Source organism: Lysinibacillus sp. NPDC098008 (assembly GCF_044760715.1).
GTDB lineage: Bacteria > Bacillota > Bacilli > Bacillales_A > Planococcaceae > Lysinibacillus.
The window spans coordinates 57672-173014 of sequence record NZ_JBIWBA010000002.1; the positions used below are offsets into that span (position 1 = coordinate 57672).

113 protein-coding genes (2 of these 113 cut by a window edge) are annotated in these 115343 nt (G+C 38.6%); 7 read left to right on the top strand and 106 right to left on the bottom strand.

What is annotated here, in order from left to right; translation table 11 throughout:
- From ACIQVU_RS02680 to ACIQVU_RS02730, 11 genes are all read right to left on the bottom strand, one after another.
- Window positions 1–344, bottom strand: the start of a protein-coding gene (locus ACIQVU_RS02680; RefSeq protein ID WP_340804804.1) for an ABC transporter permease. It extends 703 nt beyond the left edge of the window; 344 of the gene's 1047 nt are visible here — the first part of the coding sequence; its start codon is at window positions 342–344; its stop codon lies beyond the left edge, outside the window.
- A complete protein-coding gene (locus tag ACIQVU_RS02685; protein WP_340808538.1) occupies window positions 344–1891 on the bottom strand; it encodes an ABC transporter ATP-binding protein in 1548 nt (515 codons plus the stop codon). The genes ACIQVU_RS02680 and ACIQVU_RS02685 overlap by 1 nt, the downstream gene beginning before the upstream one ends.
- A 437-nt stretch (window positions 1892–2328) precedes the next feature.
- On the bottom strand, window positions 2329–3414 hold the full coding sequence (locus ACIQVU_RS02690) for a BMP family lipoprotein (RefSeq protein ID WP_340804803.1): 1086 nt from the start codon (window positions 3412–3414) through the stop codon (window positions 2329–2331).
- 53 nt (window positions 3415–3467) lie between these two features.
- The gene (locus ACIQVU_RS02695) at window positions 3468–4196 is read right to left on the bottom strand and encodes a GntR family transcriptional regulator (protein ID WP_340804802.1); all 729 of its coding nucleotides are present in this window, start codon (window positions 4194–4196) and stop codon (window positions 3468–3470) included.
- Between the two features lie 198 nt (window positions 4197–4394).
- Entirely contained in the window at window positions 4395–6686 is a 2292-nt protein-coding gene (locus ACIQVU_RS02700; RefSeq protein WP_402893745.1) for an FtsK/SpoIIIE family DNA translocase, read from the bottom strand.
- Between the two features lie 221 nt (window positions 6687–6907).
- The gene (locus tag ACIQVU_RS02705; protein ID WP_340804801.1) at window positions 6908–8575 is read right to left on the bottom strand and encodes a ribonuclease J; all 1668 of its coding nucleotides are present in this window, start codon (window positions 8573–8575) and stop codon (window positions 6908–6910) included.
- A 383-nt stretch (window positions 8576–8958) separates the two neighbouring features.
- On the bottom strand, window positions 8959–9858 hold the full coding sequence (gene dapA / locus ACIQVU_RS02710; RefSeq protein WP_340804799.1) for a 4-hydroxy-tetrahydrodipicolinate synthase: 900 nt from the start codon (window positions 9856–9858) through the stop codon (window positions 8959–8961).
- 13 nt (window positions 9859–9871) lie between these two features.
- Entirely contained in the window at window positions 9872–10909 is a 1038-nt protein-coding gene (locus ACIQVU_RS02715) for an aspartate-semialdehyde dehydrogenase (RefSeq protein ID WP_340804798.1), read from the bottom strand.
- Window positions 10910–10991: 82 nt separating this feature from the next.
- A complete protein-coding gene (locus ACIQVU_RS02720; protein ID WP_340804797.1) occupies window positions 10992–11582 on the bottom strand; it encodes a dipicolinate synthase subunit B in 591 nt (196 codons plus the stop codon).
- Window positions 11576–12355, bottom strand: a complete 780-nt coding sequence (locus ACIQVU_RS02725) for a dipicolinate synthase (RefSeq protein ID WP_402893750.1) — start codon at window positions 12353–12355, stop codon at window positions 11576–11578. The genes ACIQVU_RS02720 and ACIQVU_RS02725 overlap by 7 nt, the downstream gene beginning before the upstream one ends.
- 9 nt (window positions 12356–12364) lie before the next feature.
- Window positions 12365–12628 carry a YlmC/YmxH family sporulation protein gene (locus tag ACIQVU_RS02730; RefSeq protein WP_004224966.1) on the bottom strand — a complete coding sequence of 88 codons (264 nt, stop codon included), beginning with the start codon at window positions 12626–12628 and terminating at the stop codon, window positions 12365–12367.
- 142 nt (window positions 12629–12770) lie between these two features.
- On the opposite strand from ACIQVU_RS02730, the gene ACIQVU_RS02735 reads away from it, so the two are divergent.
- Genes ACIQVU_RS02735 through ACIQVU_RS02750 form a run of 4 tightly spaced genes read left to right on the top strand, consistent with a single transcriptional unit; the run spans window position 12771 to window position 15241 of the window.
- Window positions 12771–13148 carry a GntR family transcriptional regulator gene (locus tag ACIQVU_RS02735; protein WP_004224968.1) on the top strand — a complete coding sequence of 126 codons (378 nt, stop codon included), beginning with the start codon at window positions 12771–12773 and terminating at the stop codon, window positions 13146–13148.
- A gap of 1 nt (window position 13149) precedes the next feature.
- Window positions 13150–13992 (top strand): ABC transporter ATP-binding protein, encoded by an 843-nt coding sequence (locus ACIQVU_RS02740; protein ID WP_340804793.1) that lies wholly within the window; start codon window positions 13150–13152, stop codon window positions 13990–13992.
- 2 nt (window positions 13993–13994) lie between these two features.
- A complete protein-coding gene (locus tag ACIQVU_RS02745; protein WP_402893754.1) occupies window positions 13995–14600 on the top strand; it encodes an ABC-2 transporter permease in 606 nt (201 codons plus the stop codon).
- Between the two features lie 26 nt (window positions 14601–14626).
- Complete coding sequence (locus ACIQVU_RS02750) at window positions 14627–15241, top strand: ABC-2 transporter permease (RefSeq protein ID WP_340804790.1); 615 nt, start codon at window positions 14627–14629, stop codon at window positions 15239–15241.
- A 340-nt stretch (window positions 15242–15581) separates the two neighbouring features.
- On the opposite strand, the gene ACIQVU_RS02755 is transcribed toward ACIQVU_RS02750, so the two are convergent.
- The 71 genes from ACIQVU_RS02755 to ACIQVU_RS03105 form a co-directional block, all read right to left on the bottom strand.
- Entirely contained in the window at window positions 15582–16805 is a 1224-nt protein-coding gene (locus tag ACIQVU_RS02755; protein WP_340804788.1) for a M16 family metallopeptidase, read from the bottom strand.
- A gap of 99 nt (window positions 16806–16904) precedes the next feature.
- The gene (gene pnp / locus ACIQVU_RS02760; RefSeq protein ID WP_340804786.1) at window positions 16905–19019 is read right to left on the bottom strand and encodes a polyribonucleotide nucleotidyltransferase; all 2115 of its coding nucleotides are present in this window, start codon (window positions 19017–19019) and stop codon (window positions 16905–16907) included.
- Window positions 19020–19474: 455 nt separating this feature from the next.
- Window positions 19475–20005: a DoxX family protein gene (locus ACIQVU_RS02765; RefSeq protein ID WP_340804784.1), complete on the bottom strand. Its 531-nt coding sequence runs from the start codon at window positions 20003–20005 to the stop codon at window positions 19475–19477.
- A gap of 263 nt (window positions 20006–20268) precedes the next feature.
- On the bottom strand, window positions 20269–20538 hold the full coding sequence (rpsO, locus tag ACIQVU_RS02770) for a 30S ribosomal protein S15 (RefSeq protein WP_053993966.1): 270 nt from the start codon (window positions 20536–20538) through the stop codon (window positions 20269–20271).
- Between the two features lie 159 nt (window positions 20539–20697).
- The gene (gene ribF / locus ACIQVU_RS02775) at window positions 20698–21648 is read right to left on the bottom strand and encodes a riboflavin biosynthesis protein RibF (RefSeq protein WP_340804782.1); all 951 of its coding nucleotides are present in this window, start codon (window positions 21646–21648) and stop codon (window positions 20698–20700) included.
- A gap of 12 nt (window positions 21649–21660) precedes the next feature.
- A complete protein-coding gene (gene truB / locus ACIQVU_RS02780) occupies window positions 21661–22572 on the bottom strand; it encodes a tRNA pseudouridine(55) synthase TruB (RefSeq protein WP_340804780.1) in 912 nt (303 codons plus the stop codon).
- 77 nt (window positions 22573–22649) lie between these two features.
- Entirely contained in the window at window positions 22650–22991 is a 342-nt protein-coding gene (gene rbfA, locus ACIQVU_RS02785) for a 30S ribosome-binding factor RbfA (RefSeq protein ID WP_004225003.1), read from the bottom strand.
- A 77-nt stretch (window positions 22992–23068) separates the two neighbouring features.
- Window positions 23069–23347 carry a DUF503 domain-containing protein gene (locus ACIQVU_RS02790; protein ID WP_340804777.1) on the bottom strand — a complete coding sequence of 93 codons (279 nt, stop codon included), beginning with the start codon at window positions 23345–23347 and terminating at the stop codon, window positions 23069–23071.
- Window positions 23347–25608, bottom strand: a complete 2262-nt coding sequence (infB, locus tag ACIQVU_RS02795; protein ID WP_402893762.1) for a translation initiation factor IF-2 — start codon at window positions 25606–25608, stop codon at window positions 23347–23349. The genes ACIQVU_RS02790 and infB overlap by 1 nt, the downstream gene beginning before the upstream one ends.
- Window positions 25609–25622: 14 nt before the next feature.
- Window positions 25623–25931: a YlxQ family RNA-binding protein gene (locus ACIQVU_RS02800; protein ID WP_340804775.1), complete on the bottom strand. Its 309-nt coding sequence runs from the start codon at window positions 25929–25931 to the stop codon at window positions 25623–25625.
- Complete coding sequence (gene rnpM / locus ACIQVU_RS02805; RefSeq protein WP_340804774.1) at window positions 25928–26206, bottom strand: RNase P modulator RnpM; 279 nt, start codon at window positions 26204–26206, stop codon at window positions 25928–25930. Before rnpM ends, ACIQVU_RS02800 begins: the two co-directional genes overlap by 4 nt.
- Before the next feature lie 136 nt (window positions 26207–26342).
- Window positions 26343–27482, bottom strand: a complete 1140-nt coding sequence (gene nusA, locus ACIQVU_RS02810) for a transcription termination factor NusA (RefSeq protein ID WP_340804773.1) — start codon at window positions 27480–27482, stop codon at window positions 26343–26345.
- A gap of 24 nt (window positions 27483–27506) precedes the next feature.
- Complete coding sequence (gene rimP / locus ACIQVU_RS02815; protein ID WP_340804772.1) at window positions 27507–27983, bottom strand: ribosome maturation factor RimP; 477 nt, start codon at window positions 27981–27983, stop codon at window positions 27507–27509.
- Between the two features lie 277 nt (window positions 27984–28260).
- Window positions 28261–32592, bottom strand: coding sequence for a PolC-type DNA polymerase III (locus tag ACIQVU_RS02820; protein WP_340804771.1), 4332 nt, complete (start codon window positions 32590–32592; stop codon window positions 28261–28263).
- A 258-nt stretch (window positions 32593–32850) separates the two neighbouring features.
- Complete coding sequence (locus ACIQVU_RS02825; RefSeq protein WP_340804770.1) at window positions 32851–34557, bottom strand: proline--tRNA ligase; 1707 nt, start codon at window positions 34555–34557, stop codon at window positions 32851–32853.
- A 121-nt stretch (window positions 34558–34678) separates the two neighbouring features.
- Window positions 34679–35941, bottom strand: a complete 1263-nt coding sequence (gene rseP / locus ACIQVU_RS02830) for an RIP metalloprotease RseP (RefSeq protein ID WP_402893769.1) — start codon at window positions 35939–35941, stop codon at window positions 34679–34681.
- A gap of 46 nt (window positions 35942–35987) precedes the next feature.
- Window positions 35988–37133 (bottom strand): 1-deoxy-D-xylulose-5-phosphate reductoisomerase, encoded by a 1146-nt coding sequence (gene dxr, locus ACIQVU_RS02835; RefSeq protein WP_340804768.1) that lies wholly within the window; start codon window positions 37131–37133, stop codon window positions 35988–35990.
- Window positions 37134–37194: 61 nt separating this feature from the next.
- A complete protein-coding gene (locus ACIQVU_RS02840) occupies window positions 37195–37995 on the bottom strand; it encodes a phosphatidate cytidylyltransferase (protein WP_340804767.1) in 801 nt (266 codons plus the stop codon).
- On the bottom strand, window positions 37992–38786 hold the full coding sequence (locus ACIQVU_RS02845) for an undecaprenyl pyrophosphate synthase (protein WP_340804766.1): 795 nt from the start codon (window positions 38784–38786) through the stop codon (window positions 37992–37994). The genes ACIQVU_RS02840 and ACIQVU_RS02845 overlap by 4 nt, the downstream gene beginning before the upstream one ends.
- Before the next feature lie 224 nt (window positions 38787–39010).
- On the bottom strand, window positions 39011–39568 hold the full coding sequence (frr, locus tag ACIQVU_RS02850; protein WP_340804765.1) for a ribosome recycling factor: 558 nt from the start codon (window positions 39566–39568) through the stop codon (window positions 39011–39013).
- Complete coding sequence (gene pyrH / locus ACIQVU_RS02855; RefSeq protein WP_340804764.1) at window positions 39568–40293, bottom strand: UMP kinase; 726 nt, start codon at window positions 40291–40293, stop codon at window positions 39568–39570. Before pyrH ends, frr begins: the two co-directional genes overlap by 1 nt.
- Before the next feature lie 249 nt (window positions 40294–40542).
- Complete coding sequence (tsf, locus tag ACIQVU_RS02860; RefSeq protein WP_340804763.1) at window positions 40543–41430, bottom strand: translation elongation factor Ts; 888 nt, start codon at window positions 41428–41430, stop codon at window positions 40543–40545.
- 103 nt (window positions 41431–41533) lie between these two features.
- Window positions 41534–42256: a 30S ribosomal protein S2 gene (gene rpsB, locus ACIQVU_RS02865; RefSeq protein WP_340804762.1), complete on the bottom strand. Its 723-nt coding sequence runs from the start codon at window positions 42254–42256 to the stop codon at window positions 41534–41536.
- A 159-nt stretch (window positions 42257–42415) separates the two neighbouring features.
- Window positions 42416–42991 carry a hypothetical protein gene (locus ACIQVU_RS02870; RefSeq protein WP_340804761.1) on the bottom strand — a complete coding sequence of 192 codons (576 nt, stop codon included), beginning with the start codon at window positions 42989–42991 and terminating at the stop codon, window positions 42416–42418.
- A gap of 9 nt (window positions 42992–43000) precedes the next feature.
- A complete protein-coding gene (locus tag ACIQVU_RS02875) occupies window positions 43001–43303 on the bottom strand; it encodes an RNA polymerase subunit sigma (protein ID WP_340804760.1) in 303 nt (100 codons plus the stop codon).
- 23 nt (window positions 43304–43326) lie between these two features.
- A complete protein-coding gene (locus ACIQVU_RS02880; protein ID WP_340804759.1) occupies window positions 43327–44103 on the bottom strand; it encodes a FliA/WhiG family RNA polymerase sigma factor in 777 nt (258 codons plus the stop codon).
- 651 nt (window positions 44104–44754) lie between these two features.
- Window positions 44755–45123 (bottom strand): hypothetical protein, encoded by a 369-nt coding sequence (locus ACIQVU_RS02885; protein ID WP_340804758.1) that lies wholly within the window; start codon window positions 45121–45123, stop codon window positions 44755–44757.
- Window positions 45123–45626: a chemotaxis protein CheD gene (locus ACIQVU_RS02890; protein ID WP_340804757.1), complete on the bottom strand. Its 504-nt coding sequence runs from the start codon at window positions 45624–45626 to the stop codon at window positions 45123–45125. Before ACIQVU_RS02890 ends, ACIQVU_RS02885 begins: the two co-directional genes overlap by 1 nt.
- On the bottom strand, window positions 45626–46258 hold the full coding sequence (locus ACIQVU_RS02895; RefSeq protein ID WP_340804756.1) for a chemotaxis protein CheC: 633 nt from the start codon (window positions 46256–46258) through the stop codon (window positions 45626–45628). Before ACIQVU_RS02895 ends, ACIQVU_RS02890 begins: the two co-directional genes overlap by 1 nt.
- 9 nt (window positions 46259–46267) lie before the next feature.
- Window positions 46268–46714: a chemotaxis protein CheW gene (locus tag ACIQVU_RS02900; RefSeq protein ID WP_340804755.1), complete on the bottom strand. Its 447-nt coding sequence runs from the start codon at window positions 46712–46714 to the stop codon at window positions 46268–46270.
- 26 nt (window positions 46715–46740) lie between these two features.
- Window positions 46741–48789: a chemotaxis protein CheW gene (locus ACIQVU_RS02905; RefSeq protein ID WP_340804754.1), complete on the bottom strand. Its 2049-nt coding sequence runs from the start codon at window positions 48787–48789 to the stop codon at window positions 46741–46743.
- A gap of 15 nt (window positions 48790–48804) precedes the next feature.
- The gene (locus ACIQVU_RS02910; RefSeq protein WP_402893779.1) at window positions 48805–49956 is read right to left on the bottom strand and encodes a protein-glutamate methylesterase/protein-glutamine glutaminase; all 1152 of its coding nucleotides are present in this window, start codon (window positions 49954–49956) and stop codon (window positions 48805–48807) included.
- Window positions 49957–50832, bottom strand: coding sequence for a MinD/ParA family protein (locus ACIQVU_RS02915; protein ID WP_340804752.1), 876 nt, complete (start codon window positions 50830–50832; stop codon window positions 49957–49959). It abuts the gene before it with no gap.
- Entirely contained in the window at window positions 50829–52004 is a 1176-nt protein-coding gene (gene flhF / locus ACIQVU_RS02920) for a flagellar biosynthesis GTPase FlhF (RefSeq protein ID WP_402893782.1), read from the bottom strand. The genes ACIQVU_RS02915 and flhF overlap by 4 nt, the downstream gene beginning before the upstream one ends.
- Window positions 52001–54034 carry a flagellar biosynthesis protein FlhA gene (flhA, locus tag ACIQVU_RS02925; RefSeq protein WP_340804750.1) on the bottom strand — a complete coding sequence of 678 codons (2034 nt, stop codon included), beginning with the start codon at window positions 54032–54034 and terminating at the stop codon, window positions 52001–52003. The genes flhF and flhA overlap by 4 nt, the downstream gene beginning before the upstream one ends.
- Window positions 54035–54058: 24 nt before the next feature.
- Window positions 54059–55147 (bottom strand): flagellar biosynthesis protein FlhB, encoded by a 1089-nt coding sequence (flhB, locus tag ACIQVU_RS02930; RefSeq protein ID WP_340804749.1) that lies wholly within the window; start codon window positions 55145–55147, stop codon window positions 54059–54061.
- A gap of 1 nt (window position 55148) precedes the next feature.
- Window positions 55149–55922 (bottom strand): flagellar biosynthetic protein FliR, encoded by a 774-nt coding sequence (gene fliR, locus ACIQVU_RS02935; protein WP_402893786.1) that lies wholly within the window; start codon window positions 55920–55922, stop codon window positions 55149–55151.
- 4 nt (window positions 55923–55926) lie between these two features.
- Window positions 55927–56196: a flagellar biosynthesis protein FliQ gene (fliQ, locus tag ACIQVU_RS02940; RefSeq protein ID WP_340804747.1), complete on the bottom strand. Its 270-nt coding sequence runs from the start codon at window positions 56194–56196 to the stop codon at window positions 55927–55929.
- A gap of 13 nt (window positions 56197–56209) precedes the next feature.
- On the bottom strand, window positions 56210–56875 hold the full coding sequence (gene fliP, locus ACIQVU_RS02945; protein ID WP_340804746.1) for a flagellar type III secretion system pore protein FliP: 666 nt from the start codon (window positions 56873–56875) through the stop codon (window positions 56210–56212).
- Complete coding sequence (locus ACIQVU_RS02950) at window positions 56872–57546, bottom strand: flagellar biosynthetic protein FliO (protein ID WP_340804745.1); 675 nt, start codon at window positions 57544–57546, stop codon at window positions 56872–56874. The genes fliP and ACIQVU_RS02950 overlap by 4 nt, the downstream gene beginning before the upstream one ends.
- Before the next feature lie 10 nt (window positions 57547–57556).
- The gene (locus tag ACIQVU_RS02955) at window positions 57557–57919 is read right to left on the bottom strand and encodes a response regulator (protein ID WP_008180756.1); all 363 of its coding nucleotides are present in this window, start codon (window positions 57917–57919) and stop codon (window positions 57557–57559) included.
- Between the two features lie 21 nt (window positions 57920–57940).
- Window positions 57941–59164 carry a flagellar motor switch phosphatase FliY gene (gene fliY / locus ACIQVU_RS02960; RefSeq protein ID WP_402893790.1) on the bottom strand — a complete coding sequence of 408 codons (1224 nt, stop codon included), beginning with the start codon at window positions 59162–59164 and terminating at the stop codon, window positions 57941–57943.
- Window positions 59157–60152, bottom strand: a complete 996-nt coding sequence (gene fliM / locus ACIQVU_RS02965; protein ID WP_340804743.1) for a flagellar motor switch protein FliM — start codon at window positions 60150–60152, stop codon at window positions 59157–59159. Before fliM ends, fliY begins: the two co-directional genes overlap by 8 nt.
- Before the next feature lie 31 nt (window positions 60153–60183).
- The gene (gene fliL, locus ACIQVU_RS02970) at window positions 60184–60612 is read right to left on the bottom strand and encodes a flagellar basal body-associated protein FliL (RefSeq protein ID WP_340804742.1); all 429 of its coding nucleotides are present in this window, start codon (window positions 60610–60612) and stop codon (window positions 60184–60186) included.
- Entirely contained in the window at window positions 60602–60823 is a 222-nt protein-coding gene (locus tag ACIQVU_RS02975) for a flagellar FlbD family protein (protein WP_340804741.1), read from the bottom strand. Before ACIQVU_RS02975 ends, fliL begins: the two co-directional genes overlap by 11 nt.
- 99 nt (window positions 60824–60922) lie before the next feature.
- On the bottom strand, window positions 60923–61885 hold the full coding sequence (locus ACIQVU_RS02980) for a flagellar hook-basal body complex protein (RefSeq protein WP_340804740.1): 963 nt from the start codon (window positions 61883–61885) through the stop codon (window positions 60923–60925).
- Between the two features lie 86 nt (window positions 61886–61971).
- On the bottom strand, window positions 61972–62346 hold the full coding sequence (locus ACIQVU_RS02985; protein ID WP_340808536.1) for a TIGR02530 family flagellar biosynthesis protein: 375 nt from the start codon (window positions 62344–62346) through the stop codon (window positions 61972–61974).
- Between the two features lie 15 nt (window positions 62347–62361).
- On the bottom strand, window positions 62362–63048 hold the full coding sequence (gene flgD / locus ACIQVU_RS02990) for a flagellar hook assembly protein FlgD (RefSeq protein ID WP_402893795.1): 687 nt from the start codon (window positions 63046–63048) through the stop codon (window positions 62362–62364).
- Window positions 63049–63050: 2 nt separating this feature from the next.
- Window positions 63051–64316: a flagellar hook-length control protein FliK gene (locus ACIQVU_RS02995; protein ID WP_340804738.1), complete on the bottom strand. Its 1266-nt coding sequence runs from the start codon at window positions 64314–64316 to the stop codon at window positions 63051–63053.
- Window positions 64317–64340: 24 nt separating this feature from the next.
- Window positions 64341–64973, bottom strand: a complete 633-nt coding sequence (locus tag ACIQVU_RS03000; protein ID WP_340804737.1) for a MotE family protein — start codon at window positions 64971–64973, stop codon at window positions 64341–64343.
- Between the two features lie 4 nt (window positions 64974–64977).
- A complete protein-coding gene (fliJ, locus tag ACIQVU_RS03005) occupies window positions 64978–65427 on the bottom strand; it encodes a flagellar export protein FliJ (protein ID WP_340804736.1) in 450 nt (149 codons plus the stop codon).
- On the bottom strand, window positions 65428–66753 hold the full coding sequence (gene fliI, locus ACIQVU_RS03010; protein ID WP_340804735.1) for a flagellar protein export ATPase FliI: 1326 nt from the start codon (window positions 66751–66753) through the stop codon (window positions 65428–65430).
- Between the two features lie 5 nt (window positions 66754–66758).
- Entirely contained in the window at window positions 66759–67547 is a 789-nt protein-coding gene (fliH, locus tag ACIQVU_RS03015) for a flagellar assembly protein FliH (protein ID WP_340804734.1), read from the bottom strand.
- Entirely contained in the window at window positions 67540–68553 is a 1014-nt protein-coding gene (fliG, locus tag ACIQVU_RS03020) for a flagellar motor switch protein FliG (RefSeq protein WP_340804733.1), read from the bottom strand. Before fliG ends, fliH begins: the two co-directional genes overlap by 8 nt.
- A 15-nt stretch (window positions 68554–68568) precedes the next feature.
- Entirely contained in the window at window positions 68569–70161 is a 1593-nt protein-coding gene (fliF, locus tag ACIQVU_RS03025) for a flagellar basal-body MS-ring/collar protein FliF (protein WP_340804732.1), read from the bottom strand.
- 121 nt (window positions 70162–70282) lie between these two features.
- Window positions 70283–70588, bottom strand: coding sequence for a flagellar hook-basal body complex protein FliE (gene fliE / locus ACIQVU_RS03030; protein WP_340804731.1), 306 nt, complete (start codon window positions 70586–70588; stop codon window positions 70283–70285).
- A gap of 23 nt (window positions 70589–70611) precedes the next feature.
- Window positions 70612–71073 (bottom strand): flagellar basal body rod protein FlgC, encoded by a 462-nt coding sequence (flgC, locus tag ACIQVU_RS03035; protein ID WP_340804730.1) that lies wholly within the window; start codon window positions 71071–71073, stop codon window positions 70612–70614.
- Between the two features lie 3 nt (window positions 71074–71076).
- The gene (gene flgB / locus ACIQVU_RS03040; protein ID WP_340804729.1) at window positions 71077–71469 is read right to left on the bottom strand and encodes a flagellar basal body rod protein FlgB; all 393 of its coding nucleotides are present in this window, start codon (window positions 71467–71469) and stop codon (window positions 71077–71079) included.
- 549 nt (window positions 71470–72018) lie between these two features.
- Window positions 72019–72798: a GTP-sensing pleiotropic transcriptional regulator CodY gene (gene codY / locus ACIQVU_RS03045; protein ID WP_340804728.1), complete on the bottom strand. Its 780-nt coding sequence runs from the start codon at window positions 72796–72798 to the stop codon at window positions 72019–72021.
- Between the two features lie 251 nt (window positions 72799–73049).
- Window positions 73050–74450: an ATP-dependent protease ATPase subunit HslU gene (hslU, locus tag ACIQVU_RS03050; protein ID WP_340804727.1), complete on the bottom strand. Its 1401-nt coding sequence runs from the start codon at window positions 74448–74450 to the stop codon at window positions 73050–73052.
- A complete protein-coding gene (hslV, locus tag ACIQVU_RS03055; RefSeq protein ID WP_340804726.1) occupies window positions 74447–74995 on the bottom strand; it encodes an ATP-dependent protease subunit HslV in 549 nt (182 codons plus the stop codon). Before hslV ends, hslU begins: the two co-directional genes overlap by 4 nt.
- A gap of 21 nt (window positions 74996–75016) precedes the next feature.
- On the bottom strand, window positions 75017–75916 hold the full coding sequence (gene xerC / locus ACIQVU_RS03060) for a tyrosine recombinase XerC (protein WP_340804725.1): 900 nt from the start codon (window positions 75914–75916) through the stop codon (window positions 75017–75019).
- A 274-nt stretch (window positions 75917–76190) separates the two neighbouring features.
- Window positions 76191–77504: an FADH(2)-oxidizing methylenetetrahydrofolate--tRNA-(uracil(54)-C(5))-methyltransferase TrmFO gene (gene trmFO, locus ACIQVU_RS03065; RefSeq protein WP_402893805.1), complete on the bottom strand. Its 1314-nt coding sequence runs from the start codon at window positions 77502–77504 to the stop codon at window positions 76191–76193.
- Window positions 77505–77523: 19 nt separating this feature from the next.
- A complete protein-coding gene (topA, locus tag ACIQVU_RS03070; RefSeq protein WP_340804723.1) occupies window positions 77524–79602 on the bottom strand; it encodes a type I DNA topoisomerase in 2079 nt (692 codons plus the stop codon).
- Window positions 79603–79693: 91 nt separating this feature from the next.
- Window positions 79694–80590: a DNA-processing protein DprA gene (gene dprA, locus ACIQVU_RS03075; protein ID WP_340804722.1), complete on the bottom strand. Its 897-nt coding sequence runs from the start codon at window positions 80588–80590 to the stop codon at window positions 79694–79696.
- 383 nt (window positions 80591–80973) lie between these two features.
- A complete protein-coding gene (gene sucD, locus ACIQVU_RS03080) occupies window positions 80974–81876 on the bottom strand; it encodes a succinate--CoA ligase subunit alpha (RefSeq protein WP_340804721.1) in 903 nt (300 codons plus the stop codon).
- 17 nt (window positions 81877–81893) lie between these two features.
- Window positions 81894–83054: an ADP-forming succinate--CoA ligase subunit beta gene (gene sucC / locus ACIQVU_RS03085; RefSeq protein WP_340804720.1), complete on the bottom strand. Its 1161-nt coding sequence runs from the start codon at window positions 83052–83054 to the stop codon at window positions 81894–81896.
- A 162-nt stretch (window positions 83055–83216) separates the two neighbouring features.
- Window positions 83217–83519 carry an EscU/YscU/HrcU family type III secretion system export apparatus switch protein gene (locus tag ACIQVU_RS03090; RefSeq protein WP_340804719.1) on the bottom strand — a complete coding sequence of 101 codons (303 nt, stop codon included), beginning with the start codon at window positions 83517–83519 and terminating at the stop codon, window positions 83217–83219.
- Entirely contained in the window at window positions 83516–85405 is a 1890-nt protein-coding gene (locus ACIQVU_RS03095; protein WP_340804718.1) for a hypothetical protein, read from the bottom strand. Before ACIQVU_RS03095 ends, ACIQVU_RS03090 begins: the two co-directional genes overlap by 4 nt.
- A 4-nt stretch (window positions 85406–85409) precedes the next feature.
- Window positions 85410–86165 (bottom strand): ribonuclease HII, encoded by a 756-nt coding sequence (locus ACIQVU_RS03100; RefSeq protein WP_340804717.1) that lies wholly within the window; start codon window positions 86163–86165, stop codon window positions 85410–85412.
- 169 nt (window positions 86166–86334) lie between these two features.
- Complete coding sequence (locus ACIQVU_RS03105) at window positions 86335–87318, bottom strand: LacI family DNA-binding transcriptional regulator (RefSeq protein ID WP_340804716.1); 984 nt, start codon at window positions 87316–87318, stop codon at window positions 86335–86337.
- 268 nt (window positions 87319–87586) lie between these two features.
- On the opposite strand from ACIQVU_RS03105, the gene ACIQVU_RS03110 reads away from it, so the two are divergent.
- From ACIQVU_RS03110 to ACIQVU_RS03120, 3 genes are read left to right on the top strand one after another with little or no spacing between them, the layout of a single operon-like run.
- Window positions 87587–88834: an MFS transporter gene (locus ACIQVU_RS03110; protein ID WP_340804715.1), complete on the top strand. Its 1248-nt coding sequence runs from the start codon at window positions 87587–87589 to the stop codon at window positions 88832–88834.
- 1 nt (window position 88835) lies between these two features.
- Entirely contained in the window at window positions 88836–90287 is a 1452-nt protein-coding gene (locus ACIQVU_RS03115) for a glycoside hydrolase family 32 protein (RefSeq protein WP_340804714.1), read from the top strand.
- Between the two features lie 10 nt (window positions 90288–90297).
- Window positions 90298–91278, top strand: a complete 981-nt coding sequence (locus ACIQVU_RS03120) for a carbohydrate kinase family protein (protein ID WP_340804713.1) — start codon at window positions 90298–90300, stop codon at window positions 91276–91278.
- Window positions 91279–91390: 112 nt separating this feature from the next.
- Here ACIQVU_RS03120 and ylqF read toward each other — a convergent pair whose 3' ends face one another.
- The 24 genes from ylqF to ACIQVU_RS03240 all read right to left on the bottom strand — a co-directional run.
- On the bottom strand, window positions 91391–92269 hold the full coding sequence (gene ylqF / locus ACIQVU_RS03125) for a ribosome biogenesis GTPase YlqF (protein ID WP_402893813.1): 879 nt from the start codon (window positions 92267–92269) through the stop codon (window positions 91391–91393).
- Between the two features lie 55 nt (window positions 92270–92324).
- Window positions 92325–92888 carry a signal peptidase I gene (gene lepB, locus ACIQVU_RS03130; protein WP_340804711.1) on the bottom strand — a complete coding sequence of 188 codons (564 nt, stop codon included), beginning with the start codon at window positions 92886–92888 and terminating at the stop codon, window positions 92325–92327.
- A 105-nt stretch (window positions 92889–92993) separates the two neighbouring features.
- Window positions 92994–93338 (bottom strand): 50S ribosomal protein L19, encoded by a 345-nt coding sequence (gene rplS / locus ACIQVU_RS03135; protein WP_053993902.1) that lies wholly within the window; start codon window positions 93336–93338, stop codon window positions 92994–92996.
- Between the two features lie 118 nt (window positions 93339–93456).
- Window positions 93457–94194, bottom strand: coding sequence for a tRNA (guanosine(37)-N1)-methyltransferase TrmD (trmD, locus tag ACIQVU_RS03140; RefSeq protein WP_340808535.1), 738 nt, complete (start codon window positions 94192–94194; stop codon window positions 93457–93459).
- Window positions 94194–94709: a ribosome maturation factor RimM gene (gene rimM, locus ACIQVU_RS03145; protein WP_340804710.1), complete on the bottom strand. Its 516-nt coding sequence runs from the start codon at window positions 94707–94709 to the stop codon at window positions 94194–94196. The genes trmD and rimM overlap by 1 nt, the downstream gene beginning before the upstream one ends.
- 173 nt (window positions 94710–94882) lie before the next feature.
- The gene (locus ACIQVU_RS03150) at window positions 94883–95116 is read right to left on the bottom strand and encodes a KH domain-containing protein (protein ID WP_053993900.1); all 234 of its coding nucleotides are present in this window, start codon (window positions 95114–95116) and stop codon (window positions 94883–94885) included.
- A gap of 15 nt (window positions 95117–95131) precedes the next feature.
- Window positions 95132–95404: a 30S ribosomal protein S16 gene (rpsP, locus tag ACIQVU_RS03155; protein WP_004269411.1), complete on the bottom strand. Its 273-nt coding sequence runs from the start codon at window positions 95402–95404 to the stop codon at window positions 95132–95134.
- Between the two features lie 94 nt (window positions 95405–95498).
- A complete protein-coding gene (gene ffh / locus ACIQVU_RS03160; RefSeq protein WP_340804709.1) occupies window positions 95499–96857 on the bottom strand; it encodes a signal recognition particle protein in 1359 nt (452 codons plus the stop codon).
- Between the two features lie 12 nt (window positions 96858–96869).
- Window positions 96870–97205 carry a putative DNA-binding protein gene (locus tag ACIQVU_RS03165; RefSeq protein WP_340804708.1) on the bottom strand — a complete coding sequence of 112 codons (336 nt, stop codon included), beginning with the start codon at window positions 97203–97205 and terminating at the stop codon, window positions 96870–96872.
- A gap of 178 nt (window positions 97206–97383) precedes the next feature.
- Entirely contained in the window at window positions 97384–98628 is a 1245-nt protein-coding gene (ftsY, locus tag ACIQVU_RS03170) for a signal recognition particle-docking protein FtsY (protein WP_340804707.1), read from the bottom strand.
- Window positions 98625–102206 carry a chromosome segregation protein SMC gene (smc, locus tag ACIQVU_RS03175; protein ID WP_340804706.1) on the bottom strand — a complete coding sequence of 1194 codons (3582 nt, stop codon included), beginning with the start codon at window positions 102204–102206 and terminating at the stop codon, window positions 98625–98627. Before smc ends, ftsY begins: the two co-directional genes overlap by 4 nt.
- Before the next feature lie 3 nt (window positions 102207–102209).
- On the bottom strand, window positions 102210–102974 hold the full coding sequence (rnc, locus tag ACIQVU_RS03180) for a ribonuclease III (RefSeq protein ID WP_340808534.1): 765 nt from the start codon (window positions 102972–102974) through the stop codon (window positions 102210–102212).
- Window positions 102975–103538: 564 nt separating this feature from the next.
- On the bottom strand, window positions 103539–103775 hold the full coding sequence (gene acpP, locus ACIQVU_RS03185; protein ID WP_036124798.1) for an acyl carrier protein: 237 nt from the start codon (window positions 103773–103775) through the stop codon (window positions 103539–103541).
- Between the two features lie 58 nt (window positions 103776–103833).
- The gene (gene fabG / locus ACIQVU_RS03190; RefSeq protein ID WP_340804705.1) at window positions 103834–104580 is read right to left on the bottom strand and encodes a 3-oxoacyl-[acyl-carrier-protein] reductase; all 747 of its coding nucleotides are present in this window, start codon (window positions 104578–104580) and stop codon (window positions 103834–103836) included.
- Window positions 104573–105526 carry an ACP S-malonyltransferase gene (fabD, locus tag ACIQVU_RS03195; protein WP_340804704.1) on the bottom strand — a complete coding sequence of 318 codons (954 nt, stop codon included), beginning with the start codon at window positions 105524–105526 and terminating at the stop codon, window positions 104573–104575. The genes fabG and fabD overlap by 8 nt, the downstream gene beginning before the upstream one ends.
- Window positions 105527–105543: 17 nt before the next feature.
- Window positions 105544–106536 carry a phosphate acyltransferase PlsX gene (plsX, locus tag ACIQVU_RS03200; RefSeq protein ID WP_340804703.1) on the bottom strand — a complete coding sequence of 331 codons (993 nt, stop codon included), beginning with the start codon at window positions 106534–106536 and terminating at the stop codon, window positions 105544–105546.
- A gap of 2 nt (window positions 106537–106538) precedes the next feature.
- Window positions 106539–107111 carry a transcription factor FapR gene (gene fapR / locus ACIQVU_RS03205; RefSeq protein WP_340808533.1) on the bottom strand — a complete coding sequence of 191 codons (573 nt, stop codon included), beginning with the start codon at window positions 107109–107111 and terminating at the stop codon, window positions 106539–106541.
- A gap of 120 nt (window positions 107112–107231) precedes the next feature.
- Window positions 107232–109277 (bottom strand): ATP-dependent DNA helicase RecG, encoded by a 2046-nt coding sequence (gene recG / locus ACIQVU_RS03210; RefSeq protein WP_340804702.1) that lies wholly within the window; start codon window positions 109275–109277, stop codon window positions 107232–107234.
- 101 nt (window positions 109278–109378) lie between these two features.
- Window positions 109379–110533 carry a M20 metallopeptidase family protein gene (locus ACIQVU_RS03215; RefSeq protein WP_402893825.1) on the bottom strand — a complete coding sequence of 385 codons (1155 nt, stop codon included), beginning with the start codon at window positions 110531–110533 and terminating at the stop codon, window positions 109379–109381.
- Window positions 110534–110605: 72 nt separating this feature from the next.
- The gene (gene sdaAA, locus ACIQVU_RS03220; protein WP_340804699.1) at window positions 110606–111514 is read right to left on the bottom strand and encodes an L-serine ammonia-lyase, iron-sulfur-dependent, subunit alpha; all 909 of its coding nucleotides are present in this window, start codon (window positions 111512–111514) and stop codon (window positions 110606–110608) included.
- A 14-nt stretch (window positions 111515–111528) separates the two neighbouring features.
- Entirely contained in the window at window positions 111529–112191 is a 663-nt protein-coding gene (gene sdaAB, locus ACIQVU_RS03225) for an L-serine ammonia-lyase, iron-sulfur-dependent subunit beta (protein WP_340804697.1), read from the bottom strand.
- Window positions 112192–112516: 325 nt separating this feature from the next.
- Window positions 112517–114166, bottom strand: coding sequence for a DAK2 domain-containing protein (locus ACIQVU_RS03230; protein ID WP_340804696.1), 1650 nt, complete (start codon window positions 114164–114166; stop codon window positions 112517–112519).
- An 18-nt stretch (window positions 114167–114184) separates the two neighbouring features.
- On the bottom strand, window positions 114185–114544 hold the full coding sequence (locus tag ACIQVU_RS03235) for an Asp23/Gls24 family envelope stress response protein (protein ID WP_340804695.1): 360 nt from the start codon (window positions 114542–114544) through the stop codon (window positions 114185–114187).
- Window positions 114545–114785: 241 nt separating this feature from the next.
- Window positions 114786–115343 carry the 3' portion of a M20/M25/M40 family metallo-hydrolase gene (locus ACIQVU_RS03240; RefSeq protein WP_340804693.1) on the bottom strand. 1047 nt of this gene lie beyond the right edge of the window, so the window shows 558 of its 1605 coding nt (coding positions 1048–1605); its start codon lies off the right edge, out of view — the gene reads right to left on this strand; it ends in the stop codon at window positions 114786–114788.

Below are 115343 nucleotides of genomic sequence, written 5' to 3' on the forward strand. Positions count from 1 at the left end.
GCTGCTGCTAATAATGCTAATGGTAAATGAATCACTTTAGGTAGTTCAAATGCATATCCTACCCAAGCTGCTGCTAGCCAGCCTAAAATAAGCTGCCCTTCAACCCCAATATTGAACAGCCCTGTACGGAAAGCAAATGCTACTGCAAGACCTGCCAATATATACGGTGTAATTTGACGAATTGTGTTCCCAATTGAATATGAATCTCCAAATATACCTGTCCAAAGAGCAATATAACCTTGTACTGGGTCATAGCCACTCACTACCATAACGATAGCACCTACGATTAAACCGATAATAATAGAGATGATAGGAACGAGAATATTAATGACACGATTTGACATTAGTCGTTCCCCTCCTTCGCACCATGCTTGTTATTTTTTTTACTTTGCCCAGCCATCAGTAAGCCAAGCTCTTGTTCGGTTGTTTCTTTTGGATTTAACTCATCCACAATTTGACCATCATAAATAACAGCAATACGATCTGATACATTCATAACCTCATCTAATTCAAACGAGATTAATAGAACAGCCTTGCCTTTATCACGTTGCTCAATAAGGCGCGAGTGAATAAACTCGATAGCTCCTACATCAAGACCGCGAGTTGGTAAAGCTGCAATTAATAAGTCTGGATTACGATCGATTTCACGCCCAATAATTGCCTTTTGCTGGTTACCACCAGATAGCGCACGTGCTGGAGTCATTTCACCATTCCCTGTACGCACATCGTATTCTTTAATAATTTGGCGAGCTTTTTCCGATACCTTTTTATAATCCATGACAAAGCCTTTGGCGATAGGAGGCTGATAATATGTTTGCAGTGCAATATTATGGCCAATCGGGAAGTCTAATACTAAGCCATGCTTATGACGGTCTTGTGGAATATGTCCAACGCCCTCCTCTGTAATTTTACGAGGCTTTAAATTTGTAATATCCTGACCATTTAACTTCACAGTACCGCTTTTCACTTTGCGTAAACCTGTAATAGCCTCGATTAATTCAGATTGACCGTTACCATCAATACCCGCAATACCAACGATTTCGCCTCTGCGAACGTTTAAGTTAAGACCTTTTACTTTATCGATATTACGATAATCCGTTACAACTAAATTCTCAACGGACAATACTTCTTTTGTTGGGCTTGCATCTGTTTTTTCTGTTTTAAATTCAACCTGACGACCAACCATCATTTCAGCAAGCTGATTAGGGTTTGTGTTAGCGGTTACAACTGTACCGATTCCTTCACCCTTACGGATAATTGTGACGCGATCGGATACTTCCATAATTTCCTTTAGCTTATGGGTAATTAAAATAATAGATTTCCCCTCTGCAATAAGGCGACGCATAATTTGAATTAATTCTGTAATTTCTTGTGGTGTTAAAGATGCTGTTGGTTCATCAAAAATTAAAATTTCAGCACCACGATATAATGTCTTTAAAATTTCAACGCGTTGCTGCATCCCAACTGTAATATCTTCAATTTTGGCATATGGATCAACATCTAAGCCATATTTTTCAGAAAGTGCCTGTACTTTCTTTGCCGCATCTTTAATATTAACAATGCCCATTTTAGTAGGTTCAGAACCTAAAATAATATTCTCTGTTACCGTAAAATTCTCTACCAACATAAAGTGTTGGTGCACCATACCAATTCCTAAGTCATTGGCAATATTCGGGTTTGTAATTTTAACAGCCTTCCCACGAACACGGATTTCGCCACCTTCTGGTTGATACAAACCAAAAAGAACGTTCATTAAAGTCGATTTACCTGCACCATTTTCACCTAGCAATGCATGGATTTCGCCTTGTTTCAGTTGGAGGGTGATGTTATTATTCGCCACGAACTGACCGAATTCTTTACGGATTCCTAGCATTTCAATCACATATTCCAATTTTGTCACTCCCTTAATAGGCACTATATAGTAAGTATTTTTGCCTTAGCGTATAGTATCTGCCGCTACAATGACTGATGGTACAGATTAGCAATACGTCCAGTGCTTGAAATGGATAAGGCTTAGCAAGATCGTTGCATAGATGCAGCACTAGCTAACAAACTCCTGTGCCTCCTTTCATTACTTGAGGCTATACTTTATTCACTGATTTAAGCCCACCTATAGAGGTAGGTGTTTTGCTAAATTAATACAGGAAAGGTCATCGTTAGAAACCTTTCTTCTATTAACTTGTTACCATCAATATGTTTTCATTATGACTACCTCTATACGGTTCATCTAAATCAAATAGAGAATTGCAAATAATCTAAATATAACGATAGATTGAAAAATCATCATAAGGTCCTTCGACAAGTCCCTTATGATGATTAACAGATGAATTATTTTTCCACTTTTTCTGGAACGACAATTTCACCCTTAGCAATTTTTTCTTTATATTCATCGATTACAGCTTGTACATCTTCTGGAATCGCACCACGAGAATCTGCAAGTTTAACGCCATCTTCAGCTAAACCGTATACAAGTGTTTCTCCACCTGGGAAATCACCATTTTTTGCTCTATTTGAAATATCTACTACTGCTGTATTAACACCTTTTAACATAGAAGTTAAAGTAACGTTTGTTTCCTCATCTACTTTACCTTCTTCGTATTGGTCAGCATCTACACCAATTACCCAAATATTTGCATCAGGGTCTTTTTTCTTACGCTCTTTTGCTTCAGAGAATACACCATTACCAGTTCCACCAGCAGCGTGGAAGATTACATCAACACCTGAAGAATACATACTGCTTGCTGTAATTTTACCAACATCGGCTTTATCGAACGCACCTGTATATTTATCTTCAATAATGATATCAGGGTTTACAGCTTTTGCCCCTTCAATAAAACCAGCTTCAAAGCGATTAATAACTGGAATATCTACGCCACCTACGAAACCGATTTTACCTGATTGTGACATTTTAGCAGCTGCAACACCAGCTAAGAAAGCACCTTCTTGCTCTTTGAACAATACTGATACAACGTTATCTGCTGGTACTTCTGCATCAATAATCGCGAATTGACCATCTGGATTTTCATCCGCAATAGCAGCCATCGCATCTTCCATCATATAACCAATACCAAAAATTAAATTAAAGTCACGACGTACTAATGAGTTTAAGTTTGCATCATAGTCTGCATCTGATTTTGATTGTAAGTAGTCGAAACCACCGTCACCCTTTTCTAAACCGTGCTCTTTACCATAAGCTTGAACACCTTCCCATGCAGATTGGTTGAATGATTTATCATCAACGCCACCTACGTCCGTAACCATCGCTACTGAGAAAGCCTCTTCTGTGTTGCCACCACCTGAAGCATTGTCATTGTCTTTTGCAGCGTTATCGTCGTCTTTTGCACCACATGCACCTAAAATAGCACTTGCCGCTAATACTGATGTTAATACTAAACCAAATTTACGTTTTTTCATGTTTTTAACCCCCCAAAGGTATTGTAATTAGCAGGAAAAAATTTAGAAATGTTCTACACCCGTTTACGAACTACATGGAAGCTGAATTTATCAGCCCGGAAATAATTTTTTGAATAGAGCACTACTTGATCATGGTCATCGTAATGCAATTGCTTTAACACTAAAAGAGCTGTTTCACGTCCACAGTTTAAAATCGGTGAAGCTTGTTCATGATAGCCGACTGGATCAATATAGGTAATCGCATAAGCAACATGAATTTTCCCAGATTGTTCAAGAGCAGAGAACAGTGAAACTTCTTTTTTTTCAACAAAGTCAGTAGGCAAAAAGCTTGCTGGTAGTCTATCTATACAGTAAACTACTGGGTCGCCATCCGCTGTTCTGACACGTTCAATTGTGAGTATTTTATCTTCGCCATCACATTGGAAGCGTTTTAAATCTTCCTCAGAAGGTATGTGCTCAGTCGCCTTTAAAAAACGCGAGCCTGGCTCCATACCTACTGCCTCGATCATAGAAGAAATGCTTGATAACTGCTCAATACCTGATGTAAACAACGGCTTAGGATTAACAAAAGTCCCAACCCCATGTCGACGCACAATTACATTTTCTTCTTCCAACAGTCGAAGTGCTTCTCTAAGTGTTGCTCGACTGACTCCTAGTGATTTCGATAATTCAAACTCTGAAGGCAGCTTTTCATTTTCTTTAAAAATACCAGCCTCAATATCAGATTTTAAACGATCAATTACTTGAAGATAGAGATGACGATGATCTGCTTTAATAGTCACATATATCACCACCAAAATCAGAGATCAGACATCTGATGTACAACATTCCTACTAATCGTTCATAAATATAACATTTTTGAAGAATGAAATAAATAGTTTTGATTAAAATCTGTTATAGAATTCATTGTTTATTTATTTCCATTACAAATAATTGGACAACCAGACAAAACGCCCCATTATTTATAGCCTATTTTTTGTTTAGCTTTCATATTGATGGATAAGCACTTGGCGAGGCTTACTGCCCTCTGGTGGCCCAACAACCCCACGCTGCTCCATTTGATCGACAATGCGTGCAGCCCTTGAATAGCCTATACGGAAGCGGCGCTGAAGCATTGAAACAGAGGCTGTTTGCATATTAACGACTAATTGTACAGCTTCATCATATAATTCGTCTGTTTCCTCTAAAATGGTTTCCTCCTCAGTAGGAATCATTTCCTCCTGATACTGTGCCTTTTGCTGTTCTATAACAAAATTAACGACTGATTCAACCTCTTGGTCGGATAAAAAAGCACCCTGTACTCGCTTTGGCTTGGAGGCACCAGCAGGTAAAAACAGCATATCACCACGACCAAGTAAACGCTCTGCTCCACCCATATCTAAAATCGTTCTGGAGTCAATTGCGGAGGATACAGCAAAGGCAATTCTTGAAGGAATATTTGCCTTAATAACACCTGTTAACACATCTACACTTGGTCTTTGCGTTGCAATAATCAAATGAATGCCTGCTGCCCGCGCCATTTGTGCTAAGCGTGTAATGGAATCCTCCACATCATTGGACGCCACCATCATTAAATCTGCTAGCTCATCCACAATCACAACAATATATGGTAGCTTTGGATGCTTTTCATCTGTTCGGTCATTCATTCTTTGAACATGTGCATTATAGCCTTCAATATTTCGCGTACCTGTATGTGAAAATAGATCATAGCGACGTTCCATCTCAGAAACTACCTTTTTCAAGGCTTGCGAAGCTTTGCGTGCATCTGTTACAACAGGCGCTAATAAATGTGGAATGCCATTATAAACATTTAACTCTACCATTTTTGGATCAATCATCATTAATTTCACTTCATGTGGCTTTGTACGCATTAATATCGATACAATAATGCCATTAATACAGACACTTTTCCCGCTACCTGTCGAACCTGCTACAAGTAAATGTGGCATTTTATTTAACTCTGCTAACACAGCTTGTCCCGTAATGTCACGCCCAAATGCAACTTGCAATAAAGCTTCTGGCTTTGCACCATCCTTTGACTCTAATACTTCACGCAATGTCACAATCGCTACCTCACTATTTGGTACTTCAATGCCAATCGCAGATTTTCCGGGTATTGGCGCTTCCATCCGAATATCTTTTGCAGCAAGCGCTAGCGCAAGATCATCCTGCAGATTAACGATTTTGCTTACTTTCACACCAATATCAGGTAAAATTTCATATTTTGTCACAGCTGGCCCTAAATGCACCTGAGTCACCTTTGCCTTGACGCCAAAGCTTTGTAATGTTTGTTCAAGCTTTTTAGCATTTGCTTGGATAACCGAATATTCCCCACTTTGGTCATGCTGTGGTGGTAATTGTAATAAATGATAGGATGGCAGTTGATAATCTGCATTTTCTACAGCATCTGTACCTTGGATATGAACATCCTCCACCGCTTCTTCTAGTTCATTTTCCACCGTATGTGTCACATCAAACCCATCACTTTCATGTGATACATTTTGTGTAAAAGCAGAAATAATTGGCTCATGAGCGGGCTCTTCTTCTTCATATACTGGTATATCAGCATCCTGCTCCACCGCTGCTATTTCATCCGTATTTTCTACTCTTGAGCGTCGATTGCTTGGCTTTTTAGGTATATTTTTCTTCTTTTCATGGCGCTTCTTTTTCCATTTTCCAAATAAATCAGGCATTTTCTCTGCTAAATAAGGTACTAATGCTTTGCCTGTTACAAGAATTAAGCCAATAAAGAAAATAACCCATGCTACTACTTTTGCGCCTGATGCATCAAATAATACGTGTAGCCCACTATAGAGCAATGCACCAATCATACCTCCACCTAAAGCATCACTACGATGAATAATACCATCTGTACTTATTAAAATTCGCCATGATTCACGTAAAACAGAATCAGATAATAAACCACCTGATTTTGACAATTGCTCAAATAATATGCCATGACTAAAAATTGTTAAGCTCATAATAATCAGCACTAGCCCCATTATTAAACGATCCTTTATGCCTACCTTTTTACGGCCAATCATCAATAATAGCGCAATAAAGATAAGCATAAATGGCACAGCGAAGTGTAAATTTCCTAAAAAAAACATAGCTATTGTTTGTAGTGTACGTCCAATCACACCATACTCAAAAATCATGATGATGGCTAACGCAATAAAGAGTACACCTAGAATTTCATACATAAGCGGATGCATTTCTTTTTTTTCAGTTGTTGCCTTACTTTTCGTTGTTTTTTTCTTCCTTACTGCCACCTATTTCACCTTCTTTTGCAATCCATTTTACTCCGTATTCACACTCTTTTTTGTACCAAAAGCGTAGCATCAGGTACAAGCTGGAAGATTTCCACCGATTGCAGGTTCACTTTATATATGCAACCAATCATAACATGTAGAACTTCTTGATTTCAAAAAAAGGATTTTCCACCGTAATTGGGAGAAAATCCTTTTTTGCAAAGCTGTGATGATTATCTACATTAATACTCCATAATAATTGGGATAATCATTGGACGACGCTTTGTTTTTTGGAATAAATACGTATTTAATGTATCTCGAATTTCTTGCTTAATATTTGTCCACTCGAATGTATCTTTGCCAACATATTTTTCAATAACATTTTTAGCAATATCTGAAGCCTCAACCATTAATTCTTCTGATTCACGCACATAAACAAAGCCGCGTGATAAGATTTCTGGACCAGATGCAATTTTCTTTTGCGCTCGGTTTAATGTCACAACGACAATAAAAATACCATCTTGTGATAATAGCTTACGATCACGTAGCACAATATTGCCTACATCGCCTACACCAATCCCATCAATTAAAACATTGCCAGCTTGTACACGACCGCTCATACGCATTTTATTATTTTTATATTCAACAATATCCCCTTTATCGGCGATAAATATTTGGGATTTATGCATGCCTAGCTGCTGTGCTAGCTTAGAGTGAGCAATTAACATACGGTACTCACCTTGAACAGGAATAAAATACTTCGGTTGCATTAAGTTAAGCATTAGCTTTAAATCTTCCTGACTACCATGTCCTGATACATGGACATTTTTGCTGGAAGTTAAAATTTCAGCGCCTGCTTTTGAGAGAGCATTCATTGTATTAGCCATTTGCACCTCCATATTTGGAGAAGGTGTAAATGTAATCAATACTGTATCGCCCTGCTTAATTTTAATATCACGGTGATGCTTGCGGACGATTTTTTCTAACGCATCCAGTGGCTCTCCTCTATTACCCGTTGTAATAATAATAATTTCATCATCTTGGTATTTCTGCATTTCCGAAATCGGAATAATTGTTTCCTCATCAACCGTTAAATAACCAAGCTGCACACCTAAATCTACAGCTTTTTCTAAAGGTTTACCAACAATCACTACTTTACGGAATGATTTCTGTGCTTGGGCAAATACTTGTTGAATACGAATAAAGTTGGATGCATAGACAGCTACTAAAATACGACCTGGTGCTGAGTGGAATGTTTTTGATAATTGTTCTTCAATCACAATCTCCGATGTCGTATAACCTGGTCGCTCTGCTTCACACGACTCAGATAATAAAATAAAAACGCCGTCCTCCCCTAATTGTGCCATTTTCGCTAAATCTGGTTTAAATTTACCTGTCGCTGATTGATCGAATTTAAACTCTCCTGTATGAACAATCGCGCCTTCAGATGTATGGAACACTACCCCTAACGAATCGGGAATACTATGTGTTGTGTGGAAGAATGTTACATACGTTGAGTTAAAATTCATACGACTGCGGTTTGTTACTTCAAAAAACTTGACCTGATGTGGTGCAGGCAATTCTTTTAAATGTTCCTTTGCTAAAGCAATTGTTAGTTTCGATCCGTACACAGGAGCCTTTATTTTTTGTAATACATAGGCAATAGAGCCAATTGCATCTTCATGACCATGTGTTAAGAAAATACCTTTTACACGCTCTTTATTTTCTTCCAAATACGCAATATCAGGAATTACGATATCAATCCCAAGCATTTCGTCTTCTGGGAACATTAAACCGCTATCCACCACAAATAGCTCTTCATCAATTTCTACTACGTACATGGCTTTCCCAATTTCGCCTACGCCTCCAAGAGGGATGATGCGAATTAATTCATTTTTCTTTTTTGTCAATTTATTTCCTCCTAAAAATATCCCGAACAGCAACCACTTAACATTTATTATACGGTTTGCACAGCTTTTGCACAAATTAAAAATACATGTTTCACAGTGAAAATAGATTTTCCTGTTAATTTTGATTGCTGGTAGCTGGAAAAACACAGATTGACAGGCATCAACTTTAAAGTTTCGCATCACTGTTATAAGCTTGTGCTTATTTTCATTATGTAAAGTTCATTGATTGAATAACAAAAGACATTGAGCTTCTCAATGCCCTTTGTTAAAAGCTGAATTCGTTCACTTTTCCAAACCTGTTGCTAGGTCAGCCTTCTATATATAAAAAGCTAGCAGAAAATCAGCGTTATAAGCTGATTTTTCTACTAGCCTTATTGCGTGGGTTATCTAAAATTTTTCGCTTTTTCTTGATACGTATCCCAAATGCGGTCAAAGTTTGCCTTTTCTTCATCTGTCATTTCCATCATTGGCAGACGAACATTGAGCGTATCAAAGCCTAACTTTGTCATCGCATATTTAATTGGCGATGGGTTTGGTTGAGCAAACAGCGCACGTACTAGAGGTAATAATGCTCGATGAATTTTGGCTGCTAGCTCATGATTGCCTTCTTCAAACGCTTTAATCATTAACTGCATATCATTGCCAACAACATGGGCTGCTACTGAAATAACACCAGCGCCGCCAATCGCCATCAGCGGTAATGTTAAACCATCATCTCCGCTATACACTAAGAAATCATCAGCAGGATCAACATTTTCAATAATGTCGCCCATCTGATCTAAATTGCCACTTGCTTCCTTAATCCAAGCAATATTAGGAATCTTACTTAAGGCAACAGAAGTTTCATAGGCAACATTCACACCTGTGCGCCCAGGAACATTATAAAGCATCACAGGTAAATTTGTTTGCTTAGCAATTGTTTCAAAGTGGGCATAAATACCTCGTTGATTTGGCTTATTGTAATATGGTGCTACAAGCATAATACCATCTGCACCATTTTCCTCTGCCTTATGTGTCATCATAATGGAATAAGCTGTTTCATTATCTCCTGTCCCTGCAATAACAGGTACTCGACCTGCTACTTTCTCTACAGTAAAACGTACAACCTCGATTTTTTCTTCAGTTGACATTGTTGGGTTTTCAGAGGTCGTACCACAAGCAACGATACAATCTGTACCATTGTCAATTAAATGATTAATAATGCGTTCTAATTCTGGGTAATTAATTGTGCCATCATCTTTAAACGGCGTAATCATAGCCGTTCCAATTCGACCTAAATTCATCCTTACACCCCTCTTATAGTAAGTTATCCTCAAGCATTGCTTCTGCAATTTGGATAGAGTTTAATGCAGCACCTTTTAATAAATTGTCGGAAACAATCCATAAATGGAATCCTTTGCTGTTATCTAAATCTTGACGGATACGTCCTACAAAAGTAGCGTCCTCCCCTTCTGCATAAATTGGCATTGGGTAAGTTTGTGTTGCAATATCATCCTGCAATACTATTCCTGGTGCATGACGTAGTACGTCAAAAATATCTTGCACTGATGCGTCTTTTTCTACTTCAATATAAACAGATTCAGAGTGACCTGAAACAACTGGCACACGAACACAAGTAGCAGCTACATTTAGTTCTGGTGCATGCATAATTTTTTTTGTTTCATTAATCATTTTCATTTCTTCGTATGTAAATCCGTTATCTGTGAATTTATCGATTTGTGGGATGACATTACGAGCGATTGGGTAATGGCGTTGATCACTAGCAGCTGGTAAAATACTTGCTTCTACATTCTTGCCAGCTTCCCAATTAGCACTTTGTGTTTTTAATTCTTGAATAGCAGAAATACCTGCACCTGAAACAGCTTGATATGTTGAAACAAGTACTTTTGTTAAACCAAATGCAGCGCGAATTGGTTCAAGTGCAGCTACCATTTGAATTGTTGAACAGTTTGGATTAGCGATAATGCCTTTATGTTTGGCAAGGTCGCCACGGTTCACTTCAGGTACAACAAGCGGTACTTCTGGGTCCATACGGAAATGACTCGTATTATCAATCACAACTGCCCCACGCTTAGCTGCCTCTGGTGCAAGTGCAGCTGATACGGAACCACCTGCTGAGAATAAAGCGACATTGACGCCTTCAAAAGCTTCAGGTGTCGCTTCTTCAATTGTATATGTTTGACCATTAAATTCGATTGGTTTGCCTGCTGAACGTGCAGAAGCTAAAAATTTAATTGTCCCTATTGGAAATTTACGTTTAATTAATTGCTCCATCATTTTTGAGCCTACTGCCCCTGTTGCTCCAACAACAGCAACTGTTAACTGCTTTGTCATCTATCATCTCTCCTTGAATACAAGTTCCATAATGTGTGCTATTGTATCATAAAAATACTGAAAATTGTGTGTAATCTATAATTTATTTAAAATATTGTATCAAGAGTGGCTGTAATTGCTTTTTTTGCGTAATTGCTGCATGAACAGTTGCTACCATTTGGTCAAAATCAGCAATTAATGAATTCGGTTTGGAGTGTGGGGCATCCTGACCAAATGGGATAAAATAAATATTTTTGGCATTTAATAATTTCATAATATTAATGCCATTTAACCCAAGAGCATCATTTGTTGAAATGCCTAATACAACAGGTGAGCCATTACGTAATGTTGCTTTTGCAGCCATTAATACAGGGCTATCTGTTGCTGCATTGGCAAATTTACTAATGCTATTTCCTGTCATTGGTGCAATGACCATTGCATCTAATGGATTGGATGGTCCAAATGGCTCTGCCTCTTTGATAGAGGAAACGACCTTTTCTCCTGTTAATGCCTCTATTTTTGCCACCCATTCCTCTCCAGTACCAAAGCGTGTAGCAGCATGTAAAACGGAGTGTGTAATAATGGGAATAACGCTTGCTCCTACATCAATAAAATTTTGAATTTTAGGTATAACATCTTCATACGTACAATGGGAGGCTGTAATACCTAGCCCAATTCGTTTTCCCGTTAACAATTTTCTTCCTCCTCTATCGCTTTGCACAATATTTTAGCAGCATCATGTGCAAAGTATTTCCCAGGCAATGATGGTAATAGTACATACGTTTGCAGTTGTTCGGCATCTATATCTAAACAGCCTGGCTCTGATGCTAAATCATATAAAACGGCTGGAACATGCTCCTTAAAGGACTCTGTAATCCATTTAGCTGGAATGGTATTAATAAAAATACTATTATGAATCGACCATTGGCGGTCATCTATGTTTGTTGCTTTATAGCCATATGCTTTTGCTTCACTTATTTGCACAACAGAGCGTGCAACAATATGCACATCGGCTCCCATTTTAACAAGTAAAGAGGCGAGCATTTTGGCGATGCGTCCAAAGCCTGCGATTGTAAAATTTTGTCCGTAAATACATTTTTGCTCGAGTCCGTAAAACGTGGCGATAAATCCCTCCGCTGTTAACCGCGCATTCTGCCAAATAAATGATTCTTGCTGCAAATAGCAAATTGATTTATTTTTTGCTAGTAATTGCTTCCAATGCATAGTTAAACGTCCTGTATAAAATTTCACTTGTGATATACCATAGAGCTGCTCAACTTCTATTTTTAATGGAAGAATAGGTAATACGATTTTATTAGGCTGGAATTCTAAAACAAGTTTATTTAACTCTTCGTTCCATACGGTTGTTCTTTTATAAAATACTGTTCTCGATGGACTTCTTAGCATTGTAGCTAGTTCCTTTAATCGGGAGTCCTCACCGATAACAAGCCATTTTTCGTTTTCCAAAAGCTCACCTCACTGTAAATATTCTGACTGTACTGTAGATGTCTTATTAAATAAAATACGATCTTCACCAATTAAAATAATTTCGTGCCAAGGTATCATTTCACTAACTTTCATTTTCTTTTTTTGGAATGGTAGTTTATCTTTCACAATTTCAAAACCATGTATTTTTCCTGTTTGCACATCTAATAGGCATTCTGTATGTGCCAGGATGCCAAAATGTACGCCACCCTCAATTTGAATTAACTCCTTATCCACCATCTCAGATAGTAGCATGCCTCATCTCCCTCCTTGAGCCGTTACCTCAATATATGCGGACTTTTTGCAAATCGTGACCCCTACCTAAAGTACGAATATGTTGCATTTCCATCGCCTTCTGTATATAGTGTATATATACAGTTATAAGAGGTGATGATTTGTGCATATCCATTTAAGTAATGCGAGTGAAAAACCTATTTATGAGCAAATCACCATACAGCTCAAAGAGGCTATTTTAGCTAATAAATTACAGGCTGGTGATGCACTACCGTCTATCCGCGCTTTAGCAAAGGATTTAAAAATAAGTGTGATGACCACTAAACGTGCCTATGCTGATTTAGAGCGAGATGGTTTCATTGAAACTGTCGCTGGTAAAGGGAGCTTTGTCACAGAACGAAATCAAGACTTTCTACGTGAGGAGCTATTACGGCAAGTAGAGGGGCATTTGCAAAAGGCAGCAAAAATAGCGAAAACCGCTGGACTTTCTAGTGAAGAATTACAAGAACTACTATCTTTAATGTTAGAGGAGGATAAGTAATATGAATGCCATTGAAATTCATGATCTACATAAGGGCTTTGAAGGCTTTTTTCTTAAAGATATAAGTTTTTCCGTCCCTCAAGGCACGGTAATGGGTTTTGTTGGAGAAAACGGGGCTGGCAAATCAACAACGATAAAATGCATGCTGAATTTAATAAAAAAAGAATATGGCGAAATTTTGCTATTTGGCAAAGATCATGTCGAAAACGAACTATCGATAAAAAACGACATCGGCGTTGTATTTGACGATTTACATGTACCAGAAACGCTAAATGCGACGCAACTCGACAAAATCATGAGAAAAGTATTTCAAACATGGGATTCAGACTATTATTTTGAAAGATTAGCTCAATTTAAGGTGCCAAAGAGGAAGAAGATAAAGGAACTATCACGAGGAATGAGGATGAAGCTATCAATTGCCTTAGCATTGGCACATCATCCAAAATTATTGATTTTAGATGAGCCAACAAGTGGATTAGACCCTATTATTCGGGATGAAATTCTGGATTTATTTTTAGCATTTATGCAGGATGAAACGCACAGCATTTTATTTTCTTCGCATATTACAAGCGATTTAGAAAAAATTGCTGACTATATTACGTTAATTCATAATGGTGAGATTTTATTGAGCGAGAGTAAAGATGCTCTATTATATGAATATGGTATTTTCAAAGGTAACAGTGAGGAAGTAAACGACTTGCCAGAGCATGCTATTCTAAGAACCCGTCCTGGTGCGTTTGGAATAGAAGCATTAGTTCTGAAAAATGAAGTAAATGAGGCTTTCAGACTTGAAAGGCCTTCTATAGAAGATATCATGCTATTTTTCGTGAAAGGTAGTGTTTAAATATGGTAGGACTTATCCTAAAAGATTTAATGACCATTCAACGACAAATGAAAGCACAAGCATTTGTTCTTATATTTCTTCTTATGATGGCTATTTTTATGCAGCAAAGCGCAATGCTTCTAGCTGTTATTGTTTTTATTGTTACGATACAAGCGATAACTGCGCTTAGCTACGATGAACAAAGTAAGTGGGATAAATACGCTAATACTTTACCAATTTCTAAAGCAGATATCGTTTTTAGTAAATATATACTTAGTGTGATGTTAATGATTTTCGGACTTGTTATGGCATTACCTATCCTATTTTTTATCAATTTTTTTACCAAAAACGACATCACTTTAGAATTTTTCCTAACGTTTAATTTGATCATAACATCGGCGCTCTGTTTATTAGCCGTATTACTACCTATCTATATTAAATTTGGCTCTATTAAAGGAAGAATAGTCCTCATTGCGTTTTGTTTTATCCCTGGTTTCTTAACGGGGATATTTAAAGAATATATCCCTGATATGACTCAAACGTTTCTATATTTAAAGCAATACGTCTATTTAGCACCTTTGGGCGGGCTAATACTGCTCTGCCTCTCTAGTTTCTACTGCTATTTATAAAAGAAAAGAGTTTTAGGAGGGATCTCATGCGAGCACTGTTGTTACAAAGAATTGTCGTACAAAAATGGACTATTCTTTTTACAATGACGATATGTTTACTTCTTCATTTTGTACATTTACCTTTTGTAGATAGTCCTTCTATCGGATTATTTGTTGTCGTTATTTCTGCCAACATCGTAGATAATTTATATAAAGGCGACCGTCAAGTAAAGTGGACAATGTATGTCAATACGCTACCTCTATTAAAGAAAACACAATTGCAATCCGATTTTTTATTTTGCTATGGCCTTATTGCATTGCTCTTTACTATCCTTGCGCCTATGTATTTCACACAACCTGATGCATCTGAAAATTTTATCGAGCATCTTGCTATGTACTTTGCTTATATAAGTAGCGCCTCTTTACTTATCTGTAGTCAATTTTATATTCAGCATCTTGATGAAACAGAGAGAATGAGAACGGTTAGAATGCTTACAGCTATTGTGCTTATCATTCTGCTAAATTTTGTTATTCATTATTATTTATCACTAGTAGCTGCAAATTTAATTATCTTATTCATACCAACACTGGTTAGTATCCTCATCACTTTTCTTGTGTTTCACAAATGTCTTTATTTATATTTGGCAAAGGAAATTTGCTAAAGCTAAATATTCATCAAAAAATAGGCTGCCTTATTTGGCAGCCTATTTTTAATTGTGTTGAATAGCAAAACAGTCAATTAAAAGGAAATGGATTTCATTGCAGGCTACTTGCTTTCCTATGAGCATGTGCAGAGCGGCTTCCTTCGCTACCTCTCCATTTAGAGAGGGTGACATGTCTCGCTATCCCCGGGAATCAAGTACCTTCCTCGCCAGTTTAATAAAGTGTTACCTTTTGGGTAAAGGTTTTATGGAGGGCTGTTGTCACTTATCCACATTGAAAATAAATGCCAATCTCCTATCTAATAATAGCTTGAACAAATGCTATCTTATTAAAATATCTTTATTCGCTAGGACCTATGATTGAGATAGCTGGTTCTGCTTTTAAAATTTTAGCAATCAGCCGATCCACTGACTCCATCGATACGGCATCTATCGATTTAAGAACCTCGTCTACAGTTCGATGCTTGCGATGGACAAGTTCACTTGTTCCATTGCGATTCATACGAGCACCTGTCCCCTCTAAGCCAAGGACAAAGCTGCCTTTAAGCTGCTCTTTTGCATTATCAAGCTCCTCCTCTGTAACACCACCTGCTACAATATCTAGTAAAGTGGCATCAATGGTATGCTGAAGCTGTGCTAATTGCTGTCGACTCGTACTACCATAAATCGTAAAAGCACCTACATCGGCATAACATGATTGATAGGAAAAAATAGAATAGGCTAGCCCTCGTTCCTCACGCACCTCTTGAAACAGTCGTGAGCTCATATTACCACCGATAATGCTATTTAGCGCAATAAAGCTATACATGTCAGGGTCCTTTACACCAATTGCTGGATAGGAAATCGCTAGGTGTGCTTGCTCTGTATCACGTATTTTCATAATTTCCCCTGCATGAAACGTCGGATATGTTAATACTGGCTCAATAGCAAGCGGTGAAGGCTTGTAGTGCCCAAAGAGCTGTTCAATCGTTGCAAGAAGCTGTGGTGAGATATTGCCTGCAACAGAAATAACAACAGACTCAGGACCATAATGCTTTGCCATATACTGTCGTATTGTTGCTGCTGTAAATGTTTTTAATGTAGCAGCTGTACCTAAAATTGGACGACCAAGTGCATCATTTGGATACATCACGCTCCATAGCTTTTCATGCACATCGTCATCAGGGGCATCTTCGCTCATTAATATTTCCTCTAATACAACTTGTCGCTCTTTTTCCAATTCTTCTTCGGCAAATGTAGAGTTAAAAAACATATCTGCTAATATCGTCATCGCAAGCTCTGCATGATGGTCTAAAACCTTGGCATAATAACATGTATTTTCTTTCGAGGTAAAAGCATTAAGCTCTCCGCCAATTCGATCAAACTCTTCTGCAATTTGCCGTGCTGAGCGAGTTGCTGTTCCTTTAAACAGCATATGTTCAATAAAATGTGTAATACCATTCTCTTCAGGCAGCTCATAGCGAGAGCCTGCATTGACAAAAATACCTAAAGCTACAGACCTTACATAATCAATTTGCTCCGACACAATTCGCACACCATTTGGGCATGTATGTACTTGAACCAAAAAATCTCCCCCACTTCTATCTTTCTCTCTTTCTTGTAAACATAAGTATTTTATAGGATTGAAAAAGACTGCGCACTATACGCAGCCTTTCCATTATTATTATTTGCCTTGTGCAGCGCGCTCTTTTTCCTCTTGTACAACTACTTTACGAGATAAATTCACACGACCTTGCTTATCAATTTCAATCACTTTGACAAGTAATTCATCACCAAGCTTTAAAACATCCTCAACTTGCTTTGTACGTTCCTCTTGGATTTCAGAAATGTGTAGCAAGCCATCTTTGCCTGGGAAGATTTCACAAAACGCACCGAATTTTTCAATACGCTTCACTGTTGCTAGGTAGTATTCGCCTTCTTTTGCTTCACGTACAATATCTTCAATAATTTGTTTTGCGCGTGCATTCATTGCTTCATCAGCAGAAGAAATATAGATTGTACCATCTTGTTCTGTATCTATCTTTACGCCTGTTTCTTCAATAATTTTATTAATTTGTTTACCGCCAGGTCCGATTACATCGCGGATTTTATCTGGATTAATTTTTACAATAACGATTTTTGGCGCAAACTCAGATAATTTTTGACGTGGTTCTGATAGTGTTGCAAGCATTGACTCTAAAATATGCATACGTCCTACTTTAGCCTGTGTTAGTGCTTCTTCTAAAATATTGCGAGATAACCCATCAATTTTAATATCCATTTGTAGAGCTGTTACACCTTTAGCTGTACCGGCAACTTTAAAGTCCATATCACCTAAATGGTCTTCCATTCCTTGAATATCCGTTAAAATGGAGTAATGCTCACCTTTTTTAATAAGACCCATTGCGATACCTGCTACTGGTGCTTTTAATGGAACACCTGCATCCATCATCGCTAATGTTGATGCACAGATGGAAGCCTGAGATGTAGAACCGTTTGATTCCAATACCTCTGATACACAGCGGATTGTATATGGGAACTCAGATTCATCTGGAATAACCGCTTCAAGCGCACGCTCACCTAAAGCACCGTGACCAATTTCACGACGACCTGGTCCACGGATTGGGCCTGTTTCCCCTACAGAAAATTGCGGGAAGTTATAATGGTGCATAAAGCGTTTTGATTCTTCTACACCTAAACCATCAATAATTTGTACATCACCAAGTGCCCCTAGTGTACAAATTGATAATGCTTGTGTTTGTCCACGTGTAAATAGTGCCGAACCATGCGTACGTTGTAATAAGCCAGTTTCAGATGAAAGTGGTCGAATTTCATCGAGCTTACGACCATCAGGACGAATTTTGTCCTCTGTAATTTGACGACGTACCTCGTCTTTTACCATCTTATCGAGAATCGTATACACTTGCTTCATTGTTTCTTCGTCTGCTTCTTGCTCTTCATAGGAAGCAACCACACGATCTTTTACTGCTTGAATCGCCTCATCACGTGCATGCTTCTCAGCCGTTTGAATTGCATCATGCATATCCGCTTCACAAACTGCTTTTATATCTGCTTGAATCGCTTCATCAATTTCAAATAATGTCACTGGTAGCTTTTCTTTACCTACCTCTGCTGCAATTTGCTCTTGGAAGGCAATGATTTTTTTAATTTCCTCATGACCAAACATAATTGCCTCTAACATTGTTTCTTCTGGCACTTCAAGCGCACCAGCCTCAACCATGTTAATCGCATCTTTGTTACCTGCTACAGATAAGTGAATTGTTGATTGGTTAGATTGCTCCACTGTTGGGTTTACAATAAACTCCCCATCAATATAGCCAACTTGTACACCTGCTATTGGCCCGTTAAATGGAATATCTGAAATTGCTAATGCTAATGATGAACCAACCATTGCTGCCATTTCAGAAGTACAATTAGGGTCATTTGACATGACCATCGAAATGACTTGTACTTCATTACGGAAGCCATCTGGGAACATCGGGCGAATTGGACGGTCAATTAAGCGGCTTGCTAAAATTGCCTTTTCAGAAGGGCGTCCTTCACGTTTAATAAAGCCGCCAGGAATTTTACCTGCAGCATATAGACGTTCTTCATAGTTAACTGTTAATGGGAAGAAATCAAGTGGTTTTGGTGATTTTGACATTGTTGCTGTAGCAAGTACAGAAGTATCGCCATAACGGACTAATACGGCTCCATTTGCTTGTTTTGCTAACTGTCCAACTTCAATAACAAGTGGACGGCCAGCCCATTCGTAGGAATAGACTTTCTTTTCGTTCATTTAATGAACCCCTCTCTATTATAAAACACTTACTTCGTCTGTATGTACTAATAGTAAGTGTACCAAAAATGCTTGTTCTATGCTAAAAAATATTTTATAAACTAATCATACAGTTAAATTCAGTTATTGCCAATTTATTTAAGATTTATTTCGACATTTTATCGAAAACATTTTTACCCTAGCAATAACCTTTTTTACTCCATTATTTTTCAAGTGCAAATTTATCCAATACTATCATTATACCACGGATACTCACTTAATCGTCCAAAGAATATTTATAGTGATGCATATATTTTACTGTTGCACATTGGGAGTGCAAATACAACCTGCCTCAATAATTTGATTTTAGCGTCTTGCAAAACAGTAAGAGCAAGGGGCATCCACGCTTAAAAATCCTATACACGATAAAAATCCCCCTGTCATTATTTTGACAGAGGGGTTTGAGTTGAGCTATGCTATGTATTTTTAGAGATAGCTTTTGTTGAAGTGTCATTTATATTTGCTATTTTTAGTTCTTCTCTAAATAATGGTATCACGAAGCGGTCTAGTCCAAATTTACCTGCATTATAGCCTGCAGCTGCAATAAAGATAGCTAATAAAATATCCCAAGGATTACTGGATATTGTGCCTGCTAGTAAAAATGCAAAGTTCATAACCATGCCGAAAAATGCTGCATATGTTGTTAAACAGCCAAGAATCAGCCCTAGCCCTACTAAAACCTCTCCCCAAGGAATTAAAATATTAATAAGCTGTGCATTAGGTACAGCAAATGCCTCAATAAATTTTACATATAACGGATACATTAATTCGCCACTGCTACCACTTGTTACGGGATTTTCCACCGCATTTATCAAAAAGCCAGTTGCATCAAAATCATTGACTACCTTTCCCCACCCTGCTGTTAGCCAATGCCATCCTAAGTAAATACGAATAACTGTTAATACGCCAGCAACAATTGTGTTTTCTCGTAACAGTTTATTAAACATACAACTCACCCTTTTCTCTTGACAATGTTATTGAAAGCAACTTCTTTTATACTCAATCATTGTTTTAGATCAATCGTCGCATGACTTTTGTCTAAACAATACGATGTGATTAAAATATATCACCGTTGTATTTCGTATAAATCTTTTTTAGCGATCGTTCATGGTTGTGTAAAAAAGTTGTGACTTTCTGATGAACAAAGACGCAAGATAAAAAAAGACTATAGACATGTAAACATGTCTATAGTCTTAAATCTTGCTATTAATTAGCGACGTAAGCCTAAACGGTTGATTAATTCACGGTAGCGTTGTACGTCAGTTTCACGAAGATATTTTAATAAGTGACGACGACGACCTACCATTTTAAGAAGACCACGCTCAGAGTGGAAATCTTTTTTGTGTGTACGTAAGTGAGTGTTTAAAGCATTGATTTCTGCTGTTAATACTGCAACTTGTACTTCTGGTGAACCAGTGTCACTTTCGTGAGTGCGATACTCAGCGATAATTTCGTTTTTACGTTCTTTTGAAATAGCCATTTATATGGACCTCCTAAATAATAATGTATCCCCATTAGCACAGTAAACGTTGGAGTCATCGATATACCGAGCTAAGGTTAAGCATTTATGCACTTATGAATGTTACCATAAAACAATTGGTCAAGCAAGTAAAAACACTGACTTAGCGAATGGAACAAGCTATTGAAGCTCATTAAAATAGCGAATAGTTTCTTGCTTATCCTTTTCGATTTGGGTTTTTAATGCTTCAATGCCATCAAATTTTCGTTCACTGCGAATACGTTTATACCACGTGACATGAACTTCCTCACCATAGATATTTTTATCAAAGTTTAAAATATGGACTTCAATGGAGAGCTGCTTATTGCTTGGGTCTTTGAAAGTAGGTTTATAGCCTACATTACAAACAGCATCATACCAATTATTTTGCACAAGCAAACGCACCGCATAGACACCACTTGCTGGAATATACGTTCCTTCCAATGCTTGAATATTTGCGGTTGGGAAGCCTATTGTACGCCCACGCTTATCGCCATGCACAACAATACCACTAATTTCAAATGGTCTTCCTAATAATGTTCTTGCAGCTTCCATCTCGCCTTCCTGTAAAAGCTTACGAATACGAGTAGAGCTAATTTTTTCAATATCATCTGTTTTTTTATCAACAATCGTTACACCGTAATCGCCATTACTTAATGCGCGCATATCCTCCATTGTACCTTTTCCAAATGCGCCAAAAGAAAAATCAAATCCAGCTGTCACATGCTGAATATTTAATTCGCGAATAAATGTATCAATAAATGCAGCGGGTGAAAGCTTGGCAAAGTCAGATGTAAAATGAACAACAAATACGGCATTCACACCTAGCTCCTTGAAAAGCTGTAATTTCTGCTGTAAAAGTGTAATATAGAAAACCTTTTCATTACGTCCACCAAGGACTAGTGAAGGATGTGGATCGAATGTCATTACCGCAGTTGGAATGTGCCGCTTGTCCCCCTCTTCCTTCGCTGTCTTAATCACTGCTTGATGCCCTCTATGTACACCATCGAAAAAGCCTAGTGCTAATGAATATGGTTGCTTGCTTTCTCGCTGTTGTAATTGATGAGGGTATTTTAAATGAATGACCTCCATGCAAAAATCCTCCTACTCTATCATCGGAAACATCTTGTGTGGTTTCATCAGCCCTTCCTTTGTCGGATGAGCTTGATAAACCGCAACTGCCTTTCCATTGATTCCAAACACAATTTTATCATGACTCTTTAATAATGCATCTGCTGGGAGCACTTGTCCATTGAAAATTTCTTTTTCATTGGCGTTCGTAATCTCAATATATGGATAGTCTGCTAATGCATACTCGACAGGTAAAATACAGGTAGCCCCTTGCTCAGCCTCCATTAGCTCAGCAACCTGTGCTAATGTAAAACAGTTATCCTGTGTAAAGGTACCTGAGGCAGTTCGTACGAGTTCCTTCATATGTGCTGGATAGCCAAGCGCCTCACCAATTTGTACAGCTAATGTTCGTATATAGGTCCCTTTACTGCAAGCGATACGGACAGGAAATGTAATCTCTTGCCCCTCATATTGTGCTAGCTCATCAAGAAGCTCTAAATCATAAATTGTGACTTGGCGGGTTGGTCTTTCAACACTTTCGCCTTTTCGCGCATATTCATAGAGGCGCTTCCCATTTACTTTTACTGCTGAAAACATGGGTGGTGTTTGTTCAATAACTCCAGTTAATGAAGCTAAAACCTCTAGCAACTGTTCACGAGAAAATTTTTTTATCGTAAGATTTTCTTCAACAGTTTCACCTTCTGCATCCTCGGTTGTCGTGGTACGACCGATTGAAATAATTGCTTCATAGGTTTTCCCTGCGTCCGTTAAATATTCTGCTATTCGAGTTGCTTGGCCAATACAAATTGGTAGTACGCCCTCAACACCTGGATCAAGTGTACCTGTATGCCCAACTTTTTTTGTCCGCAAAATTTTGCGTAATTTAAAGACACAATCATGGCTCGTCATGCCTCTTTCTTTCCAAAGCGGTAAAATACCGTTCATATAGCTCCTCCCCATCGCTTTCTTTACAAGAAAAAGTCTGCCTGCATGACGATGCATGTGGCAGACTTTTAATCAGCTTATTCTTTGTGTAAATCTCTTAACAATGAATCAATACGATTACCATATTCAATCGATGAATCAAATTCAAAGATTAATTCTGGTGTACGTCGTAGACGAATGCGTGAACCAATTTCTGAGCGAATAAAACCAGAGGCTTTCACTAAAGCTTTCAGTGTTTCCTCACGTTCACGTTCATTGCCTAAAGATGTTATATAAATTGTTGCTTGCTGTAAATCACCTGTTACTTCAACACCTGTAACAGTCACAAAGCCAACACGTGGGTCTTTGATTTTACGGCCAAGAATATCACCAAGCTCCTTTTTCATTTGCTCGGCAACACGGTTTGAACGTAGAGACATAATTTGTCACCTCTATTTCGATGTACAGATAGTTGTATATTCATTCTTTGATTGCTACCACAACTATCTACTATACCTTATAAATAATCTCGCCAGACATTTAGCTGTTCCCATGACGGATTTGACTCTAAGTAGTGGAGCGCATGATTAATTTCTCGTTCAGCCGCCTCTTTCGATGAAGAAACAGCAACAAGTGCTAACTTTGTGCGCTGCCATACATTTTGATGGTCAATTTCCGCAATGGAAACATTAAATTTTTGCTTTGTGCGAGTAAGCATACGCTGTAGGACAGCTCGTTTTTCCTTTAACGAATGGGCAGTTTGAATGATAAATTCAACCTCTGCATAAACAATCATTATACGCGTTTAACTTCTTCCATAATATAGGCTTCAATAATGTCGCCTTCTTTAATATCGTTGAAGTTTGTAATGGTAATACCACATTCGTATCCTTTTGCTACTTCTTTTACTTCATCTTTAAAGCGTTTTAGTGTATCTAATTCACCTTCGAAAATAACAACATTATCACGGATTACACGTACACCAGAATCACGTGTTACTTTTCCTTCTGTTACATATGAACCCGCAATCGTACCAACTTTTGATACTTTAATTGTTTGGCGAACTTCCGCTTGACCGATAATTTTTTCTTCAAACTCAGGATCAAGCATACCTTTCATCGCTTGTTCGATTTCTTCGATTACTTTATAAATAATGCGGTGTAAACGAATATCTACGCCTTCTTCTTCTGCTGCACGTTTGGCATTTGCATCTGGACGTACATTGAAGCCGATAACAATCGCATTAGAAGCGGCTGCAAGTGAAATATCAGATTCCGTAATGGCACCAGCACCTGTGTGAATAATTTTCACATTAACGCCTTCTACGTCAATTTTCATTAATGAGGCTGCCATTGCTTCTACAGTACCTTGAACGTCTGCTTTCACAATTAAGTTAAGCTCTTTCATTTCGCCTTGGCTCATTTGCTCAAATAAATTATCAAGTGTTACGCGTTGCTTTTCTGAGCGCTGTGCTTGAATAACTGACATTGCACGTGTTTCCCCAACTTGGCGTGCTGTTTTTTCATCTTCAAAGACAACGAAACGGTCACCAGCTTGTGGTACATCATTTAAACCTGTAATTTCCACTGGTGTAGATGGTCCAGCTTCTTTGACACGACGACCTTTATCGTTGACCATTGCACGTACACGACCGTACGTATGACCAACAACGATTGGATCACCTACTTTTAATGTACCGTCTTGTACTAATAGTGTTGCCACTGAGCCGCGCCCTTTATCAAGCTGAGCTTCAATCACTGTACCAATTGCTAAACGCTCTGGATTTGCTTTAAGCTCGCCAACCTCTGCAACAAGTAAAATCATTTCTAATAATGTATCAATGCCTTCACCTTTTAAAGCAGAAATTGGTACGAAAATTGTGTCACCGCCCCAAGCTTCAGGAACTAAACCATGCTCTGTTAGCTCTTGCATCACACGGTCTGGATTTGCTGACGGTTTATCCATTTTATTCACAGCAACGATAATTGGTACTTCCGCTGCTTTTGCATGATTAATAGCCTCTACTGTTTGTGGCATCACACCATCATCAGCAGCTACTACTAAAATTGTTAAATCGGTTACTTTTGCACCACGTGCACGCATTGTTGTAAATGCAGCGTGTCCTGGTGTATCAAGGAATGTGATTTTTTTATCACCTTCTGTTACTTGATAAGCACCAATATGCTGTGTAATACCGCCAGCTTCGCCAGCAGTTACTTTTGTATGACGAATAGAGTCTAGCAATGTTGTTTTACCATGGTCAACGTGTCCCATAATTGTCACAACTGGCGGACGTTCTGATAATTCTGCCTCGTTTACTTCTTCTGTTTGCTCGAAGTGTGTTTCTAAATCCGTAATATCCACACGGATTTCTTCTTCAACTTCTACACCATAGTCTGCGCAAATTAATTCGATTGCATCCTTATCTAATTCTTGGTTAATCGTTGCCATTACACCAAGCATAAATAGTTTTTTAATAATTTCAGATGGTTCACGGTGCAATTTTTTTGCTAGCTCTGCTACTGATAAGGATTCCACAAACGTAATTTTTTCTGGAAGTTCCTTTTGTTTCACTGGTATAGATGGTTGATGTGTTTTTGGATGGCGACGTTTGCCTCCATGAATTCCTGGTTTTGGACGTTGGTTATAACCACCGCCACCTCTGCGATTATTATTGTTATTTTGTGTCATATTTCTATTTTGATTACCTTTTGTATTCTTAGATTTTTCGTTAGACGAATTTGAATGTTGTTGATTGTTTGCTCTCGGCTTAGAAGCAGCAAATTGTTGCTTTTGGCCTTCCTGCTTCTTTGCCGAATGTTGTGTTTTTGACTGACCAGCTGCTTGAGATTTTTGTGATATATTTTGTGTTTGTTGTTTTGCTACATTTTTCTCAGGTGTTGCTTTAAATGATTTGTCTAACTTTATCACAGTGTCCTTTTCTAACATAGACATATGATTTGTTACACTCACATTTAATTTATTTAGTGCTTCAATAACCTCTTTACTCGTTTTATTCACTTGTTTCGCATATTCATGAACTCTGATTTTGGTCATCTGCTCACCCCCGATTAGTTTTCGTTGAGTAGACTAGACAATTTACTTGCAAAACCTTTATCGGTAATCGCTAAAGCCACTCGGGCCTCCTTACCTGTAGCATGTCCTAGCTCATATCGATCACCAAATACATGATACTCAACGTTGTAGTACGTGCACTTATCTTGAATTTTCTTACTAGCGTTTTTAGAAGCATCGTTTGCAAGCAGCACTAGCTTGGCATTGCCATTGCGGACTTCCTTCACAACTAGCTCTTCTCCTGAAATCACTTTACGGGCTCTTGCCGCAATCCCAAGCAAATTAAATATTGCTTGATTCATCATAAAATTGACTCCCTACGAATAAGCAAAATAAGCTCCTCATAGATTTCTTCAGGAATTTTCACATCAAGCTGGTGCCCTAATACATTTTTCTTACGCGCGATGTCAACGGCTTCCTCAGATTTCGAAACATAGGCACCACGCCCAGGCTTTTTCCCTGAAACATCTACACTTACTTCGCCCTCTTTTGAGCGAACAACACGTATCATCTCTTTCTTTGGTAGCATTTCTCCAGTCGCTACACATTTCCGAAGAGGTACTTTTCTATTTACAGCCATAAGAATCACCATTCCTCTCTGAAGCTTGTCGTAAGAGGTGGACAAGTCGTGCTCTACTTGACGCTCTGACAGTATTCAGTCGGCGTAGGGGGCCCACTGAATACTGCCAGCTAACTTGTCACACGGGCTTTCTTACTTATTCTTCGTCATCTTGATATAAGTCTACTGCTACTTCATCAAAATCACTGTCTTCATCCTCAGCAGGTATGAATGTGCTTGTAGCAGAAGGATAAATACCTAATTCGCGAGCATCTGTTTCACTCTTAATATCAATTTTCCAGCCAGTCAGTTTCGCAGCTAAACGTGCATTTTGTCCACGCTTACCAATTGCTAGTGATAATTGATAATCTGGTACAACAACTGTTGTTGATTTTTCTTCTTCGTCCACTTGCACATCTAATACTTTTGATGGGCTTAGTGCATTTGCGACAAAGACAACTGGGTCCTCAGACCATTCTACAATATCAATTTTTTCACCATTTAGCTCATTGACAATTGTTTGTACACGCGCACCTTTTGCACCTACACATGAACCAACTGGATCAACTTCTTCATTGTGTGCGTAAACTGAAATTTTAGAACGATCACCCGCTTCACGAGCAATTGATTTAATTTCGACAATGCCCTCATAAATCTCAGGTACTTCCATTTCAAATAAGCGGCGTAGTAAACCTGGATGTGTACGAGATACTATTACTTGTGGTCCACGTGTCGTACGTTCAACTTTTGTAATATATACTTTAATACGATCATGTGGCTGATATGTTTCACCTTGGATTTGTTCATTGACTGGCAATGCTGCTTCTACTTTACCTAAGCCAACATAAATATTGCGAGCATCTAGACGCTCTACAACACCTGTTACGATATCATCTTCACGATCTACATATTGCTCGTAAATTAAACCTCGCTCTGCTTCACGTACACGCTGTGTCACAACTTGCTTTGCCGTTTGTGCAGCAATACGTCCAAAGTTGCGTGGTGTTACTTCTTGCTCGACAATATCTTCTAGCTGATAAGCAGGATTGATAGCTTTGGCATCCTCTAACGAAATTTGTAAACGATCATCCTCTACTTCTTCTACAACGTCCTTACGTGAGAATACACGAATAGAGCCTTTATCTAAATTTAAATCAACTCGAACATTTTGTGCTTGGTTAAAGTTGCGTTTGTAAGCTGTAACTAATGCCGCTTCAATGGCTTCAATTAACACATCTCTTGAAATTCCTTTTTGCTCTTCTAGCGCATTTAGCGCATCTAACAAATCACTACTCATTTTATTTTCACTCCTAAATATGCATTATGCTGAAAAATCGATGGCTAATCGCGCCAAAGCAATTTTTTCCTGTTCAATTGTTACTGTTATTTTACGCGTTTTAATGCGCACATCCATCACCAATGTATGCTTATCGTATGATGTTAAGTAGCCTTGGAATTCCTTCATGTCCTTAACGGGCTCATAGGTTTTTACATAAATAAATTTGCCAATTGCCTTTTCAAAATCAGCATCTTTTTTTAATGGACGCTCTGCTCCAGGTGAAGAAACTTCTAAATAATAGTTTTGCGTAATGGGGTCTTTTTCATCCAATAGTAAACTGAGTCGCTCACTTACTTGAGCACATTGGTCAATGTCAATGCCACCCTCAGGCGTATCAACATATACACGTAAGAACCAATTACGTCCCTCTTTTACGAATTCAATATCCACTAGTTCAAGGTTTAACTCATCCACAATTGGTTTAGCGAGCTCTTCAATTAAAGCTGGTACTTTGCTCATTATTTCCTCCTGTATCTATCAAATTCTACTGAACCATAATAAAACAGAAATTCCACCAGTTGCTGTGGTGAAATTTTACGGTCTTACCTGCTGTTAGTCAAAATTTGTTTTGCTATGGTATAACAACAGAAAAGAGCGGGAATGTCCCACTCTTTTGCTGGAAAAATATCAACAAATTATTACCATTAGAATAGCACAATTCATTACACAATGCAAATTCCTTCATTGCAGAGGAAGAACTTTGTAGAAGGAACAAAATCTAGAACGCCTCTACACATTAGAACAGTGATAGCTGATTGGCATCTGGCATACCTTCTAGACAGCCAAGCTGATCCATATATTCAATCAAGGTTTTAGATACACGACCTCGCTGCTGTAAATCTTCCTTCGATAAAAATTCCCCGTCCTTGCGTGCCTCTACAATTTGCTTCGCTACGTTAGTGCCAAGCCCTGGAATCGCATCGAATGGCGGAATTAATGTATTACCATCAATAATAAATTCACTTGCCTGTGAGCGATATAAATCAACTTTTTGGAAGCTCATCCCACGCTCACACATCTCTAGCGCAATCTCTAGCACGGTTAATAAGTTTTTCTCTTTTGTAGAGGCATCTAAGCCTTTCATATTGATTTCATCAATACGTGCACGAATCATTTGTGAGCCTTGCACCATCGCAATTAAATCAAAATCATCTGCACGCACTGTAAAGTACGCCGCATAATAAAGAATTGGGAAATGCACCTTAAACCAAGCAATACGCACCGCCATTAATACATATGCTGCTGCGTGCGCCTTTGGGAACATGTACTTGATCTTTTTACATGATTCGATATACCAGCCAGGTACCTTATTCGCCAGCATCTCTGCTTCAAATTCCTCTGTTAAGCCTTTTCCTTTTCGTACAGATTCCATTATTTTAAATGCCAGTGATGGCTCTAGCCCTTGGTAAATTAAATACACCATAATATCATCACGACAACCAATTACTTCTTTTAGCACACATGTACCGCTTTGAATTAATTCCTGCGCATTTCCAAGCCATACGTCTGTACCATGTGAGAGTCCTGAAATTTGCACAAGCTCTGAGAATGTAGATGGCTTTGTATCCTCCAGCATTTGACGGACAAATTTAGTCCCAAACTCTGGTATACCTAATGTGCCTGTTTTACAGCCAATTTGCTTTTCTGTCACCCCTAAAGATTCAGGAGAGCTAAAGATTTTCATCACAACAGGGTCATCTGTTGGAATTGTTTTTGGATCAATGCCAGATAAATCCTGCAACATCCTTATGACGGTCGGATCATCGTGTCCAAGTATATCAAGCTTTAAAATATTATCATGAATGGAATGGAAGTCGAAATGGGTTGTCCGCCATTCAGCATCCTGTGCATCCGCAGGGTATTGCACTGGGGAGAAATCGTAAATATCCATATAATCAGGTACAACAATAATGCCCCCTGGATGCTGCCCTGTTGTTCGTTTTACACCTGTACAGCCCTGTACTAAGCGATCAACTTCCGCGCCACGGAAATGTAAATTATGATCACCTGCATAGCCCTTCACATAGCCATATGCTGTTTTCTCTGCAACCGTACCGATTGTTCCCGCACGATACACATAATCCTCACCAAATAGCACCTTTGTATAGTTATGTGCCTGTGGTTGATATTCACCAGAAAAATTCAAATCGATATCAGGCACCTTGTCACCTTTAAAACCAAGGAAGGTTTCGAATGGTATATCCTGTCCATCCTTTTTATAAAGTGTGCCACACTCTGGACAGTCTTTATTAGGTAAGTCAAAGCCTGAGCTAACCGAACCATCATCAAAAAACTCAGAATGCTTACAGTTTGGGCAAATATAATGAGGTGGTAATGGATTGACCTCGGTAATTTCCATAAAGGTTGCGACGAGGGAAGAACCAACAGAACCACGCGAACCTACTAAATAACCGTCCGCCAACGATTTTTTTACCAGCTTGGCAGAAATTAAATAAATTACGCCAAAGCCATGTCCTAAAATCGACTTTAGCTCTTTTTCAATGCGGGCTTTAACGATTTCAGGCAATTCCTCGCCATAAATACGATGCGCCATTTCATAGGTTAAGTTCGTTACTTCATCATCTGAGCCTTCAATTTTTGGTGTATATAAATCATCTTTAATCGGCTTTACATCGCCAATGCTATCAGCAATTTTTTGTGCATTGGTTACAACCACTTCTTTGGCAAGATCAGGTCCTAAGAAATCAAATTCCTTCAGCATTTCATCCGTTGTTCTAAAATGAACCTCAGGTAGCTTTGATCGATTTAAAATATTTGCGCCACCTTGAGAGCCGATCAATATTTGCCTAAACATAGCATCTGTTGGGTCCAAATAATGGACATTGCCTGTTGCCACGACAGGTTTATTAAGCTTTTTCCCTAGCTTGACAAGCTTTCGAATAATATCCTCTAATGTCCATTCATCACGCACGACATTGCGTTCAATCAACGGAGCATAGACCGCTTTTGGCTGCACCTCAATATAATCATAAAATCGAGCAATCTGCTCCGCTTCCTCAGGGGATTTATTCATCATTGTTTCAAATAATTCGCCATTGCTACAGCCTGAGCCGACTAATAGCCCTTCCCGATATTGCTCAAGCACAGCCCTTGTCACACGAGGAACACGATAAAATGTTTTTGTATGAGCATGTGAAACAATTTTAAATAAATTTTTCAAGCCTGCATTATCGACAGCTAAAATTGTACAATGCATTGGTCTGCCCTTTTTATAGGCATCACCACCACCAATATGCTTATTAAAATCATCATGATATTTAATGGCTAGCTGCTCTGCATCTTTTAGCAGTTGTAAAAGTAGGTAGCCTGTTGCCTCTGTATCATAAATAGCTCGGTGATGCTGTGTTAATTCAATATTAAATTTCTTACATAATGTATTTAAACGATGGTTTTTCATTGTTGGATAGAGCAGCCTAGCAAGCTCTAGCGTATCAATAACTGGATGTACGGTTTCTTCAAGCCCATATTTTTTATAGCCTGTATATAAAAAGCCTATATCAAAGGATGCATTATGGGCGACAACAATCGCATCTCCAATAAACGCATGGAACTCTTTAATGACCTGCTCGACCTCTGGTGCATTGCGTACCATATCATCCGTAATACCTGTTAGCTCAATAGTTGTTGCTGACAGTGGATGATGTGGGTTGGCAAAGCTTTCATATTTATCGATAACATGTCCATCCTTAATTTTGACAGCAGCAAGTTCTATAATGGTATCATAAGCTGTTGATAGCCCTGTTGTTTCTACGTCAAAGACAACATAGGTTGCATCTGCTAACAAACGATGCTCTGGGGCATATGCAATTGGAACACCATCGTCCACTAAATTAGCTTCCATCCCATAAATAATCTTGATGCCATGCTTTTTCCCAGCCGCGTATGCTTCAGGGAATGCCTGCACAACAGCATGGTCGGTAATAGCAACTGCTGGATGGCCCCATTTGGCAGCCTGTGCAACGAGTCTGTCAATAGGTGTTACAGCGTCCATTTGACTCATTGGCGTATGCAAATGCAATTCTACTCGCTTCTCACCCTCTGGTGCTAAATCCTGTCTTGTTTGCTTTTTAATCTCATTAATATCATTTGCCATCACAATTAAATCACGAATAAATGTATCTGTTTGGACAGAGCCACGCACCTTAACCCACATGCCTTTTTTCAGATGCTGCATTAATTCTGCATCATCATTGTCACGTGAGAACATCTTGACAATAATTGAATCTGTATAGTCGGTAATTTTTATTTGTAATAATGAGCGTCCGCTTTTCAGTTCTTTAATTTCTGTATCAAAGACAAATCCTTCAATAACGACACGGCGCTCTTCCTCGACAATTCGTTTAATTTCCATAATTTCATCGTCTTTAATATGCATCCCAAGCTGGAATGGTCGATCACCGAGGCTTGCCGCTGCTGGATTATCCTTCTTCTCTTTCTCACGTTTTTGGAAGTCTTCCATCGCTTGCTGTGCAAGAGCCGCTTCCTCCATACGCTTCTGTTCAACAAATGCTTCCTGTGCTGCAAGCATTTCTTCTGATTGCTCCTGCAGGACAAAGTCAAATGCCATACGAGGAAAGCCAAATTGACAATAGCTTTCTGCCAGCTTGTCAGCGTACTTTGTTTTTAGCATCATATATTCCATTTCCTGCATACAGGATAAGGAAATTTTTTGACCATTCCATGTTGGCACTTGCGCAGTCAGACAGCTTTTCAATGTTGGAGCCATTTCATCAATTTGCTCAACAACACTTAACCAATAAGCTTGTACAAGCTCCTCTGTCACATTTTTCTCGATTGTTTCAAATGTTGTATAAATTTGAGCAATCGCTGAAAATTTCTCTGTTAAGCGTGTACGGAAAAGCTGGTATAACGAAAATGGCAGTATATCCTGCAATAAAATGGTAAAATGCCAAAGTCGATTCCTTTTATGAACGGTTAAGCGTGATAATTCACCTGCTTCAAAAAATGACATATAAACATCATCTGTTAATTCTAGTTGCTGCAAGAGCATTCGAAATCTCGATCTTGCCTCTTGTTGCTGTTCCAATCGATCAACACCTACTTTCAGAAAAAAGATTATGTTACTAAGCCCTCTATTCTTTATTCATCTTAAAGCTATGATGAGCATTCAAGAAAAAAATTCGCTTCCTCACTGCGGGTGCTCTTCAAGCTTCACAGATACAAATCTGTTGCTTCTTGCTTAGCTTACCGTCCCGCAGAAGTGTCGCGAATTCTTTACTACTATCTTATCAAAATTTTAGAAAAGCCTCTATTAGAAGCATTGCTCTTTCTCGAAGCTTACTTATTAGTTTTTACGGAAAAATTCATTTAAACGATCAATAACTTCTTCCTTTTTCCATTCAAACGTTTCACCTGTTTGTCGGAATTTCACTTCTACAATACCTTCTGTCGCTTTTTTACCAACGGTTACACGAACAGGTAGGCCAATTAAATCAGCATCTGCAAATTTAACACCTGCACGCTCAGCGCGATCATCCAGCAATACATCATAACGATATGATTTTAATAAACCATATAGCTCATCCGCTAATGCTACCTGTGTTTCATCTTTTGTATTCACAGGCACAACATGAATATCATATGGCGCTAATTGTATTGGCCAAGTAAAGCCGTTATCATCCTGGAATTGCTCTGCTACAGCAGCTAAAATACGTGAAACACCAATGCCGTAACAGCCCATAATAAATGGCTGTGCTTTGCCTTGCTCATCTAAGAAGGTACCATTCATTTTTTCAGAGTAAGTTGTACCTAATTTAAAAATATGCCCAACTTCAATACCTTCTGCAAATTTAATTGTACCTTGTCCATCTGGAGAAGGGTCACCCTCTTGAATAAAGCGAATATCTAAGTAGTCGTTGACAGCAAAATCACGCTCTGGATTCACATTGACTAAATGGAAGCCATCCTCATTTGCGCCAGCAACGCCATTGCGAATTGCCTTCACGGCATTGTCTGCTACTACCTTTACATCCACTGGTAATTTCACTGGACCAATTGAGCCAACACCGCAGCCTAATAACTCGCGAATTGCTGCTTCACTAGCAAGCTCCACAGAATCTGCATTAAGAGCATTTTTTAGTTTAATATCATTAATTTCATGGTCACCACGTGCCAGTACAACAACTAGCTCACCATCAACATCAAAAATTAACGACTTAATAACTTGAGCAGGCTCTACATGTAAGAAAGTGGATACTGCTTCGATTGTTTTTTGCTCTGGTGTTGCTACTTTTTCAATTTCTTTTAAAGCTTCATCAGATGGTTGGTACTCAACAACAACCTCAGCCATTTCAATATTTGCTGCATAATCAGAAGTATCTGAGTACGCAATTGTATCTTCCCCGATTTCAGAAAGTACCATAAATTCATGTGTTCCTTTACCGCCAATCGAACCTGCATCTGCAATAACAGCACGATAGTTTAAGCCGAGGCGGGAGAAAATATTAGAATAAGCACGATACATATCCTCATATGTTTCGTCTAGGCTTTCACGGGAAGCATGGAAGGAATATGCATCCTTCATAATAAATTCTCTGCCACGTAATAAGCCGAAGCGAGGACGTTTTTCATCACGGAATTTCGTTTGAATTTGATACAATGTTAACGGTAATTTTTTATAGGATTTAATTTCATCGCGTACTAAAGTAGTGATGACTTCTTCGTGTGTTGGTCCTAATGCAAAATCACGCTCATGACGGTCTTTTAAACGCATTAATTCTGGGCCGTATTTTTCCCAGCGGCCTGATTCCTGCCAAAGCTCAGCAGATTGTAGTGATGGCATTAATAGCTCAATGGAATTGATGGCTTCCATTTCTTCACGAATAATTGTTTCAATTTTCGTTAATACACGTTTGGCAAGCGGTAAATACGAGTATACCCCACTTGTATTTTGACGAATAAACCCCGCACGTAGTAATTGCTTATGTGATTTGACCTCAGCATCAGCAGGTACTTCACGTAACGTTGGAATAAATGTTTTACTTTGCTTCATTCAGTGTTCCACCTTTTTCATAGATAAGTTATACTCTCCATAGCATAAACAAATTTAGCTTTGAGCGCAATGTTTCATCGAAAATGCACTCAAAGCTATTTGCAAAATATCTAGTTATCGATTAAAAGAAAAATCGTTGTATATCGTTCCATGTCACAACAACCATTAAGATCATTAGTAGCACAATACCAACAAAATGCACAAGTCCTTCTTTTTGGCGGTCAATTGGCTTGCCACGCAAAGCTTCAAAGCCAAAGAATAATAAGCGGCCTCCATCAAGTGCTGGCAATGGCAATAGGTTCATAATCCCTAAGTTAATGCTTAGCATTGCTGCCCAATTCATTAAGTTCATAATCCCATACTGGGCTACTTGCTCTGTTGCTTTATAAATACCAACAGGACCTGAAAGTGCATCTATTGTGAACTTACCTGTAATTAGCATACCTAAAAGCTCAAATATTTTTACAGTCATATTATAGGTTTCTTGTGCCCCATAGACAATTGCCTTTAGTGGATTAAATTCCCTTGGGCTCTCATAGCGCACACCGATTTGGCCATATTTTTCGCCATCCTGCTGAATTTCCTTCACCGTCATATTTAAGTTGACAGATTGTCCATCTCGCTCAATTGTTACGGTAATATCTTCATTTGGATGGTCTTGCACGATAGCGGCTAAATCTTGCCATTTTTCAACGGCTTGTCCATCAATCGCTGTCACTTTATCGCCTGCAAGCATGCCTGCCTGTGCAGCTGGATCATTTTCGACAACCTCTGTAATAATTGGCTCATACGTTGGCACACCATGGATTAAACCAATTACTAAATAAATGACAAATGCAAGAATAAAGTTAAACAATGGTCCTGCAAAAATCGTCATGGCACGTTGTCCCACCGTTTTTGCATTGAATTGACGATCCTGTGGCGCAATAACAAGCTCTCGACCATTTTCCACAAGCACACAATCTCTTGCTACTTGATAACGTACTAAGCGCTCTTCTTCATCATAGCCTTCTACAAACAAATCCTTTTCTAAATCAGCACGCTCAACTTCTAAAAATAATAAATCTGGTAATTGCTTATTATTTTGATTGAAAATAATCTTTTGAACAATATTATCTTCATTGACAATTAGCCCTATTCGATAGCCTGGCTGTAATTCTGTGCCATCCATGTCCTCGCCTGCCATACGTACATATCCACCGATAGGCAATAAACGAATGGTATACATGGTTTCCCCATGTGTCTTCCCATAAATTTTAGGACCCATTCCAATGGCAAATTCACGCACTAAAATACCTGCACGTTTGGCAAATAAAAAGTGTCCAAGTTCATGGAAGAAGACGAGCATACCAAATATTAATATAAATGCAATGGCTGTTTGCATAATACCCCACCTTTAAAAGCGTTTAGTTAACGATGTCTTGCTTACGTTATTTTACCATGTCTAACACTATTTTTCTTGTTTCACTGTCCACATGTAATATCGTTTGTAAATCTGGCACTGCAATGTTTTGATGTGCTTGCATCACGCGTTCAATTGTTTCATCAATTTCAAGGAATGTGATTTTCCCTTGTAAAAAGGCTGCAACTGCCGCTTCATTAGCCGCATTCATTGCTGTTAAAATTGTGCCACCTGTACGACCTGCCTCATAAGCTAAGCGCAATGCAGGGTATCGCTCAAAGTCCATTTCTGAGAAATGGAGCTGACCGATCTGTGCTAAATTTAGACGCTGACTATTTTGTAATGGTATACGATCTGGATAGCTTAAAGCATATTGAATCGGCACACGCATATCTGGCGTGCCTAGCTGTGCAATAACACTAGTATCATGATACTCAACAAGGGAGTGAATAATACTTTCTCGATGTAAAAGTACATCGATTTTATCATATGGCATATCAAATAAAACATGTGCTTCAATCACTTCTAGCCCTTTATTCATCATAGTAGCAGAATCTATCGTAATTTTTGCGCCCATCGACCAATTTGGATGATTCAGTGCATCTGCTACTGTTACATGCTTTAATTGTTCACGTGTTTGATCACGGAAGCTACCACCTGAAGCGGTAATAATTAGACGCTCAATATTTTTAGGGTTCTCACCATTCATCGATTGGAATATAGCAGAGTGTTCACTATCAACAGGCAAAATCGTTGCATGATGTTTTTTTGCCTCTGCCATCACTAAATGACCAGCCGTGACAAGTGTTTCTTTATTAGCAATAGCAATTGTTTTGCCCATACGAATCGCTGCTAATGTTGATTCAAGCCCAACACTGCCAAGTACAGCATTGACAAGCACAGTTGAATCTGGATGTGTAGCAACCTCTACAAGCCCTTGTGCACCAAATGTAAATTGAATAGCTGGATAGTCTTTCGCAAGCATTTGTGCATCTTCCTCTAATTGCACAGACACAAGTTCAGGCTGCAATGTGTCAATCATTTCTCGCGTTTTCTCGATATTTTTCCCTGAAGAAAAAGCGACTAATTGAAAAGCATCACGTTGCTCTTTTAAAATATCGTAGGTTTGCCAACCGATTGAACCAGTTGCGCCCAATAAACTAATTTTTTTCACAATATCTTATCCCCTTTTTCTATCTAAGCAAATGTTTAGCAAGCTATCTTTAGACTATGCATTAATTACCAAATAGATGTAAAAAATGCAGAAGGGGCACAACAAATAATAGACTATCAAAACGATCTAAAATACCACCATGCCCTGGTAAAATATTACCTGAATCTTTTACATCAAAATGACGTTTAATAGCGGATTCGACTAAATCCCCCATTTGACCAATAATCGAAGCAAAAATCGTCACAAAAATAAGTGAAATTATGCCATTTGCAAATGGATAAATTAACTGCATCGCAATAGCAAAAATAACAGCAATGACAATTCCACCTATAAAGCCTTCAATCGTTTTCTTTGGTGAAATTTCTGGCCATAGCTTATGTTTCCCTAATTTTCTTCCAACAAAATAAGCGCCTGAATCTGTTGTCCAAACAACTAATAAGCAATAAACAACATATTCTAACCCAATATTTCTTGTTTCGATTAAATAATGGAATCCTAGGCCTACATAAAATGCACCTAATAAAATAAAAGCAACTTCGTCAAAAGTTATTTTATTTTTGACAAGCACTACATAAATAAGCAGCAACATTACAAGTCCATAGACAACCATCAAATTAGATGAATAGCCTATAGTCGCTACTACCTTGTCACTCCAATGCTGTGGTATGACAAGTAGCATTAAGGTTACAAGCCCTAGGAAGCCCGGTACAGAAAAGATTGAAATACCTTTCATTTTCAGTATTTCATAAAAACCGACAATAGCCATTGCTAGCACAAGTATTGTAAATGGTACTTTTCCATAAATGACAAATGGAATAAAAAGTGCTGCTGCAATTATTGCGGTAATAATTCGTTGTTTCAAGTTGTTTCTTCTCCCTTCAACCCACCGTAACGGCGATTACGTTTCTGATAGTTTTCCACCGCTTCCAGTAAGTTTTCCTCACTAAAATCTGGCCACAATGTATCTGTAAACCAAAACTCTGTATAGGCAAGCTGCCATAGCATAAAATTACTTAATCGTACTTCACCACTTGTACGAATTAATAAATCGGGCTCAGGTAAATGGGCTGTCATTAAATGAGATGTTAAACATTCTTCTGTTATGTCCTGCATTGTTAATTGACCATCCTGCACCTTTTGAAGCATTATTTTCATCGCATTTACCATTTCAGAACGGCTGCCATAATTTAACGCAAAATTTAAAATAAGCCCTGTATTATGCTTCGTTTCTTCCATTGCCTCATATAATGCCTTTTGTGTATGAGCAGGCAATAAAGATGGATCGCCAATCATTTCAACACGTACATTGCGTTCCATCATTTCAGGTAAAAAGGAACCTAAAAATTCGACAGGTAGGCGCATCAAAAAATCGACCTCAGGCTTTGGTCGTTTCCAATTCTCTGTAGAAAATGCGTACACTGTTAATACTTTAATACCTAAGTCAGATGCAAACCTTGTGACCTTACGTACGGTCTTCATGCCTTCATGATGACCAGCAACACGTGGCATAGCTCTTTTCTTTGCCCAACGTCCATTTCCGTCCATAATAATCGCTACATGGGCAGGAATCGGCTCGCTTTTAGTAAGGGCAACACGCTCCTCCAATGATAGTGTATCCTTATTTATTTGTTTACCTAATAGCTTTTTAAACATGCTAACTCCCCCACTACAACTAATCGGACGTATACTAACCTATCATAACAAACAAAAGCGCTTTTTGTCTTTTTTTTCCCTTAAAATTGATTATGTATGTACTCGCACATTTTAGAACTATACACATAAGAGATTGCTAGATCGTAAAGAGAAAAGACGTCCTGTTAAGTATAGGACGCCTTCATCTCCTTAAAAAGTTCCATCATAGACATGTAAACGTCTGTTTACACCTCTAAAATTTCTTTTTCTTTTTCTTTCGTTACTTGATCTACTTTTACAATGAATTCATCTGTTAACTTTTGAATATCTTCACCATAGCCACGTAGATCGTCTTCTGTGATTTCGCCAGCTTTTTCAAGCTTTTTCAAATCATCATTTGCATCACGACGAACATTACGTACAGCAATTTTTGCGTCTTCTGCTTCTTTTTTCACTTGCTTTACTAAATCTTTACGACGCTCTTCTGTTAGAGCAGGAATTGTTAAACGAATAACAGAGCCATCATTTGTTGGTGTAATACCGATATCTGATTTCATAATTGCTTTTTCGATTTCGCCTAAAATCGTTTTATCGTAAGGTGTAATTACGAGTAAGCGTGCCTCTGGTACAGAAACCCCAGCAAGCTGATTGATGGGTGTTGGTGCACCATAGTAATCAACTGAAATGCGATCTAATAATGATGCATTTGCACGACCTGCACGAATTGATGATAGTTCACGTGTAAAAGCCGCAATTGTTTTGTTCATTTTTTCTTTTGCTTGTTCTAATACTTGTTTAGCCATTATACATTCCTCCTAACAACTGTTCCGATTTTTTCGCCTTGTACAGCACGTTTAATATTACCTTGTTCCATAATTGAGAAAACAATTAGCGGAATATCGTTATCCATACATAGCGTAGAAGCTGTTGAATCCATTACTTGTAAGCCTTGTTGGATAACATCTAAGTATGTGAGTGTATCATATTTAATGGCTGTTGCATCCACTTTTGGGTCTGCTGAATAAACGCCATCAACATTATTTTTCGCCATTAAAATCGCATCTGCGTCAATTTCTGCTGCGCGTAATGCGGCAGTTGTATCTGTCGAGAAGAACGGGTTACCTGTCCCTGCTGCAAAGATAACAACACGCTTTTTCTCTAAATGTCGAACTGCTTTACGACGAATATATGGCTCTGCTACTTGCGTCATCACGATAGAAGATTGAACGCGTGTTTCAATGCCTAATTTTTCAAGAGCATCTTGCAGTGCAAGGGAATTCATCACTGTGGCAAGCATGCCCATATAGTCAGCTGCGGCACGATCCATGCCCATTTCGCTGCCTATTTTTCCACGCCATATATTACCGCCACCTACAACAACAGCAACTTCCACATCAAGGTCTACTACTTGTTTTACTTCCTCTGCAACAGCCTTGATTATTTTTGGTGATAAACCGAAGCCCGCTTCTCCAGCTAACGCTTCACCACTTAATTTAATAACAACTCGTTTATATTGCGGCACACTCATTGTAAACCTCCGTAAGACTTTATTTAAAACCACTCTATTCCCTTTTCCATTATAGTATATAGTACAATAATTGCTAGCTGTGAATAAGGCAAAATAGAAAATTCTCTTATTTTCTAGCTTATCATATTGATTCATCATAAGCTTATTTTTCATTTATTTCGGAAAAATAGGGAACACGCTATGTTGTGTTCCCCATTTTTTGCCTAGAAAATCTAGTAATTATTTGATTAGGATCAAATATGAGCTAAATTAGTTACCTTTAACTTGGCTCATTACTTCTTCTGCGAAGTTATCTTCACGTTTTTCAATACCTTCACCAACAGCATAACGTACAAAGCCGTTTACTGAACCACCAGTAGAAGCTACGAAATCACGTACTTTTTGATCTGAGTTTTTAACAAATGCTTGGTCAAGTAAGCAAATTTCTTCGAAGTATTTACCAAGACGACCTTCAACCATTTTTGCAACGATGTTTTCTGGCTTACCTTCGTTAAGAGCTTGCTCTGTTAATACTTTACGCTCACGTTCAACCTCATCAGCAGAAACTTCATCGCGAGAAACATAAGTTGGGTTAATTGCTGCAATATGCATTGCAACGTCTTTAGCAGCTGCTGCATCAGTAGAACCTTCTAAAGTTACTAATACACCAATACGACCACCCATGTGTAGGTAAGAACCGAATGCGTCTGCATCAGATTTTGTTTTAATTTCGAAACGACGAAGCGTAATTTTTTCACCAATTGTTGCAACAGCCGTAGAAATTTGATCTTCAATTTTTACGCCTTCAGCATTTGCAAGCTCTAATGCAGCCTCCACTGATGCTGGTTTAGCAGCAAGTAATTGCTCTGCTAAAGATGCAACTAATACTTGGAATTTTTCGTTTTTAGCAACAAAGTCTGTTTCAGCGTTTACTTCTAGGATGATTGCTTCATTACCTTGTTCTAAAATGTAAGTTGTACCTTCTGCAGCGATACGGTCAGCCTTTTTAGCAGCTGAAGAAAGACCTTTTTCACGTAGGAAATCGATTGCAGCTTCTAGGTTACCTTCTGTTTGTACTAACGCTTTTTTACAATCCATCATACCAGCGCCAGTTTTTTCGCGTAATTCTTTTACTAATTGTGCAGTAATGTTTGCCATTTAGTGTTTCCTCCTCAAATTGGTTGAACAAAAATTGAATAGCTAGGTTCTAAAAAAGGTGATAAGAGGTTTGAGCCACTTATCACCTTTTTGTAAACGTGAATTACTCAGCAGCAACAGCTTCAGCAGTTGGAGCTTCCTCTTCACCTTGTTTTGACTCGATTAAAGCGTCAGCCATTTTAGCAGTTAAAAGTTTAACAGCGCGAATAGCATCATCGTTAGCAGGGATTACGTAGTCAATTTCATCTGGATCACAGTTTGTATCAACAATACCTACTAGAGGGATGTTTAATTTACGAGCTTCAGCAACCGCAATGCGTTCTTTACGTGGGTCAACCACGAACATTACGTCTGGAAGTTCATGCATATCACGGATACCGCCTAAGAATTTAGTTAGACGTTCGTGTTCTTTTTTAAGTTGAATTACTTCTTTTTTAGGTAGAACTTCAAAAGTTCCTTCTTCTTCCATTTTTTCGATTTGTTTCATACGTGCAACACGTTTTTGAATTGTACCGAAGTTTGTAAGAGTACCACCTAACCAACGTTGGTTGATATAGTAGTTGCCTGAACGTTCAGCTTCATCTTTAATCGCTTCTTGTGCTTGTTTTTTCGTACCAACGAAAAGAACTTTACCACCGTCTTGACCAACTTGACGCATGAAGTCATAAGCTTCCTCTAATTTTTTAACAGTTTTTTGTAAGTCGATGATATAAATCCCGTTACGCTCAACGAAGATATATTTCTTCATTTTTGGGTTCCAACGACGAGTTTGGTGACCGAAATGTACACCAGCTTCAAGTAATTGTTTCATAGAAATTACTGACATGTGAATTTCCTCCTAGTATGTTTGGTTTTAATCCTCCGCATTTATCATCTGCAACAAGCTACCCTTATACCATAAGAGCACCACTTACTACATCAAAATGCGTGTGTAGTAATAACACCATTTGCAACTATACCATAGCTTTAAGCTATTCGCAACAATTTAGTGTTGGAATTTCAATAAAAGCTCAATTTCTGTTTGACCTTTTTGCAGTTGTTTCGCTATTTCTTCTGATGATTTTCCTTGTTTCGCCAATTCAAGCACTTGCTGCTCTAATGTTAGCTGTTGTGGGGCTTGTTGCACTTGATTGTTCGTTGCTGGAGCTTTAGGGCTAACATTTGCGCTAGCTTGCTGGTGACGTGAATAAGCGCTAGCTACCTTATTTTTAGGAATATAAATACGAGAATCATTTTCTAATGTTGTAGCAGTAGAGCTAGCCGCCTTTTCCTGTTGTGCTGCTGCTAAAGATGGCTGCTTTTGCTCTGGCTGTTCCGCCACCTGAACGGTTGCTGGTGCTAGCTCTGGCTGTGAAACATGTTGTAGCTCCTGAATAAGGCGATCATTTTCATCTTTCATTTCTGCTAAATATACGCTAATCGTATCATCCATTTCGCGCATTAAGCGTTCTTGTTTTTTTTCTAAATCCTTAAATTTTGCTAGCTTTGTATTTAAAATAATAAGGAAGTAAAACGATAGTAGTTGTAGAAAAAATAGTACCGCTATTAGTATGGTTGTCATTGGAATCTCCTATCCACTAAAATCCACAAAGTTTCCCTTAAACGGATGTTGTGCCTGTTTTTCATGCTGTTTCTTTTTCTTCTTTTTATAAACCCCTTCTACATATTCGCCACCAGCTTCTTCTTCCTCATTAATTTCATCCATACCCTCTGATGTATTGACAATTTTTTGCTTACGCTCTACTTCTTTTTTTAGCGCTTCATTTGCATGTGCTTGTTGAGCTAATGCTTGCTGTTGTGCCTGATCCGCCATTTTACCAGCTTCAAATGTTTTAGGAATAGCAATTTGCAATTCGACACCTTTTAAACTCATTGAAATCTCTCCCTTAAGAGTATTTACGCATTAATCATTTCGCTCGATAGTAGCTTTCGTAGCTTTAACAGCGCTTTGGAATGAATTTGTGAAATACGTGATGTTGATAGTTCGAGCATTTCACCAATTTCCGTCAGCGTTAATTCTTCTGTGTAAAATAAACTAAGGACAAGCTGCTCTTTATCATTAAGCTTTTGAATATTGTCAGCTAGATCATCCAATAGCTCTGATTTAATCATTGCTTGCTCAGGTGTTTGCATTGTATCATCCCGAATAACAAATGATTTGCCATCTGCTTCTTCTTGATCTTGTTGCTCATTAATTGATAAGACATTTGAAAAGAAATGCTCCTGCACCGTTTGGTAAACATCTTCAACAGGTAGCTGCATATGCTCCGCAAGTTCTTCAGGCGTTACATGACGCATATATTTTTGCTCTAGTTGTTCAATCTGAGCATCTAGCTTTTTCGCCTTTTCACGCGCTGAACGTGGTAGCCAATCTTCCTTGCGCAAACCATCTATAATCGCTCCTCTTACTCGGAACGAAGCATATGTATCAAATTTTAAATCTCTGTTAATATCAAATTTATTTAGTGCATCAAAAAGCCCTACCATGCCTAGGCTTGTTAAATCATCGCGCGATACACTCTTTGGTAAACCCGCAGCAATGCGCTGAACATGATATGATACTAAAGAAATATATTTTTTTATTAGTAAATCACCAGCATCTGGGTCCCGCTCATTAATCCAGCGATTCCACAGTTTTTGCTCATCGTTCGAAATCGGTTGTGGTTGTGTCATGAAATCCACCTCTCTAATAAACGCCTCTATACGTCCGTTGTTCATTGACTGCTTGCGCTTATAAAATTTCTTACTATATAAGGATTTCTTGGTTGTTCTATTGCGGCCAACAAATTTCGCAACAATGATTTCCATGCTATTCATCTATAAAAGCTTACTACTACAGTGCTATAAGCTCTTATTTATTATATGGAAATAATTACGATTGTTGTTGTACGTTTTGAGTAAATATCTCTAAAAGGATTTATCACTATAGTATATTAGGCGAGCTGACTTACTACTCTTCTTCCTAGAAAACTAGACTCGCCATTCCAAATAAATACTTTGTAACGAGTAATCATAGGAGCACTCGCCACCTTTCACTTTCATTAACTCGGATAAGTGTATTTTCGACTAAAAAAACATAAATCTCCAATTTTAGCGAAAACCTCTATAAGCTATTGCCATCTTTCCTATATTATAACAAGAATCAACTGTAATTTCATTTGTTTCTCTTCCTCTCTATAATATTCCTTTGCTTGATGTAGCTAAGGAGATTATTTAGGTGCATTCTTGTTCAATAGCTGCTACTACAATGTCAAAATCTTATAAATATATTGCCAAATTGTCCGTAGTATAAACAAAAAGAGCCGCTTTGTGCGACTCTTTACATTAAGCATTTGCTTGTTGCTTTTCTTCTCGATCCATCATTGTACGTACAACTTGTGCAATTTCCTCTGCATTTTCATCTTGAAATTCCACAGTTGACTGAGCGATTGGTGTTTCTTGACTGTGCTCTTCAAGGCGCTCTTTTTCCTCATCTTGTTCGCCTACAAATGCTTCTTCATTATCTTCAGGTGTATACAGTATATACGCTATAATAAAACGCACGATATACATAGCAATAAACACAATGATGGCTGCAACAAGAGAGCTGATAATAATGCGAAGGGGTGTATATGGTTTTTGAAAGATGCTAAAAAAATAAACCGAAAAGGCAATTAATGCTCCCCAGAGATTGTAAAATATAGAACCAAACATTAGATTTCGCTCACTCCTTGGTTAACCGTTCGAATATGTAAGATTGACGTTTCGGGATTAAATTCAATCGTTCGCCCGCTATTTCCACCAGTATCCTCGGCTACTAAAGGAATGCCATGTCGTTTCAATTCGTTTTTAACAGCTTCTACATTACGGGGACCAATACGCATCGAATCCTTATCTGAAGTAAACTGAAACATTTGCGCTCCGCCTGCAATTTTTGCCTTTAGTTTAAATTTTTGAACGCCTTCTAATTTTAAAAGGTCTATCATTGCTGCAATACCTGTATCTGCAAATTTAGCCACATTCAGCGACTCTGTTCTTCCTAAGCTAGAGTCTGGTAACATCACATGGATTAACCCAGCAATTTTTTTGGACTCATCATATAAAATAACACCAACACAGGAGCCAAGACCTGAAGTTCGAATCGTATTTGGTAGCTTTACTACATCCATTTGTGCAATTCCCACTTTAATCACCTGTCCACTACTGTTTAGCATCATTATGAAACTCCTAATGCTGTAAAAATAGCATCAAATGAATCTGGATCTGGTAATAGGAAGAAATGTCCTCTTACTGTTTCGTGGTCCTCTACACCTTCTTCAAAAATGGATGTATTAATAACAATGACATTATCACTAACATGTGATAATTCGATTAGGCCGATACTAATAATCGCACCAAACATATCAACGCTTAGCCCAGGTACAGTTGGATAAATTTTTAAATTTGTAAAGTCAGATAAGGCAGATAAATAGGAGCCTGATAAAATATTTCCCATTTCCTGCATAGCCGATAAGCCTAGCTCAGAAACAGGTCGCTTTTTAAAATCAAATGTTTCATCATAAATAAGGCGACGAATAAAACGATTTGCTTGCTCAATAGGTAGGATGAAGAACATACTTCCTTCTGCATCTCCTTCAATGCGGAGATAAATACCTACAACAACGTTTTCTGAGCCGCCAGCAAGCTCCATCATATCATTGAAGGAAACCATCTCTACCTTTGGGACACGCATATCAATTTTTTTCCCAAGTAAACTGGAAAGTGCTGTCGCAGCATGCGCAGCACCAATATTTCCAATTTCTTTTAGTACATCTAAATGTAGCGATGTAATTTTTTGATTAAATGTCATTATCGATCCCTACTTTAGTGGATTTAATACTTTCTCTAAATGCAATAAAATTAATAATCGCTTTTCTACTTTCGCAACGCCTGAAATAAATTCTTCCTCCAACGAACCTACAACCTCAGGCTGTGGTTCAATAGCACTTGCAGGAATATCAATAACATCATTTGCAGAGTCTACAACAAAGCCTACTTCCATATCTTCTAATGAAATAATAATAATGCGCGTTGTTTCCTCATGCTCAGAAACGGGTAATTCAAAGCGTTCACGTAAATCAACAATCGGCGTTACAACCCCACGTAGATTAATAACACCTTTTACATATTTCGCTGTTTTTGGCACACGCGTAATATGCATTAATTTTTCGATTCCTTGTACATGTGATACAGGAATGGCATATTCTTTATCTGCTAATTGAAAAACAATGACTTTAATACTTTCTTGTTCCACTGCATTTGTCATACTTTACACCTCTCTATTCATTCACCTTATTTAATTAATGCATTGCAATCGACAATTAAGGCTACTTTCCCGTTACCTAAAATTGTTGCACCTGAAATAGCAAAGATATTTGTTAAGTAATTTCCTAGTGACTTCAAGACAATCTCCTGTTGACCGATAAAGGAATCTACCACTAAACCTGCAAGCTTTTCACCTTTACGAACAATAACAACTGAATGGAATTCCTCATCCTGTTGCTCTTTACGAGGCACTTCAAAGATTTCCTCTAAGAATACCAATGGAACAACTTTGCCACGGAAGTCGATTACTTTTTGATTATGTGCATTCATAATCTCTGATGAACGGATAATAGATGTTTCGATAATAGACGATAGTGGAATTGCATAAATCTCTTTTTCAATTTCCACAAGCATAACTGAAATAATCGATAATGTTAGTGGTAGTTGAATAGAGAATTTTGAGCCTACATCTTGTGTAGATTCAATGGAAATATTCCCACCAAGTGATTCAATTGTTGTTTTTACAACATCCAGCCCTACACCTCGACCCGATACATCAGAAATAACATCTGCTGTCGAGAAGCCTGAAGCTAAAATTAGCTCATTAATTTGCTTATCAGACATGGAGTAGGATTGTTCTTGTGTAACAACACCTTTAGCAATAGCCTTTGCTAATACTTTATCACGATTAATACCTGCACCGTCATCTTCAATTTCAATAAAGACATAGTTGCCACTATGGTAGGCACGCAGTACAACCGTTCCTTCTTCTGGCTTACCTTTTGCACGACGAGTCGTTGGGTTTTCAATACCATGATCCACAGAGTTGCGGATTAAATGGACAAGTGGATCGCCAATTTCATCAATAACGGTACGGTCAAGCTCTGTTTCAGCACCAATAATTTCAAGGTTTATTTTTTTATTTAAATCACGCGATAGCTGACGAATCATTTTTGGGAAGCGGTTGAATACCGTTTCAACTGGCACCATGCGCATTGTTAAAATGATTGTTTGTAAATCACCCATTACACGGCTCATACGCTCTACTGTTTCATTTAGCTCACCATGGTTCACTTCTGATGAAATCGACTGTAATCGACCACGGTCAATCACCAGCTCTTCAAATAAATTCATTAAAATATCTAGACGTTCAATATTCACACGAATCGTTTTATTCCCAACAGGCGCATGGTGATTTTTATCAGCCTTTGCAGGAGCTGCTGCTTTTTCAGGCTTTGCTACAGGCTCAGCTTTTGCTGGTACAGCCGCTTCTTCTACTGTTGCTGTCGCAACTACTTCTTGCTGTGCTTCAAATTCTTTTTCACTAAATGCTTTTTGATTGATCGGTGTTACAATTACTTCCTCAACCTCAGAAACTTTCATAAGCTTTTTCTGCATATCTTCGGCTGACTCTTTTGTGACAAATGCTACATAAAACTGTTGATCAAATTGTTCATCCTCAAGCTTTTCAACAGATGGACTTGCTTTAATAACATCCCCATCTTTTTCTAAAATCTCAAATACCATAAAGACGCGTGCAGCCTTTAGTAGACAATCTTCACGTAATTTCACTGAAATCTCAAACGCATGGAAGCCTTGCTCGGAGGATTGCGTAATAACCGTTTGCTCAAAGCCATCGTAGTGTAAAGTGCTTTCTACAGCTGCTGGCGCCACCTCAGGTACTACCACCGCTTCCTCTCCTAATTCGATACGCTTCAGCTGTGCAACCGTTGACGATACATCTCGCTTGCCATCTCCACCGCTTGCAATATCCATTACCATTTCTTCTAAATGATCAACAGATTCAAAGACAACATCTAAAATTTCAGGTGTAACATGAATTTTTTCATTACGAATCGCATCTAACACGTTTTCCATTTTATGTGTTAAATCGGCTAAATCTTCAAAGCCCATTGTAGCAGACATACCTTTTAATGTATGCGCAGAACGGAAAATTTCCCCTACAATCGCCAAATCATCTGGGCTTTTTTCTAATTCTAATAAATGCTCGCTACATGCTTGTAAATGCTCTTTACTTTCTTCAATAAACATCTCTAAATATTGATTGACTTCCATAAGAGGACACCCCTTTTAAGGCAAATATTTCATTATTGTTTGTGCAATATCATCCACATCTGCAACCTCATCCACAAGCTGTGTTTCTACGGCTGCTTTTGGCATCCCATAGACAATGCAAGTTTCTGCTGATTCTGCAATGGCAATGACATTTCCAGTATTTTTCAGCACTTTTAAGCCATTAGAGCCATCATGCCCCATGCCTGTCATAATTACGGCTACTTTATCAAAATCATTATATTGGCTAACATCTTCGAACATAACATCTACAGAAGGTCGATGGCCAGCTCTAGGGGCCTCCTGATTATCAAGGACAATGCCAAATGTCGTTCCTACTTTTCTCAGCTTTAAATGATAGCCACCAGGCGCAATATAAGCCACGCCATTTTGTAAAATATCACCCTGCTCAGCTTCCTTTACATTAATTTCACTGAGCTGGTCAAGACGTGTGGCGAGTGATTTGGTAAATCCTGCTGGCATATGTTGAACAATTAAAATAGGCGCTTGAATGGACTTTGGAATTTTAGTAATAACCTCCTGAAGTGCGCGAGGTCCTCCTGTTGATGTGCCAATTAGCACAATTTTCCTTCCTGTTCTGCTCCACCCTGCCTGTGATCTTACCGCTTCTAATTTAGCTGGGATGGGAGTTGCAGGAGTCGACATTCGTTGCTGCTGTGGTTCCTTTATTACAGTGTTCACCTTTGGTACTGGTTCTTGTTGACGTTTACTACCAGAAGGGGTTTTCAATTTGGAAACTGGCACCAATGCTGCTTGTTCTACTTTATGCACAAGCTCACTTTGGACTTTATGTAAATCAAGAGAGATCGTTCCGCTTGGCTTGGCGACAAAATCTATAGCTCCATTTTCAATTGCTGCTATGGCATTTTCTGTCCCGCGCTGTGTGGTGCTAGAAAGCATGACAACAGGAACTGGGCATTGTGCCATAATTTCCTTCAAAGCATCTAGCCCATTCATTTCAGGCATCTCAATATCCATTGTTACAACTGTTGGTTTCAATGTTTGAATCTTTTTTATTGCATCTTTGCCATTTCGTGCTGTACCGACTACCTCCACCTTCGAGTTGCCAACAAAAAAGTCACTAATTAGCTTTCTCATAAAAGCAGAATCATCCACAACTAATAGCTTGCTTTTATGTAAAAAGTCCAATTAATCACGCCCTTTCGAAAAAATACTTCTTAGTTTTGTTAAAAATCTCTTTGCTGTCTGGTCATGTGCATGTATTTCTTCTGCACGATGCTCCATAAAACGAACGACTATTAGCTGTAATGTCTTTGAAATAAGTGCGTCTGGATAAGCAAGTGAAAATGGTACTTGCTCACGCACAGCCTTACGCACAACAGGGTCTTCGGGTAATGAGCCTAGAATTGTCACATCTTTATCCAAAAAACGCTTCATTGTAAGCTGTAAACGTTCATTTGTTTCAATGCCTTCTTCTTTGCTAAAAGCACGGTTACAAAGAATATAAAACTGCTTCTCTGGATCGCGCACATGAATATACTTCATCATTGAGTATGCATCTGTTATAGAAGTCGGCTCCGCAGTTGAAATAACAATAATTTCATCAATGGAGGTTAGTAAATCTAACGACCAATTTGTCGCACCTGCTCCCATATCAAATAGAATATAATCAAAATCCTTTTGAAGTTGTTCAAATGCCTGAATAAGTCGTTCAAACATGCTCTCTGACCAATCAAGAACCCCTGTCATACCAGACCCACCTGCAATATATTGTAAACCATGGGGTCCCTCAAATATTACCTCATCTAGTAACTTATTTCCTTCCAAATAATCTTTTAAACTATAAGAAGCATTTTTTCCAATTAAAATATTGATATTTCCCATACCAATATCCATATCAACAATGGCAACTTTTTTTCCTTTATGGACCAATGTTATGGCAAAATTCATCGTGAAGTTACTTTTACCAACTCCACCTTTGCCGCTTACAACTGCAATTGCTCTGCCTAGCTCTCCTTGCTGCCTCATCATTTTCAAGCGCAGTGTTTCAGCTTGATCTCTCATTTTTCTTCACCTTGAAAAAACAAATTAAGCACTGCTTCTAAATCAGCTTCCTCAATATCCTCTGGTACTTCTTGACCATTTGTATAGTAAGCAAGTCCTTTATTATATTTAATCATTAAATTGACCATTGTGCCAATAGAATTTGTTTCATCAATTTTAGTGAAAATGAATTTTTCAATTGGTAACTGCTTAAATTGGTCTACAATGTTCACCATATCTTTTTCTTTTGTCGTCATAGCAAGGACTAGATAGGATTCTGCTTGATCATCAAATTTAATAAGACGTTGGAGATCATCTACATATTTTACTTCTTTATAATTTCGGCCAGCTGTATCGATAAATACTAAGTCTAAATGGGATAATTTTTGAATAGCCTGTTCAAAATCTGTTGCATTATAGGCAATTTCAACAGGAGCCTGTAATAACCCAGCATATGTTTTTAGCTGCTCTATTGCAGCAATTCGGTAAGTATCAGTCGTAATAAAACCAATTTTCTTCTTTTTTTCTAATACTGCTCTCGCTGCCATTTTGGCAATTGTTGTCGTTTTACCAACACCCGTTGGGCCTAAAACATTAATATATTTTCGTTCGTAAGACAATCCTCCCATTGGAAGTCCTTCTAGCTTTTTACGCAATAAATTTTTTGTTATTAATTTGCATTGTGAAAAGTTTATTTCTGACGCTTCTTTAAAATACATAAAAAGCTCATCACCAATCGTTGTGATGAGCTCTTCACTTAGCTCTTGCTGTCTTAAGTATTCAATGAAGGGTAAGAGTTCATCGGGATATTGAGCTTGGGTAGTCTTTTTATGCATAGATTGCATTAAAGATTTTAAATCTGCAATTTCCTTCCTCAATTCTTCTGAAATACCAGTGTCCTCGTTTACAGCATCAGGCTGTGGTTGATCCTGATGAATTTTTGCTTGAATAGCGTTTGTAAGCTCTTGTAGCCTTGCATTGTCTTTTGTTGCTGGAGGTGCTGGAGCTACAAGTGTTGGTTCAATTGTATCAACACCTGCAACTACTTCAAAACTTTTCTTTTTAATCATACCAAAAAATTTTTTAGTAATGATTACTTTTGAGTTTAATATAACAGCGTCCTCACCTAACTCTGCCCGCACTTGCTTCATCGCTTCTGGTATGGAAGATGCATAATATTTTTTCATTTTCATTGAACATTCACCACCCCAACACTTTGAATTTCAACCGAAGCATCCAATTCATTATAAGAAAGAACTGGAATTTGCGGGAAATAACGTTCTGTTAATTGTCGTAAGTACATTCGCACCGCTGGCGAGCATAAAATAATAGCCGATTGTTCCATAAAGGAAACACGTTCTACTTCTGCAGCAATCGTTTCTAATATTGTTTGAGAATCTTGTGGGTCCATTGCTAAATAATTGCCATGATCCGTTTGTTGAATACTATCCGCAATCATTTTTTCTACTTTCCCTGACACTGTAATAACCTTTAATGCTGGGCTATCTCCAACATACTGGGCAGTAATTTGACGAGCCAATGATTGTCGTACATATTCCGTTAAAATATCTGTGTCACTTGTTAGCTTAGCGTAATCAGCCAATGTTTCAAAAATAATTGGTAGGTTACGTACTGAAACATTTTCTCGTAGCAGCTTGCCAAGTACCTTTTGAATTTCACCCGTAGATAAAGGTGTAGGTGTTAATTCTTCGACTAAAATTGGATGTGTTTCGCGTAAATGATCGATCAATTGCTTTGTTTCTTGACGACCTAGCAATTCGTGAGCATTTGCACGAATGACTTCTGTTAAGTGTGTTGAAACTACACTTGGCGGGTCTACAACTGTGTAGCCAAACATCTCTGCCTCTTCCTTTACCTGCTCTGTAATCCATTTAGCAGGTAATCCAAATGAAGGTTCAACTGTATCAATGCCTTCAATCGAATCATCGTCCCCAGGGCTCATTGCTAAATAATGATCCAGCAATAGCTCGCCTCGTGCCATTTCATTGCCTTTAATTTTGATGCGATATTCATTTGGCTGAAGCTGAATATTGTCACGAATACGAACAACTGGAATCACTATTCCTAATTCCAATGCTAGCTGACGACGAATCATAATTACACGATCTAATAAATCTCCGCCTTGGGCAGCATCCACTAAAGGAATTAATCCGTAGCCAAATTCAAATTCAATCGGGTCCACATTTAATAAATTCACAACATTTTCAGGGCTTTTCATACCGTCTGTTGCCACTTCTTCCTCAATTTCCAGTAATTCCTCTTCATCCTCAGGCTTCTTACGTCCCATCATATATGCTCCTGCAATAAGAGCTATTCCTATCGGTAATGTTATCCAATCTGGAATTGGCGTAAATAATCCTAGTAAGATAATTGTACCACCAGCTACATATAGCAGCTTCGCTTGAGCAAATAGCTGTCCTGTAATATCCTCACCAAGACTTCCTTTAGAAGAGGCACGCGTTACAACAATCCCTGTTGCAGTTGAAATTAGTAGTGCAGGAATTTGAGAAACGATACCATCTCCTACTGTTAGCTTTGAAAAGTGCGTTGCTGCCTCAGCAAATGGGAGCCCCATTTGCACGACACCAATGACAATACCAAAGAGTAAGTTAATAATAACCATTACCATTGAAGCAATGGCATCTCCTTTTACAAATTTTGTGGCACCATCCATTGCTCCATAAAAATCTGCTTCTCCTGCTACTTTTTCACGTCGTTCACGTGCTTCTTTTTCGGAAATAATTCCTGCATTTAAGTCAGCATCAATACTCATTTGTTTACCAGGCATCGCATCGAGCGTGAAACGAGCTGCTACTTCAGCCACACGCTCCGAACCTTTTGTAATAACAATAAACTGAATGAGTACAAGAATTAAAAAGACAACTAGACCAACAAGAACATTTCCTCCAACTACAAAGTCACCAAAGGTTTCAACAACCGCTCCTGCATCGCCATTTGCCAAAATAGCACGGGTTGTCGAAACACTTAAGCCTAATCGGAACAAGGTTAATAGTAAAATTACTGAAGGGAAAATGGAAAAATCCAATGCTTCCTTCATACTCATTGCTGTTAACAGTACAATTATGCCAAATGTAATATTCATGACAATTAAGAAACTTAACATCCATGGAGGAAGAGGGATGATGAGCATCGCAACGATTAAAATAACCGCACCTAAAACCCCGATATCGCGAACTTTCATTTGTGTCCCTCCTACTTAAAAGCTTTAAATTTTTCGCTTCATGCGATAAACATAAGCGAGTACCTCTGCTACGGCTTTAAAAAATTCTTCTGGTACTTGATCGCCGATTTCTACCTGATCATACATAGCACGCGCTAATGGTCTATTTTCTACCATAATGACATCATGCTCTTTAGCAATCAGTTTAATTTTTTGAGCGATAAAGTCTGTACCCTTTGCAACGACACGGGGAGCATCCATACTGTCCTCATCGTATTTAAGAGCAATCGCATAGTGAGTAGGGTTCGTAATCACAACATCTGCATTTGGCACCTCTGACATCATACGCCGCATTGCCATTTCACGTTGACGCTGCTTGATTTTCGATTTAATCAGTGGGTCACCCTCACTATTTTTATATTCATCTTTAATATCCTGCTTAGACATTTTAAGATTTTTTTCATAGTCATGTTTTTGATACATCCAGTCTAAAACGGAAACACATAGTAACACTAACGAAGCCGCTATTCCCATAATACCAACAAGCTTCCCTACTGTTAGCAGTGTCATCCATGGACTTTTAAAAGAAAGCGCTAAAACCTCTGGCAAGTTTGTCCAAACAATAATCGTTGTTACACCACCGATAAAGCCAATTTTTAAGACTGACTTTAACAGCTCCACGATGGCCTTAACAGAAAAGATTTTTTTCAGCCCTTTAATGGGGTCCATTTTTTTTAAATCAAATTTCATTGGCTCTAATGTAAAGAGAAAGCCAAATTGTAGAAAATTACCTGCAAGTGCTCCAACAATGGCAATCACCATAATTGGAACAATAATAAAAGCCATTTGTATTAATGTTTCGGAAAATAGGCGCATCACACTATCAATTGTTAATGATTCAACGCGTATATTATGAATAAAGGTTTGCCTAAAAAATGCTAATAGCTCGTCACGTAAAGAGCCTGCAAAGAAAAGTAAAAAGATAAATACCATCAGCATTACAACGGCACTTGTAATATCCTGACTTTTAACAACCTGCCCTTTTTTTCGAGCATCCTGTCGTTTCTTAGGGGTTGCCTTTTCGGTTTTTTCACCTGCAAAAAACTGAATATCTAAATTTAGTAGTAGCTTCATACTATCCACCACCTAAAACAGCCATTAAATCACGTATACCATAAATCATGATGGTAATGAGCTTTTGAATAACTTGAACCATAACAGCTATCATTGTAAACATCACTAAAAAACTAACACCAATTTTAATAGGAAAACCGACAACAAAAATGTTTAATTGTGGTACTGTCTTTGCCGTAATCCCTAAAGCTAAATCGACTAAAAACAATGTTGCAACAACAGGTGCAGCCATTTGGAAGGCGATAGCAAAAACAGCCGTAAATGTTGTGACAATAAACTGCATATAGCCTTCACTTGAAAAATTCGGAAATTGATCCATCGGTAAAAATTGATAACTATAATAAATACCATTGAGAATCATATGATGACCATCGATGGCTAACAATACAAGAAATGCTAGTATGTTAAAAAATTGACCAATTAATGGACTTTGAGCACCTGTTTGTGGGTCAATAATATTCGCAATAGCGAAACCCATTTGAAAGTCGATAAAGCTTCCCGCAATCTGAATTGCAGACATAATGATATAGCCAACAAGACCAAGCAATAGTCCCACAAGCGCTTCTTTCATCACTAGTAATATGTACTCGTCATTAAAGACAAATGGCTCAACATCTAACGTATAATACATCATCCAAGCTAAAACGAGCGCGAGTGTAATTTTAACTTGTGCTGGAATCGTCCTATACGAAAAAAAAGGAACCGTCACAAAAAATGCGGAGACACGCACAAGCACTAATAAAAAAACCGTTAAATGCGGAATTAATTCATCCATAAACTCACCCTATATAACGCGTCAGGTTCTCAAAAATGTCTCTCGCATAGCTTGTAACTTGAGATAACATCCATGGACCAAAAAATACGATAGCCACTAAAACGGCAACAATTTTTGGTACAAATGCTAATGTTTGCTCTTGAATCGACGTTGTTGCTTGAAAGATACTTACCGCTAAACCCGTAATTAAAGCAACTAATAGTAGCGGACCGCTTGTTAGAAGGACAATCATAATAGCACGCTCTGCAACGGAAATAACCAATTCACCTGTCATACTGTATCATCCCCTAAAAACTTTGTAGTAATGATTTCATTACAAGATACCATCCGTCCACAAGTACAAATAAGAGAATCTTAAATGGTAATGAAATCATAACTGGCGGTAGCATCATCATCCCCATCGACATTAATGTACTCGCAACAATCATATCGATCACTAGAAATGGTATAAAAATCATAAAACCAATTTGAAATGCGGTTTTTATTTCACTTAAAGCAAACGCAGGCACAAGCATTGTCAGGGGAATTTCTTCCACAGATGCTGGCTTTTCTGCTTGATTATACGATAAAAATAAATCAAGGTCTTTTTGCCTTGTATGCTCACTCATAAATTCTTTAAATGGCACACTTGCACGATCATACGCTTCCTCTAGCCCAATCTCTTCTGCAAATAGTGGCTGTAGTGCTTCATTATTAACCTCCTGAAAGGTTGGAGCCATAATAAAGAATGTTAAAAATAATGCTAAACCAATAATCACCTGATTAGGTGGCATTTGTTGCGTTGCCAATGCTGTACGTACAAAAGATAGTACAATGACAATGCGTGCAAAGGAGGTCATTAAAATTAATATACTAGGTGCAAGTGACAGCACCGTTAATAGTAGTAAGAGCTTAACAGATGTAGAAACGTTGGTTGGATCGCTATTGGAAAAAATATTGATTAAATCATTCATTTATCATCCTTCTCCTTTTGCTTCCATCGCTCGATCTCTTCACTGCGCTCCTGTTTAATTTCAGATATTCTTTTTTCAAATAGTTGACCAAATGAGTCTTGCTTTTGCTCATTTTGTAAACTATTTTTATTTTTTTTCGTAAACTTAGCAAATACTTCTGTAATATACGGTGATGTTGCTGCAAGCTCTTGCCTTTCGTTATATAGCGCTAATAGGGTTGCTACTTCTTCAGGATCAGTAATTTCACGCAATAGTTGAACATCTTCACCGACGCCTACTAAATACAATGTTTTGCCTACCTGTAGAAGCTGAACTGACTTTTGTGCACCTAACGATAAACCGCCTAAATTTTGCACCATTTGGTTACGTTGGAAGTTTAAATTTCGTTTATTTAAAAACTTCATCAAACCATAAAATAAAGCGACAACAAAAATAAGCGCTAAAACCATCTTTATGTATTCCCATACAGATATATCTCCAGCTGCTGATACATCTGTTTCTTGTGTAGCAGCTGGATCAGTAGTATCTTCATCACAAGCTTCTGGATTTTGCAAGCATTCCGTCACACTATTTTTATCAGAAGCTGCATAAACAGAAGTTGCTGTTGGGTACAAAAACAGGAAAGATACAAGAAATGCGAAAATCATCGTGAAACGAAATGATTTTAACATTTGCATGCAATCATCCTAAAGCTTTTTGAATCGCTTCAATTACACGATCTGCTTGGAAAGGTTTGACGATAAAGTCTTTTGCACCAGCTTGAATTGCATCAATTACCATCGCTTGTTGCCCCATTGCTGAACACATGATAACAGTAGCACTTGGATCAGACCCTTTAATAGCTTTTAGAGCAGCAATCCCATCCATCTCTGGCATTGTAATATCCATTGTTACTAAATCTGGTTTTAATTCATTGTACTTTTCAACAGCTTGTAAACCGTCAGCTGCTTCTCCCACAACCTCGAATCCATTTTTTGACAAAATATCCTTGATCATCATGCGCATAAATGCAGCGTCGTCTACAATCAAAATTCTTTTAGACATGATTAACTCCTCCAATTAAAACTATCTTAAATTATTTAAACGCTCTGCTTGACTTAAAACATCTGTAATACGGACACCAAAGTTCTCATCAATAACAACGACTTCCCCTTTAGCAATCAAACGACTATTGACTAAAATATCAACAGGTTCCCCTGCTAATTTATCGAGTTCAATAATTGAACCACTTGATAGTTCTAAAATCTCTTTTACAGAACGCTTCGTACGTCCTAACTCTACAGTAACTTGCAATGGAATATCAAGTAGCATATTTAAATTTCTAGCTTCAGATTGCGAGATTACATTTGTATCAAAGCTAGCAAACTGTGCTTGTTGTACATTCACAGGCTGGGCAGGTCGCTGTGGTTGCGCAAACTGCTGTGGCTCTTGGTAAACTGGTTGTTGTTGTACTGGTGCTGCCTGCTGTTGTTGCACTGGCTGAGCAGGCGGTGGTGCAGGTGCTTGCTGTTGTTGTGCAGGCGGCGGTGTTACCGGTGCCTCAGGCGCACTTGTCGCAGCTACAGGAGCCTCATTGACATCTGTTTCACCTAACAATGATTTAACAATGTTTTGACTAAATTTAAGTGGTAATAATTGCATAAGATTTGAATCAATTAAATTACCAATTCTTAATCTAAAGGATACTTTTACTAGTAAATCGTCTTCTGGGATATTTTCTCGACCCTCATCTTGCGAGATATTCATTAAATCGATTGTTGGCGGAGAAATATCTACTTTTTTGTTGAACACTGTCGACATGGATGTAGCTGCTGAACCCATCATTTGATTCATAGCTTCTTGAACAGCACTTAACTGAATTTCGCCTAAATCAGGCTTTGGATTTAAGCCATCACCACCTAACATTAAGTCAGCAATAATCGCTGCATCTGATTGCTTAATTACAAGTAGATTCATGCCTGTTAAACCAATTGTGTACTCTACTTGTACCGCTACATATGGATGAGGAAATTCCTCTTCTAATTTATTGCGATTAATCATGGAAATGCTTGGGGTAGTAATATCTACTTTTTGACCTAATAACGCCGAAAGAGCTGTGGCAGAGCTACCAAAGGAGATATTCCCTACCTCACCTAGCGCATCTTGTGCAAATGAATCAAGGTAATCCTCTACTCGTATATCATTTGTTTCATCATTTGAAGACGCTTCGGTGTCGCTATTTTTATCTTCTAACGTTTCGCCCCTTAACAACGCTTCAATTTCTTCTTGGGAGAGCATTTCATCACTCATCTTCGTCTCCTCCTTTCAAAGGGTCGATAATCTGGATTGCTAATTTTTTACCTTGCTTACCCGGTTGAACTGTGAACTTTGGCAATGTTCCCACCTTTAGTACCAATGGGTCATCAATTTTTTGATCTAGTTGTATAACATCCCCAATTTGCATTGTAAGGAAGTCTTCGATGGTAATATCTGTTATTCCTAATTCAACAGAAAGTGGTAGCTGCGCTTGTTTCACACGTCTTTCAAGCATTTTGGTTTGCTCTGGTGACATTTCTTTCGTATTCGTTTGCATCCAATAACGAACAGAAAGATTTGGAACGATTGGCTCCAATACAACATGTGGAATACAAATATTAATCATCCCACTTGTTTCTCCTATTATCGTATTCAATGAAATAACGACAACCGTTTCATTTGGCGATATCATTTGTAAAAATTGTGGGTTTACTTCAAGCTCCACTAATATTGGATCAATTTCCGCTACATTTTCCCATGCCTCACGTAAATTGTCGAATGAGCGTTCAAAAAGGTTGGTCATAATTTTTGTTTCAATTTCAGTTAAATTATCGACATTACTATGACTCGCCCCACTACCACCCATTAAACGATCTAGCATCGAGTAGGCAATGTTCGGATTAATTTCCATCAATATATTACCATCTAACGGCGGCACTTCAAATACATTTATCAGTGTCATATTCGGGATTGAACGAACAAACTCTTCAAACGGTATTTGGTCTACTGATGCAACTGTTATTTGCACATAGCTTCTTAGCTGTGCAGAGAAGAAGGTTGTCAATAGTCGTGCAAAATTTTCATGTATTCGGGTCAAACTTCGGATTTGATCTTTTGAGAAGCGAAGTGCTCGTTTAAAGTCATATACTTTAACTTTGCGTTCCTCATCTTCCTTTTTTATATCATCTGCTGACATTTCCCCAGTTGATATTGCGGAAAGCAGCGCATCTATCTCAGATTGAGATAACACATCTCCTGCCATTTGCCCACCTCCATTTCAAGCAGTTTCTGTTTTATTGAGTGATGAAGGAGGTAAAATATACTTCCTGAACTTCTCCCTCTTGCATCAATTCATTTAATCTTGTTTTTAGTGCCATTTGGAATATTTGCTTCCCTTGCTTACCTTCTAAGTCTGCTTGCCCCATTTCGGAAAGTTCCTGAATCGCAAGGTTTTGCACTTGGAAAGTACGTTTTGTTAATTCATCAGCAGCTTCTTTACTTGTCGTTTGGATTTTTAATGACAAACGTACAACTCGATTATCTGCAAGATTTGTTGTAATTTCGGGAACTTCGATAGTCGCTTCTACAATTTCATCAATAGAAGGCTCTTCAACGCCAGCTGGTTTATTAAATTGTGTTAACAAGACAAACAAAATAACCCCGATCAGTATAACTGCTACAAGCACAATAATAACCATCGTTAACATTTTATTATTCTTCATCTTCTTCACCTCGTAGATGCGGGTTTGATAGTATTTGTATATTTTTATAAAAGGCTGTTACCCTTTTTCGCACCTCATCTTCACTCTCTAAAACAATTATTTTTGTTCCAGTTGTTAAAGTAATCGTCGTATCTGGAAATGATTCGACTGTTTCTATGTATAAAGCATTTAATGAAAACACTTTGCCATTTAGACGTGTTAGTTCAATCATTGAATTAGGGCCGGGTCTGCCTTGAGAGCCGGCCCGACCCTCCCTCATATGAAAATATGTTTGTTGAAACGCCCGTTATACTAAAAAATCACATGACTATTAACGTTTTAAGTTAACTAATTCTTGTAGCACTTCATCCGATGTTGTAATAATACGTGTATTCGCTTGGAAACCACGTTGTGCCACAATCATTTCTGTAAATTCTTCAGATAAATCTACATTTGACATTTCGACAGCACCAGGTACTACTTTCCCAATTCCTGCTACAGTCGCTACTTGTGCGTATGGAGCACCAGAGTTAGCTGTTGGTTGGTAATAGTTACTACCATTTTTAACAAGACCACCAGCATTCGGGAATTTAGCCATAATTAGCTGCCCAGCATACTGTAGGTCACCTTTATAGTCAATATAGTTAACTGTACCATCTTGACCTATAGAGATTGATTGTGCTGTTGTTGGAATACGAATTGGCGAAACATCTGCCGCAAAATCTATCTCCTCCGTCATATTTCCTTCAATATCTGCTAAGCCGCTATCTGCTTTATGCTGTTCAGCCTCTGAACCATCAATACTCTCATCCTCTGAAATAGATAATTCTTCATTAGAATGACCAACCAAATATTTACCATCAGCATTTACTAAATAACCATTGCTATCCATATAGAAAATACCATTACGAGTATATAAAATATTGCTGAAGCCCTCTTCATCAAGGACACCTTCTTCATCTGGAGCACCGTTAGCATCCCCTACCATAAAGAAGCCTTCCCCTTCAATGGCTAAGTCTAATGTACGCCCTGTCGTTTGAATAGAGCCACCGCCATGAATTGTATCAATCGCAGCTAATTGAGAGCCTAGACCAACTTGTTGTGGGTTTACACCACCACGTGTAGCTGTTGCTGCAGATGCGCCTGCTTGTGTTTGGGACATTAAATCTTTGAAATTTACGCGACCTTTTTTAAAGCCAACTGTATTAACGTTAGCGATATTATTTCCAATAACATCTAGCTTTGTTTGGAAGTTTTTAAGACCTGAAATACCTGAATACATAGAACGTAACATATGTTGTCGTTCTCCCTTCATTTTTTATATGTGTGCCTCTATCAATCAGCAACACAAAGGCTTCCTTACTTAAGAAGGTCCAGCCTTTACAGCACAATTGTGCCATCAATATTGGTAAATAACTGTTGCTTTGCTTCCGTGCGATCCATTGCTGTAATGACAGTTGCATTTTTAGCACTGACAATTAAAGCGGCTTGATCCATCAAGACTAACGGCTGTTTCACACCTTTTGAATGTGCTTCAAATACCTTATCTGATACAACCTGCCATTCTTGTTCTGAAATATTAATTTTACGCTCAATAATACGTTCATGCGCATGCTTGCTGACCTTTAGCTCTTGCTTTGTAGCTTCCTGTAAATGTGCTTGAAAGGATTTTTTCTGTGTTTGAACAGGCTTATTGGGCTGTGTTGTGCGAATAGATGGATGCAAGGGTACACGCTGAATTGAAAATTGATCCATCATACTTCCCCACCTTTATTCGCTAATCACTGTAAAATCTTTATCTGTTAATTTTTTTCCGTTATCTAATTGATAATAAATAACGCCATCTTTATTGGACACAGAAACAACACGACTCTGTAATTCCTGATCATCCTCCATATACGTCACATTTTTGCCAATTAGTTTACTAGCTTGGACAAGTGGCGTTTCTGAAGTGGCATTATTACCATTTGAAGTTGTGCCAGTGCCTCCTAGAACACCCGAAATATTACCAGGTGTTATTTCCTTGCCATCTGCCAATAAGAAGACAACACTGCCATCTACAAATTTCAATGACTCGATTACACCCGTGCCTTCTGCAACAATCGGTTTATCATCTTCGTCCAATTCTTCTGTAATTTCATGCCATTTGACTTCTTTACCAATAAAGCTCGCATAGCTCATCATTTGTGTTTGTTGCTGGGATACTAGCAATGACTCCATTGCCTTTGTCATATTTTGCATTTGCTCTAAAGAAGAAAATTGAGCCATTTGAGAAATAAATTCTCGGTCATCCATTGGATTTGTTGGATCCTGGTGCTGTAATTGTGTAATTAATAGCTTTAGAAAAGCATCCTTGCCAAGATCACTATTCCCCGTTTGCTTTGTTGGTGGTCTATAATTTGAATAGTATAAATCATCCGTTATTGCTCCACTTACACTTTTTGTTTCTTCTGCCATCTTTACACCTCCTCATTTATTAAATAATCACTAAAGGACATACTTTCCTCATCCTCATCATTTTGCTGTTCCTGCTCTTCTTGCTGTTGCTGCTTAAAGAAATTATTAAAGAAGCTTTGATCGCGTTGCTGACGATCTGCATCCTGTAATGATTGGGCAATATCCAGTCGATCTACCTGTATATTTTGCTGAACAAATGCTTGTTTGAGCTGGTGTATTTGGCTATCTAATAGTTCACGTCCATGCGCTGTAGAAGCTAATAAGCGTGCTGTTAAAACACCGTCATTTTGAACAAGCTCAATACGAATTGTTCCTAAATTTTCAGGATATAACTTCAATGTTAGGCGTGTAATACCTTGTGCATTTGAAATTTGCGCTTTATTGATAATTGCCTGCATTTCTTTTAATAAAGCTTCTGATTGAGCAGGTTTAGCAGCAGGTAATGTCACTTGGAATGTATCTGCTTTTGTTTGTACTGTTTGTGGTGTCACCATTTCATTTGTAGTTGTTTCACTTTGCTTCGTTACTTGGATATGTTGGAAGCTTTGTAGTGGTAGTGTAACAGTTGTCTTTGTTGTAACCTGCTGAGCATTGTGAATTGTTTCCACTTGTGTTTGTATTGTTGTTAAAAGATTTTTAATACTGGATAATACAGTTTCTTGTGAAGCTGTTAAATCTGTTTTTTGCCCCACTAATTCTACTAGCTTTAATATTTGCAGCAATTGTGTTGCTTCTTTTGGTGTTATTTGACCTTCGCCTTGTAAGACTGTACTCACTTGTGCTTGTAGCATTGGTGCTTGGGCATCCACTAAAGTTAATAACTCCCACACATCGCTAGCCTCTTTATCTTCACCTAAAAGTTGCTGTACTAATTTCTGCAGTTGTTCCTCATCAATGCCTAATGCCTTCAGTATATTGGCTAACGTAAGCATTTCATCCATTGCCACAGCCTGACCATCTTCACCAACCTGTAGCATTAATAAGCCTTCATCATGTGGAATATTTAGTAAATCTAACAATTCTTCCAAAGACTCTGCATTTAATATTGCCTGTGCGGCTACAACGTCATTTGTTGCTACGTTTGAAGGCTGGTTTGTTTGACTAGAAGCTGACACAATTTGACCAAAAACAGCACCGAATTTTGATAAGCTTTCCTTATTGGTCATACCAGTTGCTTTGCCCTCTAACCCGCTAGTTACTGTAGATTTGGCTGCTGCTGTATTGGCTGGGGCTGCCTTTGACATTATTTGCATCATTGCGACATCCATTTTCTTTCACCTCCTTTCAATATATTATTGCTGAGCCTCAGGTTGAGGTTGAACTTGGGCCATTAATTCTGCATATTTCGCTGCATCAACAGCTTCCATTTTCTCTAAAATAGCTGCTAGCTTATCTGGCTTTAAATTTGTTAAAATACGCAGTGTTTCTGCATCGCTCATATTAGTAAGAATTGCTGCTGCTTTTTTAGGTGTCATTTTGTCGAATGTTGTTAAAATCTCATTAAAGTCCCGCTTAACCTCATCTTGTTCTTGCATTAACTTATCAATTTCAAGTTGAAGTTGCTCTTTTTCAACTTGCAACTGCTCATTTTCTGTTGTAGCTGTATCAAGCTTTTGTTGAAGCTGCGTAATTTCGGCTTCCTTTTCTTGTATTTCTGCCTGTAGATTGACCATCTTTGAATCATTATTAACAACGGCATCTTTTGCTTGCTGCTCTGCTGATGGCATAAATGGTAGTTGGTCTATCGCCTTTTTTCCTAAATCAAAAACATTCGTATTCATTAATGTTGCTACAACAAGTAAAACTGCTACAACAAACATAATGGGCAGTACAATCCAAGTAAAAAACTTTAGAAAGCCACCTTTTTTTTTCTTCGGCTGTTCTTCGATCAATTCTGCTGCCAACCGATTATCTTTTTTTGCCATGAAATCACCTGATTTCTTTCTTGTTATACGTTTGTAATGAAATTTCATCTAAAAAAAGGCTTTCTATCCGATCTTGCTCTTGTTGAAATAGTTTAAAATCCTTTTCTTTCATTTTTTCAAATTTACGTACTTCCAAGTTTTTTTCTAATAGTTTTTCTTCATGCCAATTCATCTTTGCACGAGCCTGTATAACTTTTTGTTGTACATCTGCAATTGTTTTCTCAAGACTATCAATAAAACGGCTATAATGATGAATTTCATCTATAGATGAACCGACAGTTAAGCGCTCTTGCTGAAAAGCCATTAAATCCTCTTTCTTTTTTAGCAATTCATATAGCTTTGTTGCAATCTCTTCAAAAGAACGGACAGATTCTTTATAAGCTATTTCAGTTTCATTTTTCTCTTGCTCACGAATGGTTAACACTTTTTCAAATCGATACATATAATTAACCACCTATTTTGCACCACCGTTCGATAATGTTATTAGCTCATTTACACTTTCTTCTAGTGTTATTTTATCTAAGTAACCCTGTTTAAGATAAGCTGTAATGAGTGGTTCATAATGAATTGCTTCATCAATTTCTTGAGATGTCCCTCGTTTATACGCACCAATATTAATTAAATCCTCAGATTTATCGTATGTGTAATAAAGCTCTCTTAACCGTTCAGCAGCTTTTTTATGTGCTGGCTCTGCAACATGATTCATCAAACGGCTAACGCTTTTTAATACATTAATGGCTGGATATTGCCCTTTATTGGCAAGGTTTCGATCTAACACAATATGACCATCCAGTATTCCTCGCACTGTATCAGCAATTGGCTCATTCATATCATCACCATCAACTAAAACCGTGTAAAATGCTGTTATTGAGCCCTTTTCATTTGTTCCTGTACGTTCAAGCAGCTTTGGTAAAATTGCAAATACAGATGGTGTATAGCCTTTTTGTGCTGGCGGCTCACCTGTAGCAAGACCAATTTCACGCTGTGCCATTGCAACCCTTGTTACGGAGTCCATCATCAGCATGACATTTAAGCCACGGTTTCTAAAATACTCGGCTATAGCTGTTGCTGTAAATGCCCCTTTTATCCGCATTAATGCTGGCTGGTCAGAGGTAGCAGCAACGACAATGGACCTGCTTAAACCTTCAGGACCTAAATCACGCTCAATAAATTCCCGAACTTCGCGACCACGTTCTCCGATTAGTGCAATGACATTCAAATCTGCCTGTGTGTTTCTTGCAATCATACCCAACAGTGTGCTTTTCCCAACTCCTGAACCGGCAAAAATACCTACACGCTGACCATTGCCAACGGTTAACATACCGTCAATTGCTTTAACGCCCACCTCAAGCCTTTCGTTAATAGGTGGACGAGTCAATGGATTTGGCGGGTCTTGCTCAGTAGGAACAGTCGTCAGTCCTTTTGGTAGTAACGTCCCATCAATGGGGTTGCCCATTGAATCTAAAACTTTTCCAATTAGCTCAGGGCCAACTTTTATTTCAAGGGGAGCTCCTGTTCCTTCAACAAGACAGCCAATTGATATTTCACGCAGAGAGGTAAAGGGCATTAAGACAACAATTTCATCTTTAAAGCCAACTACCTCTGCTAAAATAATTTGATGACCATTGTTTACTGTTTCTACATGAATTTTACAAACGTCGCCAATAGAACTATCTGGACCTTGCGACTCAATCATCAAGCCGACAACCCGCGTTACTCTACCAAACTTTTTAAAGGTTGGCATATGAGGAATATGTTTGATTAACTGAGCCGTTTTCATCTAGATCATTCCTTACTTTCTAATATATCATGTAGCTTTAATCGAAGCTCATTTAATTGCTCATCGATACTTACAACAATGCGACCATGATTTGTTTCAATATAGCAATCTGTATCACTCTCAAAATCCTCATTAACAAATATCATTAATGGTACATCGACTGGGAACATTTCTGCTAATTCATCTCGATTTGCCGTAATTAAAGCATGATAAGCAGGAGAAACATAAATTTTAATTTCTTTCATCTCTCTCGCTTCTTTCAGTCCTCTACGCACAATTGAAACAAATAACTCATGATTTTGTTCCAAAGAAGCACCAATAATACGCTCAGCTGCTGTTAAGCCTAACTCTAAAATAACAGCTTCCTGATCTTCAATATATTTTTGTGCATTTTCTTTCGCTTGAATAATTACTTCATTTGCTGTTTGAAGAGATTGTGCCATTGCTTCATTTGCTTTGTTTATGCCATCTTCATAGCCTTGCCCAAAGCCTTCATCATAAGCTTCCTGAACCCGATTAGGTCTTTCCTCTTCCCAGCTTTGTTTTAAAAGCTCAACTTCTTGCAAAAATAGTTGCTTTTCTTGTTCAAATGCTTCACGCTCTGCTTGTAAAGTAGCTCTCGCTTCTGCAAGCAGATAATCGCGTTCTGCCATTACTTCTTCCATCGTTGGTTGATGTTGTGAAGAGCTTACCTCTTCTTCCACAGACATTGCTTCAAACATATCACGAATCTCAATTTTTTTTACTTCATCATTATTGGACTGTGTGTAAATAGAACGGATGATTCTAGACAATAACGTCATCTCCTCCACCACGTGCAATAATAATTTCGCCAGCATCCTCTAAACGACGAATAACAGCAACAATTCGAGATTGTGCTTCCTCTACATCACGTAAGCGTACAGGTCCCATAATTTCCATTTCTTCTTTAAATGTTTCAGCCATACGCTGTGACATATTGCGGAAAATAATATCTTTTACTTCATCACTTGATACTTTCATTGAAAGCAGTAGGTCTTCGTTTTCACAATCACGAATAACACGCTGAATCGAACGATTGTCGAGTGTAACAATATCCTCGAATACAAACATACGTTTTTTAATTTCCTCTGCAAGCTCTGGGTCTTGAATTTCGAGCGCATCGAGAATTGTTTTTTCTGTTTGTCGATCCACACCATTCAATACTTCAACGACTGCATCAATACCACCCGTTTCTGTATAATCCTGTGTCACTGTAGATGATAATTTACGCTCTAATACAGATTCAATTTCACTAATTACTTCTGGTGATGTTGATTCCATCATAGCAATACGCTTAGCAATATCCGCCTGTACTTCCTGTGGTAACGAAGATAAAATAACACCCGCCTGCCCTGCCTCTAAATAAGAAAGAATCAGGGCAATTGTTTGTGGATGCTCATTTTGAATAAAGTTAAAAATTTGCGCTGGATCAGCTCTTCTTGCAAAATCAAATGGTCGCACTTGTAATGAGGATGTTAGACGATTAATAATCGTTTGTGCTTGTTCGACACCAAGCGCTTTCTCCAATACAGTTTTTGCGTAGCCGATCCCGCCTTGTGTAATATAATCCTGCGCAAGAGCAATATTATGAAATTCCTCTATAATTTCCTCTTTTACATTTGCTTCTACCTTTTTAACACTGGAAATTTCTAATGTTAAACGTTCAATTTCTTCCTCTGTTAAATGTTTATAGACAGAAGCCGAAACTTCAGGTCCTAATGAAATTAACAAGAGAGCAGCTTTTTGTTTCCCTGTTAATTCCTTATCTTTCTTGGACACAGCCGAACCTCCTCGTTAATCCTCAGCAATCCAACTACGCAGTAACTTCGCAAAATCGTCTGGCTTTTCCTTTGCCATTTTCTCAAGTTGCTTACGACGCATTGTAGCTTCTGTTTCAATTTCTTCATTAATATCATCAACTATTAATTCTTCTTGTTCCTCTAGAATACTTTGCTCTTCTTCTTCCTTCGCACGCTTGCGAGAACGGATAATAAAGAACGCTAGCAGTAGAATAACAGCCAATAAAATACCGCCAATTACCCAAACCCACCATGGAATAACTGGTGTTTCATCTGCAACATCGGTTACTTTTCCGTATAAAGGTTGCACAGATACAGCTACCTTTTCATCAATTTGTTCTTGTGTTAGCTCTGCTGCAACATCTTTTGAAATCGTTGTACGTACAATTGTGCTTAAGATTCTTTCAATATCTTCACGGACACCATCTGGCAATGAAGCAACATCTTCTGCTGTTGGTGGCTCAACAATTACTTGAATACCAATATCTTGGATTCTATAAGGAGCTTCTTGAATATCTTTGCGTATACGGTTGACATCATTGTTAATCGTTTCCTCCGTACGCTCATACTCCCCATCACCCATCATGCCTTCGTTATAAGTAGTGAAATTATCCGTAGGCATTTCAGCTTCTGGCTCTCCAGTAGCTGCTGCACCTGTGCCAGTATATTGTTCAGTAATACGCTGTGCACTAATGGCGATTCCTTCCATATTCTCTTCATCAACAGGTGTAACGAGGTCTTCTTGGCGATCTTCTTTTTTGAAATCAATATCTGTTGTGATGGAAACCATTACCTTATCCTGCCCCATCAGTGTACCAAGCATCGTTTGTACCTGACGCTGTAGATCACGTTCTACCAATTTCTTCATTTGTAGTTGACCTTCAGGAGTTGCTGTAGATAGACCATCAGTAGATGCTGCATTCAAATCAAAATACTCTGAGTATTGGTTAGAAATAACAATATTTTCAGGTTTTAAGTTAGGAATACTTTTAGATGCCAAGTTATACATTGTTTGAATTTGTTGTTCTGTAAATTTATAGCCTGGGTCTGTATTCAATACAATGGATGCAGTTGCCTCATCCTGAACATCTGTTAAAAAGATACCTTCCTCTGGCATCGTAATTCTCACACTTGCATCTTTTACACCTTCTAAGTTTTTAAAGAGCTTCGCAATTTCAGTTTCAGTCGCTGCCTTTTTCAATAGATTAAACTCATTATCTGTCATACCAAATCCTGAGCTATTCGCAAATGAGTAATCAATTGTACCTGTTTGTGGATACCCCTCTGAAGCTAACTGTACTAATAAGGAGTCAACCTGTTCTTCAGGCACTAAAATAGAAGTTCCACCTGGAGCAATTTCATATTTCACACCTTGGGCATCCAACGCTTCCTTTACTTGTCCGATTTCTCTTGTCGATAAATCTTTGTAAAGTGGTACATATGTAGTTTTAGAAGCAAAAAATGTCACAACTGCTGCAAGTACAAGCACACTTACTACGGAGCCAATCATAACTATTTTTTGCTTTTTACTGCGACTTTTCCAAAATTGACTGGTGTCGTTTTTTATTTTCGTCAATCTTTCATTCATTATGAATCCTCCGGTTATAGTGAATAACCTAGCAATCAATAATTTGCGAAAACAGTGAGCCCACCAAATAGGTGGTTGTTAAGCTATATCGACAGTGTATGTTCTTACTCTGCCAATAAAGTTACACGCTCATTCGCATTATTTCTTGGTAAGCTTCAATCACCTTATTGCGAACTTCAATTGTTGCGTTTAATGTAATACTAGCCTTTTGTGATGCAATCATTACTTCATGTAATTCCACATTATCACCTTTAATGAGCTTTTGCGTAAATGTGTCAGAAGTGATTTGTTGATCATTCACTTTAGCGATTGCTTCTTTTAATGAGTTCGCGAAGCTTTGTTGTGCTTCATAAGGTGTTGTATTCAGCTTATTTGTTTCATTTACAGCTTGAGTAGGCGTCATGAGTGAAACGGATGAAATTGTCATTATGTATCTTCCCTTCTCTTTATTTATTTACCAATCTCTAAAGCTTTTGTCAGCATTGATTTATTTGCATTAAACACCGTTACATTTGCCTCATATGAACGAGTGGCTGACATTAAATCTACCATTTCTTTCAATGGGTCTACATTCGGCATATTGACATAGCCATCTGCATTTGCATCTGGATGTGTTGGGTCATAAACAAGCTTGAAAGGTGTTTCTTGATCCTCTGTTATACGTGTCACTTTGACACCATTTCCAACACCGCTTTTAGCATTTTTACTAAGTGCTGCATTGAAAATTTTTGAGAATTGACCTTCCTGTGCGGTTAATGTCACTGACTTACGTCGATACGGTTCCCATTCTCCGTTTACCTGACGTGCGCGTGTTGTATCCATATTTGCCATATTCGCAGAAATAACATCCATGCGTAGGCGTTGCGCTGTTAAAGCTGAGGCAGTCGTATTCATTCCATGAAAAATAGACATTTATTACTTACCTCCTTTAATAACAGTATTTAATGTGTTTAATTTCCCGTTTACACGATCAATTAAAGCATTGTAATAAATTTGATTTTCTGCTAATTTTGCCTGTTCAGCATCCATATCTACAGCATTCCCATTATTTCGATAGCGTAAATTTTCCAGATTATGAACACCAGGCGTTGCTTGTCGAATTGTGAAATCATAATGTCTATTATCAGTGCGATATGCTGAAATCGCTATACTTCTCTCTTTTTCCAACATATCTTTAAAACTAACATTTTTCGCTTTATAATTAGGTGTATCGACATTCGCAATATTATTTGCGATCGTTTTATGATTCAAAGTGGCATAGGAAAGTCCGTGTTCCAGGCTACTAATTGTTCCTCCAAATAAATTCAAACCTGTTCACCTCATTTTATTTCAATTTATGTATTAGTTATTTTATCCAATAATACAATTGTAATTAAGATGATACCTAGTGTCTATTGTCTTTTGTCACTTTTTAATAGTCTATACGCCCTATTTTTTCTTATATCCAACCAGGACAAAACTGCTGTATCTCTTATTTCACAAGGGTTTATTCGAGCTTGACAAATATCTAGTTATTTTACACTATTTCTACAGTGTTTACGATTTTAGTGTGAAATATGGCTTTTTTTCAAACGCTATTACCTATAAAAACGCATTTTTCACAAGGTTCCTTTTGACTATTATTCCAAAGTTCAAATATTCAAAAAGTGCAAATAGAGTTTTTCACTTACTACTGTACTAAAGTAACAAAGAGATAGTTAGCATATTCTTTCTATGCTAAAAGTAGTGACAACTTTTTGAACATAATTAGGAAAAAAGCAATAAATATAGCATTCTGGACTGCTTTACAAAGAAAAAGCGTCTAGATATTCACCCAGACGCTTACATTTTTATCTTCTCTATTTATAAAAGAGACCATTATTTCATCTTGATTTCTGCTAAAGCATTTAAAAATTTATCGTTCAGCACTTTAATATAAGTACCTTTCATACCTAAAGAGCGAGATTCGATAACGCCCGCAGATTCTAGTTTACGTAATGCGTTTACGATTACTGAACGTGTAATACCTACGCGGTCAGCAATTTTAGAAGCCACTAGTAAACCTTCATTGCCATCAAGTTCTTCAAAAATATGCTCAATTGCTTCTAATTCACTATATGAAAGCGAATTAATCGCCATTTGTACAACAGCTTTGCTACGTGCCTCTTCTTCAATTTCTTCAGATTTTTCGCGTAAAATTTCCATGCCTACTACTGTTGCACCGTACTCTGCTAAAATTAAATCATCATCTTCAAACTGTGAAGATAGGCGAGCAAGAATTAATGTGCCAAGACGTTCACCACCACCAACGATTGGTACAATTGTTGTTAATGCATTTTGGAATAATTCTTTGTTCTCCACTGGGAACGCTGTATGTTCATCATTAATATCTAAGTTTGATGATGTTTCAGAAATTGTAAATAAGCTATGTGTATATTCCTCTGGGAATTGTCGCTCTTCAAACATTTTTTTCATACGTTCATTTTCAATTTGTTGGTGAATGGAAATACCTAATAATTTTCCTTTACGGCTTACAATATAAATATTACTATCGATAATATCTCCTAGTGTATCAGCCATTTCCTTGAAGTTTACTGGCTTCCCAGCTGAAGCTTGAAGCATTGCGTTAATTCTACGTGTTTTTTCTAATAAATTCATTTAAAGTTCCTCCTATAAATAATCCGAACATATTTACTTACTATTTTAAAGCTTTGGATGGCTTCATCAATTATGCCCCAACATCAGGCACATCCGCCGGGGCTTTTATCTTGGCTCAGCGGACACCCACTGAATAGAGGTAAAAAAGCATTCATTCCCTCCCAGCAGAAGAAAGGATTTTCTGTATCTATCGCTTCGCTTTCAATACAAAAAGAATTTGCTGCACCAAGATAATCCTATTCAGCTTTATCTTACAATATAAACTGTGATAAATCTTTATTTTTGACTATGCCTGCAAGTTTTTGATCAACATATGCAGCATTGATTGGGATATTCGCTGGTGCAATTTCTGCAGCTTCAAATGATAGCTCCTCTAGCAAACGCTCTAAAATTGTGTGTAAACGTCGCGCACCAATATTATCTGTTTCCTGATTTACCTCTGTTGCAATTTCAGCAATTCGCTCAATCGCATCTGCTGTGAAATTAATTTCCACACCTTCTGTTTCTAACAATGCCTTATATTGCAAAATAAGAGATTGATCTGGTTCCTGTAAAATTCGAACAAAATCTTCTTTTGTTAATTTCTCAAGCTCTACCCGAATCGGGAAGCGACCTTGTAACTCAGGAATTAAATCGGACGGCTTCGACATATGGAATGCACCTGCAGCAATAAATAGCATATAATCTGTTTTCACTGCACCATATTTTGTCGTCACTGTAGAACCTTCTACAATCGGTAAAATATCTCGTTGCACACCTTCGCGTGATACATTTGCTGATGTATTTCCTTCTTTGCTAGCAATTTTATCGATTTCGTCAATAAAAATAATGCCTGATTGCTCAGCCCTCGCAATTGCCTCCTGTGCAACCTCATCTGCATCAATCAGCTTATTTGCTTCTTCTATTGTTAAAATGCGACGTGCATCTTTTACTTGCACACGGCGTTTTTTCTGCTTTTTAGGCATTAAACTAGAGAGCATATCTTGCATCCCACTATTAGCAGACATATCCATGCCCGTTCCCTGTAATGCATCAAAAATGGATGGTGTTTGTTCTGTTACCTCAACAGTCACCCATTCATTTTCCAGTTTACCATTGCGTAAATCAAGAGCAATTTGCGCACGCTTTGATCGTACTTCAGCCTCATCCGCTGATGAATCATCATTTGTTGGCTGTTCTTTGCCACCAAATAACATTTCAAATGGATTTTGCATTGTCTGTTTTTTGCGTAAAGAAGGCACTAATAATTTCACAATAGCTTCATTTGCTAGCTCCTCTGCTTGTTCCTTTACAGACTCCATCATTGCTTCCTTTACCAGACGATGTGAAGCTTCCACTAAATCGCGCACCATTGATTCAACATCACGCCCTACATATCCTACCTCTGTAAATTTGGTTGCTTCCACTTTTACAAAAGGAGCATTTGTCAGTTTCGCAATTCTTCTGGCAATTTCCGTTTTTCCGACACCTGTTGGCCCGATCATCAAAATATTTTTCGGAATGACTTCAGCCTTCATATCATCATTTAATAATGAACGACGATAACGGTTACGTAGTGCAATAGCTACGGCTCGCTTAGCTTCATTCTGCCCAACAATGTAACGATCTAAATGTTCAGTAATTTGTCTTGGCGTTAAATTTTTTTGTGTCATTCGTTCAGCGCCTCCACGATAATATTATGATTTGTAAATACACAGATTTCAGCAGCGGTTTTTAATGCCGCTTCAGCAATTTCACGAGCAGTCATCTGATCACCTGCATATTTTTTCAATGCTCTGCCCGCTGATAATGCATAATTACCGCCAGAGCCGATTGCTAAAATACCATCATCTGGTTCGATAACTTCACCTGTACCCGATACAAGTAACAATGTTGTTTTATCCATAACAAGCAGCATAGCCTCTAATTGGCGTAGCATTTTATCACCGCGCCATTGCTTCGCAACCTCTACTGCTGCACGCTGTAAATTTCCATTATATTCGTTTAATTTGCCTTCAAACATTTCAAATAATGTAAAAGCATCGGCAACAGAGCCTGCAAAGCCTGCAAGAACCTGACCATTAAACAGACGTCTGACCTTCCGTGCTGTTCCCTTCATCACAACAGCATTGCCTAATGTGACTTGACCATCACCAGCCATAGCACAGCCTCCATTATGATGAACTGCAAATATCGTTGTTGCATGAATTTGTCCCATCTGCCTTCCTCCTTAGCTCTATTATGCCCTTGGATGAGCATTCATATATGTTTGACGAAGATGCTCCTTTGTTACATGTGTGTAAACCTGTGTAGAAGATAAATGCGCATGACCTAATAACTCCTGCACTGTTCGCAAATCCGCACCATTATTTAACAAATGCGTCGCAAATGTATGGCGAAGCATGTGTGGGTAAATTTTTGTATGGAGTGAGGCCTTATCAATCATTTCATTTAAAACATGACGCACCCCTCGAGGTGTAAGTTCCCCACCACGCATATTGACAAACAACTGCTGATGCTTTGTTTTTTTCATCAATCGTGGACGAGCTTGCTCTATGTAGTCCTGCATGGCTAAACTCGCAAATTGACCAAATGGGATAATTCGTTCCTTTCGACCTTTCCCCATCACACGTATAATAGAATAATGAAAATCAACATCTTCTACTTGAATGGATGTCAGTTCACTCACACGAATACCTGTTGCATATAACAGCTCTAATATAGCCATATTTCTTAATGATTTCAAATCATCGCCTATATTTGCATCGAATAACTGCATCAATTCTTCTTCGTAGAAAAAATTTGGCAAACGCGATTCTTTTTTAGGATGGTATAGAGAACGAAATGCGCCATCATCTAATCCATATTGTTTATTGAGAAAACGGAAAAAGGAGCGTATCGAGGAAATCTTTCTTGAGATAGAAGCCCTTGCTCTTTTTTCATCGTACAACTTTGTTACATAAAGACGTGCATGTATATATTCAACACTTGCTAAATCATTTACTCCCTCTTCTTGCAGAAAAGCTAAGAAATTTAACAGGTCTGATTCATATTCGCGCACCGTATGAACAGAGAAGTTCTTTTCAGCCTGGATGTAAAGCAAGAACTGTTCGAGTGCATCTTGGGACGAAACTAACATAGAAAGATTCACCACCAATGATTATTAATAATTTCCTTCAATAACTAACACTTGTACTATAACGAATAGACAATGTTTTGTCATCTTGCATCATTTTTTATCATTAATAAACATACATATTGACACTATACTTATCTTTACCATATAGCAAGTGTAAATAGTTATATTTTAAAAAAATCTCAATATAAAATCATAAATTTTGTTTAAATCAGCATTTTATCACCAAAAAGAAAAAGCCTCTAAGAGTATATCAACTTTTAGAGGCTGTTGGCAATTAAATTGTTTGCGAATTCACAAAATTGCGAATTTCACTTAATGCACGCGTTGCATGCATTTCTGCACGTTCTGGTTTAGAGCGACGACCAGGTGGTAACTCAGGGAATATACCAAAGTTCACATTCATTGGCTGGAAGTTTTTCGATTGCGCCTCTGTTATATAACGCGCCATACTTCCTAACGCTGTTTCAAATGGGAAAATAATTGGCTCTTGCCCTAGTGCTAAGCGAGCAGCATTAATACCTGCTATTAATCCACTCCCTGCTGATTCAACATACCCTTCTACACCTGTCATTTGACCTGCAAAGAAAATATTTTTTCGCTCGCGTAGCTGATATGTTTTTTCTAATACTTTTGGTGAATTAATAAATGTATTGCGGTGCATAACGCCATAGCGCACAATTTCCACATTCTCTAGACCTGGGATAAGCTGCAGCACTTCTTTTTGTGGACCCCATTTTAGATGTGTCTGGAAGCCGACAATATTATAAAGTGTACCTGCTGCATCATCTTGACGCAGCTGGACAACTGCATAAGGACGTTTCCCTGTTTTAGGGTCTTCCAGACCAACTGGCTTCATTGGTCCAAACAGCATTGTTTTCTCTCCACGAGCTGCCATTACTTCGATTGGCATACAGCCTTCAAAGTAAATTTCTTTCTCAAACTCTTTTAATGGTACAACCTCTGCTTCTATAAGTGCTTGACGGAAACGATCAAATTCTTCCTTTGTCATAGGACAGTTTAAATAAGCCGCTTCGCCTTTATCATAACGAGATTTTAAATAAACCTTGTCCATATCTATGCTATCTTTTTCAATAATTGGCGCTGCTGCATCATAAAAATATAAATAATCTAATCCCGTTAAGCTTTGAATTTTTTCAGCTAGTGCCTTTGATGTTAGTGGACCTGTTGCGATAACCGTAATGCCCTCTGGAATTTCTGTAACCTCTTCATGAATCACTTCCACAAGTGGATGATTTTTTACAGCCTCTGTTACATAGCCAGCAAATTCATGACGGTCTACTGCTAATGCGCCCCCGGCAGGCACTGAACATTGATCTGCCGCCTTTAAGATAACAGAATCTAAAATGCGCATCTCTTCCTTAATAACCCCTACAGCATTTGTTAAGCCATTGGCACGCAATGAGTTCGAACAAACAAGCTCTGCAAATTTATCCGTATGATGGGCAGGTGTTTGCTTGACGGGACGCATTTCATAAAGTTTTACGTTAACACCACGTTTTGCAATTTGCCACGCTGCTTCACTACCTGCAAGGCCTGCTCCTATTACATTTACTACTTGTTCAGTCATGTTTCTTACCATCTTCCTATCATTGAGTTGGTGCTTCTTCATAGTCACATTTTGTACATTGAATTTGCACGCCTTTTTTAATCTTTTTCTCTACTAATAATGCACTACATTTCGGACACGGTCTACTAATCGGCTTATCCCATGACACAAACTCACATTCTGGATATTGATTGCAGCCATAGAATAAACGCTTTGTTTTACTTTTACGTTCTACAATTTCACCTGTTTCACAGGAAGGACATTTTACACCAATTGGTTTCATAATCGCTTTTGTATTGCGGCAATCTGGGAAGTTTGAACACGCCATAAATTTACCATAGCGTCCAAGCTTGTAGACCATTGGTGAACCACATAGTTCGCAATCCTCACCAGCAGGCTCATCTTTGATCACAACTTTTTCCATAGCTTCATCCGCATGTTTTACATGAACCTCAAAGTCCTTATAAAACGCATCAACAACCTCTACCCATTGACGACTACCTTCTTCAATATCATCTAAATCTTGTTCCATTTTTGCTGTGAATTCGATATTTATGATATCTGGGAAAAACTCTAATACGAGTTGGTGTACAATTTCACCTAGCTCTGTTGGCATAAAGCGTTTGGCGTCTAATACAACATAGCCGCGGCGCTGAATTGTATCGAGGGTCGGTGCATATGTGGATGGGCGTCCAATACCTAGTTCTTCCATTGTTTTCACAAGACGCGCCTCTGAATAACGTGGTGGTGGCTGTGTAAAATGCTGCTTAGGCTCAATTTCAAGCGATTTTACTTGATCGCCAATTTCCATCTCAGGTAGAAGCTTTGTTGTTTCTTCAGCTTGATCATCAGTACCTTCGATATAGAGTTTCATAAAGCCTGCGAATTTAACTTGTGAGCCGTTCGCACGAAATAAAACATCACCATTTTGAAGGTCTACTGCTACTGTATCCAATATAGCTGGTGCCATCTGACTTGCAATAAAGCGTTCCCAAATTAAACGGTATAAACGCAACTGATCTCTACTAAGCACCGCTTTTAAATCCTCTGGTGTACGCATCGTACTTGTTGGACGAATTGCCTCATGCGCATCTTGTGCATTTGAAGCCTTTTTCGCTTGCTTTGTATCTGTCGCAATATATTCTTTACCATACTTTGATTCGATGTAAGTGGTCGCCTCTGCTTTAGCAGTATCCGAAATACGTGTAGAATCGGTACGCATATACGTAATTAAGCCGACTGTTCCCTCTTTTTTACCAATATCAATTCCTTCATATAATTGCTGTGCAAGCATCATTGTTTTCTTAGCACGGAAATTTAATTTTCGTGCTGCTTCTTGCTGTAAGGAAGAAGTTGTAAAGGCTGGTGCCGCATTACGTTTACGTTCTTTTTTCGATACATTAACAACTTCAAAATTTGTACCTTTTACATTTTTTAAGATTGCTTTTACTTGTTCTTCATTTGTTAATTTAATTTTCTCTTTGCCATTACCATAATAAAGGGCATCAAAGGTTTTTTTACCTTTTTCAAATGTCCCTTCTATTGTCCAGTATTCCTCTGGCTGAAAGTTTTTTATTTCATTTTCACGATCAATAATCAAGCGTAATGCTACAGATTGTACACGACCTGCTGATAAACCCTTCTTTACCTTTTTCCAAAGAATCGGGCTAATGTTATAGCCAACAAGTCTGTCCAGTATTCGTCTAGTTTGCTGAGCATCCACTAAATCTAAATTGATCGGACGAGGGTGTTTAAAGGATTCAACAATTGCATCCTTCGTAATTTCATTAAAGACAACTCGACAATCTGAATTAATATCAATGTTTAACGCAGTCGCAAGGTGCCAAGCAATCGCTTCTCCCTCACGGTCTGGATCGGCTGCTAGAAATACTTTCTTCACTTTTTTAGCTGCCGTCTTAAGCTCCTGTAAAACAGGCCCTTTACCACGAATGGTAATATATTTAGGTTCATAATTATTTTCTGTATCCACACCCATTTGGCTTCGAGGTAAATCTCGAACATGTCCAATCGATGCTTTTACTTTATATTTTTTGCCTAAATAACGTTCAATTGTTTTTGCTTTTGCTGGTGATTCTACAATCACTAAATAATCCGCCATCTATATCTCCCCCTTAGCGAGGTCTATTACTAATTTTTTAAGTTACCTGTTGCAAAATGTATAACAGATTTTAAGATAATGCAACTTTTTTTCAATTTTTGTTAGAAAAGAGAGCCAGTGTTTCTACGATTTGATGACCATTACTCACCGGAATTGCCCCCTCTAACAGTAACTGATTTGTCCCCCTAGACTGCTCTGCATCAATAGGTCCCGGTACAACAAATACATCCTTTCCCTGCTCTAAAGCAAGCTCTGTTGTAATAAGTGTGCCACTTTTTAACGCAGCTTCTGTCACAACTAAAGCTTTAGCTAAACCGCTAATAATGCGATTACGCATTGGAAAATGCCATTTTTCTGGCTTCATATAGGGAGGATATTCCGTTACTAATAGCTGGTGCTCCATCATTTCTTGAGCAAGAGCTTGGTTCTCTTTAGGGTAAAAATATTGAAAACCATGTCCAAGCACAGCAATTGTCTGGCCACCCATCTTTATCGTTGCCTTATGAGCCATTGTATCAGCACCTTTTGCTAGCCCGCTAACAACCGTATAACCATGTTGAACAAGTGGCGGAACAATATAGTCCATCGCTCTTATTGAATACGCTGTGGCCTTCCTAGAGCCTATAATCGCTATCTGTTTGTTATTTGTTAATAAGGAACATTGACCTTTCACATACAATACAGTAGGTGGGCTAGATATTTCAAATAATTGCGCTGGATAATAAGGGTGATAATAGGGTATGGGGAAAATATTAGCTTGTGCATAGGCTTCCTCAAACGGAAATGTCATCATTTGTCGAAAGTTTTGAGCGATTTGTGACGCTTTATCTGTCGATATTTGTAAAAGTTTCGCAATCTCATGGTAATGAGCCTGTTCAAAATGGCTCAATACATCCACTGGGGATACTAATCGTTGAAGTTTCTGAAGTGGTAATGGATATACATAATGCAAAGCTAGTAATCTCTGTGCATCTACTGCAAAGATCATTTAACAAGCCTCCTTATAATAGAAGAAATGAAATGACCGCATAATGATTCCAACACAATCTCCATCAAAAATCTTTCCCATCATTTATAACAAAAAGTATGCGCTTTTGCACAGTAAATAGGGTCTTGCTAACTACGTCATACATTCATAACAATTATTTCCATTTCAGTGCAAATCAATTACGCCCAGCGTAATTGCGTTCGGATTTTATCTCGGTTCAGTGGACATTTACCCACTGTCTTCTATATAGGCATTTTAGATTATTTTCACAAGCTCTTGCTATACATATAGAAAAATAATCGTTATTTAGACTTAGCAGAAGTATGGTAAACAGTGTATAAATAATGAAAAAGATGCAGCAACAATGTGCTACATCTTCCATTTTAATGGGTTTTACATTTTTCGTATAGCCCTTTTTCTTTAATTACTTTAATCAATGTTTCACCAATAACAGAAGGTGTTTCGGCTACTTCAATGCCAGCTGCGTTCATTGCTTTAATTTTCTCTGCTGCTGTTCCTTTACCACCAGAGATAATCGCACCTGCGTGACCCATACGTTTTCCTGGAGGTGCAGTTTGTCCACCAATAAAGCCAACAACAGGTTTGGTCATATTGGCTTTAATCCATTCAGCCGCTTCTTCCTCAGCTGTTCCACCAATTTCACCAATCATCACAACAGCATATGTGTCTGGGTCATTATTAAATGCTTCAAGTGCATCGATAAAGTTTGTTCCATTAACAGGGTCTCCACCGATCCCTACAGCTGTTGTTTGACCGATTCCTGCCTGTGTTAATTGATGTACTGCTTCATATGTTAATGTACCAGAACGAGAAACTACTCCTACGTGGCCTTTTGTATGAATATAGCCAGGCATGATACCGATTTTACATTCATCGGCTGTAATAACACCTGGACAGTTTGGACCAACTAGGCGTGTCTTCTTACCTTCCATATAACGTTTTACCTTTACCATATCAAGAACAGGAATATGCTCTGTAATACAGATTGTTAATTCTAATTCTGCATCAACAGCCTCTAAAATAGCGTCTGCCGCAAATGGTGCAGGTACATAAATAACTGAAGTTGTTGCACCTGTTGCTGCTACAGCCTCTGACACTGTATTGAAAACAGGAACTCCTTCGACTTCAAGTCCACCTTTACCTGGTGTTACACCTGCTACAATTTTTGTACCATACTCAAGCATTTGCTTTGTATGGAAAAGAGCTGTTTCGCCCGTAATCCCTTGTACAATTACCTTTGTATCTTTGTTAATAAATACAGCCATTGTTCTCCCTGCCTTCCTTAGCCTACTAGTTCCACAATTTTTTGTGCACCGTCAGCCATTGAATCCGCTGCAACGATGTTTAAACCAGATGCATTTAAAATTTCTTTTCCAAGCTCTACATTTGTACCTTCTAAGCGTACAACTAATGGCACAGCTAAACCGATTTCTTTAGCAGCTGTTACAACACCTTCAGCAATAATATTACACTTCATAATACCGCCAAAAATATTAACAAAAATGCCTTTTACATGTGGATCGGAAAGGATAATTTTGAAAGCCTCTGTTACTTTTTCAGCTGTTGCACCGCCCCCTACATCTAGGAAGTTAGCAGGGCTTCCGCCATAGTAGCTAATCGTGTCCATTGTTGCCATTGCAAGTCCAGCACCATTAACCATACAACCGATGTTACCGTCTAATGAAATATAGCTTAAATCATATTTCGATGCTTCAATTTCTTTTGGGTCTTCTTCATCGAAATCGCGTAATTCGACAATATCCTTATGTCGATATAATGCATTGGCATCAAAATTAAATTTAGCATCTAGTGCCATTACATCGCCTTGTCCAGTGACAACAAGTGGGTTAATTTCCACAATTGATGCATCTTTATCAACAAATGCTTGATATAGACCTAACATTAATTTAACAGCTTTCCCCACAAGGTTTGCTGGAATATTCATATTAAATGCCATACGACGTGCTTGGAAACCAGTTAATCCAATAACAGGGTCGATTACTTCTTTGAAGATTTTTTCTGGGCTTTGTTCTGCCACTTCTTCAATATCCATACCGCCTTCTTCAGAACCCATCATTGTAACGCGAGATGTCGCACGGTCTAATACTAGGCTTAAATAGTATTCCTTTTGGATATCTGAACCTTCTTCAATATATAAGCGTTTTACTTCTTTTCCTTCAGGACCTGTTTGATGAGTCACTAAAATTTTTCCTAATAACTCTTTTGCGTAAGTGCGGACTTCGTCAAGGTTTTTAGCGATTTTTACGCCACCTGCTTTGCCGCGTCCACCCGCATGAATTTGCGCCTTGACCACTGTTACATTTGAGCCAAGTTCCTTCGCTACTTTCACTGCTTCATCAGGGGAAAAAGCAACTTTTCCGTTTGGTACTGCAACACCATATTTTCTCAGAATCTCTTTCCCTTGATATTCATGGATATTCATAATACATCCTCCCATCAAACATTTACATAAAATTGTTTTACTAACATAGACTATTCTAACGAAAGATTCTGATAAAGTCTACACTTTGTCTTTTGTTCGAATTTTCTCTATTATTATGACGTTTTCTTCTATTTCTTGTATTAATACAGTTCGTGGAAATAATCAGAATAATTCGTTTTTTCTATATTTTTTTGCATGCTGCTGATCTAAACGATAAATAAATGCAAAAACCTCTGCCACGGCTTGATATAATTCTTCAGGAATCGACTCATTCAAATCTAATTGACCAAGTAGCTGTACAAGGTTAGGATCCTCATAAATCGGCACATTATGCTCATTTGCGCGTGCCAAAATATTCTCAGCAATCTTTCCTTTTCCTTTTGCTACTACAACAGGACTCTCAACTTGCCCCATTTTATAAGTAAGTGCAATTGCCTCTTTTCGTGTAAATTTTCCCTCGCTCATACGCGAATATCCACCCCACTTTGTTCCTCTCTCTGTTCTACTACAGGGCTGATTTTATCACTTTGTGACTTGTCAAATGGCTTTAGAAAAACACCTGATAGCTGATAATTTTTTTCTGCTAGGCCTATTTTTAAGGCTGCCTTTAATGGTTCTGCAAGCAATTGCATATCTGTATGTTCGTTAAAGACCGTTACAGTAACCACTCGATTTTGCACTTGCATATCAATAACGGTTTCTTTCATTGATTCCATTTGTAAATAAAATAAAACACGTGCATAGTCGGCATCAATTTTACCATCATCCTTCATCCGTCCATTCCACTGTAATGTGGCATCCATTTTCTTCCCAAAGAATTCAAGTGGTACTTGCATAATTAGCTGATGTTGATGTCCATTTTCACCCGAGGATAGCTGCATGCCGTTCATTCGTGTCATCAGCATTTCTGCTGCTTCCTTTAATGACGGTGTAAGCGTTGCTTCCTGTAATAATGTATGGAGCTGTGGCTTTAGCTGATGGGCAACCATTTGTAAATCTGCTGACTTGTTATTAAGTGTTGCCTCATAGCTAATACCTAAATTTTTTAAAACAGTTTTTAGCGCATGTTCCATTGCCTTACTATCCATCGAACTTTGGACAAGTGCATCCGCTTGTGTCATCAGTTGTTGAACCATTGGCTGTGGGGATTCCATACTACTTTTAACAAGATTGCGCATTAGTGCCTCATTTTGCAATGGGGAGGCTGCCTCTTGTCTGATAAGCGATAATAAATGATCTTTACTTGAAAGTGCACTTGCATCTTGCGTAAATAACCGATCAGCCGTATTTTGAGCAAATGCTTTTAATAATTGCTCCTGCATCTGTTTTGCAAAAACCTCTACTGTTTGCTTTGTTGCAGGTAACTGACTAAAACGATCGATTAATTGATGGACCTGCTCCTTTTGCTTAGTTGTTAAAAAGCTTTGATTTGCTGTCCATGCTTTAAGCTGGTCAATAAGCTGACTAGCATTTTCAGGCTTTGTTGCAAGTATCGTTTGAATAACATGACCAGCCTGCTGCATTGGCTGTGTTGCTTTTGGGTCATTAATTGCCGCCCAATTTTGCAATGTAGCCTGCTGCGGAACAATGCCTGCTTCCTTTAATATCATTAAGGCTTGCATCTTGTCGCTGGTAGTGGCGGCATTATTTGTTAAGCTCTGGATAGCTCTAGCTAAAATAACACTGCCCGTTTCAACCTCAAAGGGCTTGGCAATCGCTTGCACCTGCTGCATTAAATTTTGCCTAAGTGCCTCAGGTAAAGCCGTGTCCTTTGCTAAAAGCTGTGCAAAATTATCCATCGTTGTCGTCATACCAGAAGTTTTTTGACCGCTCATCAGCGCTTGAAAAATAGCATTGGTCATTGGCATTTTCAACTCCACCATTTTTTGAATCACCTGCAATGCATCCGCTTTCGAAACCCCTTCTGGCAATGCCTTTAGCCACGTTTCAGCCTGTACTAGCTGATCTTTAGAAATGGGTAGCTGTGCCTTCATAAAATGCCCCAGCAATTGCTGCATCTCTGTTGTTTTAGGTAGGTTCATAGATTCTAATAATTGGCTAATTTGCTGGCTTGGAGAGGTAGTTTGTGCCATTGAACCAGTGACAACCTTTAATTCCGTTTGTGGGTTTGTACCTGTTACTTGAAAGAAATGAGCATCTCCAGCCTTTAAAGGAACCTCAAGCTTCGCTATTAATTTTTGATTGCCCACTTGTACCTCTGCCATTTGGTCTGGATATAATTGCTTAATGGTACCGTGAAATACTTGTCCTTGCTTTAATGCAAGCGGCTGATTTGTTGCTGTTATCGCATTTTGCTGTGTTTGAATCGGATTAAACGATGTAGATGTCATGCCCTCACCTCTTTAACATAGATTTTATCGGCTCAAAGCTTGTTCGATGGTGAATTGTTGGTCCATACTTAGCAAGTGCCTCTAAATGCTGCTTCGTGCCATAGCCTGCATGCTGCTCAAATCCATATTGAGGAAACTCCTGTGCCAGCTCCTCCATATAATGATCACGTGCCGTTTTCGCTAAAATCGAAGCAGCTGCAATGGCTAAGCTTTGTGCATCCCCTTTAATAATAGAGCGCTGCGGTATAGGAATAGGCAGTGTCATCGCATCTGCTATTACAAAATTAGGCTTTATATGTAGCCCCTCTACACTTGCAGCCATCGACTGCTTTGTCGCTTCATATATATTGAGTTCATCAATTTTTGTAGCATTTAGAAAGTGAATACTATAGCTAAGCGCATGCTCTTTCACTAAAATACTCATGCGTTCTCTTGTGTCCCTTGATAACTGTTTTGAATCATTTAAGCCAAGCAATGCCTGACAGTTTTCAGGTAAAATAACAGCAGCAGTCACAACAGGGCCTGCCAATGGACCACGACCAGCCTCATCTACCCCCGCTACAAGCTGACCAAACTGTGCATCAAAGGCAATTTTCGCATCATGTTGTTGTTGTAATTGCTGCTGTTTATTCATGCGTTTAATAAATTGCTGCCATGCTTTTTGTACACCTGCACGGCTATCTTGCTGTAGCGCCTCCATCCATGACTCATATGTTGTAGCAGCCTTTAACGCTACTGTAATTTCTTTAATTGTTTGCATATCCTATAACCTCATCTCTACTACGTATATCGGCTTGTTTATTTTATTATAAAATAAAATAAAGGGCTTGTAAGGAAATACATTCCCTGCAAGCCCTTGCTATTGTATTTGCATCATGTGCACTAATCAGATAAAGTTATTTACAATTGCATGACTTTCACATGCGTGTTTATGTTGTTGTACCTTCAATTAATTGCACAGGCAAGCAAATATCTTTTGCTGTTTCCTCATAATTTCCTTCAATTTCCTTCAATAAAACCTCTACAGCCTTTTGCGCGATTAATTCAATCGGCTGGCGTATCGTTGTTAAACTCGGCAACAATGCTTGGCACGTTTCCGTACCATCATAACCAATAACTTTTAAATTTGTTGGAATATGTTTGCCATACTTCGGTGCTTCGGTGATAACAGTAGCAGCAATTAAATCATCACTCGCAAAAATACCATCTACTTCTGGATGCTCTTGAAAAAGTTGTGCAATGACTTTTTGCTGTTCATGACGATTCAATGCACTAGCTATTTCATATGTAATGGCTGTTCGTCCATGCTCCTGCATCACTGCCTCGTAGCCTTTACGCCTTAAATTGGCAGGGGTTTCAAGCTTTAAAGGACCATTAATATGGAGAATATGCTGACACCCTTTTGCCAGTAGCAATTTTGCAGCTTGTACACCACCAGCGTAATTATCTGAGGAAACAACTGGTATTGTTGGGGATAAATAATGGTCGATTGTTACAATAGGTAAATGCTGCTCATGTCCATTGACTAAGCCGCGATTATATGTCACAGCAATCACACCATCTACTTGATTACGCATCAGCATTGCCCAGTAATTTTTCTCTTTATCTGCTCTATTTAAGCTATTACAAAGCAACACTTTATAATTTAATGAAGCACAGATGCTTTCAATATGAAAAATGAGCTCTCCAAAAAATGGATTGCTCGTTTGTGGCACAATAACGCCTATCAAATAGGTCCGTTTATTAAATAACGAACGAGCGACATCATTTGGAAAATAGTTCACCTTTTCCATGGCACGTTGCACACTATCTCTCGTTTCTTGACTAATATAGCCACGGTTATTTAAGACACGAGAAACCGTTGTTGGTGATACACCTGCTACCTTTGCCACATCACTAATTGTCGGTTTCATATAGCCTCTCCTTTCAATGCCGTTTTACTTACACAAATATCCTTCTATTATAGATGAATTGATCTCGTATTAACAGGCTATAAACCCCTATTTATGTTTCTGTTAGTAGCAGCATCTTTATTCATCTAACATCTCTCACTGATTGCAATTTTACTTTATATGATCGACATATGAAACCGGTTGACATAAAATATTTTTTGCAAGCGATTACAATATTTATAAAAAAACAAATTGTTATAATACTCTATTATTTGAAAGGGTGTACACTATGCAAACAGCTAACAACCTTTACTGGAAACTCAGTGCTTATTTTTTCTTTTTCTTCTTCACTTGGTCATCTAGTTACTCATTATTTTCAATTTGGTTAGGGCAAGAAATTAATTTAAGCGGTTCAGCAACAGGGATTATCTTTTCTGCAAACGCCATTTTCGCTTTATGTATGCAGCCTCTTTATGGCTATATTTCAGATAAAATTGGTTTAAAGAAAAATATTTTGTTCTTTATTAGCATTCTACTTGTATTCGTTGGACCTTTTTATATTTTCGTTTATGGACCTTTACTGCAATACAATGTTTTTCTTGGTGCAATTGTCGGTGGACTTTATTTAGGGATGGCATTTCTAGCAGGAATTGGTGCAATCGAATCTTATATTGAAAAGGTTGGGCGCAAATATGGCTTTGAATATGGGAAATCAAGAATGTGGGGTTCGCTAGGATGGGCAGCAGCTACATTTTTTGCAGGGCAATTATTCAACATCAACCCAAATATCAACTTTTGGATTGCGAGTGTGTCAGCGATTATTTTAGTTGGCATTATTCTCTCCATCAAAATTGAAATGACACATGATGAAATTGAAAAAGCCGAATCCATTACATTGAAGGATGTAGGCAATCTCTTTAAACTAAAGGATTTTTGGTTCTTAATGATGTATGTAATCGGTGTTACATGTGTTTATAGTGTCTATGACCAACAGTTCCCGATTTACTACTCATCATTATTCTCTAGTGAAGCATTAGGCAATCAAGTCTTTGGCTACTTAAATTCTTTCCAAGTATTTTTAGAAGCTGGTATGATGTTTGCTGCACCATTTATTGTCAATAAATTAGGTGCGAAAAAAAGCTTATTATTAGCAGGCTTTTTAATGGCATTTCGTATTATCGGCTCTGGTATAGTGGACGGGCCAATTGGTATTTCAAGTATGAAGCTAATTCATGCCTTTGAATTACCAATTATGTTAATTGCTATTTTTAAATATCTAGCGGCTAATTTCGATACACGTTTATCATCTATCCTGTATTTAGTAGGGTTCCAATTCGCTACTCAAATTGGTGCATCCATTCTATCACCAATTGCAGGTACACTTTATGATCATGTTGGATTCCGTAACACGTATTTAATTATGGGTGTAGTTGTCTTGATTTTTAGTGTCATTTCTATTTTCACATTATTAAATACGAAACCAACTATAAAAAAATCAGAACCAGCAGAACCACAACCAACTTTAGGAGGGCTTTGACATGAAAACATTACAGCAAGCACAGGAAGCACAACAATCAGCCGCACAAAAAATCAATCATCGTTATCGTTTAGGCTATCATATTATGGCTCCTGCTCAATGGATTAATGACCCAAATGGACTGATCCAATATCAAGGAGAATATCATGCCTTTTATCAGCACCACCCATATGATGAAAACTGGGGACCGATGCACTGGGGGCATGTCAAAAGTAAGGATCTTGTCTACTGGGAGCATCTCCCTATCGCACTGACTCCCGGCAATGATTATGATAAGGATGGCTGTTTTTCTGGTAGTGCTGTCGATGACAATGGGCAGCTAACATTAATTTATACAGGACATATCTATATTGATAAGGAACAAGATACTTTTTATCAAACGCAAAATATCGCCGTTAGTCAGGATGGTGTGACCTTTACAAAAGTGACAGAAAATGCTGTAATTCCAGAGCCTCCTGCTGACAGCGCGCATCATTTTCGCGATCCAAAGGTATGGAAGCACGAAGATACTTGGTATATGATTCTAGGCAACGCCACAAAAGATATGGTAGGGCGTGTTATTTTGTATCGCTCTGCTGATTTACGTCAGTGGGAGTATGTAGGTGTCCTTGCACAAAGTGATGGTAGCTTAGGTTTTATGTGGGAATGTCCAGATTTCTTTGAGCTAGATGGCAAGCATATTCTATTAATTTCTCCTCAAGGAATAGAAAAGCAGGGCGACTTATACAATAATCTTTTCCAAACAGGTTACTTAATAGGCGATTATCAATATGATACAAATAGCTTTACAGAAACATCACCTTTTACAGAGCTAGATAATGGACATGATTTCTATGCCGCCCAAACATTTTTAGATGATCAAGGTCGCCGCATTGTAATCGGCTGGATGGATATGTGGGAGTCTGACATGCCAACAAAGGCAGATGGCTGGTGTGGTGCATTAACATTACCGCGTGTACTAACATTAAGTGACGACCATAAATTGCGTATGCATCCTGTAGAGGAATTAAAAGCATTGCGCAATGCTGAGTATCAAGTCTTACAAAACCAAACATTAGCAACAAATTATTTAGTTTCAACAAATCAAGAATTGTTAGAAATTAAGGCAGTATTCGACATCCGTCATGAACAGCCTGTTAGCTTAAAGCTTCGTGGTATTCATGCAGAGGAAACCTTGTTAACATATGATTATAAAACGCAAAAATTACTATTGGATTGCTCCAAATCTGGGAAAGCAGAAGACGGTATTCGTACAGCGATGCTTCATGCAGACAATGAACTGATTTTACATCTCTTTGTTGACCGTTCCTCTATCGAAGTATTTGCAGGTAATGGCGAAGCAACAATGACAAGCCGCATCTACCCGACTGAGGAGCGCTTAGGTATTGAAGTAGCTGCTGGGGCAAACGTTAAAGAACTCACATATTGGACATTAAACGATATTTGGAAATAAGGTGACATGATTGAAAAAGATTTTTTGTATTGGTGAGGCATTAATTGATTTTATTCCTCTTGAAAAAGCTCAGCCTTTAAAAGATGTAACGAGCTTTGAGCGTGTAGCCGGTGGTGCACCGATGAATGTGGCAATTGCTGTGGCAAAATACGATGGGCATGCTGTTATGCTTACAAAGCTTGCAAATGACAGCTTCGGTGATTATTTATTCAATATTCTCCAAACAAACGGTGTTGATACATCTCGTATTATTCGCTGTGAGGAAGGTGAAACAGGTCTAGCCTTTGTTTCTGTGACGGCATCAGGAGAACGTGATTTTAGCTTCTATCGTAAGAATGCAGCAGATTTACTACTTGCCCCTGAGGATGTACAACCAACATGGTTTGAGCAAGGTGATTTACTACATTTTTGTTCTGTCGATTTAGTGGAAAGCCCAATGAAGCAGACGCATAAAAAAGTAATTGAAGATATACGTGCAGTAGGCGGTATTATCAGCTTTGACCCAAATGTACGCCTCCCTCTTTGGCCGAACAAAGAGCTGTGCCGTCAAACAATTTTAGATTTTTTACCAACTGCCGATATTGTCAAAATATCAGACGAGGAGCTTTACTTTATTACAAATATTGAAGATGAAGCAGAGGCAATTCGCTCACTCTTTGTCGGTCATGTGCAAGTCGTTATCTATACAAAAGGCGCAAATGGCGCTGCTATTTATTTAAAAACTGGTGAAGTCTTTGAAGGGGCTGGCTTTCAAGTAATAGTTGCAGATACAACAGGTGCAGGTGATGCTTTTATTGGTGGTTTTTTAGCCGAGTTACTGTCGCTTGATGTTTCACAAGAGCTGCTATGTACAATTATACGCAATCATCAGCAGCAGCTATTAACATTCGCCAATGCAAGTGGTGCATTAACTGCTTCAGTAAAGGGAGCAATCCATGCCGCACCAGGCAGAAAGCATGTGTTATCGTTTATTGATGCACAGCAATCTTAAATAAACCCCAGCGTAGTCTTGTTAATACGCACAACAAACACCCGCTATCCTTGTTTTATTGGATAGCGGGCTGTTTTAGCATCTTAACAGCTTTACAGTTACCATATACAAATTATTGCTCTGATAATGCCTCTTTTTCTAGCTGTTCATTCACAAAATCAAATGTTAGCTTTCCTAATTGCAACCCACGAATATCTCGCACAATTAGTTGCGCGACTTGGTCATAATCAATTTCTCCGCCTGCTCCAAAGACACGGCGCAGCTTGCCAATATGGTCAAAAGTTTCTACTAAATCTTCCTGGAGGAACTCAAAGCCATAACGCTCCTCCATACGTTTTGGATAATGAATAGATAAGAAGCGCAAGCCGTAAACTGCTAAATCCTCCATATTGGTAATGGTATCTTTAATAGCGCCTGTTAAGGCTAATTTATAGCCTACTTCTTGATCCTCAAATTTCGGCCATAAAATTCCTGGTGTATCCAATAATTCTAGCTCTTTTCCGACCTTAATCCATTGCTGTGCTTTTGTAACACCTGGCGTATTGCCTGTTTTCGCAATGTTCTTTTTCGCTAAGCGATTAATAAGGGTGGATTTACCAACATTCGGTATACCAACAATCATTGCACGAATGGCTCTTGGCTTCATCCCCTTCGCTTTCATACGGTCGAACTTTTCTTTTAAAATTTCTTGTGCTGCTTTCGTGACTTGCTGTAAGCCCTTGCCTTCAAGTGAATTAATCGCTACCGCTTTATGTCCATGCTGTGCAAAATACTCTACCCATTTACGTGTTTCATGCTCATCAGCCATATCAGCTTTATTTAAAATTAATAAACGAGGCTTTTGATGAATCACCTCATCAATCATTGGATTACGAGAAGATAGAGGTAAACGTGCATCAATTAATTCAAATATAATATCAACAAGCTTTAATTTTTCCGTTACTTCACGTCTGGCCTTTGCCATATGCCCTGGAAACCATTGTATCGTCACATTCATACCTCCTAAACTAACAGAAAAAGGGAGTGATTGCGCTCCCTTTCTTGTATTACTTTACAATTTTTATGTCACTAAACGGCCAGAAAATCAAACTAGTGTTACCGATAATTTCCTTTTGTTCAACAAGACCAATATGGCGACTATCTTTACTATTTCGACGATTATCCCCCATAACAAAAACATACCCTTCAGGAATCGTATCTAAGGAAACATCAATATCCTTTAAAGTAAAATCTTCTGTTAAGGTTCCCCCAGTCACTTGTGCTTTATAGGCATCTAAATAGGGTTCATCTATCGGCTCACCATTAATATACAATTGGTCATCTCTATATTCTAACGTATCCCCTGGCAATCCAATAACACGCTTTATGTAATTCTTTTGCTCAGGTGCATGAAAGACTACGATATCGAAGCGTTTTGGCTCACCTATTTTATAACCAATTTTGTTGACAATCATACGATCGCCATCTTCAAGGGTTGGCATCATAGACTCTCCATCAACCGCAATCGGTGTAAATAAAAAATATCGAATAATTGCTGCAATCGCAAATGCAATTAATAGTGCCTTTGTCCATTCCCATAACTCATTTTTTTCTTTTACTTGTTTTTCCATCGAGCACTGCCCCCTTGTCTATCACTATTTTAGATGATAGTAAATTAAGATGACAAGCAAAAAGAAAAGGGACTTGTGTACAAGCCCCTCCCTTTTAAACCATAATTATCGAATTTCTTTAATACGAGCAGCTTTACCACGTAGGTTACGTAGGTAGTAAAGTTTAGCACGACGTACTTTACCACGACGTACAACTTCTAAGTTAGCGATTTTTGGTGTGTGTACAGGGAATGTACGCTCAACACCTACACCGTAAGAAATTTTACGAACTGTGAAAGTTTCGCTAATTCCGCCACCACGACGTTTAATTACGACACCTTCGAAAACTTGGATACGCTCACGAGTACCCTCTACAACTTTCACGTGTACCTTAACAGTATCACCAGGACGGAAAGTTGGTAGATCAGTGCGAAGCTGAGATTTTGTAATTTCTGCAATAATGTTTGACATTGTGTTTTCTCTCCTTAGACAGATGCTCTTGCACGCAATTTATGCCACAGCGGAACACCGTAATTCAGCACTTCACATAGAAGTACAGATTAGATGTTATCATAAATAAAGCAAGCAATCAAGCATCTTTATTGTTGTTTTTTAATTTTTCTAGATATAAATTTTGCTTGTCTGTTAATGGGTAATGCTCTAAAAGGTCAGGTCGGCGCTCAAATGTTCTTTGCAGTGATTGCTCCTCGCGCCATTGTGCAATTTTAGCATGATTGCCTGATAATAAAACATCAGGCACTTTCATCCCTCGAAATTCTGCTGGTCGTGTATAATGAGGATGCTCTAGCAAGCCTGTTGAAAAGGAATCCTGTATGTGTGAATCCTCCTGACCTAATACGCCTGGTAGTAGCCGTACTACGCTATCAATAACCGTCATTGCTCCTAGCTCTCCACCCGTTAAAACAAAATCTCCAATGGAAATCTCGTCTGTGACAAGATGCTGGCGAATGCGCTCATCATAGCCTTCATAATGACCACATAAAAAGACTAGTTCTTTTTCTTGCGCCAGTTCCTCTGCTTTTTTTTGTGTAAAGCGTTCACCTTGAGGACACATTAAAATAATACGTGGTTGTTTGCCAGCTGTAATTGCCTCAACAGCCTGAAACATCGGCTCAGGCTTTAATACCATACCTGCGCCGCCACCATATGGATAATCGTCAACTTGATGATGCTTGTTCCCTGAAAACGCACGTATATCTGTTACCTCTAGCTTTACAGCACCCTTTTCCTGTGCCTTTTTTAAGATAGATGCCCCAAAGACACCTGAGAACATCTCAGGAAACAAACTTAAAACATGAATATTCATCATAATAAACCTTCCATCACATGGATAACAATTTTCTTATCCTCCACATCGATATCTTTTACGATATCTTCTATATAAGGGATGTAATGCTCTTTTTTTGAGCCTTTCACTACCCAGACATCATTTGCTCCCGTTTGAAGAATATCAGCTACAATACCAATTGTTGCACCTTCCTCAGAAACTACTGTACAGCCGATGATCTCATGGAAGAAATATTCGTTTTCTTCAAGTAAATCATCTGTCATTTGATCCTTTGTGATTTTTAACATACCTTCTTTAAATGGCTCGACAAGGTTAATATTGTTCATGCCTTCAAATGTTAATAAAATAAAGTTTTTATGACGGCGTACAGCTTCAATTGTTACCCATGTTGGCTTTTTATCGTCTTTTTTAAAGGCAGCGAGTTTATTACCCACCGCAAAGCGCTCTTCTTCAAAGTCTGTTGTCGATAAAACACGCACTTCACCACGAATGCCGTGTGTATTGACAATACGCCCTACATTAAACCATTCCATTCAACTATCACCTCAATTAAAACGTACTCCTATGCTAAAAAGAGGAAGGAACCAACAAGCTCCCTCCTCCTTCGTCCAGATTTTATACATGCCATACAAGTCCGCTCCAACTATCTAACAATAGCTATTTGAACGTTTCAAAACTTGTGCTAAACATGACAAAATCTTTTCTATTAATCCAATATATCGACGTAGGTCTTCTTTTGATGGTGACTACCTGCCGCTGAATAAACAATTGTACGAATTGCTTTCGCTACTCGCCCTTGCTTGCCTATGACTTTCCCTCGATCCTCTGGATGAACAAAAAGTTTATAAACAATTCGATTTGCATTTTCATCCGTTTCAATACGAACTTCCTGTGGATAATCGACTAGTGGTAAAACGATTGCTTCAATCAGCTGCTTCAAAGACGTCGCCCCCGATTATTTACTGAATTTTTGGTTATGGAATTTTTCCATGATACCTTGTTCTGAGAACAGGTTACGCACTGTATCTGATGGTTTTGCACCGTCAGCTAACCATTTAAGAGCTTTCTCTTCATCAATGTTTACAGTAGCTGGTTGAGTTAGTGGGTTGTAAGTACCTACTGTTTCAATTTGACGACCATCACGTGGTGAACGAGCGTCTGCAACTACGATACGATAGAAAGGAGATTTTTTAGCTCCCATACGTTTTAAGCGAATTTTAACTGCCATTTTAATAGCACCTCCGAATAAGTTTCACACAAGATAGTATATTATCAATGTTTAGGTTGTTTGTAAAGTGTTTTTTCTTAACACCTATAAATTATTATTTAAACAATGAATCAAGGCCTGGTAATTTCATTTTTTTCTTTCCTTTGCCACTCGCCATACCAGTCATTTGCTTCATCATTTTTTTCATATCATCAAATTGCTTAAGTAAACGATTAACCTCTTGAATAGACGTTCCTGAGCCTTTTGCAATACGCTTTTTACGGCTACCATTAATAATCTCTGGGTTGGTCTTTTCAGCAGGCGTCATTGAATAGATAATGGCTTCTACACGACCCATTTGCTTGTCATCTACTTTTACATTATCTAAGCCTTTTATTTTGTTAGCGCCTGGAAGCATTTTTAAAATTTCATCTAATGGGCCCATTTTTTTTACTTGCTGTAATTGCTCTACAAAATCATCAAATGTAAAGGTTTGGGATTTGAATTTTTCTTCAAGTTCCTTCGCCTTTGCCTCATCCACATTTGCTTGTGCTTTTTCAATAAGTGATAGCACATCACCCATGCCAAGAATACGTGATGCCATACGCTCTGGATGGAATGGCTCAAGCGCATCCATTTTTTCGCCCATTCCGACAAACTTAATTGGTTTCTCTGTAACGGAACGAATGGAGAGTGCTGCACCACCACGTGTATCGCCATCAAGCTTTGTTAACACGACCCCTGTAATACCGATTGCTTCATTAAAGCTCTCTGCTACATTGACAGCATCCTGACCTGTCATTGCATCGACCACAAGGAATACTTCATCTGGTTCTTTTAATGCACGAATATCTTTTAATTCCTGCATTAAGTCCTCATCTATATGCAGACGACCCGCTGTATCAATAATCACGACATCATGATGCTCTTCTTTCGCTTTCTCCATTGCCTGCCGTGCGATTTCCACAGGGGATATATCAGTGCCTAACGAAAAAACAGGTAAAGATAACTGTTTCCCTAACGTCTGTAATTGTTGAACAGCTGCTGGGCGATAAACGTCAGCGGCAACTAGTAATGGTTTACGATTATATTTTTTTCGTAAAATATTCGCCAGTTTACCTGTAGTTGTTGTTTTCCCTGCACCTTGCAGCCCAACCATCATAATAACAGTTGGCGGCTTTGTATTAAATTTAATGGGGCTTTGTTCGCCACCCATTAATGCTGTTAATTCATCCTGTACAATTTTAATGACTTGCTGACCTGGTGTTAAGCTTTGCATAACATCTACACCAACAGCACGCTCACTCACCTTTTTTACGAATTCTTTGACTACTTTTAAGTTAACATCCGCCTCAATTAAAGCAAATCGGACTTCTCGCATCATTTCTTTTACATCTTGCTCTGATACTTTCCCTTTGCCTTTAATCTTTTGGATCGTTCCTTGGAGTCGTTCCGCTAATCCTTCAAAAGCCATTGCCTTCGCCTCCTAATCCCATTCTTTCAACTGTTCAATAAGCGCTAGCTGCTCTTCCATTGTCATACTTTGTTTCGTAATCCCCTCTGTTAGCTGTGCAAGCATTTGGGTACGTTGTTGAAATTTTTCAAGTAAACATAATTTTTCTTCATATTCCTCAAGCATCGCCTCTGTTCGACGAATATTATCGTAAACAGCTTGACGTGAAACTCCATAGGATTCAGCAATTTCTCCTAGTGAATTATCATCTAAATAATAGAGCTCCATATAACTTCTTTGCTTATCTGTTAATAATGCTTGATAAAAGTCGAAGAGAAAGTTCATGCGTGTTGTTTTTTCAAGTAGCATCGAATATTTCTCCTCCCGCTATTAGTCATTTGTATCATAACGAAAAGCGCCCATCTGTGTCAAGGTAATCTCCTTGTCTAAAAGTCTTCATTGTAGCGTACCGTCCGCTAGTATTTCCTCTTTCAACAAGGTCATTCACCTTTCCTACAGCCCAAGCGCTTTATCGCAGTTATGACAATTAATCTTCGCTATTTTGTAGCTCTTTATCTAAACCCTCTGCAAATAAACCATAAACATAGCGTTCTGCATCAAATGGCTGTAAATCATCCATTTTCTCACCTAGACCAACAAATTTTACTGGAATATGCAGCTTGTGACGAATTGCCAGTACAATACCGCCCTTAGCTGTACCATCCAGCTTCGTTAATACAATCCCTGTTACATTTGTTGCTTCTTTAAATGTTTGTGCTTGTACAAGTGCATTCTGGCCTGTCGTTGCGTCTAATGCTAATAAGACCTCATGTGGTGCATTTGGAATTTCTCGTGAAATAACACGATGCACCTTTTCAAGCTCGTTCATTAAGTTTACTTTATTTTGCAAGCGTCCAGCCGTATCACAAATTAACACATCTGCTTTTCTATTTTTGGCTGCACGAATCGCATCATACATCACAGCTGCTGGGTCAGAGCCCTCTGATTGTTTAATAACCTCGCAGTCAACTCGATCTCCCCATACTTGCAATTGATCAATCGCACCCGCACGGAATGTATCACCTGCTGCTAACACAACCGTTTTCCCTTGAGATTTTAGACGATGAGCAAGCTTGCCAATTGTTGTTGTTTTCCCAACACCATTTACACCAACAAATAATATAACTGTTAGCTCACCATCAGGCTGCATATTTAGCTCAATTAAATCGTCCTCACCTTGCTCATAAATTTCGACAAGCTTCTCAGAAATAACAGCTTGAATGCCATTTGTATCTTTTATATTTTTACGTTGAACCTCAAAGCGTAATTTATCCATCAGTTCCATCACTGTTTCAAAGCCAACATCTGCTTGTAATAATAAATCCTCTAATTCCTCAAAGAAGTCCTCATCGACTTTACGATAGCGTGCAACAAGGTCATTGACTTTAGATGTAAAGGAATTACGAGTTTTTTCAAGCCCTGCCTTGAATTTTTGAGTAATAGACCAAGCAGAAGGCTTTTTCTCTTCCACTGGCTCCTCCTCAATAACCGCTAGCTCCTGTACTTCCTGCTGCTCCTCCACAACAGCCTGAGGTTCCTCTTCCTGCTCATTGTCGATTACTGGCAACACTGCGTCAGGTGCTTCCACCGTTTCCACTTCAATCGTAGCAGGCTCACTAGACTCTGCCTGCTCTTGCTGTTCGGCATCCTGCTCAAGCTCTTGCTCTTGCAGTTTTTCTTCCTCTGCTGGATTGCCTATTAATTTATCTTTTAAACGTTTAAAAAAACTCATCCTTGTTTGCTCCTTTGCTCCGCAAGTACGGGTTCATCTTCTAATTTGACTGATACCAGCTTGGATACACCTGATTCCTGCATTGTTATACCATACAGAACATCGGCTCCCTCCATTGTTCCTTTACGATGTGTAATAACAATAAATTGTGTATCACGGCTAAATTTTTTCAAATATTGGCTATAACGAACAACATTTGCTTCATCCAACGCTGCCTCCACCTCATCGAGAATACAAAATGGAACAGGGCGTATATTTAAAATCGAGAACAATAAAGCAATAGCTGTTAGTGCACGTTCACCACCAGAAAGCAGGCTTAAATTTTGCAGCTTTTTCCCTGGTGGCTGTGCAACAATTTCAATACCTGTTTCTAGTAAATTTTGTGGGTCTATTAATACTAAATCGGCTTGCCCGCCACCAAATAATTCACGGAATACCTGTTTAAACTGCTCACGAATCGCATAAAACGTTTCACTAAAGCGCAATGTCATTTCTTCATCCATTTCTTTAATCGCTTCATGTAATGTTTCCTGTGCAGCAAGTAAATCCTCACGCTGTTCTGTTAAGAAGGTATGACGCTCAAGCACTCGTTCATATTCCTCAATCGCACTAATATTAACAGGGCCTAGCTCTTCAATTGATTTTTTAAGCAGCTTTACACGTCGGCGTACATGCTCCTCATCCTCAATCATAAGAGCCTCTGCCTCTGCATCCTCGATTGTGAGCTGATAATTTTCCTCAAGCTGCTCTTGGAAATTATCCATTTCAAATTCTAAACGACTTCGTTTCAACTCATTGGCACGTATTGCTTCAAGGTATCCTTTATGAATACGTTGCACTTCCTTCAACTGCTCCTCTAATGTTGCAAGCTCCTGCTGTTGCTTTGCTTTGTCTTCTTTTTTCTGAGAAATCGTTGCTTGAAGCGTATCTCTTGTTGCCTTCCATTGTACAACCTGCTCGTCAATTTCTTCATCACTTAAATGATTTGTCGATGCATCAGATTGAAGCCATGCTATTTCCTGAGAAATATTTTCGACTTTTTGTTGTGCTTTGTTTAATTGCAGTGCTATCTCTGCTGTTGCAATTTGCACCTGTGACATTTGTTCCTGCATAACAGCTAATTGTGAACGCTTTTCAGCTAGCTGCTCACGTAGTACATCTTTCTCCGTTTCACTTTGCAGTTTGACCTTTGTTAATTGCTCTACTGTTCGATTAATGTCAGCAAGCTCGGCTGCAAGTGCGTGTAATCGCTCTGTTGCTATTTGTTTTTGTGTTAGCAATGCTTCTTCACGCGTTTTTACATCCTGCGTTTCAGTTGAGGCAAAGGATACACGCGCTGATAAGCTTTTTTCAATTGCCTCAAGCTCACGAATACGCCCAGCCTGCTCCATTTCAGCTTTTCGTAGTTGCTCGCTCTCAAGCTTTAGTTGCTCTACCTGCTCTCTCAATGTTGCAAGCTTTTCCTTCTCTGCCGCAACAGCCTGTTCAGCACTGTAAATGGAATTCTGTAACGACTCTAGCTTAACAATTAAATCATCTAGCTCAGCTTTTCTTGAGAAAAGGGAAGATTGCTGTTTGCTTGCACCTCCTGTTAGTGAACCACCTGCATTGACAATATCCCCATCAAGTGTCACAACTCGGTAACGGAACCCACATAATCTGGCAATTTGGCTAGCTCCTTCTAAATTTGCTGCTACAATAACATTACCTAAAAGGTTTTCAACAATTGTTCGATTAGCCTCATTAAATGTTACAAGGGCATCTGCCATTTGAATAAACGCTGGATGCTCTGTTGCCAGTTGGATGGTTGCTATATTAATTTTGCGTGACTTCATAACCGTCTTTGGTAAAAAAGTAGCTCGCCCAGCCCTTTTTTGCTTTAACCAATGGATCGCCTGCTGTGCATGACGTTCATTCGTTGTCACAATATGCTGAGAGGCTGCACCTAATGCGGTTTCAATAGCTTGTGAAAACTTTCCCTCCACTTGGATTAACTCAGCAACAGCGCCTTCAATACCTTGTAATTCACCTTTATCACGTGCCAGTAAGACTTCTTTGACACCTTGGAAAAAGCCTGAAAAATCTGCCTCCAGCTCAGCAAGTGTATCCTTTCGAGCCTTGAGCTGCTGTTGATGCTGATATGCCTTATAAAGCATATCTTGCTTATCAGTAAAGCTAGCATTACTATCTTTTAATTGTAGTTGTAAGGCATCATGCTGTTCGAGTTTTTCCTGTAGGTTGTTCACTGTTGTTGTATAAGTAGCGACTAACTTATCTTTTTCAGCAATAATTTGCATAAGCTCCTGCCCAATTTCATCTGTTTGGTCAGACATTCGCGCTGCCATTGCCTTATGCTGTGTTAACTGCTGATCAATATTTTTTAATTCATTTTTAATGGTTGCTTCTTCATTTAATGAATCAATATAACGATTTTTATAGTCTTCAATTTCTTGTTCAATTTCTGTTACTGAGCGATTTAATGATTGCTCTAGCTGCTTAATGCTTTGCTTAAGCGTTAAAACTGCTTGCTGCTTTTCAGAGAATTGCTCCTTTTTATCCTGCTCTTGCACAAGCAGTGTTTCTACCTCTGCCTTTGCCTCTTGTAAGGCTCCTTGCAGCTGCTGTAGTTGATTGGAGGCATTTTGCCGCTTTTCAGCCATTAATGCCTTGCGTCCATCCCAGCGCTCTACCTCCATTGTTGCAGCAACAAGCTCAGCCTGTGCAGTATCCAAATACGTATCAAGTTCTGTTAATAGCTTACGGATATTTGTTGTCTGCTTATCAATAGCTGCAATATTTTGTGCTTGTTTCTGTTCTGTAGCAGACAGCTCTGTAAATTCAGCTTTCAGTGCATGCAAAGATTGTGCACAATTGTTAAAATCATGCACAAGAATCGCAATATCAAAATCTTTTAACTCGGTAGACATTTGTACATAGTCTTTTGCATTAGATGCCTGCATTTCAAGCGGCTCTAATCGGTTGTCTAATTCATGGAGAATGTCTAATACTCGATACAAATTTTCATCTGTTTCAACAAGCTTATGCTCTGCCTTCTTTTTTCTTATTTTATACTTTAATACGCCAGCTGCCTCTTCAAAAATAGCACGTCGGTCATCAGGTCGGCTATTTAAAATTTCATCGACACGGCCTTGTGAAATAATTGAAAATGCTTCTTTGCCAAGTCCTGAATCCATAAACAAGTCCGTAATATCCTTCAGGCGACACTGTTGGTTATTTAATAAATATTCACTATCACCTGAACGGTATACGCGTCTTGTTACACTGACTTCTGTATAAGAAAAAGCAAGTTGCTCGTCTGTATTATCTAATACAAGTGTTACCTCTGCAAAATTAAGTGGCTTACGAGAGTCACTTCCCGCAAAAATAACATCTTCCATTTTTGCTCCACGTAACGACTTTGCCGATTGCTCCCCAAGTACCCAACGAATCGCATCAGTGACATTACTTTTACCACTGCCATTTGGTCCGACAACTGCTGTAACACCAGGTACAAAATCAATGCCAATGCGCTCTGCAAAAGATTTAAAGCCAATCATTTCTAGTCGTTTTAGGAACATCTATTAAGCCTCCTCTTTTGCCGCTTCTTCACGCATTGTTTGCATGGCACTTTGTGCGGCTTGCTGTTCGGCTTCTTTTTTGGACTTTCCACGACCAACGCCTAATTCTTGTCCATTTAATAATACACTGGATACAAATGTACGGTTATGAGCTGGTCCTTTTTCATCAATAATCTCATAATGTAGCAGTCCATTATTGGTTTGCTGTACCATTTCTTGCAATTGACTTTTAAAATCCATCACATGCGAAAAAGCACCAACTTCTACTTTCGGGAACACAATACGTTCTAAAAATGCTACAACTGTTTGTAAACCTTGATCTAAATACAATGCACCTACAAATGATTCAAACACATCTGCAAGCAATGCTGGGCGCTCTCGTCCACCTGTAAGCTCTTCACCTTTTCCAAGTAAAACAAAGCGTCCAAATCCTAATTCATTTGCAAAAATAACAAGTGATGGCTCACAAACAATGGATGCTCGTAATTTTGTTAACTCACCTTCACTCATATTCGGGTATTTCTCAAAAAGATATTTAGAAACAGACAGTTCAAGTACCGCGTCCCCTAAAAACTCAAGACGCTCATTATCCGTAAATAACTTACGGCGATGCTCATTCACATAGGATGAATGTGTGAATGCTTGATACAATAAACTTTTATTAATAAATGTGATATTTAATTCATGCTGTAATAGCTCGAATTGTTTGCGTACTTTTTCAGGAAGTACGCCAGATTTCTGCATAGTTCCTTTTCTTTTCATAGCCATTGAACAATCTGCCTTCCTAATAGTTTCTACCGTTTTTAGTGTACCTTTTTCAGGGCGTTTATGCAAAAGTATTTCGGCTAAAATCCAATGTTTTGGCAATTTTTCCGAAAATTGATCTTATTTCAGCTAATTCTTTTCGTATCGAAAGCGAAGCGACAAATTTTTTTGTGCGAAAGCAAGGCGGTAGCAGCAGATACAGAAGACCCCTTTCTCTGCTGGGAGAGGATAAACGTTTTTTATCTCGGCTCTGCTTAGTGGGTGTCTATACGCCCGCTGAACTAAGATAAAAATCCGAATACATTATTTATCTGCCTATATAAATAAACAATGTTCAAGCTGAAACGTAATTGATTTTCAATATAAAAAAGGGACGTCAATAGATCAAAAATGATCCATTTCGTCCCCTTTAAATACATCTTCATTCATTGAATCTGCTTCTTCTATCAAGTAAAAGCAGAAAAATAATTTCTACTTTATTCAAGCTACCATAAAACCATTACATCATTACGATGACCATCAAATGAATAGAGGCGATATCATTCACTAAATAAAGTTTTAACGAAATTAGTTTAATTTACTTTCGATGTATGAAATAGCAGAACCTACTGTTGAGATTTTTTCAGCATCTTCATCAGAAATTTCCATATCGAATTCGTCTTCAAGCTCCATTACAAGCTCTACTACGTCTAATGAGTCAGCACCTAAATCATCACGGAAAGAAGCTTCAAGCGTTACTTCGCTTTCTTCAACACCTAAACGGTCCACGATTACTTTTGTTACACGTTCTAATACTGTAGACAATTGATTCACCTCCCCTCAAATGATTATACAAAAAATCAGCGTTTATGCCTAATTGAAATTACATCACCATACCGCCATCAATATGAAGCGTTTGTCCTGTCATATAGTTAGCGTCATCCGATGCAAGGAATACAACAGCCTTTGCAATATCCTCTGGCTGGCCAAGCTTCGCAAGTGGGATCTGTGTCAGCATCCCTTGCTTAATATCCTCTGGTAGCTGATCTGTCATTTCTGTTTCAATAAAGCCTGGGGCAATCGCATTGACTAAAATATTACGAGAAGCTAATTCTTTTGCAGTCGTTTTTGTTAGTCCAATAACGCCTGCCTTAGCCGCTACATAGTTTGCTTGTCCTGCATTACCAGCTACACCTACAATCGATGAAATATTAATAATACGTCCTGCACGCTGCTTCATCATTTGACGTGTCACCGCTTTTGTACAAAGGAATACACCTTTTAAGTTTGTATCCATGACATCATCCCATTCGTCTTCCTTCATACGCATAAGCAGGTTATCTCTTGTAATACCCGCATTATTGACTAAAATATCAAGAGAGCCGAATGTTTTAACAGCTGTATCCATTAATGCTGTTACTTCTTCTGTCTGTGCTACACTAGCTTGTACAGCAATAGCTTCACCGCCATTTGCTTGAATCGTTGCTACAACTTCTTCCGCCTTTGCTTGTGAGCCACTATAATTGACCACAACCTTTGCACCTTCATCCGCAAGCTTTAAGGCAATCGCACGCCCAATACCACGTGAAGCTCCTGTCACGACAGCTACTTTTCCCTCTAATTTACGCATTAATTGACCACTCCTTTGACGCTTCTACAACCGCTTGTAATGATGCTTCATCATAAACACAATATGCAGCAACAGAGCGATCGATTTTTTTCAATAAGCCTGTTAATACTTTACCTGGCCCACATTCAATAAAGACATCCACACCTTGCGCAATCATTTCACGCATAGATGCTTCCCATTGCACCGCACTATATACTTGTTCCACAAGCTCACGCTGAATAGCAGGCACATCCTGTAATTCCTTCGCCTCAACATTTCCAATCACAGGAATTTGCGGAGCGGATAGCGTAATATGTGCCAACGCTTCCTGTAGCTTTTCTGATGATGGGCGCATAAGCTCTGAATGGAATGGACCACTAACAACTAAAGGTATTGCTCGCTTTGCCCCTGCTTCCTTCGCAGCAATTGATGCCTTGTCAACACCAGCTTTTGTACCTGAAATAACGATTTGTCCAGGGCAGTTAACATTGGCAACCTGTACGGCATCACCTTCCGCTGAAACCTGCGCTGTTACGTTATGTAATGCTTCAAGCTCCATACCTAAAATAGCTGCCATTGCCCCTTGTCCAGCAGGTACCGCTTCATTCATATATAGCCCACGTTTATGCACAATTGATACAGCATCATCAAATGACAGTACACCTGCTATCACTAGTGCACCATATTCCCCAAGTGAATGCCCTGCTGCATAATGAGGCTGAATACCTGCTGCACGTAGCTTCTCTGCCACCATCACACCTGTAGTCAGCAAGGCTGGCTGTGCATGATACGTTAATGTTAGCTCCTCAGCAGGTCCCTCTAACATTAGCTTCGATAGCTCAAAGTGCAATGCTTGATCTGCACGCTCATAAAACGCTTTGCTCTCTGCTGCATTATCAACAAACTCTTGCCCCATACCGACTACTTGAGAGCCTTGTCCTGGAAAAATAAAAGCTATTTTCGTCATGTAAATAATCCCCTTTATTAATCAATTTCTAAATGACGTACTGTTTCTGTAATTGTTGAAATAACGGTATGCTCTACCATTGTATTGGCTTGACGAATCGCACTAAAAATTGCCTTTGCATTGGACGATCCATGCGCCTTAATGACAGGTGCCTGTAAGCCGAATAATCCTGCACCGCCATATTCGGTATAGTCCATTTTATGCTTTAAGTCACGCAAATTATTTTTCATTAGTGCTGCTGAGATTTTTGTTTTAGTCGAGGACATAAATGCCTCTTTTAACATAGAAAACAACGCTCCCGCCGTTCCTTCAATAGACTTTAACACCATATTTCCTGTAAAGCCGTCTGTCACAACAACGTCTGCCACACCTTCAAGTAAATCGCGTGCCTCAACATTGCCTATAAAATTCAAATCGGCTTCCTTTAGTAATTCAAAGGCTGCTTTCGTTAGCTCATTGCCTTTTTTATCCTCCGTACCGATATTTAATAAGCCAATACGTGGTTTTGAGATGCCGCTAACCTTTTTCGCATAAATATCACCCATAATGGCATATTGCACTAAATGCTCTGGTCGGGCATCTGCATTTGCGCCTAAATCAAGCATTAAAAAGCCTTTACCATCAAGTGTTGGCAATGTTGTTGCTAAAGCTGGCCTAGCAATCCCTTCAATACGTCCTACTTTAAATAACCCACCTGCCATTAAAGCACCTGTATTCCCAGCAGATAGACAAGCGTCTGCGCTTCCCTTATCAACGGCATCCATCATACGTGCCATAGAGGAATCCTTTTTTCGTCGAACAGCACGCGCTGGATCATCTGTTCCTTCTACAACTTCCTCACAATGCACAACTGTTAAGCGATCATGCTTTTTTAAAAAAGGTTCAAGCTTTTCTTGCTGACCATATAATTGGATTTCCAAGTTAGGAATTTGCTCTAATGCTAAAAATGCACCTTCAATCACTGATTTTGGTGCGTTGTCGCCACCCATTCCATCAAGCGCTAGTTTCATTATTACTCACCTTTACCTTTCGTACGGTACATATCAAATTCACCTACAAAAACGGTTTCACCATTAACGGTAGACGTTAGCTCTACTTTTGTACGATGCTTTTTATCATCTTGGTCGATGACTATCGCCTTTGTAATAACACGATCTCCAGCACGAACAGGTTGCACAAACGTCACATTGGCATGTACAGTTAACGCTAGCTCATCATTAATAACAGCCACCGCTAAGGAATTGGCTTGTGCAAATAAATGATGCCCACGTGCAATGCCATTTCGCTGAAACACATGCTCTTCCTTTACATCAAAAATCGATATGGCTCGATGATCTAATTCAATATCAACAATTTCTCCGATAACCTCATCAATCGGTAGAGATTTTACTTCATTTTCATAGTTTTTAGCAGCAACATCTTTAATTCGCTCTCGAAGCTCTGGAATTGATAGCTCCATACGATCTAAGCGAATGGTTTGGACACTTACCTGAAACTTTGTTGCTAGCTGTTCATCTGTGACGAATGGATTTTCAGCTATTGTTTCAGTTAGGAGTCGCTGTCGCTCTTTTTTCGTTTTTCTCAACATCATTCGCCACCTTTTGAGTTGTTATTAGCACTTGGTACTAATATCAGTATATAGAGGTTAAAAAAAGAATGCAAGACTTGTTTTGCAATCAAGTGCTTACATTCTAAGTTAGGTACATTAATCAAAGCGCTCTCCTTGTAAAACGCCACTTTCCTCTAACATTTCACGTAAATATTGATAATCGCGACCATGCCAAAATGCATCTGTTTCAAGCAGTTCTGTTGCATCTTTACGAGCGGTTTCCAAAATACGATAATCATGTACTAAATCAGCAACTTTAAAATCTGGCAAGCCGCTTTGTTTACGTCCAAAGAAATCGCCCGGACCTCTTAATTCTAAGTCCTTTTCAGCGAGGCGGAAGCCATCATTTGTTTCTGTCATAGATTGCATCCGCTCTTTGCCCTCATCTGATTTAGGGTCAGCGAGTAAAATACAGTACGATTGATGCTCACCTCGTCCTACACGCCCACGTAGCTGATGCAACTGCGCTAAACCAAAGCGCTCAGCATCATAGACAATCATAAAGGTGGCATTTGGTACATTCACGCCAACTTCAACAACTGTTGTCGAAACTAATACTTGAATTGTACCTTCACTAAAAGAACGCATAACCATATCTTTTTCAGCTGTCGATAAACGTCCATGCATTAAACCGACAGAAAAGCGTTCCTTTAAATAAGTCGCTAGCTGCTCATAAATATCAACAGCATTTTGAACATCGAGCTTATCAGATTCTTCAATAAGTGGACAAATCACATAGGCTTGTCGTCCTGCTGCTAGCTCTAATTCCAGCTTTGCCATCACTGAGCCAAACTGCTCCTTTTTCATCCAATGTGTTTCAATTTGTTTGCGTCCTGCTGGCATTTCATCAATCATCGATACATCCATTTCCCCAAATGCTGTAATGGCAAGTGTTCTTGGTATTGGCGTAGCGGTCATAAAAAGCACATCTGGATTTTCGCCCTTATCTCGCAATATACGACGCTGTTCAACACCAAAGCGATGCTGCTCATCTGTAATAACAAAGCCTAACCTTTTAAATACAACATCAGGCTGAATCAATGCATGTGTACCGATAATAATATCAATATTGCCATTTGCTAAATCCTCTAAAATAGTACGTCGTTCCTTTGTTTTCGTTGACCCTGATAGCAGGGCTACACGAACGCCAAAGGGCTGAAGCCACTCTAGTAAATTTTCTAAATGCTGCTCGGCTAAAATTTCAGTAGGAGCCATTAATGCGCCTTGAAAGCCTGCTGTTACTGCAGCATATAGACCTATTGCTGCTACTACGGTTTTCCCTGACCCTACATCCCCCTGCAGCAAGCGATTCATACGATGTGGCTCCTTTAAATCCTTACAAATTTCATTGACCACACGCTTTTGTGCATTTGTTAATTCATAGGGCAATGAAGCAATAAAGTCCCGTAATTTATGCACATCGAATTGGATAACAGTCCCGTGTTCACTATCTTTACGCATTTTTCGTAATGCTTGAATACGTAGTTGGAAGTTTAATAGCTCCTCATAGGCAAAGCGTCGTCTTGCTTGCTTAGCATGCCCAGCATCAAGTGGAAAATGCACGCCCTCTAAGCCCTCACGCATAGACACAAGCTTATAAGCATCTTGTAAATGCCGTGGAAGAGCATCTGGCAGCTCTGCCCCAAAGTCATCTAATACTTGACGCATATACTTACGAAATCTTTTTTGTGGAATTAACCCTTTCAAACTATAAACAGGTTCAAAGTCCATCTGATCTGTCTTAGGACCAAATACTATAGACGTCCCATTAATGACCTGTCTGCCACGATCCCATTTCCCTGTTACTGTAATAATAGTACCAGGTATAAGCTTTTGCTTTAAGTAGCCCTGATTGAAAAACACAACTTTTACTAAATGACGTCCCGCTAAAACTGTAACCTGTAACCGTGATTTATTGCGCCCTAAAAATAATACAGTTGGCTCACGTTCCACTTTACACTCAACAGTAACACGTTCATTATGTGGCGTTTGTGCTAAATCTTTTAAACGAAAATCCTCATGGCGATGTGGAAATGTCCATAATAAATCGGTGATCGTATGGATGCCAAGTGCCTCAAGATGTGCTGCGGTTTCTTTCCCGATGCCCTTTAATTCGGTGACGGGACTATATACATCAGTCACCTCATTCCACAACTCCCTTCATTATTTTTTCTAACTATGTAGCCGTCTTAGCCTATATTCAATGTATCATAAATCTAGCATCTTTCCCTATTCAAAGCCTACTAAGAATGATGATGCATAATCATTTCAATAAAGAGTCGAATCGCATCAGGGAATACATCCTCATCTATATCAAATTTTGGATGATGATGTGGATACTGGCTTTTCTCGCCACCCATCCCAACAAAAATAAAAGCACCAGGTCGATGCTGTAAATAATAAGAAAAATCCTCACCGCCCATCACAGGAGGCACTAGTTCAAATACATCTGCACCAAACTTTTCAGCTACAATTGATGCTACCATATGTGATTGGTGTGAATCATTGATAAGTGGCGGTGTACCTAAAATAAATTCAATTTTCCCCTGTGCACCAAATGTCTGACAAATACCCTCTGTTAAGCTCACCATTTTTGTTTGAATCGTGTTGACAGTTTCGGGGGTCAATGCTCTAATTGTTCCACTTAGCTTTGCTGTATCTGGAATAATATTATACGTTGTACCTGCTTGCATATTGCCTACTGTAATAACACCTGCCTCAATTGGATTGATGTTTCGGCTAATAATGCCTTGAAAAGCTTGCATTAAATGACTTGCAATATAAATAGGGTCAATGGTTTCATGTGGCATTGACCCATGCCCACCAGACCCTTGAATAACAATATTAAAATCATCAACAGATGCCATCATGGGACCATGTGCTAAGCCTATTTTTCCTTTTTCTAGCCCCTGCCATAAATGGATACCAAAAATAGTATCAACATTCTCTAGCACACCTTGTTGAATTAAAGCATCAGCCCCACTTGGTGTAATTTCCTCAGCCGATTGGAAAATCAGCATAATATTTGGCTCAATTTTTTCCTTGTTTAATGTAATCCACTCTGCCACTGCCAATAAAATCGCTGTATGCCCATCATGACCACACATATGAGCAATACCTGGCTTCTTAGAGCTATAAGGTTTATCACCCTCTTCTACGATTGGCAATGCATCAATATCTGCTCTTAAAGCAATGGTCTTTGTTCCTTTTGTACCATTAATCATTGCTACAACACTAGGAGAATTATAGTCTAAAATTTCGATAGCAAGCTGCTCTAATCTTTTTCGAATAAATCGACTTGTTTCATACTCTTGGCCAGAAAGCTCTGGATACTGATGCAAATAGCGTCTATCCTTTATCGCTTGTTCTGTTAAATGTTGTAAATTAGTAATCTCCATATTGAAAATGCTCCATCCTGTATCATTATACAAAAACATGCTACCTATATAAGATAGCATGTTTCATCAGCTTTATTGCATAGCTTTAATACTTTGTAATCCACCGTTTTCAAGAATTGCTTTACTAATAGCTTTTCCTGTTGGAGTTGCAGCTAGACCGCCTCGCGCTGTTTCTTTCAGGTTCGGACTCATTGATTGTCCAATACGATACATTGCACCAATTACTTCATCACATGGAATGCGGCTGGATACACCTGCAAGCGCCATATCTGCTGCTACCAGTGAATTAGCAGCGCCCATTGCATTACGTTTGACACATGGCACCTCCACCAAACCTGCAACAGGATCACAGACAAGACCAAGCATATTTTTTAAAGTAATCGCAAAGGCTTCAGCACATTGCTGTGGTGAACCTCCTGCCATTTCCACAATTGCTGCGGCTGCCATCCCAGCGGCTGAACCAACCTCAGCCTGACAGCCACCAGCTGCACCTGAAATAGAAGCATTGTTTGCCACAACAAAGCCAAATGCACCTGAAGTAAATAAATAACGAATCATTTGCTCACGTGTTGGGTTAAGCTTATTTTTCACTGCAAAAAGTGTTCCCGGTACAACGCCCGCCGAACCTGCTGTCGGTGTAGCACAAATTGTACCCATCGCTGCATTTACTTCATTTGTAGCAACCGCTTTACTCACGGCATCTAATAATAAATCGCCTGACAGTGAATGACCCTGTGCGATATAATTTTGTAGCAGCACAGCATCCCCACCTGTTAAACCTGTAACAGATTGTACACCTTGTAAGCCACGTTCAACCGCCTCCTCCATTACTGTAAGGTTGCGATCCATTTGCTGAATAACATCTTCACGCGTTCTGCCCGTTATTAATATTTCCTGCTCAATCATAATTTCTGATATTAATTTTTCTTCTTGCTCTGCTCGTTCTACAAGCTCACGAACATTATGAAATAATACGTCCATCGTGAAGCACCTCCTTAATTATTAATTTTCGATACTTTTGTAATATATGGTATTAGTGAAATTTGCTGTAGCACTTTATCCTCAATGTTTTGATCAACTTCAATCACCATAAGAGCCGTTAATCCACGCTCTATACGTGACACTTCCATATGCCCGATATTGACATTATGCATGGCTAGGCAATTTGCTACATTTGCAATACACCCTGCACGGTCATCGTGGACTACAAGAATAGCTGGCATACCACCTGTTAAACGTAGCTTAAAGCCATTGACCTCGCTAATTTCGATTTTTCCTCCGCCAATCGAAATTCCTTCAACGCTCATTTCCCCTTCATCATCGCCCATCACAATACGCGTTGTGTTTGGATGATCTTTGTGCGCCTCCTCTGGAATAAACTCAAAGGATAATCCTGCCTTTTCCGCACCTTCAAACGCTGTTTTAATACGTTCATCATACGTATCATAATCTAGCAAACCACCAATTATAGCAACATCTGTTCCATGCCCTCTATACGTTTCTGCAAACGATCCATATAAATGAATTTTTGCCCATTTAGGTTGTCTTCCAAATAAATCTCGTGCAACACGCCCAATTCGAGCAGCACCTGCCGTATGAGAGGAGGAAGGCCCAATCATAACTGGTCCAATAATATCAAATACTGAAGTGAACTTCATAAAAACACCCCTCTGCTTTATTTATAGAATATATATTTTAACTATATAATGCTTGATATTTACTATAAAAGTAAAGCATTTAATTTATCAACTTTCAGAAAATCACTATCATTACCATGATTAACCTATATATGGTTTATCTCCCTGTCCACCCCGAGTATACAAATTATTTAAATTTTTGATATTCCCATATTTTGTATCCATTATAGGCGTACGCTCCTATTTCGCAGGTATTCATCACTGTCGTTATCTAAAAATTTTTTAACACAAACAAAAGCAGTACACATCTCGTGCACTGCTTTCTCAATAATAAAATTGCATGTAATTATTCTACTGAAATGATATATGGATACAATGCTTGTTTGCCATTAAATAATTCAACTTCTACATCTGGATAATGTCCTTCAATCCATTCAACCAATTGTGAAGCATCCTGCTCAGTTGTATCCTCACCATAAATAACGGTAACGATTTCTGCGTCTTCATCTACTAAATCGGCAATAACCTTTTCAGCAGCATCCTTTAATGCCGGTGTAGATAGCACAATTTTTCCTTCTGCTAATGCCATAAAGTCACCTTTATGAATGGCGACTCCATCAATCGATGTATCACGTACAGCGTATGTTACTTGACCTGTTTTAACATTGGCAAATGCTTCTATCATCGTTTGCTGGTTAAGCTCCACCGCTGCATCTGGATTAAACGCTAAAATTGCTGCCATCCCTTGAGGAATCGTCTTCGTAGGCACTACTGCTGCTTCTATTTCTAAAAGTTCCACAGCTTGCTCTGCCGCCATCACTATATTTTTATTGTTCGGTAAAATTAATACTTTTTCTGCACCAATTTCTTGCACTGCTTTGACAATGTCTTCTGTAGACGGATTCATTGTTTGACCGCCTTCAATGACATAGGAAGCACCGATAGAGCGCAATAATTCTGCTACACCCTCGCCCATAGCAATCGTTACAATCGCGTATGGATGTTTTTCTACCTTTTTGGCAGGCGCTGGCGCTTTATGCTCATCACCAACAATTGCTGAATGCTGCTCGCGCATATTATCAATCTTTATCTTAATAAGACTGCCATATTTTTGTCCGATCGTTAAAACAGAGCCAGGTTGCTCAGAGTGGATATGCACTTTAGCAATTTCTTCATCCGAAATAACGAGTAATGAGTCACCTAAAGGATTTAATTCGTTACGGAATTGCTCCTCATCAAAAGGCTCTTTTCCTTCCTCTAAGCGCACCATTATTTCTGTACAATAGCCAAATTCGATATCTGCCGTGTTCATAAAATCCTGTGCTCGATGATGCTCTGCATTGATTAGATCATCTAGTGTTGCATCATTTTTCTCAGGAAGAGCCTCGCCTTTTAAGGAAGCTAAAAACCCTTCATAAACAAATAGTAAGCCCTGACCGCCACTATCCACAACACCAACCTCTTTTAGAACTGGTAGCAAGTCAGGTGTACGATCAAGTGATGCCTTCGCTTCTGCTGTAAAGGCTTCCATTACGGCAATGATATCGGTTTCAGTTTCTGCCACCTCTACACCTTTTTTAGCCGCTTCACGTGCTACCGTTAAAATCGTTCCTTCTACAGGCTTCATAACAGCTTTGTATGCTGTATCAACACCTGCTTGGAAGGCTCCTGCCAAGCCTTTCGCATCAATTGTTGCTTCTTTTTCAATAAACTTTCCAAAGCCACGGAATAATTGAGATAAAATAACGCCTGAATTTCCACGCGCACCCATCAATAGCCCCTTAGATAAGGCTTGTGCTGTTTTACCAATATGCTCTGAGGCCAAAAGCTCTGTTTCCTTTGCACCAGATGTCATTGATAAATTCATATTTGTACCTGTATCACCATCAGGTACTGGGAAAACATTTAATGAATCTACATAATTTGCATTTTGGTAGAGGTGATGCGCACCCATTTGTACCATTTCAGCAAACTTTATACCGTCTAAAGACTGCATTCGATTTAGTTCCTCCTCTTAATTCGCTACACGAACGCCCTGCACAAAGATATTGACAGATGTAACGCTCATTCCTAATGTTTTATCTACTGTGTATTTCACCTTGGACTGTACTTGGTAAGCAACTTCTGAAATTTTTGTTCCATAACTCACAATAATGTACATATCAATATGTAAACCGTCGTCTTGTTGTCGAACTACAATACCTTTTGCGAAGTTTTCTTTACGTAAAATATCAGTTAAACCATCACGAATTTGATGTTTAGATGCCATGCCAACAATTCCGTAGCATTCTACAGCAGCACCACCAGCAATTTGTGCAAGTACATCTGTTGCAATATCAATTTGGCCGAATTCATTGTTTAATTCAATTGACATAGAAATGCCTCCTTGGCTCTTTTTGACTAGACTATATTGTAACACTGTCGTTACAATTTAAGCAACCTAAGGGCAGAGGAAAGCCCTTTATAGCAACGTTTTCTAACAATATATAGCAAACCTTTTGTAAATGAAAAACTAAAAAAGCTGATACCTTCAAAAAGTATCAGCTTCAAGTGGAGATGAAAAATTCCACTGTAGTCTTTTTCTTTAATGACATACAGCTTTTAAGCTATGTCCATTAAAATAAGCTTTTAATAAGTGTAGCAAGCATCACAGGCATTTCTTTAAACGCACTATCCACATGTAGCCTTTCTGTTTTTTGATGGGCGTCTTTACCAAAAGGACCAACGTTTAAAACGGGGCCTTGTAATGCAGCCATCTCTTTAAATGGAATGCTATACGTATCTCCCCATACAGGTGTATTGCGCTCAAATGCGAGCCATTCATTGGACTCATCTGTATAGTTGACATAGCTTAAATCACAAATACCGTTAAAATAATGAATTTGCTCTACCTCAATATCAAATGTTTGTGCTGTTTTCTTCATCAAATCAATCGCTTCTATCACAAGTGGATGATTGGACGCATTAATCGCAGGATAATATGGCGGTGCATATAACAGCACTGTTGCCGGTGCTAGCTCCTGACAGCGAATCATCAATTGATCAACAATTCGAATTGATTTTTCACGGTCATCCCATGTGCGATGCTGCAAGATTTGCTGTTTGATAGCATGTACTTCTTCCACACCTAATTTGCCAATCGCATGCTCAAGCAGTGCCTCATAACGTAATAC

Coding starts and splice junctions, on each gene's coding strand:
- ACIQVU_RS02765 (WP_340804784.1), bottom strand. CDS start 20,005: ATGTTTAATAAACTGTTACGAGAAAACACAATTGTTGCTGGCGTATTA.
- ACIQVU_RS02875 (WP_340804760.1), bottom strand. CDS start 43,303: ATGAGTTTAAAAGGTGTCGAATTGCAAATTGCTATTCCTAAAACATTT.
- rnc (WP_340808534.1), bottom strand. CDS start 102,974: ATGGCTATGAAAAGAAAAGGAACTATGCAGAAATCTGGCGTACTTCCT.
- ACIQVU_RS02800 (WP_340804775.1), bottom strand. CDS start 25,931: ATGATGAATCAAGCAATATTTAATTTGCTTGGGATTGCGGCAAGAGCC.
- ACIQVU_RS02995 (WP_340804738.1), bottom strand. CDS start 64,316: ATGGATGTCGCAATGATGCAAATAATGTCAAAGGCAGCCCCAGCCAAT.
- ACIQVU_RS02880 (WP_340804759.1), bottom strand. CDS start 44,103: ATGACACAACCACAACCGATTTCGAACGATGAGCAAAAACTGTGGAAT.
- ACIQVU_RS02715 (WP_340804798.1), bottom strand. CDS start 10,909: ATGACAAAGCAGTTAACAGTTGCTGTTGTTGGAGCAACAGGGGCAGTA.
- codY (WP_340804728.1), bottom strand. CDS start 72,798: ATGAATTTATTAGAAAAAACACGTAGAATTAACGCAATGCTTCAAGCT.
- flhA (WP_340804750.1), bottom strand. CDS start 54,034: ATGAAAGTTCGCGATATCGGGGTTTTAGGTGCGGTTATTTTAATCGTT.
- nusA (WP_340804773.1), bottom strand. CDS start 27,482: ATGAGTAGTGATTTGTTAGATGCGCTAAATGCGCTAGAAGAGCAAAAA.
- pnp (WP_340804786.1), bottom strand. CDS start 19,019: ATGAACGAAAAGAAAGTCTATTCCTACGAATGGGCTGGCCGTCCACTT.
- sucC (WP_340804720.1), bottom strand. CDS start 83,054: ATGAATATCCATGAATATCAAGGGAAAGAGATTCTGAGAAAATATGGT.
- trmFO (WP_402893805.1), bottom strand. CDS start 77,504: ATGACTGAACAAGTAGTAAATGTAATAGGAGCAGGCCTTGCAGGTAGT.
- rimM (WP_340804710.1), bottom strand. CDS start 94,709: ATGGAATGGTTTAATGTAGGGCGTATTGTCAATACACACGGCATTCGT.
- ACIQVU_RS02870 (WP_340804761.1), bottom strand. CDS start 42,991: ATGACAACCATACTAATAGCGGTACTATTTTTTCTACAACTACTATCG.
- sdaAA (WP_340804699.1), bottom strand. CDS start 111,514: ATGGACGTATTATTTCATAATGTTCGTGAGCTTGTAGAACGAGCAGAG.
- ftsY (WP_340804707.1), bottom strand. CDS start 98,628: ATGAGTTTTTTTAAACGTTTAAAAGATAAATTAATAGGCAATCCAGCA.
- ACIQVU_RS03090 (WP_340804719.1), bottom strand. CDS start 83,519: ATGAGCGAGGGAAAATTTACACGAAAAGAGGCAATTGCACTTACTTAT.
- ribF (WP_340804782.1), bottom strand. CDS start 21,648: ATGGAGGTCATTCATTTAAAATACCCTCATCAATTACAACAGCGAGAA.
- ACIQVU_RS02980 (WP_340804740.1), bottom strand. CDS start 61,885: ATGTTACGTTCTATGTATTCAGGTATTTCAGGTCTTAAAAACTTCCAA.
- tsf (WP_340804763.1), bottom strand. CDS start 41,430: ATGGCAAACATTACTGCACAATTAGTAAAAGAATTACGCGAAAAAACT.
- ACIQVU_RS02905 (WP_340804754.1), bottom strand. CDS start 48,789: ATGGAAGTCAATCAATATTTAGAGATGTTTATTGAAGAAAGTAAAGAG.
- fabD (WP_340804704.1), bottom strand. CDS start 105,526: ATGACGAAAATAGCTTTTATTTTTCCAGGACAAGGCTCTCAAGTAGTC.
- ACIQVU_RS03235 (WP_340804695.1), bottom strand. CDS start 114,544: ATGTCAATTGAATTAAACAATGAATTCGGCCAAATTGATATTGCAACA.
- ACIQVU_RS03165 (WP_340804708.1), bottom strand. CDS start 97,205: ATGCTACTTGAAAAAACAACACGCATGAACTTTCTCTTCGACTTTTAT.
- fabG (WP_340804705.1), bottom strand. CDS start 104,580: ATGCGTAAATTAGAGGGAAAAGTAGCTGTCGTGACAGGAGCTTCACGT.
- ACIQVU_RS03095 (WP_340804718.1), bottom strand. CDS start 85,405: ATGACATCTACATCGTTTAATCCGATTCAAACACAGCAAAATGCGATA.
- fliF (WP_340804732.1), bottom strand. CDS start 70,161: ATGAATGAAAGATTGACGAAAATAAAAAACGACACCAGTCAATTTTGG.
- ACIQVU_RS03230 (WP_340804696.1), bottom strand. CDS start 114,166: ATGCAGTCTTTAGACGGTATAAAGTTTGCTGAAATGGTACAAATGGGT.
- fliQ (WP_340804747.1), bottom strand. CDS start 56,196: ATGACAGGTGAATTGGTTATTTCCGTTGCAGAGCGTGCTATTATGATT.
- ACIQVU_RS03115 (WP_340804714.1), top strand. CDS start 88,836: ATGAAAACATTACAGCAAGCACAGGAAGCACAACAATCAGCCGCACAA.
- dapA (WP_340804799.1), bottom strand. CDS start 9,858: ATGAATTTAGGTCGAATTGGAACGGCTATGATTACGCCGTTTAAAGAT.
- rpsB (WP_340804762.1), bottom strand. CDS start 42,256: ATGTCAGTAATTTCTATGAAACAATTACTTGAAGCTGGTGTACATTTC.
- plsX (WP_340804703.1), bottom strand. CDS start 106,536: ATGAAACTAGCGCTTGATGGAATGGGTGGCGACAACGCACCAAAATCA.
- ACIQVU_RS02955 (WP_008180756.1), bottom strand. CDS start 57,919: ATGTCTAAAAGAATTTTGATTGTAGACGACGCTGCATTTATGCGCATG.
- rbfA (WP_004225003.1), bottom strand. CDS start 22,991: ATGTCTCTACGTTCAAACCGTGTTGCCGAGCAAATGAAAAAGGAGCTT.
- ACIQVU_RS02900 (WP_340804755.1), bottom strand. CDS start 46,714: ATGACAAATGCAGTGGAACAAGAAAGTATTAAAGTCATTGTTTTTCAA.
- ACIQVU_RS03110 (WP_340804715.1), top strand. CDS start 87,587: ATGCAAACAGCTAACAACCTTTACTGGAAACTCAGTGCTTATTTTTTC.
- fliP (WP_340804746.1), bottom strand. CDS start 56,875: ATGAATGATTTAATCAATATTTTTTCCAATAGCGATCCAACCAACGTT.
- trmD (WP_340808535.1), bottom strand. CDS start 94,194: ATGAATATTCATGTTTTAAGTTTGTTTCCTGAGATGTTCTCAGGTGTC.
- ACIQVU_RS02845 (WP_340804766.1), bottom strand. CDS start 38,786: ATGTTTAAAAAGCTATTAGGTAAACAAATAAATAAGGATACACTATCA.
- infB (WP_402893762.1), bottom strand. CDS start 25,608: ATGACCAAAATCAGAGTTCATGAATATGCGAAACAAGTGAATAAAACG.
- ACIQVU_RS02985 (WP_340808536.1), bottom strand. CDS start 62,346: ATGGATCAATTTTCAATTCAGCGTGTACCCTTGCATCCATCTATTCGC.
- ACIQVU_RS02950 (WP_340804745.1), bottom strand. CDS start 57,546: ATGTTAAAATCATTTCGTTTCACGATGATTTTCGCATTTCTTGTATCT.
- frr (WP_340804765.1), bottom strand. CDS start 39,568: ATGGCTAAACAAGTATTAGAACAAGCAAAAGAAAAAATGAACAAAACA.
- ACIQVU_RS02690 (WP_340804803.1), bottom strand. CDS start 3,414: ATGAAAAAACGTAAATTTGGTTTAGTATTAACATCAGTATTAGCGGCA.
- rpsP (WP_004269411.1), bottom strand. CDS start 95,404: ATGGCAGTTAAAATTCGCTTAAAACGTATGGGAGCTAAAAAATCTCCT.
- hslU (WP_340804727.1), bottom strand. CDS start 74,450: ATGACACAAAAAAATTTAACGCCAAGACAAATTACTGAACATTTAGAT.
- ACIQVU_RS03105 (WP_340804716.1), bottom strand. CDS start 87,318: ATGAAACCGACAATTAGTGATGTGGCAAAGGTAGCAGGTGTATCACCA.
- topA (WP_340804723.1), bottom strand. CDS start 79,602: ATGGCGGATTATTTAGTGATTGTAGAATCACCAGCAAAAGCAAAAACA.
- fliI (WP_340804735.1), bottom strand. CDS start 66,753: ATGAAAACGGCTCAGTTAATCAAACATATTCCTCATATGCCAACCTTT.
- ACIQVU_RS02975 (WP_340804741.1), bottom strand. CDS start 60,823: ATGATTGAACTAACACGTCTAAATGGCAAAGTGTTTTCATTAAATGCT.
- rseP (WP_402893769.1), bottom strand. CDS start 35,941: ATGCAAACAGCCATTGCATTTATATTAATATTTGGTATGCTCGTCTTC.
- sdaAB (WP_340804697.1), bottom strand. CDS start 112,191: ATGAAGTTCACTTCAGTATTTGATATTATTGGACCAGTTATGATTGGG.
- ffh (WP_340804709.1), bottom strand. CDS start 96,857: ATGGCTTTTGAAGGATTAGCGGAACGACTCCAAGGAACGATCCAAAAG.
- xerC (WP_340804725.1), bottom strand. CDS start 75,916: ATGTTAGTTTCGTCCCAAGATGCACTCGAACAGTTCTTGCTTTACATC.
- ACIQVU_RS02790 (WP_340804777.1), bottom strand. CDS start 23,347: ATGATTGTTTATGCAGAGGTTGAATTTATCATTCAAACTGCCCATTCG.
- ACIQVU_RS02750 (WP_340804790.1), top strand. CDS start 14,627: ATGCGAGCACTGTTGTTACAAAGAATTGTCGTACAAAAATGGACTATT.
- fliE (WP_340804731.1), bottom strand. CDS start 70,588: ATGACAATTTCATCCGTTTCACTCATGACGCCTACTCAAGCTGTAAAT.
- rpsO (WP_053993966.1), bottom strand. CDS start 20,538: ATGGCTATTTCAAAAGAACGTAAAAACGAAATTATCGCTGAGTATCGC.
- flgC (WP_340804730.1), bottom strand. CDS start 71,073: ATGTCTATTTTTCATGGAATGAATACGACTGCCTCAGCTTTAACAGCG.
- ACIQVU_RS03215 (WP_402893825.1), bottom strand. CDS start 110,533: ATGGAGATTACTAATTTACAACATTTAACAGAACAAGCGATAAAGGAT.
- pyrH (WP_340804764.1), bottom strand. CDS start 40,293: ATGAGTGTGCCGCAATATAAACGAGTTGTTATTAAATTAAGTGGTGAA.
- fliM (WP_340804743.1), bottom strand. CDS start 60,152: ATGGCAGGAGATGTGTTATCTCAATCTGAGATAGATGCGCTGCTTTCC.
- ACIQVU_RS02745 (WP_402893754.1), top strand. CDS start 13,995: ATGGTAGGACTTATCCTAAAAGATTTAATGACCATTCAACGACAAATG.
- fliY (WP_402893790.1), bottom strand. CDS start 59,164: ATGAGTGATGAAATGCTCTCCCAAGAAGAAATTGAAGCGTTGTTAAGG.
- ACIQVU_RS02740 (WP_340804793.1), top strand. CDS start 13,150: ATGAATGCCATTGAAATTCATGATCTACATAAGGGCTTTGAAGGCTTT.
- ACIQVU_RS02885 (WP_340804758.1), bottom strand. CDS start 45,123: ATGTTTGGTTCTATATTTTACAATCTCTGGGGAGCATTAATTGCCTTT.
- hslV (WP_340804726.1), bottom strand. CDS start 74,995: ATGGGACAAATTCATGCAACAACGATATTTGCAGTTCATCATAATGGA.
- ACIQVU_RS02825 (WP_340804770.1), bottom strand. CDS start 34,557: ATGAAGCAAAGTAAAACATTTATTCCAACGTTACGTGAAGTACCTGCT.
- ACIQVU_RS02895 (WP_340804756.1), bottom strand. CDS start 46,258: ATGACATTTAATCAAAAAATTACATCGCTACATTTAGATGTACTAAAA.
- fliL (WP_340804742.1), bottom strand. CDS start 60,612: ATGAAGAATAATAAAATGTTAACGATGGTTATTATTGTGCTTGTAGCA.
- ACIQVU_RS03100 (WP_340804717.1), bottom strand. CDS start 86,165: ATGCAAACAATTAAAGAAATTACAGTAGCGTTAAAGGCTGCTACAACA.
- ACIQVU_RS02890 (WP_340804757.1), bottom strand. CDS start 45,626: ATGATGCTAAACAGTAGTGGACAGGTGATTAAAGTGGGAATTGCACAA.
- dprA (WP_340804722.1), bottom strand. CDS start 80,590: ATGATCTTTGCAGTAGATGCACAGAGATTACTAGCTTTGCATTATGTA.
- fliR (WP_402893786.1), bottom strand. CDS start 55,922: ATGGATGAATTAATTCCGCATTTAACGGTTTTTTTATTAGTGCTTGTG.
- flhF (WP_402893782.1), bottom strand. CDS start 52,004: ATGAAAATGAAAAAATATTATGCATCTTCCATACCAGAAGCGATGAAG.
- lepB (WP_340804711.1), bottom strand. CDS start 92,888: ATGGAAAAACAAGTAAAAGAAAAAAATGAGTTATGGGAATGGACAAAG.
- sucD (WP_340804721.1), bottom strand. CDS start 81,876: ATGGCTGTATTTATTAACAAAGATACAAAGGTAATTGTACAAGGGATT.
- truB (WP_340804780.1), bottom strand. CDS start 22,572: ATGAACGGTATTTTACCGCTTTGGAAAGAAAGAGGCATGACGAGCCAT.
- rimP (WP_340804772.1), bottom strand. CDS start 27,983: ATGAGCAAAGTACCAGCTTTAATTGAAGAGCTCGCTAAACCAATTGTG.
- flgD (WP_402893795.1), bottom strand. CDS start 63,048: ATGGCAGAAGAAACAAAAAGTGTAAGTGGAGCAATAACGGATGATTTA.
- rnpM (WP_340804774.1), bottom strand. CDS start 26,206: ATGGCTGTAAATAGAAAAGTACCTCTTCGGAAATGTGTAGCGACTGGA.
- ACIQVU_RS03000 (WP_340804737.1), bottom strand. CDS start 64,973: ATGGCAAAAAAAGATAATCGGTTGGCAGCAGAATTGATCGAAGAACAG.
- rplS (WP_053993902.1), bottom strand. CDS start 93,338: ATGTCAAACATTATTGCAGAAATTACAAAATCTCAGCTTCGCACTGAT.
- smc (WP_340804706.1), bottom strand. CDS start 102,206: ATGTTCCTAAAACGACTAGAAATGATTGGCTTTAAATCTTTTGCAGAG.
- ACIQVU_RS02915 (WP_340804752.1), bottom strand. CDS start 50,832: ATGAGAGATCAAGCTGAAACACTGCGCTTGAAAATGATGAGGCAGCAA.
- flhB (WP_340804749.1), bottom strand. CDS start 55,147: ATGAAGCTACTACTAAATTTAGATATTCAGTTTTTTGCAGGTGAAAAA.
- ACIQVU_RS02730 (WP_004224966.1), bottom strand. CDS start 12,628: ATGCTACTATCTGAGATGGTGGATAAGGAGTTAATTCAAATTGAGGGT.